Origin of the sequence: Brucella pituitosa (assembly GCF_965577835.1) — a bacterium.
GTDB classification, from domain to species: domain Bacteria; phylum Pseudomonadota; class Alphaproteobacteria; order Rhizobiales; family Rhizobiaceae; genus Brucella; species Brucella pituitosa.
This window is the reverse complement of sequence record NZ_OZ264092.1, coordinates 1984050-2097967: the sequence shown is the minus strand read 5'-3', so window position 1 is coordinate 2097967 and position 113918 is coordinate 1984050. Positions and strand designations below refer to the sequence as shown.

The window sequence follows — 113918 nt, the reverse complement described above, 5'->3', positions numbered from 1 at the left end:
ACACCGCGCTCAGTGGCACTGCGTACGCTTAAAGCGGTTCCAGCTAAGATTGAATCGTCGGAACCGCTCTAACTATTATTCCTAAGCATTATCGAACCAGCGCAATTCCTACAAAGAACTAACGGTTTTCCGTGACGTTTGCGGCTTTTGTCACTATATAGGCCGCATATACCAAATGGATTTCGGGCAAGTATCATGACTACCACCATCGACAGCATCATCTCCGACTTCGAATTTCTCGACGATTGGGAAGACCGCTATCGTTATGTGATTGATCTCGGCAAGGAATTACCAGCCTATCCAGACGATGCCCGCGATGCTGCTCACAAAGTGCAGGGCTGTGTCAGCCAAGTGTGGCTCAAGACCATTCCGCATGAAGGTGATGATCCGGTTATTGAATTTCTGGGCGATTCTGATGCGCATATTGTGCGCGGTCTGGTTGCAATCGTGCTCGCCTTCTATTCAGGTCGTAAGGCTTCAGAAATCGTATCGTCTGATCCGGAGGAAGTGCTCAAAAAGCTTGGACTTGATGAGCATCTCACACCGCAGCGCTCCAACGGTTTGCGTTCCATGGTCGCGCGTATTCGCCGTGATGCCGAAGCGCTCAAAGTTTCAGCCTAACAAGCGTTCAACCGACAGTGCTGCGGACAGCAATTGCCTGTCGGTTCCATGGCGTGCCGTCATCATCAGACCGACCGGTAACCCCGTAACAGGCAGCGGCAGCGTTATGCTGCAAAGATCAAATTGATTGGCAATTTGCGTATTTCGCAACAATAGGCTCTCAACGCGGTCATATTCGGCAGAATTGTCGCTGACCGATGCAATTGTTGGCGCAACAATCGGCGTTGTCGGCGTCACAAAAAAATCAATGCCAGTTAGCCGTTGTTCCATTTCATATGCGAGCCGTGTTCTCGTCTGCATCAATGCTGCGAAGTCCTCATCCGAGACGCCCAACCGCTTTGCAAGCGTATGCTTTACCCTGTCATCGACATTCGCGTCTGGATCTTTGAGCCATGTTTCGGCATGAATACGACTGGCTGCGATACCTACAATCGAACCAATGCGCGTCGCATCGCGCAGTTGAAGAATGAGATCATCCAGTTCCAGCTCAACGACCCGCAGGCCTGCTGCGGTCAGAACCGAAATTGCCGAGTTGAATGCAGCAGTTACCTCTGGTTCCAACTCCGACAAAAGCAGGCCTTTTGGCAATCCCACAGTCAGTCCACCTAACGATGCTGCCTCTGGCAGAATCGGCGCTTCACCCGCCATCACAGCATCCGCGAGAATGCAGTCGGCGACCGTTTTGGCCAAAGGTCCGATTGAATCAAGAGCGGGCGTCAGCGGAAAAGCGCCATCCAGCGGAATGCGACGGGCGGTTGGTTTAAAGCCTACCAAGCCATTCAGAGCCGCAGGGATGCGAATGGAGCCGCCCGTATCGGAGCCGATTGCTATCTCGCTGGTACCTTCAGCCGCAGAAACCGCAGCGCCCGAGGAGGAACCACCGGGAACCCGGCTTGAATCAATCGCATTACCCGGCACGCCGTAATGCGGGTTTAATCCGACCGCAGTAAAAGCAAACTCTGTCATATGGGTTTTGCCAACAATGACTGCACCGGCGTCTTTCAGCCTCTGAACGACGACTGCGTCGTTATTCGCATGCAAAGCCGATTTGCGAATGACGGAACCCGCTAATGTCGGCTCCCCTCTCACATCGAACAAATCCTTGATCGAAACAATTCGTCCGTCGAGCGGGCCGAGCGAGCGCCCTTCTTTCAGGCGTCTGTCTGATGCATCAGCCTCAGCACGTGCTCCATCTGCATAGACCGTGCCGAACACCTGTTCGTCACCTGCACGCGCCTCCAGCTTTGACAGAACTCGTTCCAGATTTTGCTGACTGCTTTGCATTTTTACCCCCGGTATTTGACGTCTTCTTATTCAAACTTCTGGATAGGTCAATGCAGTCAATCCGCGCAGCTTATCCAAAAACCGTTGCACACTTTTCGGGATACGCTCTAATTCAGCTCTGATTTGGGTGAGCAGTTGGTCGATAGTCGGTCGCACCCCAATGCAAAACCTCAGGAGATCGCCGTTCTTGTGCCTGTGGACTGTAATGCCTGTGCAGCATGGCGAGACCTGTCTTAAGCAGCATTTTTCCTGACCGCACCGGCCACTGACGTTCCCGCTCTACGGTCTCAAGCCCTTTCAGAAAACAACACACATCGATCAGGACACCGCTCAACTCCGGTCCGACTGCTTCCAGCGCTCGCTCAACCCGCATCCGACTTGCAAGCGCAATATCCGTGAGTTCGGCCATTCCGCCTGGGCCCGACCGCGATGAGTTACGGATGCCGACATCCCATCGCGCGGAAATTGACGGCATCATGGAGCCGCGTGTAAAATCAGCGCGCAATCGCTCGCCTGCACGAAATTCATCGTCAGAAATAAAACTCTCGCCATCGCCATTGCGCAGACGATAAAGCTTGGCCAGAGGAGATTCAGACGGATTGATTTCGATCCTTTCCCCATGCTCAAATTCGACCGTTTCCGTCTTCCGTGCAGTTTTTATGTTTTTACTCGCAGTCTTACGTGCAGCCCCAGAGATCACTATCCGCTGCCCGTCGCAGAGCAAAATGCCGCGTTTCTGCATCGCCTCGAGTTCTACACGCGTTGCAGCGATTGTTCCCTGCTCTCCCACAAGCAAGACGTGCGTTTCACGTACAGAATCCTGAACATCACATCCACCGTGCTTAAGAAAGCGCAGGATTCTGGCTTCCGAAGTCGAAAACACATCGCTCATGCTGCCATCCTCCAAGCAGAGAATCCCAGACCGACCATCTTTTCCAGCTTGGAAACTATGGCATCGTAATCTTCGTCATCACGCCTGTCCTCCACCAGATGGCAGGCATACATGACCGTAGTGCGATCCCGGGCAAACCCGACCGCGACTTCGCTCATCACCATTCCGAACGACGTGTGTGCAAGGTACATCCCCAACTGCCTGACTTGCGCCACCTCCCTTCTGCATCGCAAGGGCGAGCGCAGTTCTGCACCGCTAACAGCAAAATATGCGGACAACAGATCAATCAGAGCGTCACAGAGTTCCACGCTTTTTTCCTGACGCCTTCGCCCCAACGCACGACCAGAATTATCGATCTTGAGTGCTCGTCCGTGTCGCGTTGCGATCACTTTTAAAACCTCAAGAGCCTCAGCCCGGGTATGGATGATATCTGTTAGTTCCAAAGACATTCATCTTTCCTCACCGTAATAGGAATATCTTCTTATAGTGAGAAAATTGCAAGCGTGGATAAGTTTTTTACAACGTGAAGCGGGGCATATATCCACTGCAATCATATTAAATAGGAATCTTATCCAACAACATCGAACATGAGCGATCCTCTCACAGAACGCGCAACAAACTGACGAGGATCAAAATGAGGGCAATTGCACTGAAAGAAGCGAGCATAAATTTTCTGGCTGCGAGAAAAGAAGAGCGAATATGCGCGATGCAGCGCGTGGCACTGCAAATGATCGCCGGGATTGATATGGATAAGTTATTAAACGCACCGGAAGCAGAGCGGATACAGGCGCAGACAAAGCTCGGTCGGCTGATCGAACGCGAACGTCTGAAAGGCGTCAACAGTCACTGGAGTTATGATCTCAACCGCCATATCGCCTTAAAACAGGCATTCGACCGCCTCGGCGGGAGGAATATACGCCGAATGCCCACAAAAAATGAACAAGCATAAAATAATGGCCCGGAACGCATGTAGAAAATCCATGCTTTCCGGGCCAAAATCAGAGCGCCGATCTGATTGAATCAGATTCGATTACGCGTCCTTAGGCTTGCGGCCCAAGCCCATCTTCTTTGCAAGACGCGAACGTGCTGCTGCATAGTTAGGAGCAACCATTGGATAGTTAGGATCAAGATCCCACTTTTCACGGTACTGTTCAGGGGTCATGCTGTAGTGGGTCATCAGGTGACGCTTAAGCGACTTGAACTTCTTACCGTCTTCCAGACAGATGATATAATCGTCAGTAACTGACTTCTTAGGATTGACTGCTGGCTTCGGCTTTTCAACAACGACCGGAGCTTCTTCACGCTCAACGTGACGCTTGAAAGCAGAATGCACTTCCGAAATCAGGAGAGGTAGTTCGCTCGCACGAATGGAGTTGTTTCCGACATAGGCAGCAACAACATCAGCAGTAAGGCTGAGAAGCAATTCTGCGCTCTCGTCGAAGATTTCAGGGTTTTCCATTGTTTTTCCTTTTTTTGTCTTTGCTTTAGCTCAAGCAGACTGCAGCTCTCAGAACCGATTGCCGTCTACGCGAAATTCTTATGCCCTGCCCAACTCATTCGGCGATGCAAGTATCAATGAATAGTGCCATTTGCAATAGAATTGTCAAACCACATTACATTAACAGAATTGAATTCTTCTTGGATGTGCAAATACAGTGTACTTAAACACAAAACGTGAAGCGCTATTCAAACTAGCCAAACGCATTCGGCGCTGTTGTCAGCTCTGTCATTTATTCTCGAGTATAGGGGGATGAGCATCTCTTTTCCGCCGCTTCCTTAATTTGTAGCTCACACATAAGCAATAGTTTTTTTCTGCCAAGTCTATTTACCACCGCCACTGCAAACACAATTTATTGATTGCGACATTGAATAGGGAGTCGGGCAGCAAAAAGGCATAATTAAAATATATTTCATTCAGATCAGCTCGCATTTGGCTTATCCACCAACTATATAATCGCTACGAACCATAGAGCACATGCCGGCATTCAGATGCACAAGCAATTTAGTAGTGTATTGAAGAGTTTATGCCTAATTTGCACTGTGCGTCTGTCCAATCCACATGGCTTCGCACAAGAGAGGAGATATAAATGTCTAACTCTGCCGATAAATCCCGCACATTGAAGGTTATAAAGACTGATGCGGAATGGCGCGAGCAACTTACGCCGATCCAGTACCAGATCACCCGTCAGCATGGCACTGAACGTGCATTCTCCAGCCCCAACTTCGACAGTTCCCTGCATGGTATTTATCGCTGCGTTTGCTGTGATCGCCCGTTGTATAAATCGGAAGCAAAATACGAATCCGGGACCGGATGGCCAAGCTTCTATCAACCAATCGAACCGGATGCCGTGGCTGCCTTTGAAGATCATTCCTATGGCATGACCCGCACCGAAATTCGCTGTTCCGACTGCGATGCACATCTGGGGCATGTTTTCCCTGACGGCCCAGCACCAACAGGTCTCCGCTATTGCATGAACGGAAACGCATTGATCTTCGATCAGGACTGATAACTTAGCTCTTACAGTCCGGACCTCTTCAACGGTTCGGACTGATTTCATTTGCTTTTTACTGGATTTTACATGCCACACGACACCAATTTTCCTCAGCCCCCCAAAGCACCGAAGCATCCAGCGAAGGATACCCGTCACGGTATTACCCGCATCGATGATTATGCATGGTTACGCGCAGATAACTGGCAGGAAGTATTCAAAGATCCATCGGTTCTCGCGCCTGAAATTCGCACGCATCTGGAGGCTGAAAATGCCTATCAATCGGCTTTGATGCAGGACACGGATGCGCTCCAGAAGCAGCTTTTTGCTGAGATGCGCGGTCGCATCAAGGAAGACGATTCATCCATTCCGTCAAAAGACGGCCCGTTTGCTTATGGCGTTTCTTATCGAACCGGTGGTGAGCAGCCTTATTTCATTCGCACGCCACGCGATGGCGGTGCGGAAACCATTCTCCTCGACGGCGACAAGGAAGCAGAAGGCAAGGCTTACTTCCGCCTCGCTTCAGCTGACCACTCGCCCGATCACAATCGTTTGATCTGGGGTTACGACGACAAGGGATCAGAGTTTTATAAACTCAGAGTTCGCGAGTTAAACTCCATGTCAGACCTTGGAGATATACTCACCGACACCAATGGAGGTGGCACCTGGGACGCGAACGGCAAAGGTTTCTTTTATACTTTGCTGGATGAAAACCATCGACCTTCAAAGGTTTTCTATCACGAGATCGGCACAGATCAAGCGCAGGATAAGCTGATCTATGAAGAACAGGATCCTGGCTTTTTCCTGGGCGTTGGCGGTTCTTCACTCGACGATTATGTTTTCATAGATATTCACGACCACGAAACCTCTGAATGCTGGCTGTTGCCTGCAAATGATCCGGCTGCAAAGCCTCAGCTCGTCATGGAGCGCAAGACTGGTGTTGAATACGACCTCGCGCCCGGTGGCGATGAATTTTTCATTCTGACCAATGTCGATGGCGCCAAAGACTTTAAGATCATGCGCGCTCCAGCATCTGCACCGCAGCCGGAAAACTGGGAGGAAGTCGTCGCTGAAGTTCCAGGGCGTCTTATCCTTTCGCATGGCGCTTTCAAACATCATCTGATCTGGATGGAGCGGGATAATGGCTTGCCGCGCATTGTTATTCACGATCGTAAAACCGGCGAACAACATGCTATCGCATTTGATGAAGAAGCTTATTCTCTCGGCCTGCATGGCAGTGCTGAATACGACACCGAAGTAATCCGGTTCTCATATTCCTCGATGACGACGCCGGAGCAACTCTTCGACTATAACATGCGCACGCGCGAACGCGTTCTGCTTAAAACGCAGGAAGTGCCTTCTGGCCACAATATCGAAGACTATTTAACACGTCGTATCCTTGCGCCGGCCGCGGATGGCGAACTGGTTCCTGTCTCGCTGATTTATCATAAGGACACGAAGCTCGATGGCTCTGCACCGTGTCTGCTCTACGGCTACGGCTCTTATGGTATCACCATTCCGGCAAGTTTCAGCACATCGCGGCTTTCGCTTGTTGATCGTGGCTTCATCTATGCCATCGCACATATTCGCGGCGGCAAAGACAAAGGCTTCGCCTGGTACGAAAACGGCAAACGTGAAACAAAAATCAATACGTTCACGGATTTCATCGCCGCAGCAAAGCATCTCGTCAAAGAAGGCTTCACAAGCCATGACCGTATCGTCGCACATGGTGGCTCGGCTGGAGGCATGCTGATGGGCGCGATTGCCAATATGGCACCAGATGCTTTTGGCGGTATCATCGCGGAAGTTCCGTTTGTCGATGTGCTCAACACCATGCTTGATGACACATTGCCACTCACACCGCCGGAATGGCCTGAATGGGGAAATCCGATCAACTCTGAGGCTGATTATCGCAATATTGCAGCCTATTCGCCTTACGATAATGTCAGTTCGCAAGCCTATCCGCGCATACTCGCTGTGGCAGGCCTGACCGACCCACGCGTTACCTATTGGGAACCGGCAAAATGGGTAGCCAAGCTGCGTGAGCTCAAGACCGATGATCATCCAGTTCTCTTCCGCATCAACATGGATGCAGGCCATGCTGGCGCGTCAGGTCGTTTCTCGCGGCTTGAAGAAGTTGCTTACACCTATGTTTTTGCACTGAAAGTGGTTGGCAAAGCTTAATTTTTAAGGTTTGAACAGTAAAACGCCGAGAATTCCCGTCTGATTTTATTAGGCGGGAATTCTCATTTTCAGGTTTCTATATTCTGTTCGGGATTAGCCGAGATACCCAACCCACCAAACAAAACCGCTTCTCGTTTTTGCTAGAAATACTCCAGACAAATACAATATTCTTCTAAAAAATTTCAGTGAAAGGAAAAGTCAATATACTAATTTAGTGAGTATTCATCTGAACTTGCACGAAAACTTGAGCTTAGAAAACTTCCCAGAGTGTCGTATAATCACTTTAGTTGAATAGCTTCGGATCAAGGGAGAAGCCCATGTTACGTTCCGGCATCACCGTTTCAATAGCTTCAATGAGTTTGATCGTTTCCGCCCTTGTTGCTTTGCCGTCCGTCACAACCGCCAGCGCACAAGTCCGCAAGAACGTCAGCGAATATGCGGGCCAGCGTTGCAATACACCGCCGCGCGGCAGCGGCGTTATCGTCGGCCAGTTCAGCGGCGTGGACGATTCCCCATTTGTCAGTGATGGAGACGGGCTAGTGCCCATCGACCGCTTCCGCTGCTTCAAAACCTTGTCCGAGTGCAAAGGCTGGCTCTATACCATGCAGAGCAAATACACCAATGCCGGACTGCCGACGGTGGTGCGTTGCACAAAGCGTTAGAGCACATCTATTTAAGACCGGATCGCACTTTTGGCTCGAATACTATAACCACAAAACTGTGATTTTCCGTCCTCCATCTTAATGTCATGCTGTCCGAGAAGTGCAGACATATCGATTGGGAGTATTGGATATATGCAGCAGGCGAGCTACGTTCACGGTGCAAACGAAACGCCACTCATTGGCGACACCATCGGCAACCATCTTGATCTGATAGCAGAGAAATATCCCAACCGCCCGGCAGTTGTGGTGCGTCACCAGAATATCCGACTGACCTATAACGAATTGAAGAACCGTACCGATGCGCTGGCCGAAGGACTGCTTGCAATCGGTCTCCAACCCGGCGAGCGCATAGGCATCTGGTCGCCCAACAATGTGGAATGGCTGCTCACACAGTTCGCGAGTGCGAAGGCGGGGCTTATTCTCGTCAATATCAATCCAGCCTATCGCGCGCATGAACTCAAGCACGTTCTGGCAAAGGTCGAATGCGCAGCGCTTATCCTTACCCCTTCCCTCAAAACCAGCAATTACATTGAAATTCTTCGCTCGATCGTTCCAGAGCTTGGTGATGCGCGGCCCGGCTATCTCAGCTCAGAGCACTTACCGGGGCTGCGTTGCGTCATTCGCCTGGGGGAAGAGCGGACGACTGGCATGTTTAATTTTGATGAAGTCGCAACTTCCGGCAACGCAACCACGATTAAACAACGGCTACAACTTGCAAACGAGCTGCAATTTGACGATCCGATTAATATCCAGTTCACCAGTGGCACCACAGGTAGCCCCAAAGGGGCGACGCTCACTCATCACAATATTCTCAATAATGGTTTCTTCATTGGCGAGGCGATGCGGCTCAGTGAGCAGGATCGGCTTTGTATTCCTGTTCCTTTCTATCACTGCTTCGGCATGGTTCTGGGCAATCTGGCCTGTGTGACACACGGCGCCTGCATGGTCATTCCCAATGACAGCTTCGATCCTCTGCTCACACTGCAAACGGTCGAAGACGAGAAATGTACCGGCCTGCATGGCGTGCCGACCATGTTCATTTCGATGCTCGACCATCCGGAATTTTCGCGTTTCGATCTCACCAGTCTGCGCACCGGCATCATGGCTGGTTCGCCGTGCCCGATTGAGATCATGCGGCGGGTGGTCAGTGAAATGCATCAGAGTGAAATCACCATTGCCTATGGCATGACCGAAACAAGTCCGGTCAGTTTTCAAAGTGCAACGACCGACCCGCTGGAAAGGCGCGTCTCGACGGTCGGTCGCATTCATCCGCATCTCGAAGTGAAAATTATCAATGCAGATGGCAAGATCGCACCACGCGGCGAGAAAGGCGAATTACTGACCCGCGGATACAGCGTCATGCGTGGATACTGGGCAGATGCCGTCGCCTCTGCAGAAGCAATTGACGATGCTGGATGGATGCATACAGGCGATCTCGCAACCATTGACGCGGAAGGCTATTGCAACATCGTCGGACGCATTAAGGATCTGATTATTCGCGGTGGTGAAAATATCTATCCGCGAGAGATCGAAGAATTTCTATTCACCCACCCGGCTATCAGCGATGCTCAGGTTTTCGGTGTTCCAGACAATAAATTCGGTGAGATAATCTGCGTTTGGATCAAGCTGCATCGAGACCGAGAGCTTAGTGAAGAACAATTAATTGCATTCTGCAAGCAACACATCGCTCATTACAAAATCCCGGCGCATGTCCGTTTCGTGGATGAGTTTCCCATGACTGTAACTGGCAAGATACAGAAATTCGTCATGCGGCAAGCGATGATCAAGGAGCTTGGGCTGGAAGAGATCAGAACGGACTGATCTTTTACGGTCATCTCGGCGGATAGCCATTCTTATGCGCTGGAATGGCTTTGAGATACGCAGCAATTGCCGCACGATCAGCATCCGTCAAATGCGCCATGTTGGCAACGACATCCGCCATTGATCCGCCCAGTGAATCGAAATCTGGCGTGAAACCGCTTTGCAATGCATAGGCGATATCGTTCTCGCCCCACTCACCGATACCACCCTCGCCTGTGGTAATATTGGGAACAATGCCTTTACGGCCATCGCTACCGGTTTCCGGCGATAGCGCTCCAGCCATCCATTGCTTGGTATCAAGTCCACCAATAATGTTGCGTGGGGTATGGCATTCGCCGCAGTGGCCGAGCGCTTCTGTCAGATACTGGCCACGCTTCACCTGATCGGATGCGTTTGCAAGGTCCACAACTAGTTTGTGCGAAAGATAGAGCTGCTTCCAAAGCCCCAATCCACGACGGATCGTGAAGGGAAATCCCAGTTTATGCGGCGCCGCCACATTGTCAGAAGTTGGCAAGGTCTTCATGTAAGCAAAGAGGTCGGCAACGTCCTGCGGCTGCATTTTGGCGTAAGACGTATAAGGGAAAGACGGATAAAGATGCTCTCCACCTCGTCCCACGCCTTTCAGCATTGCGTTGGCAAAATCATGCAAGGTCCAGTTACCGATACCTTGCTCTGACGGAGAAATGTTCGGTGCGATGAATGTGCCAAAATCCGAAACCAGTTCATGCCCACCCGCAAGCACCTTGCGGTCGTCACCCGACGCACCGGGAGCAGCATGACAGGAAGCACAGCCCCCTGCCCAGAACACCTGCTCGCCCTTGGTAGCGTCACCCGGCTGCAAAGATGCAATCACCGACTGATCCACCGTCTGAGGCGTCGTCAGCACCCAGAAGGCAGCAGCACCAATGATGAATACAGCACCTGCGGCATATGCGAGTTTACGGACCATTCTTCTGCCAGAGCGGTTTCTGTTTAAATAGAAACCGCTCTATCCCTTTAGTTTACGCATTATTCGACGCAAAACTGCTTCGCACTTTTGGCTCAAATGCTCTTATCAGTTCTTTTTCGCACGATAGACTTGATGGCATGAACCGCAATTGGCAGCGACTTGCTGGAATGCTGGCTTCAACGCATCAAGATCCTGCGGCTTTGCGGCAAGCGCTGCGGCAGCGTCGGAGCGGAACTTTTCAACGTGCTTGACGAAATCTTCCTTGTTTTCCCAAATCTTGGGCGAAGCTTCTGTATCGCCTTGATCGGACCCTGCCGGGAACAGCGTATCGACGTCTAATTTCTTGGCGTCAGCATCCAGCTTCTCAAGTGCAGCCAGAGCGGTAGCAGCATCGAAAGGCTTCTCGCCTTTGACCATCGGCGCGAGCTGTCCAACAGAACGCCCCATATCCTTCATGATCGCCTGACGGTCTGCAATCACATCGGCATGAGCCACGCTGGCAGTCAAAATCGCAACTGAACTGACAGCAAGGAAAAATGAACGCATATGGTCCTCCGCATCTAAAAATTGAACAAAATTCGTTCCTTGGTACAAATATCCGATACAATCACCACCATTGCAACAAAGGCATCGAACAAACCCCAACTATCAAAAGTAACACACAGAGGTTATATCGATTATTACAGGCACTTCACGAGAATGTGAAAAACATGATTGAAATACTATTGTTTATTATTTCTGATATTCTGCCTTATCATAGCTACAACGAATATAATTCATGATTATGTTAATCATGTTTGTGTGAAATCATAAATTTAAACAAAGAAAAACCCCGCTCTCGCGGGGTTCTCATACCTACGACTGACGCGGCAGATTATGCCTTTTCGTAAAGCTCAAGCACGTAGTCCCAGTTGACGAGGCTATCGACAAAAGCTTCAAGATACTTCGGACGCGCATTACGGTAATCGATGTAATAGGAATGCTCCCATACGTCGACGCCGAGGATTGGCGTTGCGCCATGAACCAGCGGGCTTTCACCGTTTGCAGTCTTCGAGATTTCGAGCTTGCCGTTCTTAACCGAAAGCCATGCCCAGCCCGAACCGAACTGACCAGCACCGGCAGCGATGAAGTCTTCGCGGAATTTGTCATAGCCGCCGAGATCGGATTCAACTGCCTTTTCAAGCTTGCCTGGCAGCTTCTTGCCGCCACCGTCTTTCTTCATCCAGTTCCAGAAATGGAGATGGTTGTAGTGCTGGCCTGCATTGTTGAAGAGCGCCTGATTCTTGCCAAAGCTTTCCTTGACGATTTCTTCGAGGCTCTTGCCTTCAAGGCCGGAACCTTCAAGCAACTTATTACCATTGGTAACATATGCCTGATGGTGCTTGTCGTGGTGGAATTCGAGCGTTTCGCGCGACATGAACGGAGCAAGTGCGTCATAATCGTACGGAAGGGCGGGCAGTTCAAAAGCCATTGGAACTCTCCTCTTTGTCTTTCAGCTTGCATTAGGCAGCTACTGGGGGCAGAGCGAATACATACCCTGAAACTTGCGTGCGCAACTTACATAGGCCGCAACGCCTCGGGCGGCAATGGCGCATATTCTAAATTCGCGGCTCATCGCAATGAATTTTTATTGAAATTGCATAAGGATAAGGTCCACTTTACTTTTTTTGAGATTGATGCACGAACGGAGAAAATCGGTGTCCTATAATTCTTATGTTTTCGACGCTTATGGCACATTGTTCGATGTGCACTCAGCCGTGCGTAAACATGAGGATAAAACCGGACCTGATGGTCGTTTATTCTCGGAACTTTGGCGCGCCAAGCAGCTGGAATATTCGTGGGTTCTAAGCCTTATGGGGGCCTACAAAGACTTCTGGGCGCTGACAGAAGAAGCTCTGGATTTTGCTTTTGCGCGATATCCTTCCGTAGACCCTACCCTTCGTAGCGATCTTCTCGACGCCTACTGGAAACTCGACTGTTATCCTGAAGTGCCGGTTGCACTCAAAAACCTTAAAAGCCGTGGCGCGCGTTTGGCTATTCTCTCCAATGGCTCACCGGCCATGTTGGAGGCAGCTGTTAAATCATCAGCGCTTGATGTTCTGCTCGACGACGTAATCTCTGTAGACACTGTACAGCGCTATAAAACCGCACCCGCCGTCTATGAACTTGTCACCACACAATGGCGGCTCTACCCATCTGCAATCTCGTTTCAGTCATCCAATCGATGGGATGTTGCAGGTGCTGCGCGATTCGGAATGCGCTCCGTCTGGATCAATCGATCCAACCAGCCCGACGAGTATAAGCAACATCCGCCTGCTCTTATTCTGCCGAGCCTTCAGCTCCTTGATTGAATCTCACTAAAACTTGAACGGGCAACTTCATGCAATAACGGTCTGTTGCGATCAAAATTGTGTCGCAGCGGCAACACGAGGGATATCCCATCGTATTAGCCACGTTTAGGCCTTATTCCGACCGGCGGGAGGCCACATTTATGGGGCGTTTTGCCCCCACAAATCGCCGAACAAAAAGTGTTCAGCATTACTGAAACACCGCAACTTGCGATCAAAGCAACGGGTTGGTCGCACTTCATTAACCCTAACCGTTGTATCTGTAGCTCCTCCCGTCACTAATCTGGTTTTCATATGCACACCACCCTTACCCGCCGTTCTTTTCTTACGGCCATGACAGCAACAGCGGCGGCCGGCCTCGCCGGTTGTGCTCAGTTGGGGCAGAATGTTCCAATTGTCGATGTGGATGCTTCGGGCAATCCTATTAACAGGACACCGCAGGCGAACGTCGATGCCTCATACGGAAGCTGGGCATCAATGTATGCTGCAGTGGAAGACAATGGCTTTCAGCTTCCTGCCATTCCGATCCAGAAAATGGACAAGCGCTTCTTGCGCCAGGTCGTTCAGGATCCGACAGGCGAAATGCCGGGCACGATCGTTGTCGATACCACCAACCGGTTCCTCTATCTGGTACTCGGCAATGGTCAGGCAATGCGTTACGGCGTCGGCATTGGCCGCGACGGGTTTGCATGGTCGGGCCGCGCAGTCATACAGTACAAGCGCGAATGGCCACGCTGGACGCCACCGGATGAGATGGTCGCCCGTCAGCCAGAGCTCGAGCCATATAGCTCACGCAATGGCGGCATGGCTCCAGGTCTCAAGAACCCACTCGGCGCGCGCGCACTCTACATCTTCAAAGACGGTAAAGACACGATCTACCGCCTGCACGGTAATCCTGAATGGTGGTCGATCGGCAAAGCCGTGTCGTCGGGCTGCGTACGCCTGATGAACCAGGACATTATCGACCTCTATAATCGCGTACCTGCGAAGTCGCCTATTCTGGTTATGTAGTCTGAATTGATTTCTAATGAACAAATGAAAAAGCCCCCTTTATGGGGGCTTTCTCTTTTATATCACGTCGCGTTCTTAAAGCACTTCGCGTTTGATTACACCCAGACGACGCGCTTTAAGTCTTCGTTTTTACGCATGTCGTTAACGGAAAACCGGTCCCCACTTTTCCGCGACATGCTTTAGCGTTTGAAACTACCCAAAATACCGCGAACCAGCGCGCGTCCGAGTGAGTTGCTGACAGACCGAACCACCGACTTCATCGCAGTCTCAGCAACAGTCTGACGTCCTGAACGGCGCCCCGTTCCCAATGCAGTTCCAACCAGATCACCGAGAATACTGCCACCTTCTCCGGATTCTTCTTCCTTGGTCTTCTGCTGTGCTGCCGCGGCTGCCTGCGCCTTTCTGGCCAGCATTTCAAATGCAGAATCACGATCGACAGTCTGATCGTATTGGCCGGAAACAGGGCTCGCCGCGATAACTTTTGCACGCTCATCTGGCGTCAATGGTCCAATTCGCGACGATGGCGGACGGATCAATGTGCGCTGCACCATCGACGGCACACCTTTGGCCTGCAATGTCGAAATCAGTGCTTCACCGGTTGCAAGACTGGTAATCGCCTCAAACGTCTTGAAATCCGGATTTGGCCGGAACGTATCGGCTGCCGTCTTCACCGCATTCGTTTCACGCGGCGTGTAAGCGCGCAGTGCGTGCTGCACACGATTGCCAAGTTGTGCCAGAACCGTTTCAGGCACATCGAGCGGGTTCTGTGTCACGAAATACACGCCGACACCCTTGGAGCGGATCAGGCGGACCACCTGCTCTACACGATCGACCAGTGCCTTCGGCGCTTCATCAAACAGCAAATGCGCTTCATCGAAGAAGAAGACGAGCCTCGGTTTGTCGGGATCGCCCACTTCCGGCAATTCCTCGAACAATTCAGACATAAGCCACAGCAGGAATGTCGAATAAAGGCGCGGGCTCATCATCAGCTTATCCGCTGCAAGCACACTTATCACACCGCGTCCGTCGGTCGTAGTGCGCATCAGGTCAGCAATGCGCAGCGCCGGTTCGCCAAAGAACTTGGAACCACCCTGCTGATCGAGCACGAGCAATGAACGCTGGATTGCACCGACAGACGCCTTGTTGACGTTGCCGTATTTTGCAGAGAGTTCGGCTGAGCGCTCCGCCATTTCTGTGAGCATTGCCTGCAGATCTTTCAAATCCAGCAGAAGCAGACCTTCTTCGTCGGCAAGACGGAAGGCAACATTAAGCACACCTTCCTGCGCATCCGTGAGGTTCATCAGGCGCGAAAGCAGCAGTGGTCCCATTTCGGAAATGGTCGCACGAACCGGATGGCCCTGCTCGCCGAAAATATCCCAGAAAATGACTGGAGAAGCCCGCATTTCATATGGTTCAAGCTTAATTTCCGCTGCACGCTTGGTCAGGTTGTCATTGACAATACCTGTTGCTGCAATGCCTGAAAGATCGCCTTTGATGTCGGCGCAAAAAACAGGAACACCTGCAGCCGAAAAACTCTCGGCCAAGACCTGCAATGTCACCGTCTTACCCGTACCTGTTGCACCGGTTACAAGCCCATGCCTGTTCCCATATTTCAGCGCCAGATATTCAGGCTGCTGATAGGAATCATCTGGTTTGCGGCTTGCACCAAGGAAAATTGCATCATCGGCCGTCATTAAACAGGTCGCTCCGTATAAGGTTTGCTTCCTTTACGATATACTAGGACCACCGTCACGCAACAACGATAAAGCCGAATTTTGGCTTGGATACTTAATTTGTGGTCATAGGAATGCAGGAATTTCCCAATATTTTGAATTAGGAAAGCTTGCAAAGCGCCAACGAGAATGCATATTACGTAAACGTAAGAAATTTGGGAGACTCTCATGGATGAACTGATCGCGCGCATCACCTCGAATGTCGGCATCGATGCAGCAACGGCACAAAAGGCTGTTGGCATGATTCTGGCGTTTCTGCAGAAGGAAGGCCCAGCTGACAAAGTACAGCAGTTGCTTGCAGCATTCCCGGGTGCCGAAGAAGCCATTTCGCAGGTCAAGGGTGGCGGTCTGCTTTCCGGCCTTATGGGTGGCGTGATGGGCCTTGGTACTCAGCTGATGGGTGCAGGTCTCGGCATGGGTGAAATCTCCGGCGTTGCCAAGGAAACCATCCGCTTTGCCAAGGAAAAGGCTGGCGACGAACCTGTCGATGCAGTGGTCGGATCAATCCCCGGCCTCGGACAGTTCGTCTAAGACTGCTTTATAGAGACAAAAGCCCCGGTTTTCCGGGGCTTTTTCTTATACTTCTTTTACTACTTTCACACCGACATGTCGCGCCCGTCCAGCGCCCCAGCCATTGATGGCAGCGCCCACGCCAAGCAGGGCAAAGAAAACACCGCAGGCAGCAAAACTGCCCGTTGCACCATGAATCATTCCCACGACCAGCGGTCCGATGGAGGCCAGCGTATAGCCTACACACTGCGCCATGCCCGAGAGGTGTGCAGCCGTATGGGAATCCGGCGAGCGCAGTACGATAACCATCATCGCAGCTGCAATCAGACCGCCCTGCCCAATTCCTTGAATGGCTGCCAGTATCCAGAAGCTCCATTGTGGCAGATAGAGAAAGCCGATCAACGGTAAGGCAGCGCAAAGGCAAAGCACAGCGTTGAGTAAGCTCTGGCTTTTCTGTCGAATGGCAATCGACGGGATAGCAAGACAAGTCACGACCTGCACCATGATTGAGAACGAAACCAAGCCCCCAGCCGCGGTTGCACTCAAGCCCTGCTCGCGTAAGATCGGAGCAAGCCAGCCGAAAACCACGTATGCCATGGAGGATTGCAGCCCCATAAAGAGCGTAACCTGCCAGGCAAGCTTATCTTTCCAGAGCCCGATGACCTTAAATCCGGAATGCGCAACATTGTGCTTTGCGCGCAGCGCCTGCGGTAACCAGAGTGCGAGTACGAGAGCTGCCGGGATAGCCCAGAACGCAAGTGCCAGGTTCCACGAACCACCCAACATGTGTTCAATCGGAATCGTGAAACCTGCTGCGGCGGCAGCGCCTCCGCACAGCGCCATCGTATAAAAGCCGGTCATGATCGCAGCTGTTTTAGGAAAATCACGCTTCACAACGCCGGGCAGCAAAACATTGCCGGTTGCAATAGCAGCGCCAGCCAATATTGCGCCAATATAGAGGGAGGCCGAATTGCCGATGCCGCGGATTGCCGTGCCGATGGTCAAAACCACGAGCACAAAAAGCAATACGCGCTCAGCACCGAACCGCTGTGCGAGACGGGGTGCAAAAGGTGCAAATACACCCAGACACACAACTGGCAGTGTCGTCAAAATACCCGCCCCAGTTGCCGACATACCCGTTGCTTCGATAATTTCTGGCAGAAGCACCGAAACACTTGAAAAGACGGGGCGCAGATTAGCAGCAATCAGCACGAGGCTTAAGCCCAGCAACACACGCAAAGCCGGACTTGGCATACGCTGTGCGGCAGGCTGCGGCACACTATCGGCTTCCGCATCGACAAATGGCTCTGCATGTTGCGCCAGTTCTTCTTCCGTCACAGAACGCGACGAAATCTCATTTGTGTGGCTCATGATGCCAACAGCCTTTCAAGTTCTTCAATCAATGGCGCCATAAATCGCCGCACCGCAGCGCCCGCAAGATCGGGATTGCCGCTCGCTATGGCTTCAACAATGGCACGATGTTCTTCGTGATCTGGTTCCGGCAACTCTCCGTCGAGTGTTGCTTCTATCGATTCCCGAATGGACTGGGAAAAGAACGCATAGACCGCAATCAGCGCGCTATTGCCCGATGCAGCAACAACGGCTTCGTGAAACGCAAAATCCCGCGATACAAAATCGGTTCTGTTGTCGTCTGCACGTTTGCTGCGCTGCTCAAGCTTCAATTCAAGATGACGGATCGTTTCCGGCGTTGACCGCTGCGCCGCAAGCCGCGCCGCTTCAACTTCAAGGGCAGCCCGCGTTTCAAAACGATCGCGCAAGCTGGTATGGCGAATCCGGTCAAGGCTGCGGGTCGTATCGGCCGCTGATAAGACATAGGTTCCCGAACCCTGCCTCGTTTCTAACATGCCTTGAGCGACAAGCGCGCGCACAGCTTCACGCACGGTTCCGCGGCTGACCCCCAATCTGGCAGAGAGACTTGCTTCATTAGGCAGTTGTTCGCCCACGCGCCAATTGCCCGCTGTAATTTCAGCCCGAATGGACTGCTCGGCTGCATCTGCCAAGCTTTTTCTCGATAGCGTTTCCATAGATCACCAAAGTCATCGGATGACTTGATGAATTATCTGTCATAATCTCGCATGTCAATGTGGATTACACGCGGCGCTTAATCTGCTTTAACCGTGTCTGCCGCATTCCGTTAACAATTTTCGCGCAATGTGGCAGGCTAAAATTGAGACTATTGGACCGGGTGCCGCATGATTACGCTTTACTGCCTTAACGGAGATCATCTCGAAAGCGTCGAGGTAGAACCGGGCAACCCATTGCCCGACAATGTAATATGGATCGACCTGCTCGCACCGGGCGTCAATGAAGATCACATCGTTGAGGCGTGGACCGGCATTTCCATTCCTACACGCGAAGATATGACAGAGATTGAAGAATCAAGCCGCTTCTACATGGAAAGCGGTGCGCAGTATCTGACCGTTCCGATCCTGCATGCAGTTGATCTCGATCACCGCGAACTGGCACCGGTCACCTTCATCCTGCATGGGTCGCGGCTCGTCACTGTGCGTTACGCCAATCCCAAATCCGTCAGCATCTATATTGCGCGCGCCATAAAGCCCGGCAACGGATTGATCCCTGCCAAATGCTCTGGCCTTTCCATCATGCTGGGAATTATCGAGGCCACCACCAACAGGCTTGCGGATATTCTGGAAGGCGTAGCTGGTAAGATCGACGCGGCCTCGCATTCCATCTATCGCCGTCAACCAAAGGCCCGACCGATGACGACCGAGGATTTCCGGCATATCCTCACGCAGATCGGTGGGCAGGGAACATTCTTATCCCGAATGCGTGAAAGCCTTGCTGGCGTCAGCCGCATGCTGGTTTATCTTTCGGCGATCAACAGTCCCGTCGCCACCAAAAAAGACACCCGATCATGGATCAAGTCGCTGGAACGCGACGCACAATCACTCGTTGCTTACGTGGACTTTCTGTCCAATAAAGTCACATTCCTGCTCGATACAATCGTAGGCCTCATCTCGGTCGAGCAAAACGCTATCATCAAGATTTTCTCGGTTGCGGCAGTGGGCTTCATGCCACCGACACTGGTTGCGTCCATCTACGGCATGAACTTCTCTTTCATGCCGGAATTGAACTCACCCTGGGGATATCCGATGGCGCTTGGTCTGATGGTCGCCTCAGCCCTGCTTCCGCTTTTCTACTTCCGCAGAAAGGGCTGGCTGTAGACATCGTAGACAGTGCAACTCCAATGTTATATCATAAGTTATAACACTGGAGAGAAGCCATGAATGTTACCCTGCGCAAGATCGGCAATTCAGAAGGTGTCATCCTGCCCAAGGAAGTGCTGGAGCGGCTTAATCTGCACACCGGAGATACACTTGTTCTCACAACTGACGCAAATGGTCTGAGACTAACCCGTAGCGAAGACGCTCCCGAAGTTTTCGAAAAGAAAATGCAGATCGCACGCGAGCGGATGAAAAAATACGAAACGGCTTATCGCGTTCTTGCGAAATGATTGATTTCCATTCTCGCGCATTTGTTGAAGCTCTACACGATGAGCAACTGCGTCTGCATGGAGGCGCACCGGGAATCCGGGATTCAGGCTTACTGGATTCCGCTCTCGCTCACCCCTTGCAAAAGCAGGCCTATGGTGAACCTGATCTCTTCGATCTCGTGGCGGCCTATTTGTTCGGTATCTTGAAAAACCATCCTTTCATAGATGGTAACAAGCGCACAGGACTAGCCACAGCGGACTTGTTCTTGTATTTCAATGGCTACAGTCTCGAAACAGAGCAAGAAGACATTATTCAGCTCGTTCTGATGGTATCAACGAGTGAAATCGATGAGCATGGCGCTTCCGCATTTTTCCGCGATCATACTGTAGTTCTTGATGAAAGTTAGATCACCTTCACAGCCACTATCTCCCACTCTTTACCATTGATTGTTACGACATCACCGACCGGCTTACCGAAAAGCATAATGGCGACCGGGGCCATGTGGGATATCTTACCCTTGGCCGGATCAGCCTCATCCTCGCCAACAATAGTCCATGTGCGGGCTGTTCCATCGAGATCTTCAAGATCGACCGTCATACCAAAACGCACAACATCGCTATCGGGCTCCGGCACAGACAGCTCCGCTGTCTCGCGTCGCGCGGTCCAATAGCGCAAATCGCGCGAAAGGCGCGCAATTGCCGAGCGCTCGCCCGCGACATTCGCTTCAGCCAATTCGCGTTGCAACCGCACGAGTTCATCCTCAATCAGCTTCATGCCATCTGGCGTGACGAGATTTCGATGCTGGCTTATGGGGCGCTCACCGAGATCTGTCGGAGCGTCATCCTGTTCCTTGGTAAAAGCTCTGCTCATCCTTCGAATGTATGCAGAGCAGCCGATACGTGCAAGCCCACGGCCTTATCTCACTAATATTTCCATCGTCCCAAAATACACGACCTCATTCCTTCGAGTTTTTATTGATTGATCAGTCAATCAAAGATAAAATATGCCGGAATAGCCTTAAACCAGGACAACCATTATGCCCAAGATCGGGATGGAACCTTTACGGCGGCGCGAACTGATCGACGCCGCCATCCGCACAATCGGCCAACGCGGTTCGCTGGATGTAACTGTTGCACAGATTGCCCATGAAGCAGGCGTCTCACCCGCGCTCGCGCATCATTATTTTGGCGGCAAGGACAAGCTCATTCTCGCTACCATGCGCCATCTGCTTCGCGAACTTGGGAGCGACCTGAACGCAGCAATGAAGTTCACTGAAACGCCGCGAGAACGTATCGCAGCGATTATTGCGGTGAACTTTTCTGCTTCACAGTTCGCACAGGAAACGATTGCCGCCTGGCTCACCTTCTACGTCCATGCGCAGCAATCAGAAGACACCAAACGGCTTTTACGCATTTATGCACGCCGCCTGCATTCAAATTTCGTCTTTGCACTTCAACAACTGACCAGCCGCGACCATGCAAATCGCATTGCCGAAGGTGCGGGTGCGCTGATTGACGGGCTTTACATCCGCCATGCGCTGGGTGCCGACGCGCCAAATGCAACATCGGCGATCGCTCTTGTAGAAGATTACATTGCCGTTCAGCTTTCGGTGGAGAAATGAGCATGGAAGCGGACTTCGTTATTATCGGCTCCGGTTCTGCGGGTTCAGCTATGGCCTATCGCCTCTCCGAAGACGGCAGACATTCGGTTATCGTGATCGAATTTGGCGGACCGGACATCGGACCGCTGATCCAGATGCCTGCCGCTCTCTCCTTCCCCATGAATATGGAAACTTATGATTGGGGATTTTCGACCGAGCCCGAGCCGCATATTGGTGGACGCAGCCTGGTCACGCCGCGTGGCAAAGTGGTTGGCGGCTCTTCTTCGATCAACGGCATGGTCTATGTGCGTGGCCATGCCCGCGATTACGATCACTGGTCGGAGAGTGGCGCGCGCGGCTGGTCCTATGCCGATGTGCTGCCCTATTTCAAGCGAATGGAAAACTCGCATGGCGGACAGGACGGCTGGCGCGGAACGGATGGTCCGTTGCATATTCAGCGTGGCCGACGCGACAATCCGCTGTTCAAAGCCTTCGTAGATGCAGGTCATCAGGCGGGCTTTGAAGTGACAGAAGACTATAATGGTCAAAAGCAGGAAGGCTTCGGCCCGATGGAGCAGACGATCCATAATGGACGTCGCTGGTCCGCTGCCAATGCCTATCTGAAACCGGCTTTAAAACGTCCGAATGTCAAGCTTGTCAAAGGCCTTGCACGGAAGATCGTGCTTGAGGGCAAACGCGCCGTAGGCGTCGAAATTGAAGCAGGCCGCACCTTCTCAACCATTCGTGCACGACGCGAAGTCATCATCGCAGCCTCGTCGATTAACTCTCCAAAGCTTCTGATGTTGTCGGGCATTGGCCCTGCGACACAGCTGAAAGAACATGGTATCGATGTGGTTGCAGACCGTCCCGGCGTCGGCCAGAATCTGCAAGATCATCTGGAAGTCTATATCCAGCAGGAATGCACGCAACCTATCACGCTCTACTCCAAGCTGAACCTGTTCTCAAAGGCGATGATCGGCGCGCAATGGCTGTTTTTCAAATCTGGAGATGGTGCCACCAACCATTTTGAATCTGCCGCCTTTGTCCGCTCAAAGGCAGGGATAGAATATCCCGACATTCAGTATCACTTCCTGCCCGTCGCCATTCGTTACGATGGTAAGGCGGCAGCGCAATCACACGGATTTCAGGCACATGTCGGGCCGATGCGGTCCAAATCTCGCGGCAGTGTTACGCTGCGCTCAGCCAATCCACGCGAAAAGCCGCGGATTCAGTTCAACTATATGTCGCACGAGGATGACTGGGCGGATTTCCGCCATTGCGTGCGACTAACACGAGAAATATTCGGCCAGGATGCATTCGCGCCCTTTAGTGGTGCAGAAATTCAGCCCGGCGCGAATGTGCAATCGGATGATGAAATCGACAACTTCCTCCGCGAACATGTGGAAAGTGCATTCCATCCTTGCGGAACCTGTAAGATGGGTTCAGTTGACGATCCGATGGCAGTGGTTGATCCTGAGTGCCGTGTTATCGGAATTGAGGGTCTGCGTGTTGCAGATTCGTCTATTTTCCCGCGCATAACAAACGGCAATCTCAATGGGCCGTCTATTATGACCGGCGAAAAGGCTTCCGACCACATTCTGGGACGCACGCCCCTGGCGCGCTCCAATCAGGAACCGTGGATTAACCCACGCTGGCAAGTTTCCGATCGTTGATGAAACCCGAGGAGAATAAAATGAAAGTACAACCCAAAGCCTCGCATTTCATCGGCGGCGCATTCGTAGAAGACAAAACAGGAAAACCACTTCCCGTTTTCTATCCGGCAACAGGCGAAGAAATCGCCAAGCTTTATTCGGCAACGCCTGATGTGATTGAAACTGCCTATGCAGCAGCACTCAAAGCGCAGGGCGAATGGGCAGCACTCAAGCCGGTCGAACGCGGCCGCATTCTGCGTCGCACTGCTGAAATCTTACGCGAGAAAAACAAGAAACTATCGAAGCTCGAGACACTCGACACCGGGAAAGCACTTCAGGAAACACTGGTTGCGGATGCGGCTTCTGCTGCCGATGCGCTTGAATTTTTCGGCGGCATCATCTCCGGTTTCAATGGTGAGTTCGTAGAACTTGGCGGATCGTTTGCCTATACGCGCCGCGAAGCGCTCGGCATCTGCGTCGGCATTGGTGCATGGAATTATCCTATTCAGATCGCTGCATGGAAATCGGCCCCAGCGCTCGCCATGGGCAATGCCTTTATCTTCAAGCCATCAGAAAACACACCACTCTCCGCGCTCGCGCTCGCTGAAGCCTATAAGGAAGCAGGTCTTCCCGATGGTCTGTTCAACGTTGTTCAGGGTTTTGGTGATGTGGGGGCAGCACTCGTCAATCATCGACTGACCGCAAAAGTTTCGCTGACGGGATCCGTCCCGACTGGCAAGCGGATCATGTCGCAGGCTGGCGAACATCTGAAGCACGTCACGATGGAGCTTGGTGGCAAGTCTCCAATTATCGTTTTTGACGACGCAGATATTGAAAGCGCTATTGGCGGAGCGATGCTCGGCAATTTCTATTCAACCGGTCAGGTCTGCTCCAACGGCACCCGTGTGTTCGTCCATACGAATGTGCATGAACGATTTGTCGAACGTCTTGTCGAGCGTACACGCAAAATCCGCATTGGTGATCCGCTGGATGAAGCGACCCAGATGGGGCCGCTTATCAATGGCGCACAGCGCGACAAGGTTCTGTCCTATATCGAAAAAGGCAAAGCCGAAGGCGCAACCCTTGCCTATGGCGGTGGCATTCCAAAACTGCAGGGATTCGACAAAGGCTGTTTCATTGAGCCGACCATCTTCACAGACGTGACCGACAATATGACGATCGCCCGGGAAGAAATCTTTGGACCTGTCATGAGCGTTCTGGAGTTTTCTGATGAAGCAGAGGTCGTTGCACGTGCCAACGATACCGAGTTTGGCCTGGCGGCTGGCGTCTTTACAGCCGACATTGCACGTGGGCATCGCGTGATCGGACAGATCAAGGCAGGAACCTGCTGGATCAACGCCTATAATCTGACACCTGTGGAAGTGCCATTTGGCGGCTATAAGCAGTCTGGCATAGGGCGTGAAAACGGCATCGCAGCTCTGACGCATTATAGCCAGATCAAGACCGTCTATGTAGAAATGGGCAAGGTCGACAGCCCTTACTAAATCTTTGCTTAGCCAAAACTTCAAAGGCCAGATAATATTAGTTGCAACTAATATTATCCGGCCTTCTGTATTTATCATGCCGCATTATATTTACGCCACAATATCGGTAGATAAACTCCGAATTGTCAAAAAATTGATCACTATATATCTTATTATATTGAATCTTAACGACTAATTGATTGCTATTATCGAATAAGCTGCGCCGGGAACATAACAATAGCCTCCCGCGACGGGGTACGAATGACAAAAGAGCTGTTTTTATCGACAGATATGGTCGATCCTGAAATTCGAGACGATTTCTGGCGTGACGCTGTAAAGCTGTTTTACGAAGTTTCATCGCTCGACGATGAAAATGAAAAAGGCTTTATCGGCACATTACGTTCTTACCCCTTCGGCAACATGCTGGTTGGCTCTACAACATTCAACAGTCAGCATTATGAACGTACAACGAATATCATCGCTCAAAACGGTCTTGATCATTATGTTCTTCAGGCCATGCTCGCTGGCACTCTGAGCGGTGACTTCAATGGCGTTGCTGTATCCGCGAAGCCCGGTGACATGTTCATTCTCGACATGGCGCAAGTCATAACAAGTCAAGCCGAAGCGGGCGCGCGTTTGACCATCATCATGCCGCGTCAGGAGCTTGAGAAACTTGTTGGCTGGCGCAACCTGCATGGCATGGTTCTCAGGGCCGAAGCTCCAACGACCCAACTCCTGTTCGAATATCTGCGTGGCTTGAATGATGTTGTTCAGGAACTTTCAGCGACGGAACTAATTGCAGCCAAGGATGCCATGTTGGTGCTACTTGCTTCATGCATCAAAAGCGCAGACAAAGGTTCGGTCGAAAGTGTCCCGATCAACCTGCCGATACGCAACCGTATCCTCGCCTATATCGACAAGAACATCACCAATCCGCTTCTGGGGCCCCATTCGATACAACAGCATTTCCGCATGTCACGTTCGCATCTTTATCGCGCCTTTGAGCCAGATGAAGGCGTCGCTAAGGTTATTCGCGACAAACGATCGGATCTTGCCTACCGGATTCTCATCGACAAAAACGGTAAGACGATTTCCTTGAAGGAAGTTGCCTATCGCTGCGGATTTCACGATAGTACACAGCTGACCAAAGCCTTTAAGGCCCGTTTCGGACTTACGCCCAAGGAGGCGCGTGAAGCTCAAGATACAACACCGCTGCAGAGAGCCGGTGAAACTCTGACTATTCATGAGCGTCTGTCCATGCAGGCCAAGAAGGCCGGCATTCTCTAAAACCACATCGAGAAAATTGTGCTTAGAGGGCGCAGCAAAACCGATGCGTCCAATCGATAGCTATCAGGCAATTGCCGCGCCGGTTCGCATGCTGAGCCAGCCAGAACCGTTTGAATAGGCCATTTGTGGGCCGGTGCTTGCATCGCTGACGAAAACCATCGCCCCTGCACCATGGGCTGCTGCCGATGGCAAATTTGCTATCGCAAAAGATGCAGGGCGTATCGGCCCGTCGACATGCAGACGAGTTTCCGGCCATATTGAGCCTACGGCAACATTTCCAGTTGCACGGTCAACCTTGACGGCTTCACGCCAATTGCCGACATCATCACCAACCTTGACGCTGAAATTATTGTCGCCATTGAGCCCCATCTCCGCATGCCCGGTCCAGCCTGACTGGAATAAAAGACTTGCCGTATTTGTGGCCGCCTGTTTGTTGACTTTGATCTGATGACCGGCGCCCGCATTGTTAAAGAGGCTTGCTTCCGACGAGATTGCAAAACGGTTGATTGCATCGGCTGTAGCCTGCACACCAAGCATGGACAGCGACAGGTTATCAGGCACAGAACCTGTGACTTCCCACGCGGAGCCATTGAACACCAGCAATCTGCCTTCATCCTCGACATAGGCAAGCCAGCCTTTTGCGACTGCGACAAAGGACCAGCCGTCATCAATGAAGAAGGCTATCATTCCTTCTCGTCCCGCCCACTGTCCGGTAGCTTGGCTCGCAACAATATGCCGCTCCCCGGATAGAGGCGTGATCGGCGCGCCAGTCTGCACCCGCGACTTCACACTGAGATGTACGACCGCATCAAGCAATCGCAGTGCCTCATTATGCGTGACGTGCTTCTGCGCCTGACTGGGCATGATATACGGAAGTTTGAGATTTGGTGTTTGATCCATAAAAAGCTCCTCGCGTTGGTAATGCGGGGAGCTTAACGGCTTTCAGGCAGAGGGGGATAAGTCAGCTTCCGCGATAAGTCGAATAAGACCAGGGACTGACCAGAAGTGGCACATGGTAATTACCGTCTTCATCCGCTATCGCGAAACGGATTGGTATCAGATCGAGGAAGGGAGGATTGGCAACGTCGGCGCCGCGCGCTTCAAAATATTCGGCAACATGAAAATGCAGCTCATAAGTACCTTCCTGCATTTCATTACCGCTCAGCAAAGGCTCATCTGTGCGACCATCGAGATTGGTCACAATACGTTTGATCAGTTCCGTCTTTCCCAAAGCTCCAAGCCGATAAAGCTCAATCCGCATTGCTGCCGCCGGACTACCGTGCGCAGTGTCGAGAACATGTGTGGATAGCTTGCCCATTTTGATCCTCAGATTTGCGTTTCGAAAGCCGGGATTGCCTCGATGCGATAGGCGACATCCGGAAGGAAATATTCCTCCAGATTATCCTCGTTGCCCGCACGGTCAACAATAAGAAAATCTGACGTCTGCTCAAGGGATACAAGCGGATGATGCCAGACATTACGCCAGTAGTTGACGCCCTGATCACCTCGCGCCAGAAACGCTTTCGGTCGCGCAGGCTTGCCTTCGACATCTTCTGCAACTACGACCAGAAACGGCCTGCCATTCAAGGGCACGAAAGCCTGCGATCCGAAAGGGTGTCGCTCCATCATCACGATGTCGACTGGAGCTGCGAAAGATTGTCCGCGAAAGATATTGATCAGAACACGCGCATCAGTACCGGTAGCCTCGACGCGGGCAAGATCGTGAAAGCGTTCCGTCGTGCCATTATTGATGAGACGCCGCTCAGCGCCGTCCACCTCTATGACATCCCCAAAAGGCGCAAAAGCCGCCTTTGTCAGCGGCTCAACTTCCAGCACTTCAAACTTCACGCTTTTCTCCCCACAAACCCATTTCACACGTTTCGAGACGCACTCTTACAAAGCTTTGCAGCCGACAGATTGTCAATCGCAAAGCAGTTTCAACAAAGTTATGAAAAAGGCCTAAGCCGTTCAAAGCATCAGAGCGGCCCAATTTAGAATGGACCGTTGTAGCCACTCTAATTGTTTGCTTTTTGCTCATCACTCCACGCAAAACCGCTTCGCACTTTTGCTAAAAATGCTTTAAACCGAAGATGAACCGGCAAACCAAAACGAGTTGGATTATTCAATGGCGCTTGATTTCGACGGCAGCTTCTCCCCTGAATACGGGGAACCGGTTGCCTTGCGTGAAGACCTGCTCCGCCTGACTGCGAATAATCCGAGCGCTTTTACATTTCATGGCACAAACAGCTATATCGTAGGGACCGATACGCTCGCCGTTATCGATCCGGGTCCAGAGGACGAAACGCATTTTCAGGCTCTTCTCGCCGCAATTGCCAAGCGTCCGGTAAGCCACATTTTTGTAAGCCATACCCATCGCGACCACTCCCCCCTTGCAAAGCGGCTGAAGGAACAAACCGGTGCTCTTGTCGTTGCCGAGGGTCCGCATCGCCCCGCCCGTCCTTATTATAGCGGCGAAGTGAACTTGCTTGAGGCGAGCGCTGATACCGACTTCGTACCCGATCTGGCATTATCAGATGGGGAGACGATAGACGGTGACGGTTGGGTGCTGCGGGGCATCCACACGCCCGGCCATGCAGCCAACCACATGGCTTTCGGCCTCGAAGGCACAGGCATCCTGTTTTCTGCCGATCACGTGATGGCATGGGCGACGTCCATCGTCGCGCCGCCAGACGGTTCGATGAGCGATTACATGGCTTCGCTTGAGAAGCTGCTTGAACGCGATGATCATATCTATCTGCCGGGCCACGGAGGTGCAGTCACCAAGCCAGCAGCGTTTGTGCGAGGATTGCGCGCACATCGTAAAATGCGCGAACGCGCAATATTGGAGCGGATTATTCAAGGCGATCGCACAATCCCGGACATGGTCAAAGCGATCTATCGCGATACCGATCCGCGTCTGCATGGCGCTGCGGCGCTTTCGGTACTGGCACATCTGGAAGATCTGGTCGGGCGCGGTGAAATTATCACTGATGGCAACCCATCCCTAAATGGTATCTATCAGCCGCGATGATCATTCAACATCGGCTGGTGCTTTATTGACCTCACCTTCGAGCGCGGACAAGAACTCGGTAATGAAAGCCGCATTCAGCCCCATGTCCCGCTTTCCATAACGTGACAAGGACCGCATATCGACGTAAGTGGTTTCGCCTTCATCAAGCAGACGGATAACCACATCGCTCTTCAAGCCAAGAAAAGGGCTGTGGGCCGTCGCAGCAAAACGCGTTGCATTCTGTTCCGGCAAAGGAATATCGCGACTAATTTGCGTCCAGCCAAAGGCTTTGAGGGTATTCTCAACCCCTTGCGCAACCCGATCTGGAGCTGCCGGATAGCGGCGTCCCATCACATCCGGATAAGCCGACATTTGCCCCAGCATATCGCCGTCGACGTCAACCAACAGCGGGTTCATACGTGGCAAGCGCGGCGGCATTGTCGATGGAAACTGCGGCGGCGTCTCAAAATCAGTTGTCAGATCATAAAGCCGTGGTGAGCCATACCAAAGAGAGCCTGCAAAACAGAGCGGCAGCAGCACCGCAAATGCCAGAAAACTGCCGCAGAAAGAGCGCGCACCGCCCTTATCGCCATTGACCCACAAATTACGCAGCCCTTTTGCTGCACATAGCAGCGCGAGTATCGCAAGAGCACCACTGAGTGCAGCAACCAGAACAAAGTCAGGCGTTTCCAGCCTGCCGAACCTGTGCAGGATAAGCCCCAGTGCCAAAAGCACGGCCGCAAATACGCCAAATCGCAAAGCCCAAATGGCTGAGCGCGACTGTCGGCGTTGATAGCGAAGTTTTCTCATGCAGGGTCCCAACTGCGTTTCAGAGTGCTTCCATGCATAACAGAGACAGCTCAGCCGCAAAAGAAAAAGGCAGGGCGCGCACTGTCAATTCATCCAGTTACAAAGAGTGAGCGGGAAAAATAGAGTGAAATCAATATAAAAGCTATTGCAGCAACTTCTAACGAAGGGCATGATCGCGTATATGGGGGCTTTTTTCGGATTCGTCGGAGAGGACGACATGGATCGCACCCTTCATAATGGCCATGCGCCAGCTACATCCAGTGCTGTTGAAGCGGAACAGGATGTCATGACGCTGGAAGCAGTCGAGCTTGAATTCGCGCTCGGAGCCATCGACGTTCTGATCGAAGGATTTGACACCGCCCTTGCCAAGGCAGCAGAACGTGTAGGCGGAGAAGTTCTGTTCAACATGCCTGCACTCGACACCAGTGAGGCTCAGCGCATTGGCGCAATTGCCATTGCAGGCCAGCCGCAGGATCAGGTTGTCTTTGTCACATTAGGCAATGACGGCACGACGCTTTCCGTTGCTCCACTGACTGGCGAGAATGCTTTGTTTGAAAGCCTTGGCCGCAACTATGCAGCAGTCATGAAAAGCCTGTCCCCAAAAGACAAGACTAACGGCGGTTGAGATCTCAAACCATCACTTGCTTGCGGGTGGCTTTGCAAGCGCCGCAGGCGCACCCGCGTGCAGATTATGTGCAGGCACCGGGTTAAGCGTCATGGACGTCTCAACATCTCTTAGCTTCACAAACTTCATGCCCTTGGCCTGGAGTGCCAGAATGCCTTTGGCCACGCCCTCACCTGCCGAGCGCGTTGGCTGGTTGATATGCGAAATGATGACATCACCATCGCGTGCAGCCGAAATGCGCCGTGCAACGACAGGCGCGAGCAGCGATGCACCCTGATCGCCATTCAATGAATAACCGCCGATTTTGTAACCCATGCTTTCCGCGAGTTTAACCGCATCGGTCGAATAGCGGGCCGTTGCATCACGATACCATTGCGGTTTTGATCCACCTGACTTCGAAATTGCATCAGCACCATCATCAATCTCTGAACGAACGGCATCAAGTGAACCTGCCGTTTTGATATTATACATGGTCTGCACATTGGTTATGGCTGGCACATGCATATTGCCGTGGTTCTCGATGTCGAAGAGGTCAGGATGGGCCTTCATCACCGCAAAGGCTTCCGCATTCTGCTTCAGCCAGCGTCCAGTGACAAAGATCGTCGCCGGAATGCGGTTCTGCACCAGCATATCAAGAATACGGTGATCCGTTTTCCCCATACAGGCATCGAGTGTCAGCGCCACTTGCGGCGCAGCTGCCCCACCCTTTGCGATACGTAATTGTGGTTCCACAATGCGGATTTTTTCGCTGTTTTCCGGCTGCGGCAGCGCGTCATATGCGCGGGCCGCAGTACTGAAACAAATAAGCGCGGCCCCCGCCGCAAATAACTGACGCAACATACCTGCCCCGATAAATAAAAGTTCTGGCAATAAGACTTACAGTCTACAGCGCCAGAACCAAAGCCGAATTATGGCAACTAATTTTAAGGCCCATCTGATTCAATCAGATGGGCCTTCTAAAGTCTTCACTTGACGCACATCTTATTCGAAAACTGTTTCACACTTTTCAGGATGCGCTATTGCGTGCTGCGGCTTGGGCTGCCGCCAGACGTGCAATCGGCACACGGAAAGGCGAGCAGGACACATAATCAAGGCCGGTCTTCTCGCAGAAAGCTATCGATGTCGGATCACCGCCATGCTCGCCACAGATACCGAGCTTGAGCTTGTCGCGTGTTTTACGTCCACGCTCTGCTGCGATCTGGATCAGTTCGCCCACACCGTCTAAATCAAGCGAGACGAACGGATCCTGCTCGATCACACCGCGGCTCTGATAAGTCGAAAGAAACGGAGCAGCATCATCGCGCGAAATTCCGAATGTCGTCTGCGTGAGATCGTTGGTACCAAATGAGAAGAACTCCGCCGTTTCCGCAATTTCAGCGGCCCGCAGAGCCGCACGTGGCAGTTCGATCATCGTGCCGACCATATAGTCAATCTGAACGCCGGCTTCGCTGATAACCTCTTTTGCCACCGCATCGATGCGCGCTTTGACGAAATCAAGCTCTGCCTTGAGGCCAACCAGCGGCACCATGACTTCCGGCACGACTGGTTCACCCGTCTTTTTACCAGCTTCGACTGCCGCCTCAAAGATCGCCCGCGCCTGCATTTCCGCAATCTCTGGATAAGACACGGCCAAACGACAGCCGCGATGGCCCAGCATCGGATTGAATTCGTGCAGACTCTCGGAACGCTCGCGCAGCTTGTCGGCATCGACACCCATAGCACTTGCCACTTCCGCGACTTCTTCGTCCGTGCGTGGCAGGAACTCATGGAGCGGCGGATCGAGCAAGCGGATTGTAACCGGCAGCCCCTTCATGATCTCGAACAGTTCGACAAAGTCCGAGCGCTGCATCGGCAGAAGCTTGGCCAAAGCCACGCGTCGCCCCTCCTCTTTATCGGCAAGGATCATTTCGCGCATTGCGATAATGCGCTCGCCTTCGAAAAACATATGCTCGGTACGGCACAGTCCGATACCTTCCGCACCGAACGAACGTGCTGTGCGGGCATCTGCAGGTGTTTCCGCATTGGCCCGCACTTTCATGCGACGTGTCTTATCTGCCCATTGCATCAGCTGACCAAAGTCGCCGGAAAGCTCTGGCTGCAACATGGCGACCGCCCCCTTCAGCACCTGACCGCTGCCGCCATCAACAGTGATAATATCGCCTTTTTTGAACGTCTGACCTGCAGCCAGCATCGTGCCGTTGCGGTAATCGACACGCAGCGATCCTGCGCCAGAGACACATGGCTTGCCCATACCCCGCGCAACGACCGCCGCATGACTGGTCATGCCCCCGCGTGTCGTCAGAATGCCTTCGGCCGCGTGCATGCCGTGAATGTCTTCCGGGCTCGTTTCGACGCGTACGAGAATAACATTGCGACCTTCAGACTTGGCCTGCTCTGCGTCTTCTGACGAGAATACAATCTCACCCGTCGCAGCCCCTGGCGATGCTGGGAGGCCTTGCCCGATGACAATACGCTCTGCACGAGGATCGATGGTCGGATGCAAAAGCTGGTCAAGTGCTGCCGGATCAATACGCAGCACGGCCTCTTCTTCAGTAATCAGCCCTTCGGCGGCCATTTCGACAGCCATTTTAAGGGCTGCTTTGGCCGTTCGCTTGCCTGAGCGGGTTTGCAGCATCCAGAGCTTACCCCGTTCAATCGTGAATTCGAGATCCTGCATGTCACGATAGTGACGCTCAAGTCGATCAGCGACTTTCAGAAACTCAGCAAATGCTTCCGGCATTACCTTCTCAAGCGACGGCTTGTCGGAACCAGCGGCAATGCGCGCCTCTTCTGTGATATTCTGCGGCGTGCGAATGCCTGCAACAACGTCTTCGCCCTGCGCATTGACCAGAAACTCGCCATAGAGCTTCTTCTCGCCGGTGGAAGGATTACGGGTAAAGGCGACGCCGGTTGCAGAGGTTTCGCCCATATTGCCGAAAACCATCGCCTGAACATTGACCGCTGTCCCCCATTGCGCCGGGATATTATGCAAACGGCGATAGGTGATGGCACGCGCATTCATCCAGCTTGAAAAGACTGCACTGATCGCACCCCAAAGCTGCTCGCGCGGATCTTGCGGAAATGGCGCACCCAGTTCTTCTTCGACCTTAGCCTTATAGAGCCCGATGACGTCCTTCCAGTCATCCGCGCTCAACGCTGTATCGACTTCGACACCAAGGTCGGCCTTCTTGTCTTCCAGAATTTCTTCAAAGAAGCCATGATCGACGCCCAAAACCACATCTGAATACATCTGGATGAAGCGGCGATAGCTGTCATAAGCAAAACGCTCGTCGCCCGCCTCGCGCGCGATAGCCTGAACGGTCTCATCATTGAGGCCAAGGTTCAGAACCGTATCCATCATGCCCGGCATGGAGGCACGCGCACCGGAACGCACAGAAACCAGCAACGGCTTTTCCGTGCCGCCGAATGCGCGACCGGTCAGCTCTGCAACATGGTCCAGTGCCTTTTGAACTTGTTCGTCAAGTTCATCCGGATAGGAGCGTTCATGGTCGTAATAGGAGGTGCATACTTCAGTCGTGATTGTAAAACCGGGCGGCACTGGCAGACCAAGGCTGCTCATTTCAGCCAGGTTCGCTCCTTTGCCACCCAGAAGGTTGCGATCGCTCGCAGCACCCTCTGCCTTACCATCACCGAATGCGTACACCCACTTCGCCATGCTGGCCTCCCTTGCGCAGGTAACGGTCCGCAATGTCTGTGCTTTTTCCACAGGCCTGCAGAAACTATCTTCGTGCTTATGCGATCAAGTCGTTACCTGCCAATCAAAAAAGACAAAGCACCGTAATAGAATCGATTAGACCTCACAGGTTAGCCATGATGCGCAAATTTAATTGCAGAGCCAGACAAATAGGGATTGTTTTTTTGCAATGGCTGACTGCGTGTTGAGCGGTTAGGCTCCGGAACCGTGTTCGTCGGAGGCCCCCATGATTTCAGCACCAGTTTCACTCACGTTTCGCGCACCTCGCATAGAGGATGCGGAAGAAATATGCGCAATAACCAATATGCCCAAGTTTCGGGCGAGTACATCCCGTTTGCCGTTCACACGCGTTGAAAACACGCGCCAATGGCTTTCAAACCTCAAAGAACGACACACCGTCATATTGGCCATTCTCGACGGAAAAATTGTTGGATGCTACGATATTTGTCGCGCGGACGGACGGCGAATACACGCAGGAACAGTTGGTATCGGCGTGCATGATGACTATCAGGGCCAAGGCATCGGTACTGGTCTTATGCACCAGATCATTGATGTGGCAGACAATTGGCTTAACCTCCACCGGCTGGATCTGACGGTCTTTGCTGACAATCATTACGCCATTCGGCTTTATGAAAACTTCGGCTTCGAACGTGAAGGCGTTTTGCGATCCGATGCCTTCAGAGACGGAGCTTTTGTCGATTGTATCATGATGGGACGGCTGCGCTTTTAATAACCAAAACAGCCTGTTAATCGAAATCGGATATCACTTGACAAAGTAGCGAGTCTTCTCTCAATATAAGAACAAATATAGAACATTTGGAGTTAGACATGCGTATCACTGGCAAGCTTGATTATCTTGAAATGCCTGCGGCCAATGGGTCGCTCGACACCGCAAAAAGTTTCTATGCACGTGCCTTCGGCTGGTCGTTCGTAGACTATGGCCCGACCTATTCAGCATTTGCCGAAGGTTTGGATGGTGGCTTTGATGCTGACCCGCACGCCACCTCAAAACCTTTGCCAGTGCTCTACTCAGCAAAGATCGAAGAAACGCTGGCTTCCGTGACCGAGGCTGGGGGAACGATTGTGAAACCCATTTTTGCCTTTCCCGGTGGGCGTCGCTTTCATTTCACTGATCCTGCGGGCAATGAGCTTGCCGTCTGGAGCGACAAGTAGCAACTTTCATTGTCACTGGTTGACAGCAGCGACCATATGGAAATGATGCCGCGTATCTTATTTAGTTCAACATAGAATTCGGTGACATGCGCTTCATCCTTCCAACTGTCCTGCTCTCCTTCGCCGCCACGTCAGCATTTGCTCAAACGACCGCGCCTGTACCCGACAACGCACCGCTTAGCCGGTGCGAAGAATTTCTCAAAGGTATGAGTATTCTCAAGCCCGGCAAGGATTATACGGTTAGAGATATTCCCGATGGCTGCGTTGTTTCGAACGGCATTTATCAAGCCATGAGCATTATGGGGTGGACAGTCGAAAGAGCCGTTCTGGAAGTTGATCGTCTGCAGGACTATCTTTCTGAAGCCCCTGATTTGAGCAAAGCTGCACCGCAGTGGGGGCGCTTAGCGGTGGATGGCGTGCGCATGACGCTGCAAAGCGGTAGCAAAGTATCGGATTACATCACTTCAATTCAGCAATGGCCGATGGATTTCGCAGCTTCTTATCGCTTCAATCCGGAAAGCGGATATCTGCACATTCAGAACGCAGAAATCAGCAGCATAAAGATGGGTAAGGCTTCAGTTTCTGCGGAAATCAACCTGCCCGTCGATTCATCCGTTGCGAGCCTTACGGTTAATCCAACTGCAACGCTTTCACATCTGCGCTTGCGCCTTGATAATCAGGGACTGTGGGAGAGTATTGCCCTCCCCGTCCTTGCCAATTACGCCGCATTGCCATCTGAAACCGGTGAAAGCGACCCGGAAGTCGACATTGCGCGTCTGCGCGATATAGTAAGCAAAGGCATTGACGCCCTGCCCGACAGCCAGATCGATGCAGATTCCAGAAAAGCGCTGGCTCGTTTTGTTCAGGACATGCCAAATCCTACCGGCTTTTTCACAATGGATATACATTTCGACAAGCCGTTGCCAATCGGTCTCAAGGACCTGGAGCCGGGCAAACTTGCAGAACACGCGCTGACAGGCGCAAAGATCAGCGTAACCTATAAGGCTCGCTAATCAGACAAAACGCGAAGCGAGAGCATTTCCAGTTTCGATTTAAGTGTTGGAAATGCTCTATCTATCTGTTTTAAGCGCATCTTGCCAAACAAAGCAGTATCAACCGCCATGTCCACATCTCTATCATCACTTGAAACCGCCGCTAAATATCTATCGCAATCAGACAAAGATCAATTCTTCAAAATTAAACGTGAAATGGAAGCGTCAGGTGCATCCAGAGCAAGCATTGAAGAACGTCTTCATGCATTCATCTGGCAAGTCATTGAAGCCGATGATGATGACGAAAGCGAAGAGTGATATTGTCACTCAGCAATTAGAGCACCAATCTGATTGGATCAGATCGGCACTCTGATCATTTGCTTTAACGCGCATCATGTTCCGAAAACCGTTTCACACTTTTCGGGCTGCGCTCTAGCTTGCTTCGCGCAACTGCTCTGCGGTTTGAAGATCAACCGAGACAAGCTGGCTCACACCCTGCTCACCCATGGTCACGCCGAACAGGCGGTTCATACGGGCCATGGTGATCGGATTATGCGTGATAACAACGAAACGTGTTTCCGTTGAAGCCGCCATTTCATCCATCAGATTGCAGTAGCGCTCGACATTATGATCGTCGAGCGGTGCATCCACTTCGTCCAGCACACAGATTGGCGCTGGGTTGGTCAGGAACACGGCAAAGATCAGCGCCATGGCGGTTAGAGCCTGCTCACCACCCGATAGAAGAGTCATGGTCTGCGGCTTCTTGCCGGGAGGCCGAGCAAGGATTTCCAGCCCGGCATCAAGCGGGTCATCGCTTTCAATCAGCTGCAACTCTGCCGTTCCGCCACCAAAAAGATGCGTAAACAGGCGCTGGAACTGCACATTCACCACATCGAAAGCAGCCAACAGGCGCTCGCGACCTTCGCGGTTGAGGCTCTGGATCGCCTGACGCAGCTTCTTGATCGCTTCAATGACGTCTTCGCGCTCGGAGATGATCGCCTCAAGGCGAGCAGAAAGTTCCTGACTTTCCTCTTCCGCGCGCAGGTTGACTGCACCCAACCGTTCGCGCTCAATCCTGAGCCGCTCAAGCTGGCGTTCGAGCTGATCGGGATCGGGCATGCGATCTTCAGGCTTGAGACCCGTATGACGGATGGCATCATGCGGCGCGCAGTTAAGTGCTTCTGCGATGCGCGCTTCCGTATCTTTGCGGCGCTCCTCGGCAGCAGTCAGACGCTCTTCAGCACGTGCGCGTTGCTCACGGCTGGTTGCAAGTTGCTGGATCGCCAGTGTCGCAGCCTTGTCGAGTTCAGCCTGCACCGCCTCCGCCTCGGCCAAAACGTCGGCGGCCTGTTTGCGGCGCTCATCAGCTTCAGAAAGCTCATTAAGCAATGCGCGGCGACGGCTTTCAATCTCTTCCGGAGCTTCGGCCAGAACTTCCGCTTCATCGGCGGTTTCTGCCCGGCGATCATTCAAAGCCGCGATTTGTTGCTCTGCATTTTGCGCGCGCGATGCCCAGCTGCGCCGTTCCATGCCGATCATCGCCAACCGTCTTGCACGATTGTCTGCTTCGCGTCGCTGACCTTCATAGGCCGCCCGCGCTTCTGCCAACGTCACACGATCCGATTGTACTTCTGAAGTCAGAGCCGAATGACGCTCGCCGATTGCGTCCATATCCGGCATTTCGTTGAGTCGATCTTCGGCCTCAACCACACGGATTTGTGCTTCTTCAAGGCTTTCCTCAAGGCGTGATTTGGCTTCTTCGAGGCCTGCACGTTTGGTTGCCAGTTGCCCGGCAGCACGTTCAACAGCAGCCAGTGCTTCACGCGCTTCATCGAGCTTGCGCTGATGGGCACGCCAGGCGTCGCGCGCGACACGCTCATGTTCAACCGCTTCGCGTACGGCCATTTCAAGACGCTGCACGGCTTGCTCAACATCCTGCACACGGCGGGCAGCAGTAATTGCTTCCTGCTCGAGTTCGGCTAGCCGGTTCTTCTGCGCAAGCCGCTGTGCAGCCGGCGTTGGCGCATCGGCACTCGCCGTATAACCATCCCAGCGCCACAGAGCACCGGCTTTGCTCACCAGTCGCTGGCCGGGACGCAGAGATGCCTGCAGACGCGGGCCATCAATGTCCGAAACGACGCCCACCTGTGCCAATCTGCGGCGTAATTGCTGCGGACCTTCCACCAGACGATCAAGTGGCGTTGCTCCTGCTGGCAATGCCGGGTCTGTTTCCGAGGCCGGATTATAAGCCCAATAGACAGGTGCGTGATCATCGCTGGCCGCATCAAGGTCTTCACCAAGTGCTGCGCCAAGGGCTATTTCATACCCCTTCTCAACCCGTAATTCCTCAACAACAGGTGGAAACTGGCCCGTCTCACCGGCATTGAGAATGCGCGCCAGCGTTTGTGCTTCGGTCTCGATACGATTGAGTTCCGTGCGAGCTTCGTTCAACGGCTGGCGGCTCGCCGCTTCCTGTTCACGTGCAGCAATCACGAGTTCTTCGGCGGCGACCACAGCCTCTTCGGCAGCAGCCAGCGCTTCAGTCGCTCCTTCAACGAGAAGGCGCTTTTCAGAAGGATCAAACAGCCCGCCGATCTGCTCGGCAACCGCTGCGATATCACGCTCGATCATTTCCATCTGGTTTGCCAAACGGTCACGACGGCTTTGCGTTTCCTGCAATCCCCGCTCGATCTGTGTGCGTTCTGCAGCCGCTTCCGCCCGTTCCGCAGTTACACGAGCCAGCGCGTTTTCGCTGTCCTGCAGTCGGACTTCTGCTTCCTCAAAGATCGCGCGCAATTCTTCATCGCGCTCGCCAGATGCTTCATTCGAAGCAATCAGTTCCTGCTCTTCCTCATCAAGACGCGCCAGAATATCGGCGTTCTCACGCACCATCTGCTCTTCGCGGGCAATGTCAGCGGTCAACTGTTCGAGACGCTTCATAAGCTCGGTGCGGCGGGCGCGAATACGACCGTCTTCTTCATCAAGCTGCGTGCGAGCGATGGAAAGGCGCTGCAAAGCGGCGGCGGCTTTGGCTTCCGCCTCGCGCATTTCCGGCAGTTTATGCGCACCAACGGCTTGGTCGCGCGCAGCATTCATTTGCGCCTGCGCCATGTCGCCAACAACCGACGTTGCCTGTGCAAGTGCGCTTTGCGCTTCGCCTTCCTGCACTTTCGCCTGCGACCAGCGCAGGTGAAGCAACGATGCCTCGGCGCGACGAATATCAGCAGAAAGCGCTTTAAAGCGATTGGCCTGACGCGCCTGACGTTTCAGGCTTTCTATCTGGCTTCCAAGTTCACCCACCACGTCTTCGAGGCGCTCAAGATTGCCTTCGGCAGCACGAAGGCGCAATTCCGCTTCGTGACGGCGGGTATGCAGGCCAGAAATACCTGCTGCTTCTTCGAGCAACGCACGCCGCGCCTGTGGCTTGGCCTGAATAAGTTCACCGATACGGCCCTGTCCAACCATGGATGGCGAACGAGCACCGGTTGATTGATCGGCGAAGAGCAGCTGCACATCCTTGGCGCGCGCTTCCTTACCATTGATCCGATAGACGGAACCGGCTTCACGTTCAATGCGGCGAGAAACCTGCAACTCGTCCTGATCATTATAGGCAGCGGGCGCTGTGCGGTCGGAATTATCCAGAAAAAGGGTGACTTCCGCCGTATTGCGCGCAGGCCGCGTGGCGGAACCAGAGAAGATCACATCATCCATGCCGGAAGCGCGCATGTTCTTGTATGAGTTTTCACCCATCACCCAGCGCAGCGCTTCAACAAGGTTGGACTTACCGCAGCCATTCGGCCCGACAACGCCCGTCAGCCCACCTTCAATGACGAACTCCATCGGTTCGACAAAGGACTTGAAACCGACAAGGCGCAGCTTGGAGAAGCGCATCAGCAGGCTCCTCTCTCAGAAACGCAAAAAGCGGACGCAATGAAGCGTCCGCTTTTCTTGCCGAAAGGCGGCTTAGAGCAGCTTGTCAATGATTGCCGACATCTCGTCAACCGAAAGGGCTCCAGCGTATTTCTGTCCGTTGATGAAGAATGTTGGCGTGGCGTTCACGCCAAATTCCGTCGATCCACGTTCCATGGTCGCATTCACATCACCGAGAACTTGCTGGTTCGTCAAGCAAGCCTTGAACGACTCCTGTGTAAAACCTGCAAGTTTCGCAATTTGAAGCAGTGCAGCTTCGCCATCTGCAGCGCCAGCCCATTGCTGTTGCTGTTTGAAGAACACTTCGATCATTGGGAAGTAGCGGTCTTCCGGGGCGCAACGAGCCAGCATGAAAGCCGCAGTTGCGCGTGGATCAAATGGGAACTCGCGGAAGATCAGCTTCGCCTTGCCGGTATCAATGTACTTTTCCTTGATGGTCGGAAAAGTATTGACCGCAAAATCAGCACAATGCGAACAGGTCAGCGATGCATACTCAACGATCGTAACAGGCGCATCGGCCTTGCCATAAACCATGTCCTTGAGCTTGCCAGGTTCTGCAACCTTGGCAGCATCGACAGTGGCTTCAGCGCTGCGTGACTGTGCGCTCGCATTGCCGGCAAAAGCAAGTCCTGCGGCAGCTGCGCCAGCAAGAGAAATAACATGTCTGCGGTTAAGCGGTGCAGGCATACGAATCATCCAGTCCTGTTTAAATGTTGACGTTTAAGCACAATTTAGGGTCGCGGATCACTAATCACCAGCCCTGTTGTGATCAAATGCAGTTCAGCACCAATCTTGAATCAAATTTAAGGCAGATCGCTCACTTCTTCGTGGACCGTTTCTCTGCAAGAATATTTTTGCCGAGCCGTGCGAGGGCAGCGCGCAACGCATCGTCTTCGATCCCGTCTGTTGCTTTGTCTATCCGGCGTTCCTCGGATGGAGCCAAAGCCGCCAAACGTTTGGGACGACGTTTGAAATCAAGTGCGGGAGGTTTCTGCTCGATCTTGATGCGACCGATAGCGGAAAAGCCAAGAAATCCGTTTACACGGCTGATGATTTCACCCGTCTCATGCTGTATCTGCAAGGCTGCGAAACCTTCGCATGCAATAATTAAGGTAGCAGGACTAAAAGGATCGTCTTCGTGCAGCCTTCTTGGCCATAATATGCGCAAGGGACGAGACGACGCTCCGATTGCTGGGCCGACAATATCCTCCCAGGATTGCAGCAGAGAAAGATTGATACCAGCACGCTTCTGCAACATCGGGTCCATCAGACGCGACGTCATGTCAGCCAGCGGGCGAAAGCCCCGTTTTGATTTTGGTTCGCTCATCGCGTCCCATTATAACCCCGAAACCACTCAACAAACAAAGGGATACCTTCATCGAGCGTGGTTTGAGGGCTAAAACCGAGATCGCGGGTCGCGAGCGCTATGTCAGCATAAGTGCGCGGGACATCGGCTGCGGGCATTGGCTCCAGCTTGCGGACTGCCTCTTTACCGCAAGCTTTTTCAATGGCCGCGATGAAATCATTAAGCATGACCGGGCGGTTATTGCCTAGGTTGTAGACTGGCGCAGTTTGTTCAGGGTGTTCAAGAATGCGCTTTACCGCACCCAGTACGCCGCTCACGATATCATTGATGAAGGTGAAGTCGCGCTGCATTTCGCCATTATTGAAAACGCGGATCGGCTCCCCCTTGAGGATCGCCGAGGTGAAGAGCCATGGCGCCATATCCGGACGCCCAAATGGCCCATAGACGGTGAAAAAACGCAGTCCAGTCGAGTGCAGGCCATGAACATGCTTATAGGAGGAGGCCAGAAGCTCGCCTGAGCGTTTGGTCGCCGCATAAACCGAAACTGGATGATCCACTGGATCACTTTCGGAAAACGGGATTTTCTCATTTGCGCCATAGACCGACGACGAACTGGCATAAACGACCGGCGGACGCTTTTCTAACTTAAGTGCCGCCTCAAAAACAGTCACCTGCCCCATGACATTTGCCGAGACATAGGCTGCAGGATTTTCGATGGAATAACGCACTCCAGCCTGCGCCGCGAGATGCACAATTACATCGGCATCACGATCAGCACCTACAGCTGCATTGAATACATCGGAATCAGAAATATCGGCCTGTACAAAACGGAAACCATTACGCGCATTCAGCTTGGCGAGACGGGTTTCCTTGAGATCCACCTGATAATAATCGTTGAGATTATCGATGCCAATGACTTGCCAGCCTTCATCCAAAAGGCGCGCCGCAGTGTGAAAGCCGATGAAACCAGCGGCACCCGTCACGATTGCTTTCATAAAACCTAATTCCCGCGAATATAGTTTGAGAGGCCTGCTCGACGCAAAGCCATGATGCGACGTGATGAAGCTGCGTTTAGTGCCGCAATGAAGAACATTACCGAAGAAATAGTCACTTCATGCAAGAGCGGATTATGCAGCATGCCATAGCTTCCGGACACCACAGCAAAGTAAATCAAGGCGCGCCGCATTCCCCAGCTATCCGAATTCCGCCAAAGATGCACAAAGATCGAAAGAAAGGCCGCAAACATGAAAAACAATCCGATAATGCCGTCATTCAGCAGTTCATCAAGGATCGTATTGTGGACGTGCCGGAAACCTTCCAGCATGGATGCCTGATCGCCAGCCTGTGTGCGAATGACATCCATTTTCGCGTAAGAACCGACACCCGCTATAGGGTTCTGCTTAATGACTATTGCAGCATTCGTCCACATAACCTCACGGATATCTGCTGAGATTTTGTCTTCCCATTGGGAGCTGTCACCACTGTCATAGTACTCAACCATCCCAGCAAACCGTTTGGAAATAATATCTCCTACGGGGCCTACGATGACGAGTGCAGCGAGAGCGGCCACAACGGCTGCATACGCTGCGCCCTGCTGCCGAACGCTAAAGCGTTTTAGGAAAAGTATCACCTCGATGGTTGCAAATATCGGCAGTACAACGATTACAGCTCGTGTTTCGGAAGCCAGAACGGCTACGAGGCCCAATATAAGCCAGTGGGGGCCATTGGGGAGATAGCGTGGTGCTTTAAGAATAGGGATGACCGCAGATATTGCCGAAACGCCTGCAACAAATGCGAACACTGCCTCGTTTCCACCGACGCCTATGCGACCGCCTTGCGTCAACACAAGGTAAAGCACGGCGAATACTGCCATCACGATACCAACGCGTGCGCCCAACACATAGGCTCGCAACGGATTACGGACCAGCAGCATACCGGGAGCCGCAAAGGCAAATACCGCGATGAGTAACGTATAACCAATCTGGCGGTTATTGCTGAAAGGTTCCCCGCGAAAAAGAATGAGACCTATAGACCAAGCCGCATACAACAGAATAAAAATATAAAATCTCTTGGCAAAAAGGCGGGTCGCCGCATGGCGAGCCAAACTAAGATAGATTCCAATACATGAAAACACGAAAAGAATGATTGGGCCTAATCCTAATCGGATAGGCATAGCGGCAGAGGCGGCACCAAGAACCCAATGGTCTATTCGCCGCCGTACAAGAAATGATTTTTTGAGAAAAGCCACTTACACCTCTTTTAGGCCATTTCGCCTGAGAGCGTATGCGATTCGCCTGACATAGTCAGTCGATCGAAAGAAAAGAGTAGTTAGTCTTTTGTATGCTGGCAGGCGTGCTTTGGCGTATCCTTTCCTACCTTGTGCAATCGTAGAGATCGCCACCTCAGAAAGAGCTATCACCGGTTTGTCGGTCGTGAAAATTTCATAGCTGCCTGCCCAACCGCGCTCTAAAGCAACATCATAGGGAAGGCACATCGGCTTGATCCCTGCAAGAAGGCGCCTGGCACCGTCTAATGTGACAATATAGGCAGCAGAACTACCTGATGGCCCATGTAGGCAACGCCCAATGGAAAAGCGCTTATCGACAAAACTAAACCCTCGGAAAGCCGCCGTACGATGGTTGACGAGTTTAATGACGTCCCATCCTTTCAATCTGCTCGCTTCGGTAATAAATGGCGTGAATTCAGGTGTGAATTCGACATCGTCTTCCACAATAACCGCAAAAGGCTCATCCGCAGCGATGATTGCCTCCAGTGCTCTGATGTGACTGAAATAGCAGCCGATTTCGGCAGGCAGTGCAATTTTTCCATGTCTACGACGAAAGCCAGCCTCGTCAAAATCCACCAACTCGTCATCGGTCAGTAATTTACCTTCGACTGCCTCAACACGACGGACATCAACTGAAAACTTATTGGCGCTCGCTCGCAAAGCATCCCATCTGTCCTGGGAGCGTGCAAGATTGATGACATATACCGGGACAGAACTAGCCACGGATTCTCCTTATTTCACATCTGCTTCCCGCCTCACTGCCGTGAGATTTATCGCATGCGCATAAAAGCACAAGAAAGCGATGCTATGCATTAATTTCTATCAATTCTAAACAAAGGTCTTTAATCAGATTAGAGACAGTTTCCCAACGTTTAAATCATACCGATCAAATGCTCCACACTCCCGATAGTACCAGAACTGCACAAATTCTTGACTGGTATGACCGGCATCACCGAATTCTACCTTGGCGTGTAACGCCAATTGAGCAATCGCGCGGCATGAATTCAGATCCTTACCGGGTGTGGCTCTCAGAAATAATGCTTCAACAAACCACCGTTGAAGCGGTCAAATCCTATTTCAGCAAATTTGTCGAACGCTGGCCGAACGTAGCGTCTATGGCTGAGGCAAGCGAAGACGATATTCTACGTGCGTGGGCCGGGCTTGGTTACTATTCACGTGCGCGCAATCTCAAAAAATGCGCCGACCTTATTGTCGCAAATTATGGTGGAAAGTTTCCCTCTACTGCGGTCGGCCTGAAAGAACTTCCGGGTATCGGTGATTACACTTCAGCAGCCATCGCAGCTATCGCTTTCGGCGAACCTGCAGCAGTGGTCGATGGCAATGTTGAACGCGTAATTTCAAGATTATTTGCGATCGACACACCTCTACCCGCTGCCAAGACTGAGATTCGTGCCCGCATGGGCGAGATGACACCCGCCGGCAGGCCAGGCGATTTTGCGCAAGCCATGATGGATCTCGGCGCAACTATTTGTACGCCGCGTCGTCCCGCCTGCGCAATTTGCCCGGTTAATGACAATTGTGAAGTGCTCGCTACCCGCGACCCGGAAGAGTTTCCCGTCAAGGCACCGAAAGCCGAGAAGCCGGTGCGGATAGGAGCAGCCTTTATTGCTATTGCAAATGATGGGTCGGTTTTGCTACGTAAACGGCAACGCGAAGGCCTGCTTGCCGGAATGACGGAAGTACCGGGAAGCAGCTGGACCGCGCGCATCGACGGCGATTCCAGCATAGATGCCGCCCCATTTATCGCCCCTTGGGTGCCATCAGGCAGCATCACACATGTGTTCACACATTTCGAATTGCGCCTCTCTGTCTATTCAGTCAGCAATATTGCCAAACACACGACCAATGATGGCTGGTGGTCCTCGCCTTCAGAATTAGAGGATGAAGCACTGCCAACCGTCATGAAAAAGGCCATCTCGGCCGCCATTCCAGATGCTTTCAAACGGGGGAGGAAAAGCCGTTGACCAGACCAGTCCAACACGTCGTCTTCGATATCGGCAAAGTGCTGCTGCATTATGATCCGGAGCTCGCTTACCTTGATGTGATCCCTGATGCCACCGAGCGCCGCTGGTTCCTGGAGAATATCTGCACCGGTGCCTGGAATATTGAGCAGGATCGCGGTCGCAGTTGGGAAAATGCCGAAGCACTGTTGATCGATGCCCATCCTGACCGCAGCGACCACATCCGTGCATTCCGCCAAAACTGGAACTTGATGGTACCGCATTCCTACGATGACAGCGTTGCGATCCTGCGAGGGCTTATTGCACAAGGCAATGACGTGACCATGCTCACAAATTTTGCTTCCGATACGCTGCGCGAAGCGCAAAGCCGCTTTTCGTTCCTTACTGAAAGCCGCGGCGTGACCGTTTCCGGCGATATTCACATGTTGAAACCTGACCGCGAAATCTACGACCATCATGTCGCGAGCTTTGATCTAGACCCAGCTGTAACGCTTTTCATCGACGATAGTCCCGCCAATGTCGAAGGTGCGAAGGCTGCGGGTTGGCAAGCCGTGCATTTCACTGGCGCACCCAAACTTGCAAGCGATCTCAGAGGCCTGGGCCTCTCTTTCTGATCAAAACATCTCCGACAACGAAAAAGACCCCCGAAGTGGATTGCTTCGGGGGTCTTTTCATCAGACTTTGTTGGAGGTCGTCCGATAGTAATAGGCTATTTCCATTTCAGATTTACGCGCCGGCAGCTGCCATCTGATCACGAACAATCGTGCGCAGCTCATCAATTGGCTTCAAAACACCATTTTCTTCAAAGTGCCAGAACGTCCAGCCATTGCAGGCATCAAAGCCCTGCACCTTGGCACCAATACGGTGGATGGAACCGGCTTCGCCGTTGGCAGCCAAAGTACCGTCAGCCCGAACAATCGCAGCATGGCGGCGGCGCGCATCGGAAAGAACTGTGCCCGGACGCAGAAGGCCTGCTTCCATGATCGAGGTGAAAGCCACGCGTGGTTCCGCGCGCTTGCCTGTCATCACTGTAAGTTCGGCCTTGCCCAGTGGTTCAACCGCATCAATGCGTGCAGTTGCCGCATCGATATAGGTCTGCTCGCGTTCAATGCCGACAAAGTGACGGCCAAGACGCTTTGCAACGGCACCGGTCGTGCCTGAGCCAAAGAATGGATCAAGAATGACATCGCCCGGCTTGCTCGAAGCCATCATGATGCGAGCGAGCAATGCTTCCGGCTTTTGTGTTGGATGCACCTTGTCGCCGTTTTCATCTTTCAGACGTTCAGAACCCGTGCAGATAGGGAACAGCCAGTCAGAGCGCATCTGAACATCGTCATTGGCAGCTTTCATGGCATCGTAATTGAACGTGTAACCTTTGCCCTTTGCATCACGCGAAGCCCAGATCAGTGTTTCATGCGCGTTCTGGAAACGGCGACCACGGAAGTTCGGCATCGGGTTGGTCTTGCGCCATACGATGTCGTTCAAGAGCCAGAAGCCAATGTCCTGCAGCTGCGTGCCGACGCGGAAAATATTGTGGTAGGAACCAATGACCCAGATAGTGCCATTTGGCTTCAGCACGCGGCGGCAAGCAAGCAGCCATGCGCGAGTGAAAGCATCATAGGCCTGGAAGCTTTCAAACTGATCCCAATGATCGTCAACAGCGCTAACCATTGTCTGATCAGGGCGGTGAAGATCGCCGCCAAGCTGGAGATTGTAAGGAGGGTCGGCAAAAATGACGTCCACCGAGTGATCCGGAAGGCGTTCCAGTGCAGAAACGCAATCACCCTTGATGATAGAGTCGAGCCAAGCGGTACGCGGGGCCTCAATAGGCAACTCATGTGCAAGACGTACTAGGGACATGGGATACTCGATTACCTGTGAACGCTAAAAACTTGTCCTTATGGTTACTGAGTAGGGTAAATATGCGGTTAACGCCAAGTGATTGAAATTGTAAACCTTTTCTTAATTCTCCCCTAAAAGCCCGTATTTCCGGCACTTTGCGCAACCAACTGGCTTTGACAGTTTTGTTCCAGCCATATTAAAGCCGTCAACAAATTGCAGTTCGAGGCTCTCAAATGGCGCAATCAATAAGGCTTGGTTATTCGTTTACCTCTATGATTGCGCTAACACCCTCAACTGATTTGCGTGCCCTTTTATGTGTCTGACATGAATATCAACGAACTGCGTCACAACCGGTATTTGCGGGTTCTTTTCGTACCCTTCCGCATGCGCGCACTGGTGCGTGGAAGTGAAATCGGCCTCGCCATTGCCGGCGTAGTCATCGGTATCATTTCAGCCCTTGCTGTCGCCGCCATTGGCGGCATTTCGCAATGGATGCATCAGGCGCTCTTCGGGCTCGCAGAGGGTGAGAGGCTTAGTTCTGCATCGCAACTTAATCCAAGCGCCTATATCGCGCCCCTGGCTGGCGGTATTCTTATGGGCGTTGTCATATGGGTACTGGCACGCTGGCGCAAAAAGCCCATCGTCGACCCCATTGAAGCCAATGCGCTTCACGGCGGACACCTGTCGCTGACAGACAGTTTTATTCTTGTGGGACAGAACCTCATTTCTAATGGTTTTGGTGCCTCGGTCGGACTTGAGGCAGCTTATACGCAGCTGGCCAGTGGCTTTGCATCACGCATTGGTCGCGCGCTGAAACTACGGCGTGCCGATTTGCGCACTTTGGTCGGTTGCGGTGCTGCCGCAGCTATTGCAAGCGCGTTCAATGCGCCGCTTACGGGTGCGTTCTATGCATTTGAGCTGATCATCGGCGTTTACTCTATCGCAACGCTGGCACCGGTCGTGGTCGCAGCCATTGTCGGCATGCTGGTTACACAGGCGATTGGTGGAGCTCCATTCGTTATTCAAATCGGACCACTGGATGGTATTGCGGCGCGCGATTATGTACCTGCGCTGGTGCTTGGCTTTCTGGCGGCAGGTATCGCCATTCTCATCATGCGTGGTGTTACCACGGTTGAACGCATTGCACGAAAAAGCATCATACCGACTGTGATGGCTCCGGCTATCGGCGGTGCGATTGTCGGGATGATTGCTTTCGTTTCACCGCAGGTTCTGGCTTCCGGTCATGGCGCTTTGCATCTCGATCTGAATGCCAACCTAACCATTCCAGTGCTGCTGCTGCTGATTTTCAGCAAATCACTTGCCTCAGCGATTTCGATTGGTTCAGGCTTTCGTGGTGGCCTGTTCTTTGCCTCGCTGTTTCTGGGTGCGCTGACGGGCAAGCTTTTCGCAGCCGTGACAGGCATGGTTTTGCCACTTTCGCTGGAGCCGGAAGTCTACGCCGTGATCGGCATGAGTTCGATGGCGGTGGCCATTGTTGGTGGCCCTCTCACCATGGCTTTTCTCGCGCTTGAACTGACCGGCGATTTCCCGATTGCAATGCTGGTTCTGGGGGCCGTCGTTTCATCATCACTTATGGTCAGAAAGACTTTCGGCTACTCATTTGCAACATGGCGCTTCCACCTGCGTGGCGAAGCCATTCGCTCTGCGCACGATATCGGCTGGGTTCGCAATCTCACTGTCAACCGCATGATGCGCCACGACGTACGCACCGTCCTCATCGACACCGACATTGAAACGTTCCGTCACGACTTCCCGCTCGGTTCAACCCAGCGCGTTATCGCAGTGGATAACGAGGGGCACTATGTTGGTATGATCCCTGTCCCGGAAGCCTATTCGGAAAGTTTCGATACGACCGATGGAACTCGTGGCATCAGCGATCTGCTGCGCTATCAGGACCAGTTCCTGCTGCCACAGATGAATGCCAAGGAAGCCGTTGCGCGTTTTGACCGGGCAGAGGCCGAAGCACTCGCGGTCATCAACAACGCGCAGGAGCGTAAGGTGCTTGGGCTTTTAAGTGAAGCACACACGTTGCGTCGCTATAGCGAAGAGCTGGATCGCCGCAGACGTGAGGTTTCAGGGGAAGTGTAATACCAAAGTTCATTGAGTGAACTCATTGGACTTTGGTTAAGCCTGAGTGGCGCTTGAACTTTTGTCAAGGCGCGATGCGTTAGCATCTTAGCGCCTTTGTATGTGATTGAAAGATCGGGTGCTTACTGAGACGTGTCCGTTACGGGCTCGGTTCCACGGTTCTCAGGCGATACGCTGTAATAATAGGGTGTCGCAAGAATGAATGCCAGAACGACGACAATTGCGAGAATGAACAGCACAACAGACTTTCGCATAAACTTCTCCTTCACCAGAGGAAGGAAACGGTCGGCCCAGCATATCGTTCCGACACATACGGCAAGTTGAACGGCCATAATTTGACGCGCAAGTCATAAAAGTGTAGCTCATCGGCGGTATTTCGGCGGATAATCTCCCCCTCGTCTCCCAATAGTGCGTGGTTTGATCCGAGTGGACAAAATCAGCGTTCTAACATTCTGATGTAACGCGCATCTTACCCGAAAATCGTTTCACACTTCGGTATGCGCTCTAAAAGGCTTGTAAAATGGCGGCTCCTTCCCTGATTATTTTTGACTGCGATGGCGTATTGGTGGATTCGGAAGTCATCGCAGCGCAAGTCGATGCTGTTCTTCTGACAGAAGCCGGATATCCGATTGAAGCGGAAGAAGTAGGCGAGCGCTTCGCCGGCCTCACCTGGCAGGACATTCTTCTGACAGTGGAACGCGAAGCAGGCATTCCGATTTCCGCGTCTCTTCTCGACAAGTCGGAAAAACTGCTTGATGAGCGCTTGAAAAATGAGGTGCAGGCGATTGAAGATATCGTCGAGGTTGTTTCTGCACTTGGGCTACCAAAGTGCATTTGCTCGAACTCGACCAATGCACGCCTTGAACTCATGTTGAAACGCGTCGGTCTCTATGATCTTTTCGCGCCAAATATCTTCTCATCGCGCGAAGTAGGCACAAAAAAGCCGAAGCCTGCACCCGACGTTTTCCTCTATGCTGCAAAGCAATTTGGTGTCGATCCAGCGGATGTCATCGTGATTGAAGATTCAGCGCATGGCATTCATGGCGCGCGTGCAGCCGGAATGCGTGTTATCGGTTTTACCGGTGGCGCGCACACCTATCCCGGTCATGCCGACAAACTGACGGATGCAGGTGCTGAAACCGTGATCCATCGCCATAAGGATCTGCCGGGCGTAATCGAGGCCTTATCAATCTGGACCGACGCCTGAAGCTTGTGATTTCTCCCGAAACACACGCTTTCGGGAGAACTATCAATTAAAAAGCGCTGGTTCAGCGCTTTTTACTTCGCAATGCCAAAGCATCGAACAGTCAGGGCTCACCCTGCTGGCTTGCAATACAGCGCTACGCAGCGCTGCGCTTATTCTTGCTCTTCGCGGCAGCATTGAGTGTGGCGAGCAATTCTTCCGATTCGCTTTCGCTCAGACCAATCATCAACCTGTCGCCGATCGATGCGGGCTCGTCCGTCGTGACGTCGAAGATCGCCCAGGTGTCTGTCGGCTCAAGAACGCGTTCATATTTTGGTTTCATGGGCATAGACCAGAGCGGTTTCTATAAGCCGCCCTATCCTCTTGGTTCGTTGCAGTTTCAATCGGAGACGACCAGCCCTTCACCAGACACAATCATCCCTGCTGAAATTGTTGTAATGCAAACCTCTTGCTTTTCACTTCACAGAAGCAGTCTAATTTAATTAGAATCTTATAGATTTGTTCTATAGTTAAATATCTATTTCGCCGCCGACGCTCTGCTGCGCCCGCGTTTTTTGGATGGAGTAATGTTTCCGACAAGCGCCTGTACCGATGTTGCGTCAACAGGCCTGCCGAAAAACCAGCCCTGCCCGGATAGCTTATCGCTAATGCCGCGGAAATAGTTGACCTGAGCTTCCGTCTCAAGGCCCTCAACGACAATATCCAGACCGTGTTCATGTGCCATCGAAATAATCTGGGGCACGATTGATACCGTTCCACGTTCATCACCGACTGTACGCGTGAAAGCCTTGTCAATCTTGATGGCATCGACCTGCAGCTCGCCCAAATAAGCGAGATTGGAATAGCCTGTACCAAAGTCATCGATATAAATCCGATGCCCGCGCTCACGCAGTTGCCTGATACCTTCGGTGGCCCTGGCAAAATCGACAGCTGTGCGTTCCGTCAATTCCAATCCGATTTGCTGAGGCTTAATATCAAATTCCCTAAGGCGTTGTTCGAGCGCAGCCATAAATGCCGGGTTCTGCACGTCACCTGCCGTCATATTGATATTGATGCGCAAAGAAGGTTGCTGCCGTAAAAGCTCGCCCATCTCCAAAATCACCTGATCAATGACATATAAGGTGATGCGATCCGCTATACCTGCCGCTTCCGCACGGGCAATAAACAAATCAGGCGGCACGAAATCGCCCTTCGTTATCTCCCAACGGATCAACGCCTCGAAGCCTGTAATCTTACCATTTCCGATATTAACGACCGGCTGATAAACCAGTGTGAGACTCTTCGCCGCCAGCGCCTTTTTCAAAAGAGAAATCAAAGATTGGTCGCGATTTCGATAATAAATCCAGGCTGCACCAAGACCACTACCAACAAACATTCCGAGAGCAGTAAAAACGAAAGGCAGAAGCTGGTCCGCCTCGGCATACCAACTCTGCGATGTCACAACCGAAATACAGACCCCAGTAACAGGATCACAGGTTTTCTCGCGCAGAATATCGTCTGAAATGCCAAACGACCGACTGCTGCCAGTCGGAACAAAACTGTTTTCAATATTGCCGGGAAACGCCTCTGGGAAACTGTAGAGACGGGCAAATTGCGTTTTGTCCGTGTTTGTCAGGAAAACAACGAAATTATACTGAGAAACGTGCAACGCATCAAAAGCGACCGAGCTCAACACAACATTCGCCTCGCCACGTCCAATGACGGGGCCGTGACTACCGGGTGTAATCAGCTTATGATCACCATAGATATAAGTGCCGTCCATTAACTGCACCTCTTCGGTGGAACGCACTTCGTCAGTGTCAACGTCGTTCAGGAGAGTGGAACACTCAAGTCGATCATTCACGAGACGACCAATATCCTTGACATGATAGCCACCAAACAGCAGCTCGCGTAAATAACGTTTATCCTCGTCAGAGCAGATTGCATAAGGAGAACGGTTGGCCTGTTCCAATGTTTTCTGTGCGGATGTAATGATGCGATTGGCCTGCGACATCAGCACAGACATATAGGCATCCATATCCCGCTCTTCTTCGTGCAGCTGAAACCGATTACCAGCCCATTTTCCAGCAATCGCACCTAGCAGCAGCATAACGGCGATCAGGACATAAACAGGCGATAAAAAAGACCTGCGCTGAAGCACCATCAGAAAACCTGCCGTTCCAATATCGACAATCGGGAAACCAGTTTAAAACATTTTTCTCATGCTACTATGACGCATAAAAATAAAGGAAATGGCTACTATTTCCAATAGTCTCTATAATAATACCAAATTTATATTCTCAGAAGCTATATAAAAATAATGTATAATATAAAGCTGTGACAATTATCAGCACTATAAATAACAAGCGCGATCAAACTGCAAGATAAAAAAAGGCGCACGCGATAGCAGCGTGCACCCCTTATCATCTCAGCTTCATGCACAGCATCAGCGCCGAAACATGCTCTCAAGCTCAACACTTATTTCGTGTTATACGGACCTTCATCAAAGCCCACAAAAATCTGGACACTACGAGCGCTATCCGACGGGATCGAGATTCCCTTGTCATTAAATACGAATTGCGTCGCACCACCGCCGGTCACATTCACGGTCTGCTTATGCAGCTTGGAATAAATCACCTTGTCACCCTGAAGGACCGCAACGCGGACTGGCATGGTGATGTTACCGCTCTTGTATTTTGGACCGGGCACGACCTTGCCTGCCGCAGCAACGTCAAGAGTGATTGTTCCATCAGTGTACTGGCAAGAACGGGTAGTATCGGTCAACGCCGCCTGATAAATGACGCGGCTCGCATCCTTATCGCCACCCTTTTCATAGGTGTTGAAATAGGCTGTGCCGTCACGCAACGAAACGGTTGGGCAGAAAGCGCGCAACTCCGATTCTTTGATACGTGTCTGGCCGGCGTCTGCCTGTGCGCCGTCCGCAGATTTCTGCGTGCCACTTGTCGTGCAGCCTGCGAGTGCTGCGAGCAAAACCGTTGCAAAGACTGGAAACAACGATGAACGATTCTGTAATGCTTTCTGCATAAACCGGGCTTCCCTGCACTGATCGACCTGTTCTATACCACTATGCGATGCGTAGCGTGAGGGTGTTTTCCTGTTTTTTGTCGCCAAGAGCAACCCCCATCCCTACAAGGATGCTTTAATTCTTGCGGCTTTTTTAGGGACGCTCTATTGCATTATGCGGCTAAAATCCGCCTCGACCCGAAATGAAGGCCTTTGAGATGAAATATATCAGCACGCGCGGCGAAGCACCTGTTCTGGGGTTCAGCGACGCTTTGCTCGCCGGACTTGCCCGCGATGGCGGCCTCTATCTTCCTCAGGAATACCCACAATTCACCCCGGAACAAATTCGCGATTTGCGCGGAAAATCCTATGTGGATATCGCGCTGGCTGTACTGACACCTTTCATCGACGGTGAGATTCCACAGGCTGATTTCGAGCGCATGGTGCGTGAAGCCTATGGTTCGTTCCGTCACGATGCAGTCTGCCCTCTGGTTCAGACGGGTTCGAATGAGTTCATTCTTGAACTGTTCCATGGCCCGACGCTTGCCTTCAAAGATGTCGCCATGCAGCTTCTTGCTCGCATGATGGATTATGTGCTGGCCCAACGCGGTGAGCGCGCCACGATTGTCGGCGCCACTTCCGGCGACACAGGCGGCGCGGCTATCGAGGCTTTTGGCGGCCGCGACAATACAGATATCTTTATTCTCTTCCCGAATGGCCGCGTGTCACCGGTGCAGCAGCGCCAGATGACCAGCTCCGGCTTTTCCAACGTTCATGCCCTTTCTATCGAAGGTAACTTCGATGACTGCCAGAATCTGGTCAAAGGCATGTTCAACGATCTCGAATTCCGTGATGCGATTTCGCTTTCCGGTGTGAACTCGATTAACTGGGCGCGTATCATGCCACAGGTGGTCTACTATTTCACAGCGGCACTGAGCCTTGGTGCGCCTGACCGTGCCGTGTCCTTCACGGTGCCAACCGGCAATTTCGGCGATATTTTTGCAGGCTTCGTTGCCAAGAAAATGGGCCTTCCAATCGATCAGCTCATCATCGCGACCAACGACAACGACATTCTCTCGCGCACACTGGACGGTGGCGCTTACGAAATGCGTGGTGTCGAACAAACAACCTCGCCTTCGATGGACATCCAGATTTCGTCCAATTTCGAGCGTTTATTGTTTGAAGCACACGGCCGCAATGCGGCTGCTGTGCGTGGTCTGATGCAGAGCCTGAAGCAATCGGGCGGCTTCACTATCTCCGAAAAGCCGCTTTCCGCCATTCGCAACGAGTTTTCAGCGGGCCGTTCTACGGTCGAGGAAACTGCGCAAACCATTAAGTCTGTGCTTGAAGCAGATGGTTATCTGCTTGATCCGCACTCGGCGATTGCTGTTAAGGTCGCTCGCGAAAAAGTGTCCGGGAACGCACCAATGGTGGTTCTGGCAACAGCCCACCCGGCGAAATTCCCCGATGCCGTAAAGGCTGCGAGCGGTATCAACCCGGAACTTCCGGCATGGCTTTCGGACTTGATGCAACGAAAAGAAAGTTTCACAGTTCTTCACAACGACCTGAAAATCGTGGAAGAATACGTTCGCCGTCATTCTCGGGCATAAAATGCGCGTGCTCTTCTACCGCATCGGCCCAAAAATCGGAATCGAGTTTTGGAAAGCAAGATGCGTAGTTTAAAAGAGTTAGAGCGTCCTTTAGCGTCCAGAAGGACGCCCGGCGCTCTAAGGGAATTAAGAACGGGAACCCGAATGGGACTATGGGAGCATTGTGCTTATGGGTGTTGAAGTAACGCGTCTTTCCAATGGCTTGACCATTGCTACAGATAACATGCCGCATGTGGAAAGCGTCGCGTTGGGTATCTGGGTCAAGGCAGGCGCACGAAACGAGGCTCCGGATCGGCATGGCATCGCCCATCTGCTTGAGCATATGGCTTTCAAGGGCACGGAAAAGCGGACGGCCTGGCAGATCGCCTCGGACATCGAAAATGTTGGCGGCGAGATCAATGCTGCGACGAGCGTCGAGACCACGTCTTATTATGCGCGTGTTCTACGCAACGACATGCCTTTGGCGATCGATATCCTCTCAGATATTCTGACCGCTTCGAAGTTCGATGAAGCGGAGCTTGAGCGCGAAAAGCAGGTCATCATGCAGGAAATCGGTGCTGCGCACGATACGCCTGATGATATCGTCTTTGACCGCTTTACCGAAACCGCTTATCGCCATCAGCCAATCGGACGCGCCATTCTTGGCGAGCCCGATACGGTCATGTCCTTCACTTCGGACGACCTGCGCCAGTATATCGATGAACAGTACAGCGCTGACCGCATGGTGGTGACGGCAGCAGGCGGCATTGATCACGATCAGTTCGTGAAGGAAGTGGAAAAGCGTCTCGGCGGCTTCCGTGCGCACAATACCGCGCCAACGCTTGATCTCGCCACCTATGTTGGCGGTGATTTCCGCGAAAATCGCGAATTGATGGATGCGCAGGTACTGATCGGCTTTGAAGGCCGCGCCTATCATGTGCGCGATTTCTATGCCTCACAGCTTCTTTCCATGATCCTCGGCGGCGGCATGTCTTCGCGGCTGTTTCAGGAAGTGCGTGAAAAGCGCGGCCTTTGTTATTCGGTCTACGCTTTCCATTGGGGCTTTTCCGATACGGGTCTGTTCGGCATCCATGCTGCGACTGGTCGCGATGAACTCGTAGAGCTACTGCCGGTCATTATCGACGAGCTGCACAAAGCAGCGGATTCCATCAGCATTGAGGAAGTCAATCGCGCTCGTGCGCAGTACAGCGCAAGCCTGCTCATGTCGCAGGAAAGCGCTGCAAGCCGCGCGGGACAGATCGCACGCCAGTTCCTGCTCTATGGCCGTCCAGTTGCAAACAGCGAACTGATGGATCGCCTCTCGCTGATCACTCCGGAACGACTGAGCGATCTTGCCGGACGCCTGTTCCTTGACAGCAAGCCGACGATTGCAGGTGTTGGCCCCGTTGGACGTCTGATGGGCTTTGAGGGGCTCACCGATGCTCTCTCGACCAGCGCACATACAAGGAAGATTGCTGTGTAAGGCAGCAAGGATAAGAACGCAGGTGACACGGAATAGTACAACAGGTTTCAGGCGATAAACATATTGCCCCAATGCCTCGCTGTCCTATTTCCTTCACCGCCCTCCTTAAAACAGGAACCCGCATGATCGGCCTGCCATTCCGGCGCAGCAATCCGACAATCCTTCGTGGGAAGCGCATTTATTTGCGCGAGCCATTGATGACCGACTTTGCAAGTTGGGCCAATGTGCGCGAGCAGAGCCGCGCCTTTCTTACCCCATGGGAACCGACCTGGGCCGATGACGACCTGACCAAAAGCGCTTTCCGCCATCGGCTGCGACGCGTACAGGAGGAAATGTCCGATGGCACCGGCTATCCGTTTTTTATTTTCCGTAACGGCGACAACCGGCTTTTAGGCGGAATTACCCTTGGCAACATCAGACGCGGTGTCGGCCAAAGCGGCATGATCGGCTATTGGAGCGGTGTATCCGTCGCCGGCCAGGGCTATATGACCGAAGCCTTATCAATGGTTATCCCCTTTGCTTTCGGGGAACTGAGGTTGCACCGGATTGAAGCTGCCTGTATTCCCCATAATGTACGTTCGATACGGCTTCTCGAAAAAGCCGGATTTCAGAGAGAAGGACTGTTGCGTTCCTATCTCAAAATAAACGGCTTCTGGCAGGATCACCTGTTATTTGCCCTTTTAGAAAGCGACATACGCATGACCAATGGCAAGGTTGAACGCTCGTGAACGGTCTTACAGACAGGTTTTTTTCAGCCTTCACGCGGATTGTCTCCGCGTTCATTGCCATTGTGCTCTTTACAACGATTCATGCTTTTGCTGTTGAGCCTATAAAAATCTCAAAAGAAGACACAGCCCTTGACCTTTCGCGCGCTGTTGAGCTGCTGCGCAATCAAGGTGAGAGTGTACAGGTTTCCACCGCCCCCGGTGCAGATGGCATTGTACGTCGTATCGAGGTGCAAGCCGATCCTAATTCCAACGCATCTGGTGATTGGGCCGCTTTTTCCATCGCCAATCCCACAGACGAGCAGATTGACCGCCTGATCGTGGCTCCCCACTTCCGTCTCGTCGGTTCAGGCGTGATCTGGCCTGATCTGGGCTCACAACGTATTTCATCGATTACACCGAGCGAGGGCTTTGCGCTCGACCGCCAGCCAAGTGCGGATGCGGATGTTTTTCGCATTACGCTCAATCCGGGTACGGTCGTCACATTTGTTGCAGAACTCTCGTCACATAATCTTCCCCAGCTCTATCTGTGGGAGCCTGAAGCGTACAAGGATGCGGTCAACTCCTACACGCTTTATCGCGGCATTCTGCTTGGTATTTCCGGCCTTCTCGCACTGTTCTTGACGATCCTCTTCGTTGTTAAGGGAACCTCGCTGTTCCCGGCAACTGCTGCGCTTGCATGGGCTGTACTGGCCTATATCTGTGTCGACTTTGGCTTCTGGAACAAGCTGATGGAGATCACGCCCGGCAACGAGCAGGTCTGGCGAGCGGGCACGGAAGTGGCACTCGCCGCCTCCCTGGTGATTTTTCTGTTCACCTATCTCAATCTCAACCGATGGCATGATCATTTCAGTTATGGCGCGGTGACATGGGTGTTGGGGCTCATTGCGCTCGCAGGCGTAGCAGTATTCGATCCACCAGTAGCATCGGGCATCGCACGCATGTCGCTGGCGCTCACCGTCGTATCCGGTGTCTTCATCATCGGTTATCTGGCAGTCAAAGGTTATGACCGAGCGGTGATGCTTATTCCCGCCTGGCTGCTTACGCTCATATGGCTGCTCGGTGCCTGGATGGCAGTCTCTGGCCAGCTCGACAATGATATTGTCCAACCCGCTCTCGGCGGTGGTCTGGTCCTCATTGTGCTTCTGATCGGCTTCACTGTCATGCAGCACGCTTTTTCCGGTGGTGCGCTTCAACAGGGCTTGCTCTCAGATATGGAACGGCAGGCGCTGGCTGTCATTGGCGCCGGAGACATTGTCTGGGACTGGGACGTGCCGCGTGACCGCGTTGTGACGACGCCAGACATTGCTAATTATCTTGGAAACACCGCAAGTTCGCTGCAGGGGCCTGTGCGAAACTGGCTGCCCGCCATGCATGCCGATGATCGTGACCGGTTCCGTTCAACGCTCGATGCCATTCTCGAAAACCGTCGCGGACGCATCGGGCAAATTTTCCGCCTGCGCGCCAATGATGGCCACTATCATTGGTATGCTCTGCGCGCCCGTCCTGTCATCGGTTCGGATGGCGAGATCGTCCGTTGTGTCGGTACGCTGGTCAATGTGACAGAGCAGAAAAAAGCCGAAGAGCGCCTGTTGCACGATGCTGTGCACGACAATCTGACCGGTCTGCCCAATCGTGAGCTATTTCTGGATCGTCTCAGCAACGTGATGAATATGGCGCGCGGCGAGAGCAGACTGCACCCGACCGTTTTCATCATCGACATCGACCGCTTCAAGCAGGTCAACGACAGCCTTGGCATGTCAGCTGGTGATACGATCCTGCTTACCATCTCGCGGCGCCTGTCACGCCTTATGAAGCCACAGGACACGCTTTCACGTTTGTCGTCTGATCAATTCGGCCTTCTGCTCGCGTCTGAAAGCGATCCGGGTCGTATTGCATCTTTTGCTGAAGCTCTGCGTCAAGCAGTTCGTTCGCCGATTGCCTATGCCAAGCGTGAGATTGTGCTAACGGCATCGGTCGGCCTGATCACCTGGACGAAAACCGCTGCCTCAGCGGAGGATTTTGTCAAAGACGCCGAACTGGCCATGCATCAGGCCAAACGCTTCGGCGGCGACCGCATTGAGCCGTTCCGTCCGGCATTCCGTGCAATCGGCAGTGACAAGCTACAGCTGGAATCCGATTTGCGCCGTGCCCTTGAGCGCGATGAAATCAGCCTGGTCTATCAGCCGATTGTCCGGCTTGATGATGGCACCATTGCGGGCTTTGAAGCATTGATGCGCTGGGAGCATCCGCGCCGTGGCGGAATTTCTCCGTCCGAATTTATTCCGATTGCCGAAAGCTCTGGCCTGATCGTGCAACTTGGACTGTTCGCAATTCAGCGTGCGGCAGAAGATCTGTATGCATGGCAGGAACAGTTCCCCAAACTTGATCTGTTTGTGTCCGTTAATCTGTCGAGCACACAGTTGATCCGGCAGGATCTGATCAATGATGTGCGCTCGGTTCTCTCGCGCATTCATCTCACGCCCGGCAGCCTCAAGCTGGAATTGACTGAATCCGTGCTGATGGAAAATCCTGAACAGTCGGCCCATGTCCTCGCACGGCTCAAGACCATGGGTGTAGGCCTGTCACTTGACGATTTCGGCACCGGCTATTCTTCACTTGCCTATCTGACGCGCTTTCCGTTCGATATCATCAAGATCGACCGCTCGTTCGTTAAAGGCGATCAGCCGCAAAAGACGACGCTCCTGCGCTCCATCGTCAGCATGGCGCATGATCTCGGTCTTGCCGTTGTGACTGAAGGTGTAGACAGTGAAAGTGATGCTCTTCAATTGCGCCAGATGGGCTGCGAATATGTACAGAGCTTCATGTTTGGCGAACCATCAAGTCGGGAAGATGCAACGCGCATGATCCGGGAACAGCTGGACGCAGCTGCGGCTTAAAGCATTTCCAGCATAAAGTGCGAAGCGCTTTTGCGTAGGATAATGCGTACAAACAAATAGTTAGCGGCTCCAACGATTCAGTCTTAACTGGAGCCGCTCTAAGTCTTATTTTTACACGATAATCATTCAGGCATGACCGGCTTCGGAAACGAGCCGCGTCATGTCGATCCCCATCCGGGTCATCAGCCTGTCGTATTTTCCGACAATATCGCTATCAAACAGCATGTCCATCGGCGCCGGGCATGTCAGCCAGCCGTTCTCTGCAAATTCCAGATCGAGCTGTCCGGGTGCCCAGCCAGAGTAGCCCAGGGTCATCAATGCTTGCGTTGGTCCATTGCCTCCATAGATCGCACGCAGAATATCGACCGTTGCTGTGAGACAAATGTCTTCTGTGACCGGCATAGTGGAATCGACCATGTAGTCGTCGGTATGCAACACGAAACCGCGGGTTCGATCGACCGGTCCGCCATCGCGGATGACCATATGCTGCGCGCGCGCCGGTAGCATAATCAGATCCTCATCACCAATGACGCCGATTTGACGAAGGAGATCGGGAAACCCAACCGGCTGGACCTGATTAATGATGAAACCCATCGCGCCCTCTTCAGAATGGGCACAAATATAGACCACTGCGCGGGCAAAACGCTCGTCGCTCATTCCGGGCATTGCGAGCAGGAATTGCCCGTTCAAGAAACCCTGCTCCTGGTTTGGCTTCCTGAGAATTGTCATAGATATGAAGGTAGCAAGACTGCGGCAAATGACAATGAAATTCGTGCAAAGTTTCTTATTGCTTCGAACGGGCTTGATTTTGGATTGCATATTGAAGCAACCTCCCCGCGAATAAATGCAATTAAAGATTGAGAAGAATCATCAGCATGTTGATGTATATAGTTGTAATTTCGGCAGCAGCCTTCTTGGCTTATTCTATATACGCGCAGGTCAGACTTTCTCCGCTTATCGATTTCATCAGGCAAAGCCCGTCAATGACAAAGGCGATCGGAGATGTGTCTGATCTTTATTACATTTTCACCATGCCACGCGGTAATTATCGCTTTGCGTTATATCTTTGGCGCAACCCCACACCGCCAGATGAGATCGCCACAAATTTTGCTGATTATGACGCGCTGCGCATCATATCCAATATTGCTTTTCTGTTTCATCTCGGCCTGGGTTTTGTCATCGTTTCGAGCGTGACACTACAATTGTTGCTGAAACTCTGAACTACAATTTACAGACTTAAACTCAGCCTTGATAGAAACATGATTTTCCATCAATCTCGCCGCATGAGATCAATTCAGTTTCTTGTCCTCCCTCTGCTCTTGAGTGCGGCAGTTTCCGCGCAGGCTGCCACGTCTGACTGGTCGGAAACGCCGGGCGGCAAAGTCCGTGTTATTCTTGAAGACGCAAAGCCGCACGGCGAACTGCGTGGAGCATTGCAAATCGATCTCAATCCCGGATGGAAAACCTATTGGCGCAATCCGGGTGATGCAGGTGTGCCACCGCAGCTCAATATAGAAGGCGGCACTTCTGCGCGGATCGACTATCCGGCCCCCGTATATTTTGATGCCGGTGACGAAGGCGGTATCGGCTACAAACATTCAGTATCGTTGCCACTAACCTTCCACGTAAAACCTGGCGAACAGCGGCTGAAAGGGCATGTCTTTCTCGGCGTCTGTGAAAAAATCTGCATTCCCGTTCAGGCTCAGTTTGATTTTCCATTGAAGGTAACACCAGAACAATCGCCACAGGCCATCGCCGCGCATACGATTGTCGAAACCGCCTTTGGTCGCCTGCCAGCCCCCGCATCCGCCGAGTTTGGCGTAAAAAGCGCAAAGCGAGAGGAAAGCAAAGCGGTTTTTGAGATTGCGCTTCCCGACGCCCACGCACCTGCCGAACTTTTTATCGGAAGCGACCAGCTAAGCCTTTCCGAGGCAAAGCCCGAGAAAGATACTGGTCAATTGCGCTTCGCAGCCACGCTTCATGGCAAAGCTGAGGGCGGCACGCTGATAGACTATACGCTGGTTCAGAATGGCAAAGCAGTTTCCGGACAGGTCAGGCTGGATTAACTTGTAAGATCCGTAATTTGAAATTGTCGAACGGATCATTATCGGCTTAAGTGTCGTCGCCATGTTTCATGCACTGGCAGTCGAAATTCAGCGATTCATACAGGTGGGCAATGACGGCACACGCTCATCTTCAGGAGAAAAACGATGACGATCAAAGTTGGTGACAAGCTGCCCGCAGCAACCTTCAAGATAAAGACCGCAGACGGCGTCAAGGAAGTGACGACTGACGAAGTCTTTGCTGGCAAAAAGGTCGTTCTGTTCGCGGTTCCCGGTGCTTTCACACCGACCTGCAGCCTCAACCACCTGCCGGGCTATCTTGAAAATCGCGATACCATCCTCGCGAAGGGCGTCGATCAGATCGCAGTCGTTGCAGTGAATGACGCTTTCGTTATGGGCGCATGGGCGCAGAGCACTGGCGGCGAAGGCAAGATCCTGTACCTCGCTGATGGTTCCGCCCTTTTTACCAAAGCTCTTGGTCTTGAACTGGATGCAACCGCAGGCGGTCTTGGCATCCGCTCGAAGCGTTATTCGGCTATCGTTGAAGATGGCGTCCTCAAAACCCTCAACATCGAGGAACAGGCTGGTCAGGCCGCTACTTCAAGTGCTGCGACACTAATCGAACAGCTTTAATTTATTCAAAGTTAGCGCCACCGATCTCAACAAATTGCAGCAAGGCAAATAACTTGCCTGAAAATCAAAAAGCCGCGCTGTGCTCCAGCGCGGCCTTTCCTTATTCACAAACCCGATAATCGCTACTTCACTTGAAGCGACTTGTATCCGTTGTATTTAAACGGCTCCATACCTTCACGAGCAAGCTCGTCAGCGCGTTCATTCTCCGGATGACCTGCATGCCCTTTGACCCAGTGCCACGTCACCTTATGCGGCTTGCGCGCCTCATCCAGCGCCTGCCAGAGTTCGGCATTCTTTACCGGCTTCTTGGCTGCGGTTTTCCAGCCATTGCGCTTCCAGCCCTCAATCCAACCAGAAATGCCGTCACGCACATAGACACTGTCAGTGTAAAGATCGACTTCACATGGCTCTTTCAATGCAGATAGCGCCGAAATTGCTGCCATCAGCTCCATGCGATTGTTGGTGGTGTCGGCCTCGCCGCCCTTCAGCTCTTTCACATGGCCATTCCAGCGCACAATAGCGCCCCACCCACCGGGACCGGGGTTGCCCGAGCACGCACCGTCGGTGAAAGCCTCTATATGCTTCACGCGGCAGCTCCCGCCAATTCAAGCCCGTATTCTGTTGCAGATGTAACCTGTCGGTGAAAGCGCATACGACGCACATATTCCATAGGGTCTTTTTTCATCACGAAACTGCCGTCGGGAACGGTCAGCCAATCATAGAGACGCGTCAGCATGAAACGCACCGCGGCACCTCGGGCCAGAACCGGCAAAGCGTCGATTTCAGCAAGTGAGAGCGGACGCACGGAATTATAGCCGCGCAGGAATGCAGCACCCTTTGTGAGATTGAAGGAGAAATCCTTCTCAAAACACCAGGCGTTCAGGCAGACAGCCACGTCATAAGCGAGAATATCCGTGCAGGCGAAGTAGAAGTCGATGAACCCCGACAGCCGATCACCAAGGAAAAACACATTGTCCGGAAAAAGATCGGCATGAATGACGCCTTCCGGCAGTCCTACCGGCCAGTTCTTTTCCAGATAATCGAGATCGCCCTCTGCCTCGGCAACCAGCCCCTGCTCGACACTATCGGCACGTTCTTTCGAAAGATCCCACAGCGGGCGCCAGTCAGGCAATGTCAGACCATTGCGGCGGCGCATAGTGAAGTCTTCACCAGCCAAATGCATTTCAGCCAGCCCACGGCCAACTTCTTCACAATGTGCGACGGTGGGTTTGCGCATCCACATGCCTTCAAGGAAGGTCACGATAGCCGCCGGACGGCCTGCAAGCTCACCGATCATCGCACCATCGCGGCGCACCACCGGCTGTGGGCATTCCAGACCGCGTTTGGAGAGATGCTGCATCAAATTCAGGAAAAATGGCAATTCGTCGCGATTAACACGCTTCTCATAAAGGGTAAGAATGAAAGAGCCTATCGTCGTGTGCAGAAGGTAATTGGTGTTCTCGACCCCTTCTGCAATGCCCTTATATGAGGTCAGAGCACCGATGTCATACTGTTCAAGAAAAGAACCAAGCTCGATTTCATTGATATCTGTATAGACGGCCATGCCGCTTATTTCCCCATATTCACACCGCGAATCTTATCCGAAAACCGTTATGCTGTTTTCGGGATGCGCTCTAATTTCGGTATGCCGACCACCCGGTTTTCACCGTTGACGAATGCCATATCCTGCACCGTCAGCTCCACATCGCGTATTTCACGATTTACAAGGAAGTTTTCGGTTTCGATTATCGTTTCTGCCAGTTCGATTTTGACAGTGAAGCGCGCCTTGAAGGCATCCATGATCTCATCGACGATGATTTCAGGCGCAGATGCGCCAGCCGAAAGACCAACCACTGAAATATCGCCGACTTTGTCCCATTCGATGTCGCTTGCGCGCTGCACGAGCATCGACATGCCCGCGCCAGCCTTTTCAGCTACTTCGACAAGGCGCTTGGAATTGGATGAGTTCGGAGCACCCACAATGAGGAAGAGATCGCAACCGGGAGCGGCTGCGCGCACCGCATCCTGACGATTTGTCGTGGCATAACAGATGGATTCTGCAGCCGGTGCGGTCAGGTTTGGGAAACGCTGCTGCAACTCCTGGATAATACCCGCAGTATCATCAACCGAAAGCGTCGTCTGTGTAACGAAGCCAAGATTATCCGGATCGGTAAACTCGATCTTGCGCGCGTCTTCAACTGTCTCGATGAGCGTCACGGTTCCGTCAGGCAATTGCCCCATCGTGCCGATCACTTCGGGATGGCCGGAATGGCCAATCAGGATCACATGACGGCCAAGGCGCTGATGGCGCATCGCCTGTTTGTGAACCTTGGAAACCAGAGGACAGGTCGCATCAAGATAAAAAAGGTTCTTGGCTTCCGCATCAGCAGGCACCGACTTTGGTACACCATGGGCAGAAAAGACCACAGGCTGATCGCGATGTTCTGCCGGAATTTCATCGAGTTCTTCGACAAAAATTGCGCCGCGTGACTGCAGGCCTTCAACAACATAGCGATTATGCACGATCTCGTGGCGCACATAGACCGGAGCACCATATTTCTTCAATGCCAGCACGACGATCTGGATCGCCCGGTCAACGCCCGCGCAAAAACCACGCGGGCCGCAAAGACGGATTTCCAGAGGGGGACGTGTATCAGTCATAAATCGTGCTCGCTGGGTTCGGCATGGGGCGCGAATAGTTATATAGGGCCGGAGTTGGGCTGCAACGAGACCTTTGTCAACCCTTATCCATCTTTCGATAACGCCAGAACCACGTTCCGACAACCCCTAACAGCGCCAAAGCAAGCCCATACCACGTGACTGCATATTGCAGATGGTTGTTGGGAAAATCGATGATCGTGACGCCGCCAACCGGTAAGCCACCAAAATTCGGTTTGTTGTCTGCATCGATAAAGAACGGGACCGCATCGTCAAGCGACGGAATATCCGCGCTTTCAGCCATGGCCGACCAATCCTTCCAATAGAAGATATTCTTGGCAATATCGTTGTCTGGAACAAAATAGCCGGGCTTGGCGCTTAATGGATCGCGGGCCAGTCCGGTAACCGTCACCGGGCCATCCAATTGCCCATCGAGGCGAGTTTCGGCATCCTTTTTCTCATAAGGCACAAACCCACGATTAACGAGGACAAATCGGCCATCTTCAAGCATTAGCGGCGTATAGACATTAAAGCCCGGCTTGCCGTCATAGGTCGAAAGAAAATGCCGCTCGCCCTGATGCATGAAAGTGCCCGAAACCGTCACAGGCCGGTATTCAACCGTTCCTTCTTCGCGATAGATTTTCTCCATTTCGGCCAAAGGAAGCGGGGGTTCATGAACCCGCTCTTGTGTGGAAGCAAGCAGGGCTTCTTTCCATTGCAGCCGCTCAACCTGCCATGTCCCCAGTCCGAGCAGGATCACAAAAGCGATAAGGGATGCAATCAGTATCCCCCATGGAAACCGCTGCGACTTTTGTACTTCGGTCATTTGCCATCATCCAGACGCCCCTGAGACGCCTTGTTGCGATATTGCATATTGATCAGAATACCCTTGATGCTGCGCATGGCAACAAGGCTTAAGATGATGGCCAGAGGCACCCACAGAATGAAATGGACCCAGAGCGGCGGTCCGTAATTGACCTCCATCCACAAGGCTGCACCAACCACTATAAAACCGATAATGAGAATAACGAAAGCGGCAGGACCATCGCCAGAATCTGCAAAGGAATAATCCAACCCGCAAGCTCGGCATTTGGGGGCGACTGTCAGAAAGCCATTAAACAGCTTCCCTTCGCCGCAGCGAGGACAATGTCCAGTGATCCCGCTTTTGATCGGATCGACCAGCGGATAAAGATTGTGATCGGACATTGCATGCTCCCATCTAAATCATCTTCTTTTCGTAATCGCAAAAGCAGCTTCGTTCTGTTTACCAGACAAACAAAAGGCGGCCATGTTTCCAAGGCCGCCCTGCAATCTTGACAACCGATAAATCAGCCGCCGTGCATTGGTGCGCCCCAACCGCCCCACACGTAAATCGTGAAGAACAGGAACAGCCAGACAACGTCCACGAAGTGCCAGTACCATGCAGCCGCTTCGAACCCGAAATGGCGTTCAGGTGTGAAATCACCACCCATCGCGCGGAACAGGATAACCAAAAGGAAGATCGTTCCGATGATGACGTGGAAGCCGTGGAAACCGGTTGCCATGAAGAAAGTCGCGCCATAGATCGAGTCTTTGAACTCGAATGGTGCGTGGATGTATTCATAGGCCTGAACGAACGAGAACAGCACGCCCAAAACAACCGTCAGCGCAAGACCTGTGATCATGCCCTTGCGATCCTTGTGGAGCAAAGCATGGTGCGCCCAGGTCAGTGTCGTACCTGAGAGCAGCAGGATAACGGTGTTGTAGAGCGGCAGATGCAGCGGATCGAGCACCTCGATGCCCTTCGGAGGCCACTGACCACCGGTAAATTCAGCGCGCGCAACCTGATGCACTTCGTTCGGGAAAAGGCTCGCATCAAAGAACGCCCAGAACCATGCTGCGAAGAACATGACTTCCGAGGCAATGAACATGATCATGCCATAGCGCAGATGCAGCGACACGACGCGCGTGTGATGGCCTTCGTGGCCTTCCTTGATGGTGTCTGCCCACCAAGCGTACATGCAGTAAAGAACGATCGCGAGGCCGATGAAGAAAATCCATGGCGTAACAATGTTCAGACCGAAGAACTTAAGCTCGCCGGAATTGATATAGCGCATCCAGGCGATACCGCCGATGGCGAGCACGAAAGCGCCAACCGAACTTAGAAACGGCCATGGGCTTGGCGCTATAATGTGATAATCGTGATTTTTCTCGTGAACGTCAGCCATGTCTCTCCCCAAGGCTCCTCTCTGTGCCTTCCTGTCTAAGTTCCCCAAAAGAATCTCAGACAAATCCCTTAGTATCGCAACATAGAGCCGCTTGGCTCTTTTGTCTTTGCGGCATTGTGTGCCGCGTTATTCTCTACATTCAGCTTCCGTTATTACCCGTCGGTGCCACTTTGGCATTTGCAACAGGCTTTGGCTTATCAATCGGGAAGAACGTGTAGGACAGCGTGATCGTCTTCACATCCTTCAGGTCCGGGTCGTTGACGATCTCAGGATCAACGAAGAAAACAACTGGCATTTCCATGTCTTCACCCGGCTGCAAAGTCGTATCGGTGAAGCAGAAACACTCGACCTTGTTGAAATAAGCACCTGCACGACCTGGAGCGACATTGAAACTCGCGCGGCCATAAGTCGGTTCGTCAAAGAGGTTGCGCGCCTCATATTTTATCATGGTGGTTTCGCCGATGCGCACAGTCACTTCGCGCTCAACCGGCTTGAAATCCCAAGGCAGGCCATTGGCCGTATTGGCGTCGAAACGCACCTTCATCGTCTTGTCGAGAATAGTATCGGAATATTGCTCGGCGCGTTGCGTCGTGCCGCCATAGCCTGTCACCTGACAGAAAATACGATAGAGCGGCACAGAGGCATAAGCTGCGCCAATCATGCAGACAAAGAAAGACAGGCACGCGATCGCAACGGTACGATTGGAGCGATTAAGGCGTTTCTGCTTTTCGTCAACCTTCTGCTGATCTGCCATTCCATCCTCCCAGATCGAACCCTTTATCAGTCCACTTAAAAATTAGAACGGACGCACCAGAGCATTCGCTCCCAGCTTGGCCATTGTGCCCACGTAGACGAGGACGACGAACAGAGCCAAAGCAATAGCAAGCCCCCAGGAACGGTTACGCTGAGCTTTTCGCTGCTGCGCAGTTGGTGTAACCAGTTCCAGTTCCTCGCGATGCGGCTTCTGTACGGAATTATCCATCAAATCACTCCAAAGGCTGTCAGCAGCCTGATTGCCAGCGCTTCCACGAGCAGAACCGCGAATACCGCCGACAAGTAAATCAGCGAGAAGCGGAACAGTTTGCGTGCAGCAAGCAGCATCTGCGTATGGCTTTCCGCGACCCACATACGCCATGCATAGTAGACAAATGCCAGACCGAGCAGCGTGGAAATCACCCCGTAAGTGATGCCAGCAAAGCCCATTATGTACGGTAGAACGCCAACCGGTGCCATGATCACGGCGTAGAACATTGCCTGTCGACGGGTTGAGAGTTCGCCCTTCACATTCGGCATCATCGGAATGCGTGCAGCTTCGTAATCATTGCTTGAAAACAACGAGAGTGCCCAGAAATGCGGCGGCGTCCACAGGAAGATAATCATGAACAGAACGACGCTGTCCCACGTGATCTCGCCTGTTGCCGCAGCCCAACCGATCATCGGTGGGAAAGCACCAGCCGCACCACCAATAACGATGTTCTGCGGTGTCGAGCGCTTGAGCCACATCGTATAGATGACGGCGTAGAAGAAAATGGTGAAGGCAAGAAGAGCCGCAGAGAGCCAGTTGACCATCAAACCAAGTGTGATGACCGAAAAGACCGACAAAGTCAGGCCGAAAGCCAAAACCTGATTGGGCGCGATCACACCAGCAGGGATCGGCCGATTACGGGTGCGCTTCATCACCGCATCGATATCGGCATCGTACCACATATTGAGTGCGCCAGATGCGCCAGCACCAACCGCAATGCAGAGAATGCTGATCGCAGCCAGAATCGGGTTCATATGGCCGGGCGCAAGCACCAGGCCGACAAGCCCGGTGAACACCACCAGCGACATGACACGCGGCTTCAGCAGGACAAGGTAATCCCGTGCAGTCGCCTCTGAAAGAGCGAATGCGTCGTCGGAAACCGTGTTTTTTTCCACCAGAGACATTAACTTCAACAACCTCGAATTCACCGGACTGGCGCTGTGCTCGGCCCAGAGCACACACCAGCAATCCACTACGACTTTTACCTCCCGGAGATGCATTCACTCCGATCGGAAGCGTCGTTCCTGAACGTCAACCGGCTATGGACGGATCTGAATGCCGCCCGCACATATCACAGTTTTGCGCGAGGGCGAACCCCTTTCAGGGATCGCCCTTTGCACAATTACTTTATACGCGGCAGTTGTTCCCACTGGTGGAACGGCGGAGGCGAAGAAAGCTGCCATTCCAGCGTCGTTGCGCCTTCACCCCAAGGGTTTGCACCCGCTTCACGCTTCTTCGCGAATGCCTCGAAGACATTGTAGAGGAAGATCAGCACGGCAAAGCCCGAAATGTAGGAGCCGTAAGACGACACCATGTTCCAGCCTGCATAGGCATCCGGATAGTCGATATAACGACGTGGCATACCGGCAAGACCAAGGAAGTGCTGCGGGAAGAAGACGAGATTAACACCGATGAAGGTGACCCAGAAGTGCAGCTTCGCGGTGAATTCGTCATACATATAGCCGCTCATCTTCGGGAACCAGTAATACCAGCCCGCGAAGATCGCGAACACTGCACCCAGCGACAGCACGTAATGGAAGTGTGCCACAACGTAATAGGTGTCATGCAGCGCGCGGTCGAGACCGGCATTGGCGAGCTGGACGCCCGTAACACCACCAACAGTGAACAGGAAAATGAAGCCAATCGCCCAAAGCATCGGCGCACGGAAGGTCAACGATCCGCCCCACATCGTCGCGATCCAGGAGAAGATCTTGATACCCGTCGGAACCGCAATAACCATCGTCGCGAAGACGAAGTAGCGCTGCGTGTCGAGCGACAGACCGACCGTATACATGTGGTGCGCCCAGACGACGAAGCCGACAACGCCAATGGCAACCATCGCATATGCCATGCCGAGATAACCGAATACCGGCTTACGCGAGAAGGTCGAAATGATGTGGCTGACAATACCGAAGCCCGGCAGGATCAGAATATACACTTCAGGGTGACCGAAGAACCAGAACAGATGCTGGTAGAGGATCGGATCACCGCCACCGTCTGGCGTGAAGAAAGTCGTGCCGAAGTTGCGATCGGTAAGCAGCATGGTGATGCCACCAGCCAGAACCGGAAGCGACAACAGCAGCAGGAACGCCGTTACAAGCACAGCCCAGGCGAAGAGCGGCATCTTGTGCAGCGTCATGCCCGGAGCGCGCATGTTGAGGATTGTCGTGATGAAGTTGATTGCGCCGAGAATCGATGACGCGCCTGAAATATGCAGAGCCAGAATGGCGAAATCCACTGCAGGTCCAGGCTGACCGGATGTCGAAAGCGGCGGATAGAGCGTCCAGCCACCACCCGGCCCCCAACCGCCAGCCGGACCTGGCATGAACAGCGAGATCAGGAGAAGCGTAAGTGCAGGCGGCAGAAGCCAGAACGAAATATTGTTCATACGTGGAAACGCCATATCAGGCGCACCAATCATCAGCGGAATCATCCAGTTGGCGAAACCACCGATCAGCGCGGGCATCACCATGAAGAAGATCATGACCAGAGCGTGCGCCGAAGTGAACACGTTGAACATATGCTTGCCAGCATCGAGAGCCGCATCGCCCTCAACACCATAAACCATTTGTGCCAGACCATGGAAAATCTGGATGCCAGGCTCCTGAAGCTCAGCACGCATCGCGATAGACAGCGCGCCGCCAATAATGCCGGCAATGATTGCGAAGATCAGGTACAGAGTACCGATGTCTTTATGATTAGTCGAGTAAACCCAGCGTACCCAGCCTTTTGGCTTGTGGTCGTCATGGGCTCCATGCTCGTGAGCTGCTGTGCCAGCCATGGAATTCGCTCCCGTTTTTCAACAGTCTTGCGTATCGAAGTCTTTAAAGACCCGCCGCAGCCACTTTATCGTTTGCATCGCCTTCAAGATCGGCTTGAAGCGCCTTGTTCGCACCCGGAACATCCGAGGCCGCAGCCGTCAACCAGGTGTCATAACGTTCTTTCGATACGACACGAACGGCGATAGGCATAAAGGCATGATCCTTGCCGCAGAGCTCGGAGCACTGGCCGTAATACAGGCCTTCCTTGTCAGCTTTGAACCAGGCCTCATTGATACGACCCGGTACGGCATCCATTTTCACGCCGAAAGCCGGAATAGTCCAGGAATGGATCACGTCGGCAGCTGTTACCAGAAGACGCACTGTCTCACCAATCGGCACGACGACTTCATTATCGACAGTCAAAAGACGCGGATAACGAGCGCGGTCTTCCTTGCCGGCAGCTGCACGGTCCGCATCCTTGAGAATGAGCGAATCAAAGCTGACCGGCGTTTCGGTCTGATATTCGTAACCCCAGTACCACTGATAGCCCGTAGCCTTGACCGTCAACGTCGGATCTTCGGGCGAATATTGCGCTGTCAGAAGCTGAAATGACGGCACTGCTAAGAAAAGCAGAATGATCACCGGACCCACGGTCCAGACCACTTCGACCGCCGTGTTGTGGCTGGTCTTGGACGGGTTTGGATTTGCGCTCGCGCGGAACTTAATCACGCACCAGATAAGCAAAGCCAGAACCAGCAATGTGATTGGAATGATAAACCAGAGCGTATAGCGCTCAAACCAATGAATCTGCTCGGCAATACCCGTCGCAGCTTCTTGAAATCTTATCTCCCATGGACGCGGCTGATCCGCAAAAGCGGCACCGCTCGTCCACAGCAATGCGAAAGCACCAACGACGGCACCCCTCGTTGTGGCAACAATTTTATCCACCAGAACTCTCTCCCTTTTCGCCCTTTCAGGCTGGACGCCGGACGTTTAGACGGCCGTATCCCCCGTCAGCGTTCAAACCACACCTTAACGCACACCGCAAGGAAGGCGAATATGTTCCTGTGCGGCATTTTTGCGCGCAACCCTGCGTCAGAGCCACGCATCCCGATCATTCAAGAAAGCTTCACAGGCACTAGTGTGGTGGATTTGAAGTTCCTATCATTTGGATGGCATCTGCGTTCAGGAACTTCAAATCCGTAAACCACACCAGCTAAACTTGGGAAAACTTGGGAAAACCACAGAAACACATAATGAAGCCATGATTTAGCAAGAGGTTTCCTCTAACGTGCCGCGTGATAATGGATGCAACTGCCGGGGACGCATCTGGGATGCAATGCCGGTATCACACTCCGATGATGGCTCGGAAGCGACAATAGCTTTTCACCGCCTGTTTCTGAGGGTAACGTCCCGGTGATTCGATCTGGAGATTTCATGATTTTCCGTACATCCGCCCGCCGCTCGATTTTCCAGCGCCTTGCCATCCTCGCAACGGGTGCCGCTGTGGTATTCGCAGCCGCCACAATGCCGTCTGCGGCGCAGGAAACACCAACGCAGCTTCCAGCACCAACACAGGCCCCCTCGCAATCGCAATCTGCGACACCGCAGCAAAGCGGCACACTCAAGTCGCAGCATGGCGCGTGGGCGATCCTTTGCGACACGCCTGCCGGTGCGAAGACCGAGCAATGCGCGCTCATTCAGAATGTGGTTGCTGCCAAGCGCCCTGAACTCGGCCTTTCGGTCGTTGTCCTCAAGACCGCCGACAACAAGGCTCGCATTTTGCGTGTTCTGGCGCCGCTCGGTGTACTGTTGCCGAATGGTCTTGGCCTGAATGTCGACGGCAAGGATATCGGCCGCGCCTATTTCGTGCGTTGCTTTGAAGACGGCTGCTACGCAGAGGTTATCCTTGAAGACGAACTGCTGAACACTTTCCGCAACGGCAAGTCTGCGACCTTCATCGTCTTCCAGACACCGGAAGAAGGCGTCGGCATTCCCGTAGATCTGAAAGGGTTTGGTGAAGGCTTCGACGCTTTGCCATAATCTCAAGGTTGTTCTCAACCGATTTAGCGCTTACATCCTGTGGCAAACACATGCCGCAGGATTATTTTTATGAAGAGCCTGATTGATAGCTTTGACGCCAACCGTGACGATATCGAACGCCTTGTTTCGCAGAGCCTGAAAGGCAGCGATGATGGCGAACTCTTCATGGAGTATCGCGAGGCGGAAGCGCTTGTCTTCGACAATGGGCGCCTCAAGACCGGCTCGTTCAATCAGGATCAAGGTTTCGGCCTGCGTGCCGTGGCTGGCGAAGCCATCGGCTATGCTCATGCAGGCGATCTGTCGCTTGCTGCACTAAAGCGCGCTTCCGATGCTGTTTCAGCCACACTAAGCGGTCACAGCGGTAGCTATGCGGCAGCACCCGCTGGCACCAATCGTCATCTTTATACAGATGAGAACCCAATCGGCTCGCCGACATTTGATGCAAAAGTCCAACTCCTGCAAAAGATCGACGCCTATCTGCGCGCGAAAGACCCAAAAGTTCGGCAGGTATCTGTTTCCATCGCCGGATCATGGCAGCAGGTTGAGATTCTGCGCGCCGACGGACATTTCGTCCGCGATATCCGCCCAATGGTGCGGCTCAGCGTGTCCGTCGTTGCAGGCAACGGCGACCGCCAGGAATCCGGCTCGCATACGCTTGGCGGTCGTAAAGGCTTTGGCGATTTCATCACCACTGAAAGCTGGCAGAGCGTAGCAGACGAAGCCTTGCGTCAGGCGCTGGTTAATCTCGAAGCAATCCCCGCCCCTGCTGGCACCTATGACATTGTGCTGGGCAATGGCTGGCCGGGTGTAATGCTGCACGAAGCTGTGGGCCATGGCCTTGAAGGTGATTTCAACCGCAAGAAGACTTCGGCCTTTGCTGGCCTGCTCGGACAACAGGTGGCATCGAAAGGTGTGACCGTTGTTGATGACGGCACTATTTCCGAACGTCGTGGTTCGCTCACAATCGATGATGAAGGCACACCGACCAATCGCACGGTGCTGATTGAGGATGGCAAGCTCGTCAATTACATGCAGGACCGGCAGAATGCACGTCTGATGGGCATGAAAGCAACTGGCAACGGACGCCGTGAATCCTATGCGCATGCGCCAATGCCACGCATGACCAACACCTATATGCTGTCAGGCGACAAGTCGCCGGAAGAGATCATCTCATCCATGAAGAAGGGCATTTATGCCGTTTCCTTCGGTGGTGGTCAGGTGGACATCACCTCTGGCAAGTTCGTCTTTGGCTGCACGGAAGCCTATATGATCGAAGACGGCAAAATCGGTGCACCGATCAAGGGCGCGATGCTGATCGGCAATGGTCCGGATGCCATGCAACGCATTTCGATGATCGGCAACGATATGAAGCTCGATACCGGCAGCGGCAATTGCGGCAAGGGCGGACAGTGGGTGCCAGTAGGTGTGGGCCAGCCACATCTGCGCATGGATCAGGTTACGGTCGGCGGTACGGCGGTTTAAAATTCCGCCATGCAACTGATCGATAAATATCTGCCTGAATATGGCTTCAGCGAAATCCATGGCTGCGATGTGAACGCCTCGCCCGAGGTAGTCCTGCAGGCAGCCATTGCTTATCGGCCTGAGACAGATGTATTTTTCCGCAGCATGATAGGCTTGCGCGAATTGCCAATGCGCGCCATCGCACGCCTGCGCGGGCGTGAAAGCTCGGTTTCACAACCCTTCGGCCTACATGAGTTTACATTGCTCGAACATCAACCCGGTCAGGCACTGGTTTATGGGCTTGTAGGGCAATTCTGGAAGGCTGATTTCGGCCTCTTTAAAATCGAAAACGCAGAGGCCTATCTGACTTTCCGCACGCCGGGCGTTGCAAAGCTGGCGCTCACCTTCACCGTAACCGAACAAGGCGGGAAAACGCGTCTTGTCACCGAAACGCGGGTATTCTGTCCCGACCGCACCAGCCATCTTCGTTTTCTGCCATATTGGTATCTGATCCGCCCCGTCAGTGGCTTGATCCGGAACAGAATTCTCGGTTCCATCAAGAGAGCCAGCGAGACGTCGCGCTGAAGTTGGGAGAGCCTATATGAACATCATCGCCCATGTCGAAATTCCGGTTACAGATATAGACCGTGCCATTGCGTTTTATTCCGATGTTTTTCGTGTTGGTTTTGGCAAAATTGTCGAAATCCATGGCAACCGTATGGCTTATTTCCCTTTTGAGGAAGGCAAGGAGGGGGCAAGCTGCGCGCTGGCCGAAGGCGAAGTCTATGTGCCGACCGTCAACGGATCGATCATCTATTTCAGCGTGACCGACATTGATGCGGTCATTGCCCGCGCAACCGCAATTGGCAGTGATTTGCTGTTTCCAAAGACCGCCCTTCCGGACGGCGGATTTGTCGCCGAAATTCTCGATAGCGAAGGCAACCGCATCGCCATTCAGCAGCTAAAGGCTTAAAGGAACCGGCGTGTCACTGAAACATGGCACTGAAAATCCAGACAGGCGGTGTGTATAAAGATGCGCGCGGATGTGAAGTGCTGATCGTCATGGAATACCCCGACGGCAAATTTTATGGCGCTCAGGATACGGTTTCTCTTGCAGACGGACGCAGTCATGTGCACGCTTATAAAGATCAGGCCCCATGGAGACGGGTTGAAGAGATAAATCACGCCGGAGGAGATAATGCCTGAAACGCCGTATGACTGGAGCGGAAAGCAGCCTGAAAAGCGTTCCCGGCAAAAGCGTATGATGGTGATTGCAGCCGCAGCCATGATCGCCCTCCTCTTCACGCTGGCCGTCGTGGATGCGATCCTCATTCTGGTCGACTGATGCAGCCGGTCTATGAAATCGACTGTACCGGCATAAAATCCCCCAACGAACTCTGGCAGCGTTATCTCGACATCGTGCCCGCTCTGGATCCCGAAACTTTCGGTTACACACTAGATTCATTCTGGGACGGCGTGCAATGGGGAGGCCCCGGCTGGCCCGGCGAATGTGAGCTGGTGTTCAAGAATATAGAAGCGCTCAGAGAACTAAAAACGCTCGGTGGCAAGCCATTTCTGGAGGCGTTTCGGCAATTAGTGGCTGATACGGATCGGGTAAAGATCAGACTGGAGAGTGTGTAGAGGATACTGCTCTCAATAGAGTTGGGGTATTAAGTGTCCACATCTTTTAATTGTTTATCAGACCTATGTTCGTGCGTGTGGTAAGTTTCAGTTATAAAATCGATAAAAGTTACGGCTGCGCCAACAGCAAGCCTCGCGTGCCGTGCCTCTAAGCCTCTGTATTTGCCTTCGCGCCCATGCCCTGAACCATAAAGTCCTCTCAATTCGGCAATATATTTGGTAAGAACGCTAAGGTTTCTGAGTAATAGCCGGATAGTTTCCGCACCTTTAGCTTCATCAGATATACCTTCTGGGACAAGACGAAGTTCTTTTGCCACGAGTTTCGTTAGATCAGGAATATCCGCCTTATTGGAAACAACAACGCCACGTCGTTTAAGTATGGTCTTGCAGCATGTTTCAACAAGGTCCTTTGCCGTCCCAATAGCTAGAGCCGGATCGCTCTCGACGGAATGTTCCATTCTCTCAATTTCTTTTTGCATCCAAGCCGCATCTAAGGCATCCGCAACGGTACGAGCCCGTGAGACAGATCTGCCTCTGGTGTCGTAAATCTTCTTGGCAGTGAATCTCGGTCTACCTGCTATGAATTCTTCTTCTACAAGATGCCAACCGTCGCGACGGAGTTGGTCATTAAATTGTTTAACAAGCTTAAGAACTTCGTTACGATCTGGGCGCACAACAGGATGTAAAATCTCGCACAAGAATCGCAGAAAACCTTCATTGGAGCCATGCAAGAGATTTAGCCGGGAATCGTCATAAACCCAATCATCGCTCCAGTCATAATTGTTAACTCTATGCTGCCAGATATCTCCTGACGCATCTTGAAAGCGACCATCAAAGGAAGGCAATTTCTTGAGATCATAGAGTCTTTGCAAAAACTCGACTTCATCTAGCCTGCCACTCCAAGAAACTGATTCCAAACGAAGACCGTCAAAGATGTTTCTGCGGACCGATTGAGAAATCTCATTTCTAGAGATGTGCAGTTCATCTTGATCAATTATGCTTGGTGCAATTTTAACATTAATCCAATCAGAGCTAAATTGCTCAATTAATGGGACTAGCCGATTATAGATTTGCTCTTCTAATTGCTCGCGATTTGTGCCTAAGCGTGCGTACTCCGCCGGGCCAATCAAAAGATAGAGTGTCCATATCCGTGTCCCACCATTCCAATTGTCGTACCCGGTCTCTCTAACTTGCGCCGTTGAGCGTTCTAGAACATTAGCGGCTTGATTTATCCTCTCCACGATAAGCATTTTATGAACTGCTTTTAGATATTGCTCTGGATTTTCAGTAAAACTTTTCAACGAACGATCTCCACACGCCCGCCATACTATGCAAGCATATCTATACTACTTCACCGTAGAAATTTGCCAAAATTTTAGTTTGTTGGTTTTCTCGTGCTTCACAAGATTAATTTCACACGGGTAAGACGATACGATTTCGATTTTGTTGAACATTTAATTGATGCAAATGCATCAAGCACTCAGCCCACCCGCAACTGTAATCACAGTTCCCGTAACGAATCCTGATTTATCAGAAGCCAGCCAGAGCGCGGTTTGCGCAATATCTTCCGGCTCGGCAATTCGCCCCATGGGTGTCATTGCAGCGATCCTTGCTGGCCTATCCGGGTTTCCGCTCAATGCATGAATGGACGTATTGGTCGTGCCAACCCGGATAGCATTCACTCTGATGCCTTCCGGTGCCAGTTCTTTTCCTGCGCCGATTGAAATGGTTTCAACCGCACCTTTCGACGCGGCGTAATGCACATACTCACCGGGGCTTCCCAGAACCGCAGCCACAGACGAAATATTGATAATCGTGCCGCCTGCACCACCATTAGCGGTCGACATGCGACGCGTTGCTTCCTGCGTGCAATACAACAATCCAAAAACATTGGTTCTGAATGTTTGCTCGAGTGCCTCGTCCTGAAGTCCCTGAATACGGGTATTCTGTCCGATGACGCCCGCATTATTCACAAGACAGGAAACTGGCCCAAGTTCCCTGTCGCAAGCAAGAAACAGGGCTTCAACGTTTTGGCGGTTTGCCACATCACTCTGCACAGCAATTGCTTTTGCACCAAAACCCTCGCAGGTTTTGACTATACCAAGCGCTGCGTCTGCATCGCTTAGATAACTGATGCAGACATCATAACCTTCACGGGCAAAGAGACTTGCGGTGGCAGCGCCAATACCCCGGCTACCGCCTGTCACGATAACAACTGGCCTCAAATCCCCGTCCTCCCCGCTTCCAAAGCCGCTACTTAAGCCGAAGGGTCTTCTTCCAGAAGTCCCGTGACAAAATCAAACAGGCCCGGACGACGATCGCGGCGCAAGCGTTCTGCAACGATGATCCCTTTGATACCCGAATAAGAGCGCTCAAGGTCTTCATTGATGACGATATAGTCGTATTTCACCCATTTCTGGATTTCAAAACGAGCATTCTGCAGCCGTGTCTCGATCACGTCCGCCGTATCTTCCGCGCGGCGGTTGAGGCGATTCTGCAATTCGCGCATGGTCGGCGGCAGAATGAAAATAGACACCACATCTGCAGGCATCTTTGCCTGCAACTGCTCAGCGCCCTGCCAGTCGATGTCGAACAGCATGTCCTGACCGTCAGCCAGTGCTTCCTCAGCCGTCTGGCGCAGCGTGCCATAGAAATTGCCGTGCACTTCCGCCCATTCAATCAGCTGGTCATTGTCGCGCAGTCGCTCGAATTCCCGCTTGGTGATGAAGTGATAATGCACGCCATTGATTTCGCTCTGACGGCGTTCGCGCGTCGTAACGGAAATTGACAGCGAAAGCTTCATGTCCGGATCGTTGAGCAACTGCCGCGCAATTGTGGATTTTCCAGCACCTGAGGGCGAGGAAATCACCACCATAAGGCCTCTGCGTGCAATGCCATGTTCAACCGAAGAGATGGCCATTTTCCGTTACTCCAGATTCTGTACCTGTTCGCGAAACTGATCGACGACTGCTTTCAGCTCAAGGCCGATTGCCGTAATCGATGCTGCGTTCGATTTTGAACACAATGTATTCGCTTCGCGATTAAATTCCTGTGAAAGAAAATCAAGCTTGCGCCCGATGGGACCGCCATCTGCAAGCAACTTGCGTGCGGATGCGACATGCGTTTCAAGCCGATCCAGCTCTTCCTGAATGTCCGCCTTGGTCGCCAGAAATGCAGCTTCCTGATAAAGCCGCGTCTCATCGAGATCGCGACCCGTATCCATCAACAGCGATACCTGTCCTGCCAGACGAGCCCGGATGGCTTCGACGCTACGCGACGGGTCGCTACGTGCCGCCGATGTCAGACGCTCGATCGCATCAACATGCCCGGATAGGATGGTGAAAAGTGACTGACCTTCATGGGTGCGAGCCTCGGCAATTGCCTTGAGTGCACCTTCAAAAGCCGCAATCACCGCAGCTTCAAGACCGGCGCGCGCATTGTCATCTTCCGACACCTGTGCCTGATCGATAACACCGCGCAGCGAGAGAATACCATCAACACTTGCAGGAGCAAGCCCATGTCTGGCTTGTAGTTCTGCGCCAAGCTTCAGCACTTCATCAAGCATCGCCTGATTGATGACAAAGCCAGCCTGAGCTTCTGCGCGCTCTACATTAAGGCTCGCCTGAAAATTGCCGCGCGAAAAGTAGCGTGCCAAAAGCGAACGAACAGCATGCTCGGCACCTTCCAGTCCTTGCGGCAAACGCAGGCGCAAATCCAGCCCCTTGCCGTTCACAGAGCGCACTTCCCATACGATGCGCGCTTCATTGTCGGCTGCGCCATACTGCATCGCGTGGCGCGCAAACCCTGTCATGCTCTGGAGCGCCATGCTTACATTCCTTTTTTCGGCATTCACAAAGTGAGAAACCGCCCAATTACTGGGCGGTGTTTTGCTGCTGTAGCTGGTTCTTTTCCTGCTCAACCGCACGCCACTTGCGCACATTGGCATTGTGTTCAGCCAGGGTCTTGGCGAAGACGTGACCGCCTGTACCATCTGCTACGAAGTAGAGATCTTCAGTATCGAGCGGATTGGCCACAGCCTCAAGTGCTGCGCGGCCCGGGTTGGCAATCGGTGTCGGTGGCAGACCGTTGATGACATAGGTATTGTATGGCGTTGGCTTTTCGATGTCCGACTTGAAGATCGGGCGATCGGAAGGCTTGCCTGCACCGCCGAACAAACCATAAATGATGGTCGGGTCGGACTGGATACGCATGCCCTTGTTGAGACGGTTGACGAAGACAGACGCCACATGCGGACGTTCCGATGCGATGCCCGTTTCCTTCTCGACGATGGATGCCAGCGTCACAAACTCGTTCTTGTCCTTGACCGGCAGATCAGCACGGCGTTTTGCCCACGTGTCATCAATCAGCTTCTGCTGCGAAGCAATCATGCGATTGATGATTTCTTCGCGCGTTGTGCCACGTGTAAAATTGAGCGTATCCGTAAACAGCCCACCTTCGGACGGCATATCTTTTGGCATGTCGCCAGCCAGAATTGGGTCGGCAGAAATACGATCGAATACCTGCTTGACGGTAAGGCCTTCAGGAATGGTCAGCGGATACATGATCGACTTGCCGCTGATGAGAAGCTCCATCACATCGCGCATGGTCGCACCGGCCGGGATCGAATATTCGCCAGCCTTCAGATCGTTCTCATGACCGTAAGCACGCATGCCATAGCGGAAAATACGCGCATCACTGACGATTTCGCGGCCTTCAAGACTGTTGGAGACTTCTGAAACACCAGCACCGCGCTTGACGAGGAACGTTGTCTCGGTGGTCAGCGGCCCCTTGGAATCAAACTGAAGCTTGCCGAAGTAAAACAGAGCCGAAGCGCCCAGCAATACCAGCACGATCAGCGACAACATGAAGTTCATGAAGACGACGATCTGGCTGCGCGCATGGCGTGAACGCTTGCGCGGCGGCGGCGTACCAGGTTCCGGACGCAGGGCTTCAGAGGCGGATTTCGGCACGAAGGGCTTGCTCGCCGCGGCTTGCTCGGGCGTGGCTGCAGCTTGCGGCTGCTGCTCGGCAGGATTGGTTCCGGGTTTTTCTTCTGAACTCACACCATCACCTCGTCCTGAAACCCGTGCGAAAGGGCATACAAATCAAACAAATTCTGTCAGATCACACTAAACGCAATTATCAAGTTTAAACATTGCATCGGGTTATATTTTGGCAAAAACGCGGAGAAATCCCCGCGTTTTTGCATAGATCTATTTTTTAAGCTCATTCGCTCAAGAATAACGGCGCAGAACCAGCGAAGCGTTAGTGCCACCGAAGCCGAAAGAATTCGACAGGGCAACGTCGATCTTACGTTCACGCGCTTTGTGCGGCACGAGATCAATCTTCGTTTCAACCGCGGGATTATCGAGGTTCAACGTTGGCGGTGCGATATTGTCACGGATCGCGAGTGTCGAGAAAATAGCTTCGGCCGCACCGGCTGCACCCAACAGATGGCCAATCGACGACTTGGTTGAGGACATCGAAATCTTCGACGCCGCATCGCCAACAACGCGCTCAACCGCACCCAGTTCAATCGTATCCGCCATGGTCGAAGTGCCATGTGCATTGATATAATCGATCTGGTCAGGCGTGATGTCTGCGCGCTTCAAAGCTGCAACCATGCAACGTTCTGCGCCCTCACCGCTCTCGGTCGGAGCTGTGATGTGATAGGCATCGCCCGACAGGCCATAACCGACCACTTCAGCATAAATCTTTGCGCCACGTGCCAGCGCATGTTCCAGTTCTTCCAGAACCACAACGCCCGCGCCCTCGCCCATGACGAAACCGTCGCGGTCACTGTCATATGGACGCGATGCAGCGGTTGGATCGTCATTGCGCTTGGTGGACAGAGCCTTACAGGCGGCAAAGCCTGCCAGTGAAATGCGGCTGACCGGCGATTCCGTGCCACCGGCAACCATAACGTCTGCGTCGCCGAAAGCGATCAGACGGGCAGCGTCGCCAATGGCGTGCGTACCGGTTGCGCAAGCAGTTACAACCGAATGGTTTGGACCACGAAGTCCATGCTTGATCGAGACATGGCCAGAAGCCAGGTTGATCAGACGCCCAGGAATGAAGAAAGGTGAAATGCGGCGTGGGCCTTTGTCGCGCAGCGTGTAGCCAGCTTCGACGATCCCTTCGATACCACCAATACCCGAACCGATCAAAACGCCGGTGCGAACCTGATCTTCATCGCTTTCAGGATGCCAGTTGGCATCATCCAGTGCCTGATCGGCTGCACCAACGGCATAAACGATAAATGGATCAACCTTGCGCTGTTCCTTCGGCTCCATGTGGAGGTCAGGATTGAAGGTGCCATTAGAGCCATCACCAAGGGGGATGCGGCAGGCGATCTGGCAAGCCAGATCATCAACTTCAAATTCCGTGACGCGGCGAGCACCGCTTTCACCGGCAATAAGACGCTTCCAGGTCTCTTCGACACCGCTAGCAAGCGGCGACACCAGACCAAGACCGGTGATGACGACACGCCTCATATCCACCCCTTAAATTTGATAAACTTCGTTGGAGACATCCCGCAGGCAAAAATGCCTCATACGGACGATGCTCAATCTTGATCACCGGTACATTACCGGGCTGCAACTCGCAGCAGCCACAACCGGCTATGGCAGTTCATGTCTTCCAGACGACTGTGTACAACCGCTGACCAGAAGACAAGCAGGGCCGGGATTCGAAAGAATCCCAGCCCCGAAAGCTCAGATTAGGCAGAAGCCTTATCGATGAACTTCACAGCGTCGCCGACCGTGAGGATCGTTTCTGCAGCGTCGTCAGGAATTTCAACGCCAAATTCTTCTTCGAAAGCCATGACGAGCTCGACGGTGTCGAGGCTGTCTGCACCAAGATCATCAATGAAGCTCGCGCCTTCGGTGACCTTGTCTGCATCTACACCCAGATGCTCAACAACGATTTTCTTGACGCGCTCTGCGGTATCGCTCATGTCGGAACCTCGACCTGTTGTTAACTTGCTCTGCCTTGGTTAGCGGCATGCATGATTGTAATCAAGTTATAAGATGTCTGCCAAGTTTTGAGTTTACTCACCCTGACAATCACCCTGTGGATATTCCTTGCGGAACAGGAAAACGGCATCTCGCAATTGAAATGCCGAAACTCTCGTCGGGCGCATTACCATGCTTCTTGAGCAAGGCAAAGCGCATTTTGCTTTTCAGAGCCCGACTTTAAGACTTTATATACCGTAAAATGCCGATTCAAGAGCCCTTAAAAGGCTTTTAAATCATAGCCATACCACCATTGATGTGCAGGGTCTGACCTGTGACGTATGCGGCTTCATCGCTTGCAAGATAAACCACTGCAGCAGCAATATCACCACCCACACCCATGCGCTTCATCGGGATGCTGCCCATGATGGCTTCCTTCTGCTTTTCGTTCAGCTTGTCCGTCATCGCCGATTCGATAAAGCCGGGCGCTACACAGTTGACCGTGACATTGCGGCTTGCGATTTCCTGTGCAAGAGACTTCGAGAAACCAATGAGACCTGCTTTGGAAGCGCAATAATTGGCCTGACCCGGATTGCCTGTCACGCCAACAATCGACGTGATGTTGATGATACGGCCCTTGCGGCGGCGCATCATCGGGTGGGTCAGTTCACGCGTCAGGTTGAACACAGAAGTCAGATTGACGTTGAGAACCGCATCCCAGTCTTCGTCGCTCATGCGTACGAAAAGACCGTCGCGGGTGATGCCGGCATTGTTGACGAGAATATCAACGCCGCCCATTTCTTCCTCTGCCTTCTGACCGAGCGCCTTGACGGCTTCGCGGTCGGACAGGTTGGCCGGGAAGATAAAAGTACGGTCGCCGAGCTCTGCGGCCAGTTCTTTCAGCTTTTCTTCGCGCGTGCCATGCAGGCCAACAATTGCGCCCTGTGCATGAAGAGCACGCGCAATTGCTTCGCCCAGACCGCCGGTCGCACCAGTAATAAGAGCCTTACGGCCCGTCAGATCAAACATCTCGGATCCTTTAAGCATTAAGCGCAGCAAGCGCTGCCGCAATTTCTTCGGCTGAACCAACAGTTACGCCGGTCACATCTTTGGAGATGCGACGCGCAAGACCCGTCAGAACCTTGCCTGAACCTACTTCATAAAGCGTAGTGACGCCATTGGCTGCAAACCATTCAACGGTTTCGCGCCAGCGCACCTGGCCCGTGACCTGCTCGACCAGCAGATCGGCAATTTCACTGGCATCCGTCACAGGTGCTGCACGCACATTAGCGATGAGCGGCACAACCGGATTATGCTTTTCAACTTGAGCAAGCGCTTCACGCATCGCGTCGGCAGCAGGTGCCATCAGTGTCGAATGGAAAGGTGCAGAAACAGGGAGCATGATTGCGCGCTTGGCACCTTTTTCAGATGCAAGCGAAGCAGCAAGCTCCACAGCCGCCTTCGAGCCGGAGATCACAAGCTGACCGCCGCCGTTATCATTTGCAATCTGTACCGAGCCGGAAGCTTTTGCTTCCGCGCAGATGGCTTCAACATCGCTATGCTCAAGACCGATGATGGCAGCCATTGCGCCTTCACCGACCGGTACAGCTTTCTGCATTGCATTGCCACGAATGCGCAAGAGACGGGCGGTATCTGCCAGCGAGAATGTACCAGCAGCGCAAAGTGCCGAATATTCGCCGAGCGAATGACCGGCAACATAGGCCACCTTGTCTTTGAGCGAAAAGCCCTGAGCTTCCAAAACGCGCAGTGTGGCAATCGAAACCGCCATAAGAGCTGGCTGTGCATTGGTCGTCAGCGTAAGAACATCTTCCGGACCTTCGAACATCGTGGCAGAGAGTTTCTCGCCCAGTGCCGCGTCCACTTCCTCGAAAACAGCGCGTGCTTCAGCGAACTGCTCGGCAAGGGCCTTGCCCATACCAACTGCCTGGCTGCCCTGTCCGGGAAAGGTAAATGCTACCGCCATGAATGCCTCTTTTTAAACAACAATTTCTCGCGATGTGCCCCATCACGGGTTGAAAAGTCAAGTATTTGTGGATTTTTGCCGGTCTCAACGCTTGCAAATCCGGGGAAAAGCACGTAATGAGCGCCCGTTCGTTGCTGGCATTAGCTGGGGGCTGAACGGAGGAGCATGTCTTCCTCACCGTTAAAAGTGAGAATGCATGTGGAAGTCTTAAGTGCTTCTGCCTCCCGTGTCTCCGCTCTCGATTGTCTTTACCCAGCGTCCTTTCTTCTCCGGTTTTCCGGTAAAAGAGAAGTCGCAGAGGCTTAGCCGTTAGTGCCAGCATGATGTAACAGAAGAAAGGCAAAGCCAATGGCTCTTTATGAACATGTGCTTCTTGCCCGCCAGGACATTTCCCAGCAGCAGGTCGACGCTCTCGTCGAACAGTACAAGGGTGTCCTCGAAGCTAATGGCGGCAAGGTCGGTAAGGTAGAAAACTGGGGTCTTCGTCCCCTCACCTACCGTATCAAGAAGAATCGCAAGGCGTATTACACGCTCGTAAACATTGACGCTCCGGCAGCTGCCGTTGCTGAAATGGAACGCCAGATGCGCATCAACGAAGACGTTCTGCGCTTCCTCACCGTTCGCGTTGAAGAACACGAAGAAGGCCAGTCGGCTATGCTTTCGCGCCGCGACGACCGTCGTGAACGCGATGGTGACGACCGCGGCCCACGCCGTCCACGCGAAGGCGGTTTCGACCGTGGTGATCGCGGCGACCGCGGTGATCGTGGCCCACGCCGTCCACGTGACAACGAAGCTGGTGAAGGAGCATAATCATGGTTGATATCAATCAGATCCCGACCCGTCGTCCTTTCCATCGTCGTCGTAAGACGTGCCCGTTCTCCGGCGCAAACGCTCCGAAGATCGACTACAAGGACATCAAGCTCCTGCAGCGTTACATTTCTGAACGCGGCAAGATCGTTCCTTCCCGTATTACGGCTGTCAGCCAGAAGAAGCAGCGCGAACTCGCCAAGGCGATCAAGCGCGCTCGTTTCCTCGGCCTGCTTCCATACGTTGTGAAGTAAGATCTGAGTTAAGACTTTTCGTGAGGCGGCAGCTTATGCCGCCTCACGATATTCCCCGGATGCGATGGGCGCGACCGGTGTACTAAAATCCCAAGTTGGGGTGAACGCGACTTTGTCCGCACCTCTAACTGCAAAACCGGAATAGCCGGAGCAGGACAGCGAGTTTATGAAATTCAATGGAACCATCATTGGTGTCGGCATATTGGCGGGGCTTGCCTCGGCATTGATGTCGTCCGGCGTCATTGCCCAATCGGGAATGGCGGTGGTTCTTTATTTCCTGACACCGCTGCCTATTTTTGTTGCCGCTCTTGGCTGGGGTTCGAGCGCAGGGCTTGTTGCCGCTGCTGCCGCCACTATTGCTGTCGGCATTTTTGCGGCTCCTATGGCCGCATTGCTCATGGCGCTCACAAGTTACGCGCCCGCTGCGATCGGTGCTTATCTTTCCGGTCTTGCTCGTCCCGCCTCCGAACTCGGCGGCCCTGAGGACGTCATGGTCTGGTATCCGCTTTCGGATATCGTCTTCCGTCTGGCGTTGATGGTTGCAGCAAGTTTTATCATCATCGGTTTCATTCTTGGTTTCGGGCCGGATATGGCGCGAGAACTCGCAAACACGCTGATCGACCGCCTTGCCGAAGCCGACCCGCAGTTCACTGCAAGCGATGACATGCGCCAGAGCGTCAGCGCGCTTCTGATGGTAGCACTGCCAGCAATCCAGCCAGCGACTTGCCTCGCCATTCTGGTCGGCAATCTCTATCTGGCCCTGCGCCTGACCGCTCTTTCAGGTCGCCTGCGCCGCCCACGCGATGACTGGCCCGCAACAATGCGTATGCCACGCCCGGCACTTCTGGTTTTCGCCGTGGCTCTCGCAGTAGCATTTCTGCCCGGTGCCGCTGGACTCATCGCCACGGTAGTTGTTGGCGCACTGAGCTTCGGCTTCATGATTGCAGGCCTTGCGACATTCCATCAGCGCACCCGTGGCAAGCCATGGCGACCAGTCGTACTGTGGTTCGTTTATGTGGCGATCATCCTGTTCGCGTTCCTGCTTTTTGTCTTCATGGTTTTCGGCCTTTTCGATACGTCGCGTGGCGCACCAATTTCGAAAATACCGAATGCCGACAACCAATAAATCCAAATTTAAATCTCGAAAGGAAACTCAAATGGACGTTATTCTTCTGGAACGCATCGCCCGCCTCGGTCAGATGGGCGACACTGTAAAGGTCAAGGACGGCTTTGCCCGTAACTTCCTTCTGCCACAGGGCAAGGCTCTTCGTGCCAACGAAGCCAACCGCAAGAAGTTCGAAGGCCAGCGCGCCCAGCTCGAAGCTCAGAACCTTGAGCGCAAGAACGAAGCTGAAGCAGTTGCAACCAAGCTCAACGGCGAATCGTTCATCGTTGTTCGTTCCGCTGGTGAAACCGGTCAGCTGTACGGTTCGGTTTCGACCCGCGACATCGCTGAAATCATCACTGCAAATGGCTTCAACCTGCACCGCAACCAGGTTGAACTGAAGCAGCCGATCAAGGCAATTGGCGTACATGACATCGTCATCACGCTGCATCCTGAAGTGACTGTTACGGTTTCCGTAAACATCGCTCGTTCGACTGAAGAAGCCGAACGTCAGGCAAAGGGTGAAGACCTGACCTCGATCGAAGCTATCTATGGCATCGAAGAAGCACCACTTGCTGAAGAAGTCTTCGACGAAGACGAAGAAGGCGAAGACCAGGCTTAATCTGCCCTGCTCTTTCCTCCAGGGAAGCACTGCTCTTCGGCGATGTTTCCAATGGTGGTAAACTTTATATGATCATGCCCGGCGGTCTCCGTCGGGCATTTTCTCTTTTCAGATCAGAAATTTTGCCTATTCTCTTCATTAGTATTGGATTGGAGAGGGTGCTGACGGAAACGTCCGCGTTTGCTCAGGCGAATAGCCAGAGGCCGGCCAAAAACAGACTGACCAAAGGGAAATTGCCTGAAAATCTGATGACAGAGCGGCTATAGAGCGCTGTTCGCAATGACTGAAAACGACGCTCTACTTTTGTTTTAACGCATCATAACCGAAAACCGTTTCGTACTTTTCGGGAAGCGTTTTAATTCAGGCAACAAGCCGCCTGCCGTGCAACCGCATGGATGTTTGCACTAGCTCCGATCTCAGCAAGGAGATGGGGCCAATGTATGGAATGCTGCGTACAGTTCTTTCGCATATGATCAAAATCGGCGACCTGACGGTTACCGATTCTGATGGGACTGCCAATCAGTATGGAGACAAGACCGGTGAACCGGTTCATATCCGTTTTAATACCCGCCATGCCGAGCGTGCCGTTGCACTCGACCCGGAATTGAAGCTTGCAGAATGCTTCATGGATGGCGAAATCGACTTTCTCAATGGTGATATTTATACGCTGCTCAAAATTGTCTTTGAGAACACCGGGCCTACAGCGGCCACCGAACCCTGGATGAAAGCTGCGGGAAAGTTCCGTGTGTTGTTCCGTCGCTTCCAGCAGATGAATAATTTAGCTCGGTCATCGAGCAACGTCAAAAGCCATTACGATCTTTCAGGTGCGCTATACGACCTGTTTCTTGATCCCGACAAACAATATTCCTGCGCTTATTTTGAAACACCAAATGCGACACTCGCTGAAGCACAGCTCGCCAAGAAACGCCATATCGCAGCGAAACTTCTCGTCAACGAAGGCGACAAGATATTGGATATCGGTTGCGGATGGGGTGGTATGGGGCTTTATCTCGCCCGCTATCTCAAGGCCAATGTAACCGGCGTCACTTTATCGGAAGAGCAGCACGCCATCGCCAATAAGCGCGCTGTCGACGAAGGCCTTGCAGACCGTGCAAAGTTTCAGCTTACCGACTATCGCAATATCGACGACCAGTTCGACCGGCTCGTTTCAGTTGGCATGTTTGAGCATGTGGGCGTTGGACACTTCGCTGAATATTTCCAGCACGCGGCACGCTTGCTGAAAAAAGACGGCGTTTTCCTGCTTCATGCAATCGGCCGCGCGGATGGCCCCGGCGCTACCAATCCGTTTATCCGCAAACATATTTTCCCCGGCGGCTATATTCCGGCTCTTTCCGAGGTGTTGCCACATATCGAAAAAGCCGGGCTTTATGTCACGGACATTGAAATCCTGCGGCTTCATTATGCGGAAACGCTGAAAGAATGGCGGCTTGCCTTCATGGCGCGCCGAGATGAAGCAAAAGCACTTTACGACGAACGCTTCTGCCGCATGTGGGAGTTTTATCTGGCAGCCTCGGAAAGTGCTTTCCGCTGGCAGAATATGATGGTCTTCCACATCCAGATTTCCCACAAGCAGGAAGCTGTGCCGCTGACACGCAATTACATCGAGGCGGAAGAAAAGCGTCTGAAGCGGCTCGACAGTGCACCCAAAGGGGCCAACAGTGAAACGCAGGCACCAAGCAAGCGTGTAAAGGCGTGAGGAAAATCTACACAGAGACAAAGGGCTGCCTGGATAATTCCGGCAACCCTTTTCAGTTTATTCAGCCTTGGGTGCGCCCGCTTCCCACTTGTCCCAATGGGTCGCAATTTCATCGACCACTGGAGAACCAACCAGATAGATGTTCTTCACCGTTTCAGCAAAACCACCAGCGGTTTCGCCCGGTGCCGGATCAAGATGCTGCAATGTTGTTTCATTCGGGTTGCCCTGATCGAAATTCACCGCACCGCGCAGACTGAGAATGCGGTCTGTGCCGAACTGACGCTTGATGACGAGCGTGATCGAAGCCGCTTCCATTTCCGTGATCAGATAGTCGTCAGCGCCATAGAGCTTTGCGATATACTGCGCTTCCTTCGACAGGCCGGGACCATGGAAGAAGGTGTCACCCGTCATATGGGTGCCCTCTTTCAAGGAAGGTGCGGCCTGTGCAGCCTTATCCGGGTAACGCATCCGGTAGGCTTGTGCTTCTTTCGAATCCTCAAGCTTCACATCTTTGCCAAGGCGCATCGCGGCGGCAATCAGATCAGGATTAAGTTTGAAGACGCGATAGTCCTCATAACCTTTACGTGGCATAAATACCGGCTCACCGGCCTTGCCTTCTTCTGGCATCCAGCGATGCCCAAGGTCATAATCGACAAGCCAGGTCGCCCAGCTCACATCGCCGATGGTTCCACGAGAAGGTGGCGTTCCCGCTACGCCCGACAGAACATAATAGCTCTTCGAGAAGTCAAAAGCCGGGTCGAGCAGAATGGCCTGCATACTGGCCGATGAGTTGACTTTACCCATACCAAGAACCGAACCGCAAACACCATCGTCATTGCAATAGACCGGTTTCAAAGCACCCTTCACTTCAATAGGCTTGGCATCTTTCCAGTAGCGCTCAAACCAGTTCTGAAACTCGCCAGCGCGATCTCCACTATTCTGGCCGATCTCGAACATTGCGGCGATGAAAACCTTGACCTTGATCGGCTCAGATGCTGCCGCCGGAAAAGACAAAAATGACAAAGAGGCGATGGCCGCCAGCCACGCCGATATGAAACGAGAACGCATGAAAGAATCCCTCTGAAGCTTGTTTTGGGTTTCGTAGCAGCAGCCATTCTGCATCACAACGTTCGTCAAGTCCCGGTGCAAAAGTTTAAACCGCAAACTGTGGATGCCTGTGAATCATGGTATAGCTTATCTCTCCCGGCAGGAATCACCTTGAGGCTGCGTTGCGTTTGGCTTCACTTCAGGTCTAGCTGGGAAGATCAGAGACAGGACCAGAGAATCATGGCGGAAGCGGCGGTACGCAAACTTGATGATGCGCGCGAGCAAAAAGATGCGCTTTATCGTGAAGCACCCCACAATATTGAAGCGGAACAGGCACTTCTCGGTGCTATTCTGATCAACAACGACGCTTTTTACCGGGTTTCAGACTTCCTGAAGCCAACCCATTTCTTCGAGCCGTTGCATCGCCGAATCTACGAAATTTCCACAGATCTTATCCGTGTTGGCAAGATGGCCAATCCGGTTACGATGAAGACCTTCCTGCCTAATGAAGGCAAGATCGGTGATCTGACCGTGTTCCAATATGTTGCGCGTCTTGCGACAGAAGCAGTCACCATCATCAATGCCGAAGATTATGGCCGCGCGATCTATGATCTTGCGACGCGCCGTGCGCTCATTGGCATTGGCGAAGACATGGTCAATGTCGCCTATGATGCGCCAGTCGACAACGCACCGCAGGAACAGATCGAAGACGCAGAACGCCGCCTGTTCGAGCTTGCCGAAACAGGGCGTTATGACGGTGGCTTTCAGGCATTCAAAGATGCGGTCACAACCGCCGTCGATATGGCAAACGCCGCTTTCATGCGCGATGGTCATCTGTCGGGTGTTTCCACCGGGATTCATACGCTCGATGGCAAGATGGGCGGCTTGCAGCCTTCCGACTTGATCATCCTCGCCGGTCGTCCGGGCATGGGTAAGACCTCGCTTGCCACCAACATCGCTTTCAACATCGCCAATGCTTATGAAGCCGAACAGCAGGCTGATGGCACGATGAAAGCCAAGAATGGTGGCGTTGTTGGCTTCTTCTCGCTCGAAATGTCGGCGGAACAGCTCGCGACCCGTATCATTTCCGAGCAGACGGAAGTCTCCTCCTCAAAAATCCGTCGCGGTGACATTACCGAAACCGACTTCGAAAAGCTCGTTGCCTGTTCGCAGGTCATGCAGAAGATACCGCTTTATATCGACCAGACGGGTGGTATCTCGATTGCACAGCTTGCAGCGCGCGCGCGCCGCTTGAAGCGCCAGCGCGGCCTTGATGTTCTGGTTATCGATTACGTCCAGCTGATGACCGGTTCGTCCAAGGCTTCCGCGCAGAACCGCGTGCAGGAAATCACGGAAATCACCACCGGCTTAAAGGCACTCGGCAAGGAGCTCAATGTTCCAATCATTGCGCTATCACAGCTCTCCCGTCAGGTGGAAAGCCGTGAAGACAAACGCCCGCAGCTCTCCGATCTTCGTGAATCGGGTTCGATCGAGCAGGACGCCGACGTGGTGCTGTTCGTTTTCCGCGAAGAATATTATGTCAAGAACCTCGAACCGCGTGACGAATTCGATCCTAAGTACGAAGAATGGAAGCAGCACTTCGAAAAAGTGCGCGGCACTGCCGACGTGATCGTTGCCAAGCAGCGTCACGGACCAACCGGCACCGTCAAGCTTGCTTTCCAGGCCGAGTTTACGCGATTTGCAGATCTGGCCGAGGGGTCTTATATCCCGGAGCAGTATGAATAAAATCACGATCACGACGGAGCGTGCCTAATGGCCAAGGCACGCGTTCAGTTCATTTGCCAGAATTGCGGCGCGGTTCACACGCGCTGGGCGGGTAAGTGCGACTCCTGCGGCGAGTGGAACACGCTTGTCGAAGAAGGCACCAATAGCGGTATCGGCTCCGGCCCCGGATCCATGCTTTCCAAACGCAAGGGTCGGGCTGTTGCTCTGACGTCGCTTTCAGGCGAAATCGAAGACGCGCCACGCATCATCTCAGGTATCAGCGAGCTGGACCGTGTAACGGGCGGCGGGTTCGTGCGTGGCTCCGCAGTCTTGATCGGTGGCGATCCGGGTATCGGCAAATCGACACTGCTGACGCAAGCAGCTGCGGCTCTTTCAAACCACGGCCACCGCATCGTCTATGTATCGGGCGAAGAAGCAGTCGCACAGATTCGTCTGCGTGCGCAAAGACTTGGCGTGGCATCCAGCACAGTCGAACTGGCCGCTGAAACCAATGTCGAAGACATTCTCGCCACCGTTTCCGACGGCAAGCGGCCCGATCTGGTCATCATCGATTCCATCCAGACATTGTGGACCGATATGGCAGACTCAGCCCCCGGAACCGTCACTCAGGTGCGATCTTCCGCGCAGGCGATGATCCGCTATGCCAAGCAGACCGGTGCAGCGGTCGTTCTCGTTGGTCACGTGACCAAGGAGGGCCAGATTGCCGGGCCACGCGTTGTCGAACACATGGTTGATGGTGTTCTCTATTTTGAGGGCGAAGGCGGACACCAGTACCGAATCTTGCGCACCGTCAAAAACCGCTTCGGCCCAACCGATGAAATCGGTGTGTTTGAAATGTCGGATGGTGGGTTGCGCGAAGTCTCGAACCCTTCCGAATTGTTCCTCGGCGAGCGCAATGCAAAATCGCCGGGTGCAGCCGTCTTTGCTGGAATGGAGGGCACACGCCCGGTTCTCGTTGAGATACAGGCACTTGTCTCCCCCTCCTCGCTTGGCACACCGCGCCGCGCCGTTGTGGGCTGGGACGGAAGCCGCCTCGCCATGATTTTGGCCGTGCTCGAATCACATTGCGGCGTTCGTTTTGGCCAACACGATGTCTATCTCAATGTCGCTGGCGGCTATCGCATCAGCGAGCCTGCCGCCGATATTGCAGTGGCTGCAGCGCTTGTTTCGTCCATTGCCGGTATTGCCCTTCCGGCAGATAGTGTTTATTTCGGCGAAATCAGCCTTTCTGGCGCTGTTCGTGCGGTGTCACATGCAGTACAGAGGCTGAAGGAAGCAGAAAAACTCGGCTTCCGACAAGCAGTTGTGCCCGGCGGAAGTAGCGAGCTTTGGAAAGATCGCAACTTCGGACTTATGGAAACAACCGCCCTGTCGGACCTTGTTGTGCGCATTGCCGCATCAGGTCCAGGCAAGAAATAACCCTCGCCTGCAAACATCAGGTTGCAGATCATTGAATTTAATGGGATTTAACGGCGGAAGATTTCGTCAACTTTCCAGTGTTATGCTTAGCCAAGTTTGACTGCCCCGCAGGTGCTCGAATGCAAAAAGCCACGCTGCGTATAAATTAAGGACAGGCCAGAATGCCGATTACGTTACTTGATGGAATTCTACTCGGAATAACGCTGGTTTCGGCCGTTCTTGCGATGGTCCGCGGTTTTTCTCGCGAAGTGCTCTCGCTGGTTTCCTGGGCAGCAGCGGCCGCAGCGGCGTATTTGTTCTATATGCCCGTGCTGCCGTTCCTTCAGCCCTATATCAACAACGAGACCATCGCAAAGATCGCAGCCGCTGGCGCAGTTTTCCTTGTGGTTCTGATCGTTGTTTCGCTTATCACCATGAAGATTGCCGATTTCATCATCGACAGCCGCATCGGTGCCCTTGACCGCACACTCGGCTTTTTGTTCGGTGCAGCACGCGGCGTTCTTCTTGTTGTTGTTGCTATGCTGTTCTTCAACTGGCTTGTTCCAACCAACCAGCCAGCATGGGTCAACAATGCGAAATCCAAGCCGATGCTTGATTCCTTCGGCCAGCAGTTGATCGACCTCCTGCCGGCTGATCCGGAATCGGCAATTAAAAAGTTCAAACCCGGACAGGAAACTCCGGCCCCAGCTGGCGGCCAGACAGGTGATCAGACCGAGACGCCTGTACCGGACGATACACCGGCTGCAAACTGATCCTGAATGAACCTTTTTGAAACCGGCAGCATAAAGCTGTCGGTTTCATCTGTTTTTAGTCAAAGTCTTACACTAGAGCATTTCTGTTTTTCTTGAATCATTGGAAATGCTCTATCTCTTTGTCTTTTCGCATTATCCGACGCAAAACCGCTTCGCACTTTTGCTGGAAATGCTCTATATCAGCGGCTGAAACGCACAGCATGCAAGGGATCGCTTTTAAAACGCGGCCTTTTCCTGTAAATGTTGCTTTTAGTAACCGCAATCGAAAGGCCTTGCGGACAATGTTCCAACAATCGCATGATGAAACCTCCTTTATGCTGGACGATGATACGTTGCATGAAGAGTGCGGTGTATTTGGCATTCTTGGCCATGAGGACGCCGCAGCACTGACCGCTCTGGGCTTGCATGCTCTTCAGCATCGCGGACAGGAAGCTGCCGGTATTGTGTCTTATCACAACCGCCGCTTTCATTCTGAACGGCACATGGGACTGGTGGGGGATCACTTCACCGACGCCTCTACGCTGAACCGCTTGCCCGGCGATCGCGCCATCGGTCATGTACGCTATTCCACGACGGGTGAAACAATCCTGCGCAATGTGCAGCCATTGTTCGCGGAGCTGGAAGTCGGTGGCATCGCGATTGCGCATAACGGCAACTTCACCAACGGTATTACGCTGCGCAAGCAACTCATCGCCTCTGGCGCAATCTTTCAGGCGACATCCGACACTGAAGTCGTGTTGCACATGATTGCGCGCTCGCGTCAGGCCTCGTCGAGCGCTCGCTTTGTCGATGCGATCCGTCAGGTCGAAGGCGGTTACGCAATGCTGGCGCTGACCCGCACCAAGCTGATTGCGGCTCGTGATGCAATCGGCATTCGTCCTCTCGTCATGGGCGAACTCGACGGCAAGCCAATCTTCTGTTCTGAAACCTGTGCACTCGATATCATCGGCGCGAAATATATTCGCGACGTCGAAAACGGCGAAGTCATCATCTGCGAAATCCAGAAAGATGGCTCGATCACCACCGAATGCATCAAGGCAGACAATCCGCAGCCGGAACGCCTTTGCTTGTTCGAATATGTCTATTTTGCACGCCCGGATTCGGTCGTTGGCGGACGCAGTGTCTACGTCGCGCGCAAGAATATGGGCATGAATCTCGCAGCCGAAGCTGGCGTCGAGGCCGATGTGGTTGTGCCCGTACCCGATGGCGGCACGCCTGCCGCACTGGGCTTTGCACAGGCCAGCGGCATTCCATTCGAATACGGCATTATCCGCAATCACTATGTTGGCCGTACTTTTATCGAGCCGACACAACAGATCCGCGCCCTTGGTGTGAAGCTCAAGCATTCAGCCAACCGTGCAATGATCGAAGGCAAGCGCGTCGTTCTGGTGGATGATTCCATTGTGCGCGGCACCACTTCGGTCAAGATCGTGCAGATGATCCGTGATGCGGGTGCGAAGGAAGTGCATATCCGCGTTGCAAGCCCGATGATCTTCCATCCGGACTTCTACGGTATCGATACGCCGGACCGTGAAAAACTGCTGGCAAACCAGCATGACAGCCTTGAATCCATGTGCCGTTATATCGGTGCGGATTCGCTGGCATTCCTTTCGATTGACGGTCTTTACAAGGCCGTCGGCGGACAGCCTCGTGATCCGAAGGCACCCGCCTTCACCGATCACTATTTCACGGGCGAATATCCAACTCGTCTTTTGGATCAGGAAGGCGAAAGCAACGTTCATACGTTGTCCCTGCTCGCCAGCAACGGCTGATCACTCATCTTTCACGCAGGCGGCCCCAAAGGCCGCCTCGCTTTTATTGCAAATCTCATGACTGAAATTGGGGACTGGAATGAGCATCGACCTTACAGGCCGTCTGGCTTTGGTAACGGGCGCATCGCGCGGCATTGGCTATTTTCTTTCACTTGAACTGGCAAAACGCGGCGCACATGTGATTGCTGTTGCGCGCACCGTTGGGGGACTGGAAGAACTGGACGACGAAATTCGCAAGCTTGACGGCAGCTCTACGCTCGTGCCGCTCGACATTACCGACATGGAAGCAATTGACCGTCTTGGCGGCTCTATTCATGAGCGCTGGGGCAAACTCGATATCATGGTTGCGAATGCGGGTGTTCTTGGTACGATTTCCCCCATCGGCCATGTCGAAGCCAAGACTTTCGAAAAGGTCATGAACGTCAATGTTACCAGCGTGTGGCGACTGATCCGCACCACTGACCCGCTGCTGCGCGCATCCGATGCGGGACGTGCAATCCTGCTTTCATCAGGTGTCGCCCATTCCTGCCGCGCATTCTGGGGCCCTTATGCGGCTTCCAAGGCTGCTGTCGAAGTGATGGCGCGCAGCTGGGCAGAAGAAACCAAGCAGATGAAACTCAACGTCAACTCGGTCAATCCGGGCGCAACCCGCACCGCCATGCGTGCACAGGCAATGCCGGGCGAAGACCCCGAAACCCTGCCGACGCCGCAGTCTGTTGCTGAGAAAATCGTCAAGCTTGCCGATCCGGCGCTCGATGTTACCGGCAAGCTGTTTGACGTCCGTCAGGACCGCTTCCTCGATTATCACATGCCATCCTGATTTTTACTTTTCCGGCCTTGTGCAATACCAAGGCCGGGACTATTCTTTTTTAAGTTTCCGCTCGCCGTATCTTTCGGCCTTTTTTCAAAGCGGCCTCCCCCACCCGACCAAACTACTCCGTTGCGTGCTACCGCGCGCGCTTTTGTGTATTTTTACAAGGAGAACAGATGTCTCACGACCATCAACATTTCATTATTATCAGCGGCGGGCCCGGATCGGGCAAAAGCACGCTGATTGATGCCCTCGAAAAACACGGCTACTTCCGCACGGTGGAAGCTGGTCGCGCGATCATTCAGGATCAGGTCGCGATCGGCGGCACAGCGCTGCCATGGGCTGACCGCTCCCTCTTTGCCGAACTTATGCTGTCGTGGGAAATGCGCTCGCACAAAGTCGCGCAAACACTTGAAGGTCCGGTCTTTTTTGACCGCGGCGTGCCGGATGTGATCGGTTATTTACGGCTTTGCGAACTGCCTGTACCGCCGCATATGTATGAAGCCGCTAAAGTGATTCAATATAACAGAACAGTGTTTCTGGCTCCGCCATGGGCGGAAATTTTCGGGCAGGATGCCGAGCGCAAACAGGACTTCGATGAAGCTCTGCGTACCTTCGAGGCCATGGAGCAGACCTATAGAGAGCTTGGATATGAAATCGCGCTCCTGCCGAAATCATCGGTTCAGGAGCGCGTGCATTTCATCGGCAACTACTTGCAGTCAGACTTCCTCTGACGGCTCACTTTCAAGAGCAGCCTTGCGATCAGCTGCTTCACGACGGTTCCACGCAACCAGACTAAGCGGCAGGAACGCGACATAGGCCAAAGCAGTCAGCGCCAGTGTGTGCCAGGTAAAACTCATCAGGAAAGCCACGTAAATGACGACCATTAGAATGAGCGGCATGACGATATCACGGCGCACCAGACTGCCCGCAGACTTACCATTATAAACCGGAAGACGGCTCACCAGCAGGAAAGCAATCGCAACCGTATAAATTGCGACACCAAAAGCCAGCGCCTTGCCCGGAGTTAGCCCGAGAAAGCCCAGATAGACCGGCAGCAGAACCAACATGGCGCCTGCGGGTGCCGGAACGCCAATGAAGTAATTACTCTGCCAAGGGGGACGATTAGGATCCTCCAGCATCACATTGAAGCGCGCTAAGCGCAGGCAACAGGCAATCGCATAGAGAAGTGCTGCGATCCAGCCGAAAGACCGGGCCTGATCAAGCACATAGACATAGAGAACCAATGCCGGTGCAACGCCAAAATTGACGATATCGGCCAGCGAATCCATCTGCTCGCCGAACTTGGACGAGCCCTTCATCATGCGGGCAACGCGGCCGTCGATACCGTCAAGAAAGGCCGCTATCAGCACCATCGCCACGGCAAGTTCGAAACGATGCTCAAAGGCCAGCCGAATTCCAGTCAGGCCTGCGCAAATGGCAAGGACCGTGATGACATTCGGAATTACGATACGCAGAGGTATCTGCGAAAGTCTTGGGCCGCGGGATGAATCCACACGGCCATTAGGCTCGAAGGGTGGGAACGGTGTTTCCATCGGCTTAGGCGATCCGCACCACAGGTTCAACGCGTTCGCTACCGAACTCAGCAAGAACGGTCTCGCCAGCTACAGCAGTCTGGCCGACAGCGACACGAACCGATGCACCGGCTGGAAGATAAACATCAACGCGTGAGCCAAAACGGATCAGGCCGAAGCGCTCACCGACCGAAAGATTATCGCTTTCGCGCGACCAGCAGACGATACGGCGTGCAACCAGACCCGCGATCTGCACAACACCGACTTTACCATTGGCACTATCGATCAAAACGGAATTGCGTTCATTTTCGGTGCTGGCCTTATCGAGTTCAGCATTCAGGAACTTGCCCGGACGATGGAAAATCTTCTCGATGCGGCCACGGACCGGCGCGCGATTGATGTGCACCGAAAACACATTCATGAAAACCGAAACACGCATCAGAGGCTCGGCACCAAGATCCAGTTCCGCAGGCGGGATTGCCGGACCGACAAAAGAAACCTTGCCGTCAGCAGGGCTGATGACGAGATCGTCAGCAATCGGCGTAACCCGCTCCGGGTCACGGTAGAAATAGATGCACCAGATGGTGAGAACGAGACCGATCCAGAACAGCGGGTTCCACAGCCAGCCCAGAATAAGCGAGACCACGAAAAAGCCCGCGATAAACGGATAACCTTCACGATGGATCGGCACGAAAGTGTTACGAATAGTATCAGACAGGCTCATCGCTTTTCCTTCTGGAGCGCAGCATGTCTAACGACGCGTCTTGCGCTCTAGTGATTTTATATGCGCATCGCCTTGCCGAAAATCTCCCCTGATCAACGGCACGATGCGACAGCTTGGCCCGGTTTTAACTCATCCCGCTTAAAATCGAAACGTATTTCGCAATTTATTCACGACTGTCAGGGTTCGTGAAGACACCCTGACAGTCGTCTGGTTACTCAGCCGCAGGAGTACCGCGAATGACCACACCCATATCGTCACTTTCGCGGACCTGACGCAGGCGTTCTTCTGCCTCATCAGCTTCACGCTGACGGTTCCACATCGAAGCGTAGAGGCCATCTTGCTTGAGCAACGCCCGATGGGTGCCGCGCTCGGCAATCAGACCGTCTTTGAGCACAATTATTTCATCCGCACCGATTACAGTCGAGAGGCGGTGAGCGATAACAAGTGTTGTGCGGCCACGGCTGACGATATCGAGCGCCGACTGGATTTCCTGTTCTGTCGCCGTATCAAGTGCTGATGTTGCCTCATCGAGAATGAGGATTGGCGGTGCCTTCAGGATCGTGCGGGCGATCGCCACACGCTGCTTTTCGCCACCCGAGAGTTTCAGACCGCGCTCGCCGACCATCGCCTGATAGCCTTCCGGCAGGTGTCTGATGAAGCCGGAAATCTGTGCCATTTCGGCAGCCTTTTCCACTTCCTCGTCCGCCGCATCCGTGCGTCCGTAGCGAATATTATATGCAATCGTATCGTTGAACAGCACTGTGTCCTGCGGCACCATGCCGATCACTTTACGCAAGCTTTCCTGCGTCACGTCACGCACATCCTGCCCGTCGATTGTGACGGAACCGGACTGAACATCATAAAAGCGGAACAGCAGTCGCGAGATTGTAGACTTGCCTGCACCCGATGGGCCGACAATCGCCACCGTCTTACCCGCTGGCACCTCAAAGCTGATGCCTTTGAGGATTGGGCGGTTGGAGTCATAGGCAAAATGCACATCGTCAAAACGGATTGCAGCCTTGTCGACCTTGAGCGGCTCGGCGCCCGGCTTGTCCTGCACTTCCTGCTGCACATCAAGAAGGTCGAACATCTGCTCGATGTCCGTGAGCCCCTGACGGATTTCGCGATAGATAAAACCGATGAAGTTGAGTGGAATGGAGAGCTGCATCAACATGGCATTGATGAAGACGAAATCGCCGAGCGACTGTGTGCCCGCCTGCACTTCACGTGCCGACATCACCATGACAATCGCCATACCAACGCCGAAAATGACGGCCTGACCGAAGTTCAGCCAGCCAAGTGATGTCCATGTCTTGGTTGCCGCATCTTCATAGCGCGCCATGGACGCATCGAAGCGCTTGGCTTCCATCGTCTCATTGCCGAAATATTTGACGGTTTCAAAATTGAGCAGCGAGTCGATGGCCTTGGTGTTGGCGTCCGTATCAGAATCATTCATCTCGCGACGAATATTAATACGCCAGTCACTCGCCTTGATCGTGAACCACGTATAAGCCCAGACCGTTGCAGCCACGACCAGAAGATAGGAAAAGCCGTAGGCAAAGGCGAAAATCACCGCCGTCAGCGCAAATTCGAGAATAGTTGGCAGCGTGTTGAGGATGGTGAACCGGACAATCGTTTCAATGCCCTTGGTGCCGCGCTCAATTACGCGCGAGAGCCCGCCCGTGCGCCGCTCCAGATGGAAACGCAGCGAGAGCTGATGCATGTGCACGAAGGTCTTGTAGGCAAGCTGGCGCACAGCATATTGGCCGACGCTGGCAAACAGCGCGTCGCGAAGCTGATTCAAACCGGCCTGAATAATCTTGGCCGCATTATAGGCCAGTACCAGCATAACTGCGCCGGTCAGGATAAGCGGAATGTAACCCGGCGCATCAAGCTGACCGTTCAGTGCATTCGTTACCCATTTGAAGAAATAGGGAACGAGGATCAGAACGATCTTCGAGATCACCAAATAGAACGTTGCCCAGACCACACGCATCCGAAGGTCCGGTCGTTCCGTTGGCCACATATAGGGCCAGAGATTTCGCAATGTTTTGAACGTCTCGCCGGAATCGGCAGAAACAGTTTTGGGGGAGCTCATGGTGTTTCTTTCAAATCAGACAGTTGTTTCGCAACAGCCGTTACGAAAGGCTGCGAGATGCGAACGAATGATAGTCAGTTGCTGCCAGTTGACGCTGTAGCGCGAGGTCTGGCGGTCGGGCCGGTAGTCAATGAGGCCCGCTTGTACGAGAACTTTGAGATGCTGCGAGACGGTAGACTGAGCAAGATCGAGACGCCCGACAATGTCCTTGCAGCAGCAGGCATCTTCAAAAATCAGCTGTCGGAGAATGTGAATACGAACGGGATGACCGAGCGCTGCATAAATGCGCGCCGCAAGATCATCATCTACGCCCGGGAAAATATCGGACATCGCTTCTGGAGAAATCTTCATCGTAAATCGACGATATACGATTATACTCAAAAAAGCAATATAACGCAGCGTCCTTTCTAAGGGACACTGCGTTCACAAAACAGATATTGCTGTTTTGCGTCAGTTCGAGGAATCTTGCAGGCGACGCTGCACTTCGTCATCACCCAGCGGCTGCTGTGGCATGACAAAGACCTGCCCAGGCAAAATCAAATCCGGATTACGGATCTGGTCGCGATTGGCGAGATAGATGGTCGTATAGCGTGTGCCCTTACCGTAAGTGCGCTTGGAAATTGTCCAGAGATTATCACCCTTGCGAATAATCACCGAGCCTTCCACCTTCTGCAATGGCACACTCGTGGAGGCATCCTCTGCGCTACCATTCTGGCCGCTTGTTTCGGAAGCTATCGCCGAAACATTCTCACCAGCTTCGCGACGGAAAGGTACGCGCGCGGTCGCAATCACCCGTCCACTGCTATCCATCAGATCGGCACGGATGATATAATCACCGACAGCAAGAGGCTTCTGGCTTTGCACCAGAAAACGACCTTCTGGAGAAATCGCGCTGGCACCAAGCATAATATCATTAGCGTTCACAACAACGCTGCTACCCGCTTTGGAGCCCTTGGCGTTGCCAGCAACGAAAACCTTATCGCCTTCGATTTCCACGGCCTCAATAGCAATCGGCGCATCCGGATCGGGTTTCACCTGAGGCACTTGCTCCGTTGTCGTTGCGCCAGCTTCCGGCGAAGATGTCGCCTGTTGTGCAGGAGCTTCCGGCTTGGTGATCAGGCGACTTGCCTGACCCGGCTCTTCGACAAGAGCCAAAACCTGACCAGTGCTGCTATCTGGCACGGACACAATGGCCGTTTGCGCCGATGTGGCAACGTCGCCACCTGCACCGCCTGCACGCAGCACCAATTGGTGATCGCCCGGCTCAAGCGGCTCATCAAGAACAATAGCGAAATCACCGTTCTCGCCGGCCTTGGTCGTTCCTAATACCTTTGAGCCAGAAATGACTTCGACAGCGGCATTGGCCGCAGCCTGACCTGCAATTACGACGGAGCCATCAGGTTCGACACGCAAAATATCGAACGCTGGCACCTTGGCCTCTTTAGGCGCTTCTGGGGTGGCCGGTTCCGGCATCACTTCGGCAGGTTTCTGCTGCTCCTGCACAGCCGCAGGCGCTTGCGCTTCGGCTGGCTTTTGCGCGTTGCCCGCTTCGGGAGCCGTTGCTACCACGTCTGAACCCGACGATGCGCCCTGCTCCTTTACAGAATTCCAATAATATGCGCCCCCGCCTAGAACGAGGACGAGAAGAACACCGATAACCCCATATCTGTAGTTTTGCATTTCGGCCCGGAACCCACATGAGATAAATTAATCAATGGGTTTACCGCCTTTTGCTTTGGCCTACAAGAAATCAGAGCAGAATTACGCAAGTTATGAGGCGTTTATTGCAGAAAAATTACTGTTCAACACAGCTGATTGGCTTTTCCTGCTCAGGATCGTCCATCAGATTATACAAATCTGCAGTTTCACCCTTGGTCCACCAAATGTAAATGCCACCTGCATATTTGGCACCGGAGCCGGAAATTACGTTGGCAGCCACCACTGTCTGGTCTTCCATTTCCAGCTCAGCGAGAGAAATATCGCCAGCATTATAGTAAGTGGCAGAGACATTCTTATCGCCGCAAGTGTAGAGGACGGAGTTGGTCGTCACCTCGATATCGTCGGGCAACGTGATGTTGATTTCACCTGCCGACGCGCTGGAAGCCGCCAGCGAAAGACCAAGCAATAGAATCCATTTGCTCATGAACAACTCAACTCCCTGTCAAAATTCCACCTCTCAAGAGATATAGTTATGCTCGAAAATGTCCAGCTAGAGCATTTCCGGTTTAAATGGAATCATTCGAAATGCTCTAGCTTTTTGTTTTTACACATGTCTCCCAAAACCGGTTTCCACTTTTGGGAGACATACTCTAAACCGACCAATTCACCACGCCAAAGCTTGACGCTGAAACGGCAAAAGCGCACAAGAAAATCATGTCTGAGATTCGATCCATTTGTGTTTATTGCGGCTCTTCAACGGGCCTGAACCCCATCTATCGCGAAGCGGGTGTTACGCTCGGCCGGTCCATTGCTGAACATGGCCTGCGCCTTGTTTATGGTGGCGGCACGCGCGGCATCATGGGCGCGGTTGCGCAAGGCGTTATGGAAGCTGGCGGCGAAGTCACCGGCATCATCCCGACCTTCCTGCTCAACAAGGAAGCAAGCCTTGAAAAAGCGCAGGAGCTGACCGAGCTTATCGTGGTAGGCGACATGCACGAGCGCAAGCATCTGATGTTCCAGAAGTCGGACGCGTTTGTCACCCTTCCCGGCGGCATCGGCACGGTTGAAGAAATCGTGGAAATGATGACCTGGGCGCAGCTCGGCAAGCATCGCAAGCCGATGGTTTTCGCAAACATCAACAATTTCTGGCAGCCTATGCTCTCGCTCCTTGAGCACATGACGGCGGAAGGTTTCCTGCACACCGCGTATCAGGTGAAGCCTCTGGTTATCGACAAGGCGGAAGACATCGTTCCCGCCATCATCGCCGCCAATGGCAAGGCACATGAAGGCGACCAGAAGATCATCGAAAAGATGTGATTGCGGCTTTCGCCCAAAACATATGACCGAATTACAGGGGCGGAGCGATCCGCCCTTAATTTTATCCGGGAGGGGTTGATGAAGACGATCGGGCTGATAGGCGGGATGAGCTGGGAAAGCTCGCAGGAATATTATCGCATCATCAATCAGGAAATCCGCGCACGGCTCGGCGGCACACATTCAGCCAAGAGTCTGATGTGGTCGATGGATTTTGGTGAAATCGAGCAGCTTCAGCATGAAGGCAAATGGGACGCGCTGACCAAGCTTATGATCGAGGCGGCGCAGAACCTTGAAAAGGGCGGCGCAGATTTCATCCTGATCTGCACCAACACCATGCATAAAATGGCTGCTGACGTCGAAAACGCCACATCGATCCCGCTTGTGCATATCGCCGACCCGACGGCGGAGAAGATCAAGGCCGCAGGCTTGTCCAAAGTCGGATTGCTTGGCACTGCTTTCACAATGGAGCAGGATTTCTACAAAGGTCGCCTCGTTTCAAAACACGGACTTGAAGTCCTTGTGCCTGACGATGCCGACCGCAAAACCGTGCATGACATCATCTATCAGGAACTGGTGGTGGGCGATGTGCGCGATGCATCACGCGAAAAATACCGCGCTGTCATCAATCGTCTGGTTGAGCGCGGGGCTAGAGCCATCATTCTCGGCTGCACCGAAATCATGCTGCTTGTCAGTCAGCAGGATAGCCCCGTGCCGGTGTTTGACACTACAAGGTTGCATGCAGAGGCGGCGGTAAATGCCGCTCTTTCCCCAAAATCCTGAGAAAGCCTCTCCATTTCCTCTATAGAAACGGCTTATTCTTCCTAAACTTCAACGCCATTCGCTTGCGTCGCGCGGGTGGTCATGCGTATATTCAACCATATGGTTGACTATTTTTAACAATGCAGTATATTCAACCTCACGGGTGAATAATGAACGATGATGCTCTGTCACATATTCTCAAAGCTGTGGGGGATGTTACCCGACGGCATATCTTGACGCTTCTCGTTCAGGAGGGTGCGTCAAGAGTGACTGCACTCGCCGCTCATTTCGACATGTCGCTCAACTCGGTCTCCAAACACATCAAGGTGCTGGAGGAGGCAGGGTTGGTCACCCGCAAGACTTTAGGACGCGAACATTTCATTGCCGCCGAACTTGAGCCCGTGCGGGAAGTGGAAGCATGGTTCGCGGAACTCAAGTCTGTCTGGGAACTGCGCCTAATGGCGCTGGAAGATGTACTCGTTTCGAAGGAACAGGAAAATGAGTGAGCTTGAACTGACAGTCAATCACAGGATCGCCGCTCCCCGGGAGAAAGTTTTCGACGCATGGCTCTCGCCCATGACGCTCGCGAAATTCATGCGTGCATCAAGCGACAGCACCGGACCGTCCGATGTCAGCACGGATGCTGTGAAAGGCGGACGCTTTTCCATCATCATGCACATGGTCGACCGCGACGTGCCGCATTCGGGCACTTATCTGGAAATCGATCCACATTCACGCTTGGCATTTACATGGAATTCGCCCCATTCGCTGGACGACAGCGTGGTGACGATAGACCTCAAGGAGGTCGACGCGAATACCACCGACATTACGCTGAAACAGGTCAAATTCCGCAGCCCTGAAGCGCGAGACGGCCACATCAAGGGCTGGACCACCATTCTGACGAACTTTGACGGACTGGCCAACTGACACCGCCGATAGAAATAGAAAAGCCGGGCTCAATCGCCCGGCTTTTATCCAACTTTACTTTTTCACCAGCATCACTACCGCTTCTACATGCGATGACCAGAGGAACTGGTCAATCGGCGTGACGCGGGTGATGCGGTAGCCGCCTTTCACCAGAATGGCGAGGTCACGGGCGAGTGTTACGGGGTTGCACGAGATCGCGACAATCTTCTCCACCTTGGATTTTGCCAGCTCAAGCGCCTGTTCTTCGGCACCCGCACGTGGCGGATCAAAGACAACCGCATTGTAAGGCAGCAATTCCTTTGGCATCAGCGGACGACGGAACAGATCACGCCGTTCGACCGAAACGGGCTTAAGCCCCTGCACGTGGCGCACGCCGCGATCAAGGGCAGCAAGTGCCGGTGCGTCGTTTTCAATCGCGTGGACCGCACTCTTTTCAGCAATGCGCAGTGCAAATGTACCAACACCGCAGAAGAGGTCTGCAACGCGTTTTGCTTTGCCAAGATGTGAAAGGACGAGCGACACCATCACTTCTTCTGCGTCGGCGGTTGCCTGCAGGAAGCAACCCGGTGGAACCGGAACCGGCACTTTGCCGAAATGAATGATCGGCTTTTTCGGCTCCACGATGATTTCGCCTTCATGCGAAAGGCGCGCAAAGCCCTTTTTCATAATGAGCGCAGTCAGTGCGCGGCGCTGCTCGTCGCTCAGCTTGCCGCAGCCGCTTGCTGCCAGATCAAGTCCTGATGCCGTAACCGTTGCAGCCAGTTTAAACGGCTTGGAACCAGGAGCAATCAGTGCCCCCACTTCGCGCAGATCATCAAGCCGTGCAATAATTTCAGGCACGGTGACAGCGCATTCAACGATATCGATAATCTCATGGCTCTGGTGGCGGTTGAAGCCTAACAGCACGCCTTTTTCCGTTTTGCGGGCAGCAAAGGTCGCACGGCGTCGCGAGCGCGGCTGACAGGCGACCAGCGGATCCACGTCAACATCGAGCCCTTTGCTTTTAAGCGCTGAAACGACCAGCTCACGCTTCCACAATCGATAGGGCTCATCCTGCCAATGCTGCAACGCACAGCCGCCGCAATCTTCAAAATGCTGGCAAGCCGGATCCTGCCGCTCAGGCGACGTTTCGAGAAGCGCCATAACCGTCGCACGGTTCTTGTCGCGCGCAACATTGGCCACCTCACCCGGCAGTGTGAAAGGCACATAAATCTGGCCATCGGGAAGGTTGGCGACGCCATCGCCGCCCGCACCGATCGAGCGGATTGTAATTTGCCCAGTGCTTGGCGTCGTCATTGGTCTTTCTTTCCTGCCAGGAGGTATTCACGATTGCCATCGCCGCCCTCAATGGGTGACGGGCAGAGGCCGAGCGCGCGCCAACCGGGTTGCGTCTCAAGCCATGATCTTAGTTCTTCTGCTATGCGTTCGCCATCTGCCGGGTCGCGCAAAATGCCACCCTTGCCAATGGCCTCGCGGCCAGCTTCAAATTGCGGCTTTACGAGAAGCGCGCAGATAGCACCTTTTTGCGCAAAGGCCAATGCCGGGGGCAAAGCGAGTTTCAGCGAAATGAAACTGACATCTGACACCACGCAATCGATTTCACGTCCATCAAGGTGGCTGAAATCCAGCGCACGCGCATTGACACCTTCCTTGTTGATGACGCGAGCATCCTTGCGCAGGGTCTCATGCAACTGGTCGTGCCCCACATCAATAGCGATGACGTGGTTGGCACCGCGTTCCAGAAGCACCTGCGTAAAGCCGCCGGTCGATGCGCCAATATCAAGGGCAGTCTGCCCCTTCACATCAAGACCAAAGTGATCGAGCGCTGCTATGAGCTTTAGTGCCCCGCGAGAAACATAGGCGCTTGCCGGATCATCCACGGCGATCTTTGCCGTACGCAGAACCGTTTGGCCCGCCTTGGTGACGGGCTTGCCATCCACCGTGACCGTGCCGCGCTGGATCGCATCGCGCGCACGTGAGCGCGTCGCAGACAGCCCAAGTTCGACCAGCAACTGATCAAGCCGCAAGCTCTTATCGGACGAAATATCAGGCACGGAAGGACGCGGTTATTGCTTCACGCCCCAAGGCGGCAAAGACGGTGTGTACGATGCCTGCCCGGTCGAGACCGGCATTGGCATACATGACTTCCGGCTTGGCATGATCCTGATAGATGTCGGGCAATGTCAGCACGCGAACCTTGAGGCCACGATCCAGCAGACCATCGGTTGCAAGAAATTGCAGGACATGGGCGGCAAAGCCACCGACAGCGCCTTCCTCAACAGTCACCAGCACTTCATGTTCGCGCGCGAGACGACGGATGAGGTCATGGTCCAGCGGCTTGGCAAAACGCGCATCAGCAACGGTTGTAGAAAGCCCTGCGGCACCCAGCTCATCAGCAGCGCTCAGGCATTCCTGCAGGCGCGTTCCGAAGGAAAGCAGTGCAACCTTGGTGCCTTCACGCACAATGCGGCCCTTGCCGATTTCAAGTGCCGTGCCGCGTTCCGGCAATTCGACGCCGACACCATCGCCACGCGGATAGCGGAAAGAGATCGGACCTTCATCGTAGTCTGCAGCCGTGCGCACCATATGACGCAGTTCGGCTTCGTCCGATGCAGCCATCACCACGAAACCCGGTAACGCTGCGAGAAAGCCTGTGTCGAATGAACCCGCATGGGTCGGGCCATCTGCGCCCACCAGTCCGGCACGGTCGATAGGAAAACGTACCGGCAGATTCTGGATCGATACGTCATGCACGACCTGATCATAGCCGCGCTGAAGGAAGGTCGAGTAAATGGCGCAGAACGGCTTATAGCCTTCCGAGGCCAGACCGGCAGCAAAAGTGACGGCGTGCTGCTCGGCAATGCCGACATCAAACGTGCGGTTGGGGAAGACTTCGCCAAATAGGTCAAGGCCCGTCCCTGTTGGCATTGCAGCCGTGATCGCCACGATCTTGTCGTCGTGACGCGCTTCTTCGATCAGGCTCGTGCCGAAAATCTTGGTGTAGCTCGGCGCATTTGCAGGTGGCTTCGACTGCTTGCCGGTAATCACATCGAACTTGTTGACGCCGTGATATTTGTCGGCGGCAGCTTCGGCGGGCGCATAGCCCTTGCCCTTCTGTGTGACCACATGGATCAGCACAGGACCTTCCTGTGCGTCGCGAACATTTTTCAGGATCGGCAGCAGATGGTCGAGATTGTGCCCGTCGATAGGGCCGACATAATAAAAGCCCAACTCTTCAAACATCGTCCCGCCAGTGAAGAAGGCACGTGTGAACTCTTCCGATTTGCGGGCTTTATCCTGCAGGAACTTCGGCAGTTTTTTGGCAACCTGCTTGGCGGCCTCGCGCACGCTGCGGTAGGTTTTGCCGGAAACAAGGCGCGCCAGATAAGCGCTCATGGCGCCGGTCGGTGGCGCAATCGACATATCGTTGTCGTTGAGGATGACGATGAGGCGCGCATCGAGCGCACCGGCATTGTTCATCGCTTCATAGGCCATGCCCGCCGACATGGAACCATCGCCAATAACCGCAATTACATTGCGCTTTTGGCCCGAGAGATCGGAGGCGACCGCCATGCCAAGGCCAGCGGAAATCGATGTCGATGAATGCGCCGCACCAAATGGATCATATTCGCTTTCAGCGCGCTTGGTGAAGCCGGAAAGCCCGCCTTCCTGACGCAATGTGCGAATACGATCACGGCGACCAGTCAGAATCTTGTGCGGATAAGTCTGATGTCCGACGTCCCAGATGATGCGGTCATGCGGCGTGTTGAAGACGTGATGCAACGCGACCGTAAGTTCAACCACACCCAAACCTGCGCCCAGATGCCCACCTGTTGTGGAGACGGCATCGATCATCTCGGCGCGCAATTCCTGCGCAAGCTGCGGCAGATCTGCCTCCGGCAATGCACGCAAAGCGTCCGGCGTCGGCGCTTTATCGAGCAATGGGGTTATGGGTCGGGACATTAAAACAACCTGCTTCTGGTTCGATTTTGATTTGTCGGTATAGCAGCAGCCTGCTCAGATCAAGCGGGCCAAAGCTCACATTGCTTGCAACGAGACATCGTGTCCTATGTGCCGCTATTCAGGCAAAGGTACGAATTCGTCCTCGTCCCCGGGCACAATATCGAAGCGGCCCGTGCGCCATTCTTCTTTTGCCTGCTCAATGCGTTCTTTGGAAGACGACACGAAATTCCACCAGATATAACGCTTGGAACCAAGGGCTGCACCGCCAAAAAGCATGAAATGTGCGCCTTCCGGCCCTGCTTGCACGACAATATCATCGCCCGGACGAAATGCCAGCAGACGGTCAGGCGGGAATACCTCGCCACCAATGCCGACATTGCCACGCAGCGTATAAATTGCGCGTTCTTCCGTGGTCGGCGGAATATGGAAACGCCCACCGGGCAGCACTTCAATATCCGCATAGAGCGTTTCGGCGTGCTGGATGACTGGCGAATTAACACCATGCATCGAACCGATGATAAGACGTCCCTTGAACTCACGATCCTCCATCAGCGGCAAATCTGGCGCGTTGGTGTGGAAGAATTCCGGATTGATTTCTTCAAACTGCTCCGGCAGAGCAAGCCATGTCTGCACGCCCGAAATCGACAGCGGGCCGCTACGCTCCTCTTCAGGCGAGCGCTCAGAATGGACAATCCCCTTCCCCGCCGTCATCAGGTTTACATCGCCGGGCTGGATCACCATTTCGGTGCCAAGGCTATCACGATGCCGGATATGGCCGTCAAAAAGATAAGTCACGGTAGAAAGTCCGATATGTGGATGCGGACGCACATCAAGCGCATCGCCATCACGCAGAACAGCTGGACCCATTCGGTCAAAAAAGATAAACGGCCCGACAAGGCGACGGCGAACCGTGGGAAGCGCACGCCGCACCTCCAGCCCTCCAATATCACTCGTCCGCGGAATCACCAGCGTTTCGATGGCATCCACAGTGGTCTTGTCGCCAAGAACCGGATCAGGGCATGGAAAGAAACTCATCGGGCTACCACCAAATTAAAGCGCACCGGCAAGCCGTATGCCGGTGCGTGATGCGCACAGCGGTTCGAACCAACTTCAGATGTCAGAACCGCTGTCGCCATTTGCTTTACGCATTATCCGACCCAAAACCGCTTCGCACTTTTGCTGGAAATGCTCTTAAAAAATAGAGCTGTGTCAGCGATTGTGCAACAGTCGCGACAATTCGTTCGTATCAGGCACCTGACCGTTGGTCGTCAGTTTATCCACCAGTCCCGGCAGAACCTGCGATAGCTGATTGAGCAGTTCCTGCTGGTCAATGCCGGCATGTGCTGCGATTTCGCTCAAGGTCTTCTGTCCAAGTGCATCGCCAAGCTGGCCTGGCTCAATCTGATGATTGCTACCCTGCCCTACCCAGGAATCCACCTTGTCGCCAAGGCCTGCCTGTTTGAGCTGGTCGAGCAAGCCACCAAGACCACCACCGAGCGAACCGGGTGCTGCCGGAGCAGAAGATGCACTGCCGCTTGCAAGCGCTCCACCAAGCAAGCCACCAAGGCCACCTAGAATACCGCCGAGCAGACCGCCGCCGCTATCGGCCTGCTGAGGAGCAGACTGGTCCGGGATGGACGCAGGTTGTTCGGGCTCCTCGCTGTGCCCTTTCAGCATCTTGCCGACCAGAAGTGCACCAAGTGCAATCAGAACCGGCTTGGCAAGACTGCCGCCGGGGATCGGCGAATTGTTGGAATTGTCGTCATAGCTTCCCATCACGCGATACTCCCTGTTGGACGCTGTGATTTTCTCACATGCGATAAGTTAAGGTGAAATAAGTTTCTTCTTTTGACAAGCATTATACCTTGCCAAATCGAAGCTATTGTGAAAATTTTCTAACTGCCTGATGCAAAAACTTATTTGCGCAATAGGAGATATTAGATGTCTGTTATAAGCTGGATTATTCTGGGTCTGATTGCCGGCTTCATCGGCAGCAAGATCGTCAATAAAAGCGGACAAGGACTGTTTTTCGACATTGCGCTTGGCATTGTCGGGGCAATTGTTGGCGGCGTTCTTTCTTCATCTCTTTTCGGTCGTGGTGTCACTGGCGCCTTCGATCCAATCAGTCTGATCATTGCCATTATCGGTTCAATTATAGTTTTGTGGGCTTACCACAAGATCACCGGCAAACGTTCCATCGGCTGAAAAAACCAATTATATATGCTGGCTCCGGTTCGCGCCGGAGCCTTTTCATATCTTGTCTTCTGAAAGTGCCACTTTTTAATGATGAGCTTCATTGAGCCCTACATCACCGCCTACGGCGCGCTGGCACTTTTCATTATTGTCTATTTTGAATCTTTCGGCGCACCGCTTCCCGGTGAAAGTGCCCTCATCGCAAGTTCGCTTCTGGCACTGCATGGCACGCTGAATATCGAAATGGTTATTCTGGCTGTATTTGTCGGCGCGGTCTTGGGTGACTGCACCGGCTATGCCATTGGGCGCTTCGGCGGAAGAGCGCTCATCCTTCGCTACGGAAATTATGTAAAACTCACGCCTGAACGGCTCGATAAATTCGAGAGGATGTTTGAAAGCAAAGGCATTTACGTGGTCGCAACTGCGCGCTTCGTAGTCCTGCTCAGACAATTGAACGGCATTGTCGCCGGGTCCATGAAAATGAACCCGCTGCATTTTTTATGCGCCAATGTGGTGGGTGCCGCCGGGTGGACGCTTGTGTGGGGACTAGGGCCCTATCTCCTGAGCGGCGTGC

The 113918-nt window shown here is 53.2% G+C and carries 119 protein-coding genes (2 of these 119 cut by a window edge); 58 read left to right on the top strand and 61 right to left on the bottom strand.

The annotated features are described in order from the left end of the window. Together ACSME1_RS10095 and ACSME1_RS10090 are read left to right on the top strand one after the other, a co-directional pair. Positions 1-72: the 3' end of a hypothetical protein gene (locus tag ACSME1_RS10095; RefSeq protein WP_024897262.1), read on the top strand. 396 nt of this gene lie to the left of the window's left edge; only the last 72 of its 468 coding nucleotides appear in the window; its start codon lies beyond the left edge, outside the window; the stop codon is at positions 70-72. A gap of 123 nt (positions 73-195) precedes the next feature. Then, positions 196-621 carry a SufE family protein gene (locus tag ACSME1_RS10090; protein ID WP_024897261.1) on the top strand — a complete coding sequence of 142 codons (426 nt, stop codon included), beginning with the start codon at positions 196-198 and terminating at the stop codon, positions 619-621. Here ACSME1_RS10090 and ACSME1_RS10085 read toward each other — a convergent pair. The 3 genes from ACSME1_RS10085 to ACSME1_RS10075 all read right to left on the bottom strand — a co-directional run bounded on the left by ACSME1_RS10085 (position 613) and on the right by ACSME1_RS10075 (position 3240). After that, on the bottom strand, positions 613-1905 hold the full coding sequence (locus ACSME1_RS10085) for an amidase (protein ID WP_024897260.1): 1293 nt from the start codon (positions 1903-1905) through the stop codon (positions 613-615). The two genes, ACSME1_RS10090 and ACSME1_RS10085, sit on opposite strands and share 9 nt — an antisense overlap. A gap of 112 nt (positions 1906-2017) precedes the next feature. Further along, the gene (locus ACSME1_RS10080; protein WP_024897259.1) at positions 2018-2797 is read right to left on the bottom strand and encodes a DUF6456 domain-containing protein; all 780 of its coding nucleotides are present in this window, start codon (positions 2795-2797) and stop codon (positions 2018-2020) included. After that, positions 2794-3240, bottom strand: coding sequence for a helix-turn-helix domain-containing protein (locus tag ACSME1_RS10075; protein WP_024897258.1), 447 nt, complete (start codon positions 3238-3240; stop codon positions 2794-2796). Before ACSME1_RS10075 ends, ACSME1_RS10080 begins: the two co-directional genes overlap by 4 nt. Before the next feature lie 191 nt (positions 3241-3431). On the opposite strand from ACSME1_RS10075, the gene ACSME1_RS10070 reads away from it, so the two are divergent. Further along, positions 3432-3746, top strand: coding sequence for a cytoplasmic protein (locus ACSME1_RS10070; protein ID WP_105705295.1), 315 nt, complete (start codon positions 3432-3434; stop codon positions 3744-3746). 81 nt (positions 3747-3827) lie between these two features. Here the strand turns inward: ACSME1_RS10070 and ACSME1_RS10065 are convergent, their stop codons facing one another. Further along, the gene (locus tag ACSME1_RS10065) at positions 3828-4256 is read right to left on the bottom strand and encodes a MucR family transcriptional regulator (RefSeq protein WP_024897256.1); all 429 of its coding nucleotides are present in this window, start codon (positions 4254-4256) and stop codon (positions 3828-3830) included. A 628-nt stretch (positions 4257-4884) separates the two neighbouring features. On the opposite strand from ACSME1_RS10065, the gene msrB reads away from it, so the two are divergent. From msrB to ACSME1_RS10045, 4 genes are all read left to right on the top strand, one after another. Beyond that, positions 4885-5304: a peptide-methionine (R)-S-oxide reductase MsrB gene (gene msrB, locus ACSME1_RS10060; RefSeq protein WP_024897255.1), complete on the top strand. Its 420-nt coding sequence runs from the start codon at positions 4885-4887 to the stop codon at positions 5302-5304. Positions 5305-5376: 72 nt separating this feature from the next. Continuing rightward, positions 5377-7470 carry a S9 family peptidase gene (locus tag ACSME1_RS10055; protein ID WP_105705296.1) on the top strand — a complete coding sequence of 698 codons (2094 nt, stop codon included), beginning with the start codon at positions 5377-5379 and terminating at the stop codon, positions 7468-7470. 353 nt (positions 7471-7823) lie between these two features. Continuing rightward, positions 7824-8132 (top strand): hypothetical protein, encoded by a 309-nt coding sequence (locus ACSME1_RS10050; protein ID WP_435654954.1) that lies wholly within the window; start codon positions 7824-7826, stop codon positions 8130-8132. A gap of 132 nt (positions 8133-8264) precedes the next feature. Next, a complete protein-coding gene (locus ACSME1_RS10045) occupies positions 8265-9953 on the top strand; it encodes an AMP-binding protein (RefSeq protein WP_105705300.1) in 1689 nt (562 codons plus the stop codon). Positions 9954-9963: 10 nt separating this feature from the next. On the opposite strand, the gene ACSME1_RS10040 is transcribed toward ACSME1_RS10045, so the two are convergent. The 3 genes from ACSME1_RS10040 to ACSME1_RS10030 all read right to left on the bottom strand — a co-directional run bounded on the left by ACSME1_RS10040 (position 9964) and on the right by ACSME1_RS10030 (position 12373). Beyond that, the gene (locus tag ACSME1_RS10040; protein WP_024897251.1) at positions 9964-10902 is read right to left on the bottom strand and encodes a cytochrome c; all 939 of its coding nucleotides are present in this window, start codon (positions 10900-10902) and stop codon (positions 9964-9966) included. A gap of 105 nt (positions 10903-11007) precedes the next feature. Further along, positions 11008-11448, bottom strand: a complete 441-nt coding sequence (locus ACSME1_RS10035) for a c-type cytochrome (RefSeq protein WP_024897250.1) — start codon at positions 11446-11448, stop codon at positions 11008-11010. A gap of 328 nt (positions 11449-11776) precedes the next feature. Further along, positions 11777-12373: a superoxide dismutase gene (locus ACSME1_RS10030; protein ID WP_007874131.1), complete on the bottom strand. Its 597-nt coding sequence runs from the start codon at positions 12371-12373 to the stop codon at positions 11777-11779. A 226-nt stretch (positions 12374-12599) separates the two neighbouring features. On the opposite strand from ACSME1_RS10030, the gene ACSME1_RS10025 reads away from it, so the two are divergent. Together ACSME1_RS10025 and ACSME1_RS10020 are read left to right on the top strand one after the other, a co-directional pair. Next, positions 12600-13253 carry a haloacid dehalogenase type II gene (locus tag ACSME1_RS10025; RefSeq protein WP_105705302.1) on the top strand — a complete coding sequence of 218 codons (654 nt, stop codon included), beginning with the start codon at positions 12600-12602 and terminating at the stop codon, positions 13251-13253. A gap of 291 nt (positions 13254-13544) precedes the next feature. After that, complete coding sequence (locus tag ACSME1_RS10020) at positions 13545-14261, top strand: L,D-transpeptidase (protein WP_024897248.1); 717 nt, start codon at positions 13545-13547, stop codon at positions 14259-14261. A 179-nt stretch (positions 14262-14440) separates the two neighbouring features. Here ACSME1_RS10020 and ACSME1_RS10015 read toward each other — a convergent pair whose 3' ends face one another. After that, positions 14441-15955 (bottom strand): helicase HerA-like C-terminal domain-containing protein, encoded by a 1515-nt coding sequence (locus ACSME1_RS10015; RefSeq protein WP_024897247.1) that lies wholly within the window; start codon positions 15953-15955, stop codon positions 14441-14443. Between the two features lie 207 nt (positions 15956-16162). Here ACSME1_RS10015 and ACSME1_RS10010 point away from each other — a divergent pair, with 207 nt between their 5' ends. Beyond that, on the top strand, positions 16163-16525 hold the full coding sequence (locus ACSME1_RS10010) for a hypothetical protein (protein ID WP_024897246.1): 363 nt from the start codon (positions 16163-16165) through the stop codon (positions 16523-16525). A gap of 45 nt (positions 16526-16570) precedes the next feature. On the opposite strand, the gene ACSME1_RS10005 is transcribed toward ACSME1_RS10010, so the two are convergent. Next, positions 16571-17875 (bottom strand): CynX/NimT family MFS transporter, encoded by a 1305-nt coding sequence (locus tag ACSME1_RS10005; RefSeq protein WP_024897245.1) that lies wholly within the window; start codon positions 17873-17875, stop codon positions 16571-16573. Beyond that, a complete protein-coding gene (locus tag ACSME1_RS10000; protein WP_100559502.1) occupies positions 17872-18549 on the bottom strand; it encodes a FadR/GntR family transcriptional regulator in 678 nt (225 codons plus the stop codon). The genes ACSME1_RS10005 and ACSME1_RS10000 overlap by 4 nt, the downstream gene beginning before the upstream one ends. 168 nt (positions 18550-18717) lie before the next feature. Here ACSME1_RS10000 and ACSME1_RS09995 point away from each other — a divergent pair, with 168 nt between their 5' ends. Genes ACSME1_RS09995 through ACSME1_RS09985 form a run of 3 tightly spaced genes read left to right on the top strand, consistent with a single transcriptional unit; the run spans position 18718 to position 20386 of the window. Further along, positions 18718-19710 (top strand): magnesium transporter CorA family protein, encoded by a 993-nt coding sequence (locus tag ACSME1_RS09995; RefSeq protein ID WP_024897243.1) that lies wholly within the window; start codon positions 18718-18720, stop codon positions 19708-19710. A gap of 59 nt (positions 19711-19769) precedes the next feature. Then, positions 19770-20000 carry an AbrB/MazE/SpoVT family DNA-binding domain-containing protein gene (locus ACSME1_RS09990; protein WP_024897242.1) on the top strand — a complete coding sequence of 77 codons (231 nt, stop codon included), beginning with the start codon at positions 19770-19772 and terminating at the stop codon, positions 19998-20000. Next, positions 19997-20386 (top strand): type II toxin-antitoxin system death-on-curing family toxin, encoded by a 390-nt coding sequence (locus tag ACSME1_RS09985; RefSeq protein ID WP_024897241.1) that lies wholly within the window; start codon positions 19997-19999, stop codon positions 20384-20386. Before ACSME1_RS09990 ends, ACSME1_RS09985 begins: the two co-directional genes overlap by 4 nt. On the opposite strand, the gene ACSME1_RS09980 is transcribed toward ACSME1_RS09985, so the two are convergent. Beyond that, complete coding sequence (locus ACSME1_RS09980; RefSeq protein ID WP_024897240.1) at positions 20383-20850, bottom strand: GreA/GreB family elongation factor; 468 nt, start codon at positions 20848-20850, stop codon at positions 20383-20385. The genes ACSME1_RS09985 and ACSME1_RS09980 overlap by 4 nt on opposite strands. Positions 20851-21016: 166 nt before the next feature. Between ACSME1_RS09980 and betI the strand changes: the two genes are divergently transcribed. The 4 genes from betI to ACSME1_RS09960 all read left to right on the top strand — a co-directional run bounded on the left by betI (position 21017) and on the right by ACSME1_RS09960 (position 26003). Then, positions 21017-21601: a transcriptional regulator BetI gene (gene betI, locus ACSME1_RS09975; RefSeq protein ID WP_024897239.1), complete on the top strand. Its 585-nt coding sequence runs from the start codon at positions 21017-21019 to the stop codon at positions 21599-21601. Positions 21602-21603: 2 nt separating this feature from the next. Then, positions 21604-23253, top strand: coding sequence for a choline dehydrogenase (betA, locus tag ACSME1_RS09970; RefSeq protein ID WP_024897238.1), 1650 nt, complete (start codon positions 21604-21606; stop codon positions 23251-23253). Between the two features lie 20 nt (positions 23254-23273). Next, positions 23274-24737, top strand: coding sequence for a betaine-aldehyde dehydrogenase (gene betB, locus ACSME1_RS09965; RefSeq protein WP_105534764.1), 1464 nt, complete (start codon positions 23274-23276; stop codon positions 24735-24737). Between the two features lie 240 nt (positions 24738-24977). Continuing rightward, positions 24978-26003 (top strand): helix-turn-helix domain-containing protein, encoded by a 1026-nt coding sequence (locus ACSME1_RS09960; RefSeq protein WP_024897236.1) that lies wholly within the window; start codon positions 24978-24980, stop codon positions 26001-26003. A 63-nt stretch (positions 26004-26066) separates the two neighbouring features. Here ACSME1_RS09960 and ACSME1_RS09955 read toward each other — a convergent pair whose 3' ends face one another. The 3 genes from ACSME1_RS09955 to ACSME1_RS09945 all read right to left on the bottom strand — a co-directional run bounded on the left by ACSME1_RS09955 (position 26067) and on the right by ACSME1_RS09945 (position 27851). After that, a complete protein-coding gene (locus ACSME1_RS09955) occupies positions 26067-26903 on the bottom strand; it encodes a DUF2793 domain-containing protein (RefSeq protein WP_105705306.1) in 837 nt (278 codons plus the stop codon). Between the two features lie 61 nt (positions 26904-26964). Beyond that, on the bottom strand, positions 26965-27321 hold the full coding sequence (gene uraH, locus ACSME1_RS09950) for a hydroxyisourate hydrolase (RefSeq protein ID WP_024897234.1): 357 nt from the start codon (positions 27319-27321) through the stop codon (positions 26965-26967). Between the two features lie 8 nt (positions 27322-27329). Next, a complete protein-coding gene (locus ACSME1_RS09945; RefSeq protein ID WP_024897233.1) occupies positions 27330-27851 on the bottom strand; it encodes an ureidoglycolate lyase in 522 nt (173 codons plus the stop codon). A gap of 277 nt (positions 27852-28128) precedes the next feature. Here ACSME1_RS09945 and ACSME1_RS09940 point away from each other — a divergent pair, with 277 nt between their 5' ends. After that, on the top strand, positions 28129-29034 hold the full coding sequence (locus tag ACSME1_RS09940) for an MBL fold metallo-hydrolase (protein ID WP_105705308.1): 906 nt from the start codon (positions 28129-28131) through the stop codon (positions 29032-29034). On the opposite strand, the gene ACSME1_RS09935 is transcribed toward ACSME1_RS09940, so the two are convergent. Further along, positions 29035-29823, bottom strand: a complete 789-nt coding sequence (locus ACSME1_RS09935) for a DUF1499 domain-containing protein (protein WP_100559512.1) — start codon at positions 29821-29823, stop codon at positions 29035-29037. It abuts the gene before it with no gap. Between the two features lie 217 nt (positions 29824-30040). Between ACSME1_RS09935 and ACSME1_RS09930 the strand changes: the two genes are divergently transcribed. Then, positions 30041-30448 carry a hypothetical protein gene (locus ACSME1_RS09930; protein WP_024897230.1) on the top strand — a complete coding sequence of 136 codons (408 nt, stop codon included), beginning with the start codon at positions 30041-30043 and terminating at the stop codon, positions 30446-30448. 12 nt (positions 30449-30460) lie between these two features. On the opposite strand, the gene ACSME1_RS09925 is transcribed toward ACSME1_RS09930, so the two are convergent. After that, complete coding sequence (locus ACSME1_RS09925) at positions 30461-31288, bottom strand: polysaccharide deacetylase family protein (protein ID WP_024897229.1); 828 nt, start codon at positions 31286-31288, stop codon at positions 30461-30463. A 166-nt stretch (positions 31289-31454) separates the two neighbouring features. Next, a complete protein-coding gene (ppdK, locus tag ACSME1_RS09920) occupies positions 31455-34124 on the bottom strand; it encodes a pyruvate, phosphate dikinase (RefSeq protein WP_105705310.1) in 2670 nt (889 codons plus the stop codon). Between the two features lie 265 nt (positions 34125-34389). On the opposite strand from ppdK, the gene ACSME1_RS09915 reads away from it, so the two are divergent. The 4 genes from ACSME1_RS09915 (at position 34390) to ACSME1_RS09900 (ending at position 36646) form a co-directional block, all read left to right on the top strand. Then, positions 34390-34893, top strand: coding sequence for a GNAT family N-acetyltransferase (locus tag ACSME1_RS09915; protein WP_105705311.1), 504 nt, complete (start codon positions 34390-34392; stop codon positions 34891-34893). A gap of 98 nt (positions 34894-34991) precedes the next feature. Beyond that, positions 34992-35336, top strand: a complete 345-nt coding sequence (locus tag ACSME1_RS09910) for a VOC family protein (RefSeq protein WP_100559520.1) — start codon at positions 34992-34994, stop codon at positions 35334-35336. 86 nt (positions 35337-35422) lie between these two features. After that, positions 35423-36349 (top strand): hypothetical protein, encoded by a 927-nt coding sequence (locus ACSME1_RS09905; RefSeq protein ID WP_105705313.1) that lies wholly within the window; start codon positions 35423-35425, stop codon positions 36347-36349. 108 nt (positions 36350-36457) lie between these two features. Further along, a complete protein-coding gene (locus ACSME1_RS09900) occupies positions 36458-36646 on the top strand; it encodes a hypothetical protein (protein ID WP_024897224.1) in 189 nt (62 codons plus the stop codon). A 114-nt stretch (positions 36647-36760) separates the two neighbouring features. Here ACSME1_RS09900 and smc read toward each other — a convergent pair whose 3' ends face one another. From smc to ACSME1_RS09870, 6 genes are all read right to left on the bottom strand, one after another. After that, positions 36761-40219: a chromosome segregation protein SMC gene (smc, locus tag ACSME1_RS09895; RefSeq protein ID WP_024897223.1), complete on the bottom strand. Its 3459-nt coding sequence runs from the start codon at positions 40217-40219 to the stop codon at positions 36761-36763. A 72-nt stretch (positions 40220-40291) separates the two neighbouring features. Next, entirely contained in the window at positions 40292-40945 is a 654-nt protein-coding gene (locus ACSME1_RS09890) for a DsbA family protein (protein ID WP_024897222.1), read from the bottom strand. Between the two features lie 130 nt (positions 40946-41075). Beyond that, complete coding sequence (locus ACSME1_RS09885) at positions 41076-41585, bottom strand: DUF721 domain-containing protein (protein WP_024897221.1); 510 nt, start codon at positions 41583-41585, stop codon at positions 41076-41078. Next, the gene (locus ACSME1_RS09880; RefSeq protein ID WP_024897220.1) at positions 41582-42559 is read right to left on the bottom strand and encodes an SDR family NAD(P)-dependent oxidoreductase; all 978 of its coding nucleotides are present in this window, start codon (positions 42557-42559) and stop codon (positions 41582-41584) included. Before ACSME1_RS09880 ends, ACSME1_RS09885 begins: the two co-directional genes overlap by 4 nt. A 5-nt stretch (positions 42560-42564) precedes the next feature. Further along, positions 42565-43497, bottom strand: a complete 933-nt coding sequence (locus ACSME1_RS09875) for an O-antigen ligase family protein (protein WP_235822327.1) — start codon at positions 43495-43497, stop codon at positions 42565-42567. Positions 43498-43812: 315 nt separating this feature from the next. Continuing rightward, positions 43813-44574, bottom strand: coding sequence for a glycosyltransferase family 25 protein (locus ACSME1_RS09870; RefSeq protein ID WP_024897218.1), 762 nt, complete (start codon positions 44572-44574; stop codon positions 43813-43815). A 167-nt stretch (positions 44575-44741) separates the two neighbouring features. Here ACSME1_RS09870 and mutY point away from each other — a divergent pair, with 167 nt between their 5' ends. Then, the gene (gene mutY / locus ACSME1_RS09865) at positions 44742-45836 is read left to right on the top strand and encodes an A/G-specific adenine glycosylase (RefSeq protein WP_051514749.1); all 1095 of its coding nucleotides are present in this window, start codon (positions 44742-44744) and stop codon (positions 45834-45836) included. Continuing rightward, a complete protein-coding gene (locus ACSME1_RS09860) occupies positions 45833-46447 on the top strand; it encodes an HAD family hydrolase (protein WP_024897216.1) in 615 nt (204 codons plus the stop codon). The genes mutY and ACSME1_RS09860 overlap by 4 nt, the downstream gene beginning before the upstream one ends. A 112-nt stretch (positions 46448-46559) precedes the next feature. Here the strand turns inward: ACSME1_RS09860 and ACSME1_RS09855 are convergent, their stop codons facing one another. Then, positions 46560-47693 carry a site-specific DNA-methyltransferase gene (locus tag ACSME1_RS09855; protein ID WP_024897215.1) on the bottom strand — a complete coding sequence of 378 codons (1134 nt, stop codon included), beginning with the start codon at positions 47691-47693 and terminating at the stop codon, positions 46560-46562. A gap of 306 nt (positions 47694-47999) precedes the next feature. Here ACSME1_RS09855 and ACSME1_RS09850 point away from each other — a divergent pair, with 306 nt between their 5' ends. Then, positions 48000-49784 carry a chloride channel protein gene (locus ACSME1_RS09850; protein ID WP_024897214.1) on the top strand — a complete coding sequence of 595 codons (1785 nt, stop codon included), beginning with the start codon at positions 48000-48002 and terminating at the stop codon, positions 49782-49784. Between the two features lie 122 nt (positions 49785-49906). On the opposite strand, the gene ACSME1_RS09845 is transcribed toward ACSME1_RS09850, so the two are convergent. Further along, positions 49907-50038 carry a hypothetical protein gene (locus ACSME1_RS09845; protein WP_268877364.1) on the bottom strand — a complete coding sequence of 44 codons (132 nt, stop codon included), beginning with the start codon at positions 50036-50038 and terminating at the stop codon, positions 49907-49909. 266 nt (positions 50039-50304) lie between these two features. On the opposite strand from ACSME1_RS09845, the gene ACSME1_RS09840 reads away from it, so the two are divergent. Continuing rightward, positions 50305-50991 carry an HAD family hydrolase gene (locus ACSME1_RS09840; protein ID WP_095446207.1) on the top strand — a complete coding sequence of 229 codons (687 nt, stop codon included), beginning with the start codon at positions 50305-50307 and terminating at the stop codon, positions 50989-50991. Between the two features lie 133 nt (positions 50992-51124). Here ACSME1_RS09840 and ACSME1_RS09835 read toward each other — a convergent pair whose 3' ends face one another. From ACSME1_RS09835 to ACSME1_RS09825, 3 genes are all read right to left on the bottom strand, one after another. Further along, positions 51125-51310 (bottom strand): hypothetical protein, encoded by a 186-nt coding sequence (locus ACSME1_RS09835; protein WP_100559535.1) that lies wholly within the window; start codon positions 51308-51310, stop codon positions 51125-51127. A gap of 195 nt (positions 51311-51505) precedes the next feature. Then, complete coding sequence (locus ACSME1_RS09830; protein WP_100559536.1) at positions 51506-53131, bottom strand: EAL domain-containing protein; 1626 nt, start codon at positions 53129-53131, stop codon at positions 51506-51508. Between the two features lie 314 nt (positions 53132-53445). Beyond that, positions 53446-54012 carry a hypothetical protein gene (locus ACSME1_RS09825; RefSeq protein ID WP_024897210.1) on the bottom strand — a complete coding sequence of 189 codons (567 nt, stop codon included), beginning with the start codon at positions 54010-54012 and terminating at the stop codon, positions 53446-53448. Positions 54013-54209: 197 nt separating this feature from the next. On the opposite strand from ACSME1_RS09825, the gene thrC reads away from it, so the two are divergent. The 4 genes from thrC (at position 54210) to ACSME1_RS09805 (ending at position 60688) form a co-directional block, all read left to right on the top strand. Next, positions 54210-55601 carry a threonine synthase gene (gene thrC, locus ACSME1_RS09820; RefSeq protein ID WP_105705314.1) on the top strand — a complete coding sequence of 464 codons (1392 nt, stop codon included), beginning with the start codon at positions 54210-54212 and terminating at the stop codon, positions 55599-55601. 169 nt (positions 55602-55770) lie between these two features. Beyond that, positions 55771-57063 carry a M16 family metallopeptidase gene (locus tag ACSME1_RS09815; RefSeq protein WP_024897208.1) on the top strand — a complete coding sequence of 431 codons (1293 nt, stop codon included), beginning with the start codon at positions 55771-55773 and terminating at the stop codon, positions 57061-57063. Positions 57064-57185: 122 nt separating this feature from the next. Then, positions 57186-57791: a GNAT family N-acetyltransferase gene (locus ACSME1_RS09810; protein ID WP_024897207.1), complete on the top strand. Its 606-nt coding sequence runs from the start codon at positions 57186-57188 to the stop codon at positions 57789-57791. A gap of 38 nt (positions 57792-57829) precedes the next feature. Next, on the top strand, positions 57830-60688 hold the full coding sequence (locus ACSME1_RS09805; protein WP_425427632.1) for an EAL domain-containing protein: 2859 nt from the start codon (positions 57830-57832) through the stop codon (positions 60686-60688). Positions 60689-60814: 126 nt separating this feature from the next. On the opposite strand, the gene ACSME1_RS09800 is transcribed toward ACSME1_RS09805, so the two are convergent. Further along, positions 60815-61417, bottom strand: coding sequence for a YqgE/AlgH family protein (locus tag ACSME1_RS09800; protein ID WP_024896209.1), 603 nt, complete (start codon positions 61415-61417; stop codon positions 60815-60817). 254 nt (positions 61418-61671) lie between these two features. Between ACSME1_RS09800 and ACSME1_RS09795 the strand changes: the two genes are divergently transcribed. The 3 genes from ACSME1_RS09795 to ACSME1_RS09785 all read left to right on the top strand — a co-directional run bounded on the left by ACSME1_RS09795 (position 61672) and on the right by ACSME1_RS09785 (position 63384). Next, positions 61672-61908: a hypothetical protein gene (locus tag ACSME1_RS09795; protein WP_146111758.1), complete on the top strand. Its 237-nt coding sequence runs from the start codon at positions 61672-61674 to the stop codon at positions 61906-61908. 63 nt (positions 61909-61971) lie between these two features. Then, complete coding sequence (locus tag ACSME1_RS09790) at positions 61972-62754, top strand: protein-disulfide reductase DsbD domain-containing protein (protein ID WP_105705652.1); 783 nt, start codon at positions 61972-61974, stop codon at positions 62752-62754. Between the two features lie 144 nt (positions 62755-62898). Then, on the top strand, positions 62899-63384 hold the full coding sequence (locus ACSME1_RS09785) for a peroxiredoxin (protein WP_105705316.1): 486 nt from the start codon (positions 62899-62901) through the stop codon (positions 63382-63384). Between the two features lie 122 nt (positions 63385-63506). Here ACSME1_RS09785 and rnhA read toward each other — a convergent pair whose 3' ends face one another. From rnhA to coxB, 11 genes are all read right to left on the bottom strand, one after another. Further along, positions 63507-63971, bottom strand: coding sequence for a ribonuclease HI (rnhA, locus tag ACSME1_RS09780; protein ID WP_024896205.1), 465 nt, complete (start codon positions 63969-63971; stop codon positions 63507-63509). Continuing rightward, on the bottom strand, positions 63968-64948 hold the full coding sequence (locus ACSME1_RS09775; protein ID WP_105705318.1) for a homoserine kinase: 981 nt from the start codon (positions 64946-64948) through the stop codon (positions 63968-63970). Before ACSME1_RS09775 ends, rnhA begins: the two co-directional genes overlap by 4 nt. Before the next feature lie 47 nt (positions 64949-64995). Beyond that, complete coding sequence (gene ispH / locus ACSME1_RS09770; RefSeq protein ID WP_024896203.1) at positions 64996-66045, bottom strand: 4-hydroxy-3-methylbut-2-enyl diphosphate reductase; 1050 nt, start codon at positions 66043-66045, stop codon at positions 64996-64998. 76 nt (positions 66046-66121) lie between these two features. Then, on the bottom strand, positions 66122-66868 hold the full coding sequence (locus ACSME1_RS09765; RefSeq protein ID WP_100559550.1) for an SURF1 family protein: 747 nt from the start codon (positions 66866-66868) through the stop codon (positions 66122-66124). Further along, positions 66865-67248: a DUF983 domain-containing protein gene (locus ACSME1_RS09760; RefSeq protein WP_105705319.1), complete on the bottom strand. Its 384-nt coding sequence runs from the start codon at positions 67246-67248 to the stop codon at positions 66865-66867. The genes ACSME1_RS09765 and ACSME1_RS09760 overlap by 4 nt, the downstream gene beginning before the upstream one ends. Positions 67249-67370: 122 nt before the next feature. Beyond that, positions 67371-68249, bottom strand: coding sequence for a cytochrome c oxidase subunit 3 (locus ACSME1_RS09755; protein WP_024896200.1), 879 nt, complete (start codon positions 68247-68249; stop codon positions 67371-67373). A gap of 139 nt (positions 68250-68388) precedes the next feature. Then, on the bottom strand, positions 68389-69003 hold the full coding sequence (locus tag ACSME1_RS09750) for a cytochrome c oxidase assembly protein (protein ID WP_024896199.1): 615 nt from the start codon (positions 69001-69003) through the stop codon (positions 68389-68391). Positions 69004-69045: 42 nt separating this feature from the next. Continuing rightward, positions 69046-69231 (bottom strand): hypothetical protein, encoded by a 186-nt coding sequence (locus tag ACSME1_RS09745; RefSeq protein ID WP_024896198.1) that lies wholly within the window; start codon positions 69229-69231, stop codon positions 69046-69048. Continuing rightward, positions 69231-70178, bottom strand: coding sequence for a heme o synthase (gene cyoE, locus ACSME1_RS09740; protein ID WP_024896197.1), 948 nt, complete (start codon positions 70176-70178; stop codon positions 69231-69233). Before cyoE ends, ACSME1_RS09745 begins: the two co-directional genes overlap by 1 nt. A 218-nt stretch (positions 70179-70396) precedes the next feature. Beyond that, the gene (gene ctaD / locus ACSME1_RS09735; RefSeq protein ID WP_024896196.1) at positions 70397-72055 is read right to left on the bottom strand and encodes a cytochrome c oxidase subunit I; all 1659 of its coding nucleotides are present in this window, start codon (positions 72053-72055) and stop codon (positions 70397-70399) included. A 43-nt stretch (positions 72056-72098) separates the two neighbouring features. Continuing rightward, complete coding sequence (coxB, locus tag ACSME1_RS09730; RefSeq protein WP_024896195.1) at positions 72099-72983, bottom strand: cytochrome c oxidase subunit II; 885 nt, start codon at positions 72981-72983, stop codon at positions 72099-72101. A gap of 489 nt (positions 72984-73472) precedes the next feature. Between coxB and ACSME1_RS09725 the strand changes: the two genes are divergently transcribed. The 7 genes from ACSME1_RS09725 (at position 73473) to ACSME1_RS09695 (ending at position 77180) form a co-directional block, all read left to right on the top strand. After that, on the top strand, positions 73473-74078 hold the full coding sequence (locus tag ACSME1_RS09725; RefSeq protein ID WP_024896194.1) for an invasion associated locus B family protein: 606 nt from the start codon (positions 73473-73475) through the stop codon (positions 74076-74078). A gap of 69 nt (positions 74079-74147) precedes the next feature. Then, complete coding sequence (gene tldD / locus ACSME1_RS09720; RefSeq protein WP_024896193.1) at positions 74148-75560, top strand: metalloprotease TldD; 1413 nt, start codon at positions 74148-74150, stop codon at positions 75558-75560. Positions 75561-75569: 9 nt separating this feature from the next. Beyond that, positions 75570-76124 carry a hypothetical protein gene (locus ACSME1_RS09715; RefSeq protein WP_036566703.1) on the top strand — a complete coding sequence of 185 codons (555 nt, stop codon included), beginning with the start codon at positions 75570-75572 and terminating at the stop codon, positions 76122-76124. A 16-nt stretch (positions 76125-76140) separates the two neighbouring features. Next, positions 76141-76512 (top strand): VOC family protein, encoded by a 372-nt coding sequence (locus ACSME1_RS09710; RefSeq protein ID WP_024896192.1) that lies wholly within the window; start codon positions 76141-76143, stop codon positions 76510-76512. Between the two features lie 23 nt (positions 76513-76535). Then, positions 76536-76745: a hypothetical protein gene (locus ACSME1_RS09705; RefSeq protein ID WP_024896191.1), complete on the top strand. Its 210-nt coding sequence runs from the start codon at positions 76536-76538 to the stop codon at positions 76743-76745. Beyond that, positions 76738-76884, top strand: a complete 147-nt coding sequence (locus ACSME1_RS09700) for a hypothetical protein (RefSeq protein ID WP_157803353.1) — start codon at positions 76738-76740, stop codon at positions 76882-76884. Before ACSME1_RS09705 ends, ACSME1_RS09700 begins: the two co-directional genes overlap by 8 nt. Continuing rightward, positions 76884-77180, top strand: a complete 297-nt coding sequence (locus ACSME1_RS09695; protein ID WP_024896190.1) for a hypothetical protein — start codon at positions 76884-76886, stop codon at positions 77178-77180. The genes ACSME1_RS09700 and ACSME1_RS09695 overlap by 1 nt, the downstream gene beginning before the upstream one ends. A 29-nt stretch (positions 77181-77209) precedes the next feature. On the opposite strand, the gene ACSME1_RS09690 is transcribed toward ACSME1_RS09695, so the two are convergent. The 9 genes from ACSME1_RS09690 to fabD all read right to left on the bottom strand — a co-directional run bounded on the left by ACSME1_RS09690 (position 77210) and on the right by fabD (position 86117). Next, complete coding sequence (locus ACSME1_RS09690) at positions 77210-78481, bottom strand: abortive infection family protein (RefSeq protein ID WP_036566700.1); 1272 nt, start codon at positions 78479-78481, stop codon at positions 77210-77212. A gap of 171 nt (positions 78482-78652) precedes the next feature. Continuing rightward, complete coding sequence (locus ACSME1_RS09685; protein WP_024896188.1) at positions 78653-79405, bottom strand: SDR family oxidoreductase; 753 nt, start codon at positions 79403-79405, stop codon at positions 78653-78655. A 32-nt stretch (positions 79406-79437) separates the two neighbouring features. Beyond that, positions 79438-80100, bottom strand: a complete 663-nt coding sequence (gene gmk, locus ACSME1_RS09680; protein WP_036566699.1) for a guanylate kinase — start codon at positions 80098-80100, stop codon at positions 79438-79440. A gap of 6 nt (positions 80101-80106) precedes the next feature. Beyond that, positions 80107-81006: a YicC/YloC family endoribonuclease gene (locus ACSME1_RS09675; protein WP_024896186.1), complete on the bottom strand. Its 900-nt coding sequence runs from the start codon at positions 81004-81006 to the stop codon at positions 80107-80109. A gap of 46 nt (positions 81007-81052) precedes the next feature. Further along, positions 81053-82243 (bottom strand): endolytic transglycosylase MltG, encoded by a 1191-nt coding sequence (gene mltG / locus ACSME1_RS09670; RefSeq protein WP_024896185.1) that lies wholly within the window; start codon positions 82241-82243, stop codon positions 81053-81055. A 171-nt stretch (positions 82244-82414) separates the two neighbouring features. Further along, complete coding sequence (gene fabF, locus ACSME1_RS09665; RefSeq protein ID WP_024896184.1) at positions 82415-83674, bottom strand: beta-ketoacyl-ACP synthase II; 1260 nt, start codon at positions 83672-83674, stop codon at positions 82415-82417. Positions 83675-83898: 224 nt separating this feature from the next. Next, positions 83899-84135 (bottom strand): acyl carrier protein, encoded by a 237-nt coding sequence (locus ACSME1_RS09660; protein ID WP_002963616.1) that lies wholly within the window; start codon positions 84133-84135, stop codon positions 83899-83901. A gap of 289 nt (positions 84136-84424) precedes the next feature. Then, a complete protein-coding gene (gene fabG, locus ACSME1_RS09655) occupies positions 84425-85162 on the bottom strand; it encodes a 3-oxoacyl-[acyl-carrier-protein] reductase (protein ID WP_024896183.1) in 738 nt (245 codons plus the stop codon). Positions 85163-85172: 10 nt separating this feature from the next. Further along, a complete protein-coding gene (gene fabD / locus ACSME1_RS09650) occupies positions 85173-86117 on the bottom strand; it encodes an ACP S-malonyltransferase (RefSeq protein WP_024896182.1) in 945 nt (314 codons plus the stop codon). Between the two features lie 348 nt (positions 86118-86465). Here fabD and rpsF point away from each other — a divergent pair, with 348 nt between their 5' ends. The 5 genes from rpsF to ACSME1_RS09625 all read left to right on the top strand — a co-directional run bounded on the left by rpsF (position 86466) and on the right by ACSME1_RS09625 (position 90622). After that, positions 86466-86927, top strand: a complete 462-nt coding sequence (rpsF, locus tag ACSME1_RS09645) for a 30S ribosomal protein S6 (RefSeq protein ID WP_024896181.1) — start codon at positions 86466-86468, stop codon at positions 86925-86927. A gap of 2 nt (positions 86928-86929) precedes the next feature. Next, on the top strand, positions 86930-87178 hold the full coding sequence (gene rpsR, locus ACSME1_RS09640; RefSeq protein ID WP_006466219.1) for a 30S ribosomal protein S18: 249 nt from the start codon (positions 86930-86932) through the stop codon (positions 87176-87178). A gap of 166 nt (positions 87179-87344) precedes the next feature. Then, positions 87345-88304 carry a DUF2232 domain-containing protein gene (locus tag ACSME1_RS09635; protein WP_024896180.1) on the top strand — a complete coding sequence of 320 codons (960 nt, stop codon included), beginning with the start codon at positions 87345-87347 and terminating at the stop codon, positions 88302-88304. Positions 88305-88335: 31 nt separating this feature from the next. Then, entirely contained in the window at positions 88336-88905 is a 570-nt protein-coding gene (gene rplI, locus ACSME1_RS09630) for a 50S ribosomal protein L9 (protein WP_024896179.1), read from the top strand. Positions 88906-89341: 436 nt separating this feature from the next. After that, on the top strand, positions 89342-90622 hold the full coding sequence (locus ACSME1_RS09625) for an SAM-dependent methyltransferase (RefSeq protein WP_024896177.1): 1281 nt from the start codon (positions 89342-89344) through the stop codon (positions 90620-90622). Between the two features lie 57 nt (positions 90623-90679). Here the strand turns inward: ACSME1_RS09625 and ACSME1_RS09620 are convergent, their stop codons facing one another. After that, positions 90680-91690 carry a purine-nucleoside phosphorylase gene (locus ACSME1_RS09620; RefSeq protein WP_024896176.1) on the bottom strand — a complete coding sequence of 337 codons (1011 nt, stop codon included), beginning with the start codon at positions 91688-91690 and terminating at the stop codon, positions 90680-90682. Positions 91691-91909: 219 nt separating this feature from the next. On the opposite strand from ACSME1_RS09620, the gene ACSME1_RS09615 reads away from it, so the two are divergent. The 6 genes from ACSME1_RS09615 (at position 91910) to ACSME1_RS09590 (ending at position 98903) form a co-directional block, all read left to right on the top strand. Further along, entirely contained in the window at positions 91910-93415 is a 1506-nt protein-coding gene (locus ACSME1_RS09615; RefSeq protein WP_024896175.1) for a replicative DNA helicase, read from the top strand. Between the two features lie 27 nt (positions 93416-93442). After that, entirely contained in the window at positions 93443-94834 is a 1392-nt protein-coding gene (gene radA / locus ACSME1_RS09610) for a DNA repair protein RadA (RefSeq protein WP_024896174.1), read from the top strand. A 161-nt stretch (positions 94835-94995) separates the two neighbouring features. Beyond that, the gene (locus ACSME1_RS09605) at positions 94996-95586 is read left to right on the top strand and encodes a CvpA family protein (RefSeq protein ID WP_024896173.1); all 591 of its coding nucleotides are present in this window, start codon (positions 94996-94998) and stop codon (positions 95584-95586) included. A gap of 281 nt (positions 95587-95867) precedes the next feature. Further along, positions 95868-97358 (top strand): amidophosphoribosyltransferase, encoded by a 1491-nt coding sequence (purF, locus tag ACSME1_RS09600; protein WP_024896172.1) that lies wholly within the window; start codon positions 95868-95870, stop codon positions 97356-97358. Between the two features lie 79 nt (positions 97359-97437). Beyond that, complete coding sequence (locus ACSME1_RS09595) at positions 97438-98178, top strand: SDR family NAD(P)-dependent oxidoreductase (protein WP_024896171.1); 741 nt, start codon at positions 97438-97440, stop codon at positions 98176-98178. Positions 98179-98345: 167 nt separating this feature from the next. After that, a complete protein-coding gene (locus tag ACSME1_RS09590; RefSeq protein ID WP_024896170.1) occupies positions 98346-98903 on the top strand; it encodes an AAA family ATPase in 558 nt (185 codons plus the stop codon). Here the strand turns inward: ACSME1_RS09590 and pssA are convergent. From pssA to ACSME1_RS09560, 6 genes are all read right to left on the bottom strand, one after another. Beyond that, complete coding sequence (gene pssA / locus ACSME1_RS09585) at positions 98889-99725, bottom strand: CDP-diacylglycerol--serine O-phosphatidyltransferase (protein ID WP_024896169.1); 837 nt, start codon at positions 99723-99725, stop codon at positions 98889-98891. The two genes, ACSME1_RS09590 and pssA, sit on opposite strands and share 15 nt — an antisense overlap. A 4-nt stretch (positions 99726-99729) precedes the next feature. After that, positions 99730-100428, bottom strand: coding sequence for a phosphatidylserine decarboxylase (locus ACSME1_RS09580; RefSeq protein ID WP_024896168.1), 699 nt, complete (start codon positions 100426-100428; stop codon positions 99730-99732). Positions 100429-100639: 211 nt separating this feature from the next. After that, positions 100640-102526: an ABCB family ABC transporter ATP-binding protein/permease gene (locus tag ACSME1_RS09575; RefSeq protein ID WP_024896167.1), complete on the bottom strand. Its 1887-nt coding sequence runs from the start codon at positions 102524-102526 to the stop codon at positions 100640-100642. 15 nt (positions 102527-102541) lie between these two features. Next, positions 102542-102877 carry an ArsR/SmtB family transcription factor gene (locus ACSME1_RS09570; protein ID WP_105705322.1) on the bottom strand — a complete coding sequence of 112 codons (336 nt, stop codon included), beginning with the start codon at positions 102875-102877 and terminating at the stop codon, positions 102542-102544. A gap of 99 nt (positions 102878-102976) precedes the next feature. Further along, positions 102977-104206, bottom strand: coding sequence for a LysM peptidoglycan-binding domain-containing protein (locus tag ACSME1_RS09565; RefSeq protein WP_105705324.1), 1230 nt, complete (start codon positions 104204-104206; stop codon positions 102977-102979). 115 nt (positions 104207-104321) lie between these two features. Continuing rightward, positions 104322-104669, bottom strand: coding sequence for an MliC family protein (locus ACSME1_RS09560; RefSeq protein WP_024896164.1), 348 nt, complete (start codon positions 104667-104669; stop codon positions 104322-104324). A gap of 230 nt (positions 104670-104899) precedes the next feature. Between ACSME1_RS09560 and ACSME1_RS09555 the strand changes: the two genes are divergently transcribed. The 4 genes from ACSME1_RS09555 to ACSME1_RS09540 all read left to right on the top strand — a co-directional run bounded on the left by ACSME1_RS09555 (position 104900) and on the right by ACSME1_RS09540 (position 107188). Beyond that, complete coding sequence (locus ACSME1_RS09555; RefSeq protein WP_105705326.1) at positions 104900-105502, top strand: TIGR00730 family Rossman fold protein; 603 nt, start codon at positions 104900-104902, stop codon at positions 105500-105502. Positions 105503-105580: 78 nt separating this feature from the next. After that, entirely contained in the window at positions 105581-106282 is a 702-nt protein-coding gene (locus ACSME1_RS09550; protein WP_105705327.1) for an aspartate/glutamate racemase family protein, read from the top strand. Positions 106283-106431: 149 nt separating this feature from the next. After that, positions 106432-106767 carry an ArsR/SmtB family transcription factor gene (locus ACSME1_RS09545; RefSeq protein ID WP_024896162.1) on the top strand — a complete coding sequence of 112 codons (336 nt, stop codon included), beginning with the start codon at positions 106432-106434 and terminating at the stop codon, positions 106765-106767. After that, the gene (locus tag ACSME1_RS09540) at positions 106760-107188 is read left to right on the top strand and encodes an SRPBCC family protein (RefSeq protein ID WP_024896161.1); all 429 of its coding nucleotides are present in this window, start codon (positions 106760-106762) and stop codon (positions 107186-107188) included. The genes ACSME1_RS09545 and ACSME1_RS09540 overlap by 8 nt, the downstream gene beginning before the upstream one ends. A gap of 54 nt (positions 107189-107242) precedes the next feature. Here the strand turns inward: ACSME1_RS09540 and ACSME1_RS09535 are convergent, their stop codons facing one another. The 5 genes from ACSME1_RS09535 to ACSME1_RS09515 form a co-directional block, all read right to left on the bottom strand. Then, the gene (locus ACSME1_RS09535) at positions 107243-108484 is read right to left on the bottom strand and encodes a class I SAM-dependent RNA methyltransferase (RefSeq protein ID WP_024896160.1); all 1242 of its coding nucleotides are present in this window, start codon (positions 108482-108484) and stop codon (positions 107243-107245) included. Next, the gene (locus ACSME1_RS09530) at positions 108481-109242 is read right to left on the bottom strand and encodes a TlyA family RNA methyltransferase (RefSeq protein WP_024896159.1); all 762 of its coding nucleotides are present in this window, start codon (positions 109240-109242) and stop codon (positions 108481-108483) included. The genes ACSME1_RS09535 and ACSME1_RS09530 overlap by 4 nt, the downstream gene beginning before the upstream one ends. Next, on the bottom strand, positions 109235-111151 hold the full coding sequence (dxs, locus tag ACSME1_RS09525) for a 1-deoxy-D-xylulose-5-phosphate synthase (RefSeq protein WP_024896158.1): 1917 nt from the start codon (positions 111149-111151) through the stop codon (positions 109235-109237). Before dxs ends, ACSME1_RS09530 begins: the two co-directional genes overlap by 8 nt. Before the next feature lie 114 nt (positions 111152-111265). Then, entirely contained in the window at positions 111266-112186 is a 921-nt protein-coding gene (locus ACSME1_RS09520) for a pirin family protein (RefSeq protein ID WP_024896157.1), read from the bottom strand. Positions 112187-112360: 174 nt separating this feature from the next. Then, a complete protein-coding gene (locus tag ACSME1_RS09515) occupies positions 112361-112927 on the bottom strand; it encodes a YidB family protein (RefSeq protein WP_024896156.1) in 567 nt (188 codons plus the stop codon). 165 nt (positions 112928-113092) lie between these two features. Here ACSME1_RS09515 and ACSME1_RS09510 point away from each other — a divergent pair, with 165 nt between their 5' ends. Next, complete coding sequence (locus ACSME1_RS09510) at positions 113093-113356, top strand: GlsB/YeaQ/YmgE family stress response membrane protein (protein ID WP_024896155.1); 264 nt, start codon at positions 113093-113095, stop codon at positions 113354-113356. 81 nt (positions 113357-113437) lie between these two features. After that, positions 113438-113918, top strand: the 5' portion of a protein-coding gene (locus ACSME1_RS09505; RefSeq protein WP_105705654.1) for a DedA family protein. It continues 38 nt past the right edge of the window; the window shows 481 of its 519 coding nt (coding positions 1-481); the start codon lies at positions 113438-113440; the stop codon falls past the right edge of the window.

Bases quoted from the DNA above. Each gene is read 5' to 3' on its own strand.
- ACSME1_RS10090 (WP_024897261.1), top strand. From the start codon at position 196: ATGACTACCACCATCGACAGCATCATCTCCGACTTCGAATTTCTCGAC.
- ACSME1_RS10085 (WP_024897260.1), bottom strand. From the start codon at position 1,905: ATGCAAAGCAGTCAGCAAAATCTGGAACGAGTTCTGTCAAAGCTGGAG.
- ACSME1_RS10080 (WP_024897259.1), bottom strand. From the start codon at position 2,797: ATGAGCGATGTGTTTTCGACTTCGGAAGCCAGAATCCTGCGCTTTCTT.
- ACSME1_RS10070 (WP_105705295.1), top strand. From the start codon at position 3,432: ATGAGGGCAATTGCACTGAAAGAAGCGAGCATAAATTTTCTGGCTGCG.
- ACSME1_RS10065 (WP_024897256.1), bottom strand. From the start codon at position 4,256: ATGGAAAACCCTGAAATCTTCGACGAGAGCGCAGAATTGCTTCTCAGC.
- msrB (WP_024897255.1), top strand. From the start codon at position 4,885: ATGTCTAACTCTGCCGATAAATCCCGCACATTGAAGGTTATAAAGACT.
- ACSME1_RS10055 (WP_105705296.1), top strand. From the start codon at position 5,377: ATGCCACACGACACCAATTTTCCTCAGCCCCCCAAAGCACCGAAGCAT.
- ACSME1_RS10050 (WP_435654954.1), top strand. From the start codon at position 7,824: ATGAGTTTGATCGTTTCCGCCCTTGTTGCTTTGCCGTCCGTCACAACC.
- ACSME1_RS10045 (WP_105705300.1), top strand. From the start codon at position 8,265: ATGCAGCAGGCGAGCTACGTTCACGGTGCAAACGAAACGCCACTCATT.
- ACSME1_RS10040 (WP_024897251.1), bottom strand. From the start codon at position 10,902: ATGGTCCGTAAACTCGCATATGCCGCAGGTGCTGTATTCATCATTGGT.
- ACSME1_RS10035 (WP_024897250.1), bottom strand. From the start codon at position 11,448: ATGCGTTCATTTTTCCTTGCTGTCAGTTCAGTTGCGATTTTGACTGCC.
- ACSME1_RS10030 (WP_007874131.1), bottom strand. From the start codon at position 12,373: ATGGCTTTTGAACTGCCCGCCCTTCCGTACGATTATGACGCACTTGCT.
- ACSME1_RS10020 (WP_024897248.1), top strand. From the start codon at position 13,545: ATGCACACCACCCTTACCCGCCGTTCTTTTCTTACGGCCATGACAGCA.
- ACSME1_RS10015 (WP_024897247.1), bottom strand. From the start codon at position 15,955: ATGACGGCCGATGATGCAATTTTCCTTGGTGCAAGCCGCAAACCAGAT.
- ACSME1_RS10010 (WP_024897246.1), top strand. From the start codon at position 16,163: ATGGATGAACTGATCGCGCGCATCACCTCGAATGTCGGCATCGATGCA.
- ACSME1_RS10005 (WP_024897245.1), bottom strand. From the start codon at position 17,875: ATGAGCCACACAAATGAGATTTCGTCGCGTTCTGTGACGGAAGAAGAA.
- ACSME1_RS10000 (WP_100559502.1), bottom strand. From the start codon at position 18,549: ATGGAAACGCTATCGAGAAAAAGCTTGGCAGATGCAGCCGAGCAGTCC.
- ACSME1_RS09995 (WP_024897243.1), top strand. From the start codon at position 18,718: ATGATTACGCTTTACTGCCTTAACGGAGATCATCTCGAAAGCGTCGAG.
- ACSME1_RS09990 (WP_024897242.1), top strand. From the start codon at position 19,770: ATGAATGTTACCCTGCGCAAGATCGGCAATTCAGAAGGTGTCATCCTG.
- ACSME1_RS09985 (WP_024897241.1), top strand. From the start codon at position 19,997: ATGATTGATTTCCATTCTCGCGCATTTGTTGAAGCTCTACACGATGAG.
- ACSME1_RS09980 (WP_024897240.1), bottom strand. From the start codon at position 20,850: ATGAGCAGAGCTTTTACCAAGGAACAGGATGACGCTCCGACAGATCTC.
- betI (WP_024897239.1), top strand. From the start codon at position 21,017: ATGCCCAAGATCGGGATGGAACCTTTACGGCGGCGCGAACTGATCGAC.
- betA (WP_024897238.1), top strand. From the start codon at position 21,604: ATGGAAGCGGACTTCGTTATTATCGGCTCCGGTTCTGCGGGTTCAGCT.
- betB (WP_105534764.1), top strand. From the start codon at position 23,274: ATGAAAGTACAACCCAAAGCCTCGCATTTCATCGGCGGCGCATTCGTA.
- ACSME1_RS09960 (WP_024897236.1), top strand. From the start codon at position 24,978: ATGACAAAAGAGCTGTTTTTATCGACAGATATGGTCGATCCTGAAATT.
- ACSME1_RS09955 (WP_105705306.1), bottom strand. From the start codon at position 26,903: ATGGATCAAACACCAAATCTCAAACTTCCGTATATCATGCCCAGTCAG.
- uraH (WP_024897234.1), bottom strand. From the start codon at position 27,321: ATGGGCAAGCTATCCACACATGTTCTCGACACTGCGCACGGTAGTCCG.
- ACSME1_RS09940 (WP_105705308.1), top strand. From the start codon at position 28,129: ATGGCGCTTGATTTCGACGGCAGCTTCTCCCCTGAATACGGGGAACCG.
- ACSME1_RS09935 (WP_100559512.1), bottom strand. From the start codon at position 29,823: ATGAGAAAACTTCGCTATCAACGCCGACAGTCGCGCTCAGCCATTTGG.
- ACSME1_RS09930 (WP_024897230.1), top strand. From the start codon at position 30,041: ATGGATCGCACCCTTCATAATGGCCATGCGCCAGCTACATCCAGTGCT.
- ACSME1_RS09925 (WP_024897229.1), bottom strand. From the start codon at position 31,288: ATGTTGCGTCAGTTATTTGCGGCGGGGGCCGCGCTTATTTGTTTCAGT.
- ppdK (WP_105705310.1), bottom strand. From the start codon at position 34,124: ATGGCGAAGTGGGTGTACGCATTCGGTGATGGTAAGGCAGAGGGTGCT.
- ACSME1_RS09915 (WP_105705311.1), top strand. From the start codon at position 34,390: ATGATTTCAGCACCAGTTTCACTCACGTTTCGCGCACCTCGCATAGAG.
- ACSME1_RS09910 (WP_100559520.1), top strand. From the start codon at position 34,992: ATGCGTATCACTGGCAAGCTTGATTATCTTGAAATGCCTGCGGCCAAT.
- ACSME1_RS09905 (WP_105705313.1), top strand. From the start codon at position 35,423: ATGCGCTTCATCCTTCCAACTGTCCTGCTCTCCTTCGCCGCCACGTCA.
- ACSME1_RS09900 (WP_024897224.1), top strand. From the start codon at position 36,458: ATGTCCACATCTCTATCATCACTTGAAACCGCCGCTAAATATCTATCG.
- smc (WP_024897223.1), bottom strand. From the start codon at position 40,219: ATGCGCTTCTCCAAGCTGCGCCTTGTCGGTTTCAAGTCCTTTGTCGAA.
- ACSME1_RS09890 (WP_024897222.1), bottom strand. From the start codon at position 40,945: ATGCCTGCACCGCTTAACCGCAGACATGTTATTTCTCTTGCTGGCGCA.
- ACSME1_RS09885 (WP_024897221.1), bottom strand. From the start codon at position 41,585: ATGAGCGAACCAAAATCAAAACGGGGCTTTCGCCCGCTGGCTGACATG.
- ACSME1_RS09880 (WP_024897220.1), bottom strand. From the start codon at position 42,559: ATGAAAGCAATCGTGACGGGTGCCGCTGGTTTCATCGGCTTTCACACT.
- ACSME1_RS09875 (WP_235822327.1), bottom strand. From the start codon at position 43,497: ATGCTGCTGGTCCGTAATCCGTTGCGAGCCTATGTGTTGGGCGCACGC.
- mutY (WP_051514749.1), top strand. From the start codon at position 44,742: ATGCTCCACACTCCCGATAGTACCAGAACTGCACAAATTCTTGACTGG.
- ACSME1_RS09855 (WP_024897215.1), bottom strand. From the start codon at position 47,693: ATGTCCCTAGTACGTCTTGCACATGAGTTGCCTATTGAGGCCCCGCGT.
- ACSME1_RS09850 (WP_024897214.1), top strand. From the start codon at position 48,000: ATGAATATCAACGAACTGCGTCACAACCGGTATTTGCGGGTTCTTTTC.
- ACSME1_RS09845 (WP_268877364.1), bottom strand. From the start codon at position 50,038: ATGCGAAAGTCTGTTGTGCTGTTCATTCTCGCAATTGTCGTCGTTCTG.
- ACSME1_RS09840 (WP_095446207.1), top strand. From the start codon at position 50,305: ATGGCGGCTCCTTCCCTGATTATTTTTGACTGCGATGGCGTATTGGTG.
- ACSME1_RS09835 (WP_100559535.1), bottom strand. From the start codon at position 51,310: ATGAAACCAAAATATGAACGCGTTCTTGAGCCGACAGACACCTGGGCG.
- ACSME1_RS09830 (WP_100559536.1), bottom strand. From the start codon at position 53,131: ATGGTGCTTCAGCGCAGGTCTTTTTTATCGCCTGTTTATGTCCTGATC.
- ACSME1_RS09825 (WP_024897210.1), bottom strand. From the start codon at position 54,012: ATGCAGAAAGCATTACAGAATCGTTCATCGTTGTTTCCAGTCTTTGCA.
- thrC (WP_105705314.1), top strand. From the start codon at position 54,210: ATGAAATATATCAGCACGCGCGGCGAAGCACCTGTTCTGGGGTTCAGC.
- ACSME1_RS09815 (WP_024897208.1), top strand. From the start codon at position 55,771: ATGGGTGTTGAAGTAACGCGTCTTTCCAATGGCTTGACCATTGCTACA.
- ACSME1_RS09810 (WP_024897207.1), top strand. From the start codon at position 57,186: ATGATCGGCCTGCCATTCCGGCGCAGCAATCCGACAATCCTTCGTGGG.
- ACSME1_RS09800 (WP_024896209.1), bottom strand. From the start codon at position 61,417: ATGACAATTCTCAGGAAGCCAAACCAGGAGCAGGGTTTCTTGAACGGG.
- ACSME1_RS09795 (WP_146111758.1), top strand. From the start codon at position 61,672: ATGACAAAGGCGATCGGAGATGTGTCTGATCTTTATTACATTTTCACC.
- ACSME1_RS09790 (WP_105705652.1), top strand. From the start codon at position 61,972: ATGAGATCAATTCAGTTTCTTGTCCTCCCTCTGCTCTTGAGTGCGGCA.
- ACSME1_RS09785 (WP_105705316.1), top strand. From the start codon at position 62,899: ATGACGATCAAAGTTGGTGACAAGCTGCCCGCAGCAACCTTCAAGATA.
- ACSME1_RS09775 (WP_105705318.1), bottom strand. From the start codon at position 64,948: ATGGCCGTCTATACAGATATCAATGAAATCGAGCTTGGTTCTTTTCTT.
- ispH (WP_024896203.1), bottom strand. From the start codon at position 66,045: ATGACTGATACACGTCCCCCTCTGGAAATCCGTCTTTGCGGCCCGCGT.
- ACSME1_RS09765 (WP_100559550.1), bottom strand. From the start codon at position 66,868: ATGACCGAAGTACAAAAGTCGCAGCGGTTTCCATGGGGGATACTGATT.
- ACSME1_RS09760 (WP_105705319.1), bottom strand. From the start codon at position 67,248: ATGTCCGATCACAATCTTTATCCGCTGGTCGATCCGATCAAAAGCGGG.
- ACSME1_RS09755 (WP_024896200.1), bottom strand. From the start codon at position 68,249: ATGGCTGACGTTCACGAGAAAAATCACGATTATCACATTATAGCGCCA.
- ACSME1_RS09750 (WP_024896199.1), bottom strand. From the start codon at position 69,003: ATGGCAGATCAGCAGAAGGTTGACGAAAAGCAGAAACGCCTTAATCGC.
- ACSME1_RS09745 (WP_024896198.1), bottom strand. From the start codon at position 69,231: ATGGATAATTCCGTACAGAAGCCGCATCGCGAGGAACTGGAACTGGTT.
- cyoE (WP_024896197.1), bottom strand. From the start codon at position 70,178: ATGTCTCTGGTGGAAAAAAACACGGTTTCCGACGACGCATTCGCTCTT.
- ctaD (WP_024896196.1), bottom strand. From the start codon at position 72,055: ATGGCTGGCACAGCAGCTCACGAGCATGGAGCCCATGACGACCACAAG.
- ACSME1_RS09725 (WP_024896194.1), top strand. From the start codon at position 73,473: ATGATTTTCCGTACATCCGCCCGCCGCTCGATTTTCCAGCGCCTTGCC.
- tldD (WP_024896193.1), top strand. From the start codon at position 74,148: ATGAAGAGCCTGATTGATAGCTTTGACGCCAACCGTGACGATATCGAA.
- ACSME1_RS09715 (WP_036566703.1), top strand. From the start codon at position 75,570: ATGCAACTGATCGATAAATATCTGCCTGAATATGGCTTCAGCGAAATC.
- ACSME1_RS09710 (WP_024896192.1), top strand. From the start codon at position 76,141: ATGAACATCATCGCCCATGTCGAAATTCCGGTTACAGATATAGACCGT.
- ACSME1_RS09705 (WP_024896191.1), top strand. From the start codon at position 76,536: ATGGCACTGAAAATCCAGACAGGCGGTGTGTATAAAGATGCGCGCGGA.
- ACSME1_RS09700 (WP_157803353.1), top strand. From the start codon at position 76,738: ATGCCTGAAACGCCGTATGACTGGAGCGGAAAGCAGCCTGAAAAGCGT.
- ACSME1_RS09695 (WP_024896190.1), top strand. From the start codon at position 76,884: ATGCAGCCGGTCTATGAAATCGACTGTACCGGCATAAAATCCCCCAAC.
- gmk (WP_036566699.1), bottom strand. From the start codon at position 80,100: ATGGCCATCTCTTCGGTTGAACATGGCATTGCACGCAGAGGCCTTATG.
- ACSME1_RS09675 (WP_024896186.1), bottom strand. From the start codon at position 81,006: ATGGCGCTCCAGAGCATGACAGGGTTTGCGCGCCACGCGATGCAGTAT.
- fabF (WP_024896184.1), bottom strand. From the start codon at position 83,674: ATGAGGCGTGTCGTCATCACCGGTCTTGGTCTGGTGTCGCCGCTTGCT.
- ACSME1_RS09660 (WP_002963616.1), bottom strand. From the start codon at position 84,135: ATGAGCGATACCGCAGAGCGCGTCAAGAAAATCGTTGTTGAGCATCTG.
- fabG (WP_024896183.1), bottom strand. From the start codon at position 85,162: ATGTTTGATCTGACGGGCCGTAAGGCTCTTATTACTGGTGCGACCGGC.
- fabD (WP_024896182.1), bottom strand. From the start codon at position 86,117: ATGGCGGTAGCATTTACCTTTCCCGGACAGGGCAGCCAGGCAGTTGGT.
- rpsF (WP_024896181.1), top strand. From the start codon at position 86,466: ATGGCTCTTTATGAACATGTGCTTCTTGCCCGCCAGGACATTTCCCAG.
- rpsR (WP_006466219.1), top strand. From the start codon at position 86,930: ATGGTTGATATCAATCAGATCCCGACCCGTCGTCCTTTCCATCGTCGT.
- ACSME1_RS09635 (WP_024896180.1), top strand. From the start codon at position 87,345: ATGAAATTCAATGGAACCATCATTGGTGTCGGCATATTGGCGGGGCTT.
- rplI (WP_024896179.1), top strand. From the start codon at position 88,336: ATGGACGTTATTCTTCTGGAACGCATCGCCCGCCTCGGTCAGATGGGC.
- ACSME1_RS09625 (WP_024896177.1), top strand. From the start codon at position 89,342: ATGTATGGAATGCTGCGTACAGTTCTTTCGCATATGATCAAAATCGGC.
- ACSME1_RS09620 (WP_024896176.1), bottom strand. From the start codon at position 91,690: ATGCGTTCTCGTTTCATATCGGCGTGGCTGGCGGCCATCGCCTCTTTG.
- ACSME1_RS09615 (WP_024896175.1), top strand. From the start codon at position 91,910: ATGGCGGAAGCGGCGGTACGCAAACTTGATGATGCGCGCGAGCAAAAA.
- radA (WP_024896174.1), top strand. From the start codon at position 93,443: ATGGCCAAGGCACGCGTTCAGTTCATTTGCCAGAATTGCGGCGCGGTT.
- ACSME1_RS09605 (WP_024896173.1), top strand. From the start codon at position 94,996: ATGCCGATTACGTTACTTGATGGAATTCTACTCGGAATAACGCTGGTT.
- purF (WP_024896172.1), top strand. From the start codon at position 95,868: ATGTTCCAACAATCGCATGATGAAACCTCCTTTATGCTGGACGATGAT.
- ACSME1_RS09595 (WP_024896171.1), top strand. From the start codon at position 97,438: ATGAGCATCGACCTTACAGGCCGTCTGGCTTTGGTAACGGGCGCATCG.
- ACSME1_RS09590 (WP_024896170.1), top strand. From the start codon at position 98,346: ATGTCTCACGACCATCAACATTTCATTATTATCAGCGGCGGGCCCGGA.
- pssA (WP_024896169.1), bottom strand. From the start codon at position 99,725: ATGGAAACACCGTTCCCACCCTTCGAGCCTAATGGCCGTGTGGATTCA.
- ACSME1_RS09580 (WP_024896168.1), bottom strand. From the start codon at position 100,428: ATGAGCCTGTCTGATACTATTCGTAACACTTTCGTGCCGATCCATCGT.
- ACSME1_RS09575 (WP_024896167.1), bottom strand. From the start codon at position 102,526: ATGAGCTCCCCCAAAACTGTTTCTGCCGATTCCGGCGAGACGTTCAAA.
- ACSME1_RS09570 (WP_105705322.1), bottom strand. From the start codon at position 102,877: ATGAAGATTTCTCCAGAAGCGATGTCCGATATTTTCCCGGGCGTAGAT.
- ACSME1_RS09565 (WP_105705324.1), bottom strand. From the start codon at position 104,206: ATGCAAAACTACAGATATGGGGTTATCGGTGTTCTTCTCGTCCTCGTT.
- ACSME1_RS09560 (WP_024896164.1), bottom strand. From the start codon at position 104,669: ATGAGCAAATGGATTCTATTGCTTGGTCTTTCGCTGGCGGCTTCCAGC.
- ACSME1_RS09555 (WP_105705326.1), top strand. From the start codon at position 104,900: ATGTCTGAGATTCGATCCATTTGTGTTTATTGCGGCTCTTCAACGGGC.
- ACSME1_RS09550 (WP_105705327.1), top strand. From the start codon at position 105,581: ATGAAGACGATCGGGCTGATAGGCGGGATGAGCTGGGAAAGCTCGCAG.
- ACSME1_RS09545 (WP_024896162.1), top strand. From the start codon at position 106,432: ATGAACGATGATGCTCTGTCACATATTCTCAAAGCTGTGGGGGATGTT.
- ACSME1_RS09540 (WP_024896161.1), top strand. From the start codon at position 106,760: ATGAGTGAGCTTGAACTGACAGTCAATCACAGGATCGCCGCTCCCCGG.
- ACSME1_RS09535 (WP_024896160.1), bottom strand. From the start codon at position 108,484: ATGACGACGCCAAGCACTGGGCAAATTACAATCCGCTCGATCGGTGCG.
- dxs (WP_024896158.1), bottom strand. From the start codon at position 111,151: ATGTCCCGACCCATAACCCCATTGCTCGATAAAGCGCCGACGCCGGAC.
- ACSME1_RS09520 (WP_024896157.1), bottom strand. From the start codon at position 112,186: ATGAGTTTCTTTCCATGCCCTGATCCGGTTCTTGGCGACAAGACCACT.
- ACSME1_RS09515 (WP_024896156.1), bottom strand. From the start codon at position 112,927: ATGGGAAGCTATGACGACAATTCCAACAATTCGCCGATCCCCGGCGGC.
- ACSME1_RS09510 (WP_024896155.1), top strand. From the start codon at position 113,093: ATGTCTGTTATAAGCTGGATTATTCTGGGTCTGATTGCCGGCTTCATC.